The sequence below is a fragment of the Pseudomonas sp. FP597 genome, from assembly GCF_030687435.1.
Lineage (GTDB): Bacteria > Pseudomonadota > Gammaproteobacteria > Pseudomonadales > Pseudomonadaceae > Aquipseudomonas > Aquipseudomonas lactucae.
Genome location: NZ_CP117432.1, coordinates 5,620,837 through 5,733,297, shown reverse-complemented (window position 1 = coordinate 5,733,297; position 112,461 = coordinate 5,620,837). Strand labels below are relative to the sequence as shown.

The 112,461-nt window shown below is 61.3% G+C and carries 110 protein-coding genes (2 of these 110 cut by a window edge); 62 read left to right on the top strand and 48 right to left on the bottom strand.

The genetic code is table 11. The features are described from left to right. On the bottom strand, positions 1–522 hold the beginning of the coding sequence (locus PSH66_RS26260; RefSeq protein WP_003176309.1) for a C13 family peptidase. 1,197 nt of this gene lie to the left of the window's left edge; only the first 522 of its 1,719 coding nucleotides appear in the window; it begins with the start codon at positions 520–522; the stop codon falls past the left edge of the window. 105 nt (positions 523–627) lie between these two features. Then, positions 628–1,083, bottom strand: coding sequence for a MaoC family dehydratase (locus tag PSH66_RS26255; protein ID WP_003176308.1), 456 nt, complete (start codon positions 1,081–1,083; stop codon positions 628–630). Between the two features lie 163 nt (positions 1,084–1,246). Here PSH66_RS26255 and PSH66_RS26250 point away from each other — a divergent pair, with 163 nt between their 5' ends. From PSH66_RS26250 to PSH66_RS26235, 4 genes are all read left to right on the top strand, one after another. Beyond that, positions 1,247–1,600 carry a CidA/LrgA family protein gene (locus PSH66_RS26250; RefSeq protein WP_003176307.1) on the top strand — a complete coding sequence of 118 codons (354 nt, stop codon included), beginning with the start codon at positions 1,247–1,249 and terminating at the stop codon, positions 1,598–1,600. Further along, complete coding sequence (locus tag PSH66_RS26245; RefSeq protein WP_003176306.1) at positions 1,597–2,313, top strand: LrgB family protein; 717 nt, start codon at positions 1,597–1,599, stop codon at positions 2,311–2,313. The genes PSH66_RS26250 and PSH66_RS26245 overlap by 4 nt, the downstream gene beginning before the upstream one ends. Before the next feature lie 21 nt (positions 2,314–2,334). Continuing rightward, positions 2,335–2,925, top strand: a complete 591-nt coding sequence (locus PSH66_RS26240; protein WP_003176305.1) for an LON peptidase substrate-binding domain-containing protein — start codon at positions 2,335–2,337, stop codon at positions 2,923–2,925. 99 nt (positions 2,926–3,024) lie between these two features. Continuing rightward, positions 3,025–3,240, top strand: coding sequence for a hypothetical protein (locus PSH66_RS26235; RefSeq protein ID WP_003176304.1), 216 nt, complete (start codon positions 3,025–3,027; stop codon positions 3,238–3,240). Here PSH66_RS26235 and PSH66_RS26230 read toward each other — a convergent pair. After that, entirely contained in the window at positions 3,234–4,550 is a 1,317-nt protein-coding gene (locus PSH66_RS26230) for a bifunctional DedA family/phosphatase PAP2 family protein (protein WP_141063426.1), read from the bottom strand. The two genes, PSH66_RS26235 and PSH66_RS26230, sit on opposite strands and share 7 nt — an antisense overlap. A 95-nt stretch (positions 4,551–4,645) precedes the next feature. Beyond that, the gene (locus tag PSH66_RS26225) at positions 4,646–5,329 is read right to left on the bottom strand and encodes a DNA-3-methyladenine glycosylase (protein WP_078826200.1); all 684 of its coding nucleotides are present in this window, start codon (positions 5,327–5,329) and stop codon (positions 4,646–4,648) included. 174 nt (positions 5,330–5,503) lie between these two features. Here PSH66_RS26225 and PSH66_RS26220 point away from each other — a divergent pair, with 174 nt between their 5' ends. The 13 genes from PSH66_RS26220 to PSH66_RS26160 all read left to right on the top strand — a co-directional run bounded on the left by PSH66_RS26220 (position 5,504) and on the right by PSH66_RS26160 (position 17,987). Next, the gene (locus tag PSH66_RS26220) at positions 5,504–6,769 is read left to right on the top strand and encodes a glutamate-5-semialdehyde dehydrogenase (protein ID WP_305427936.1); all 1,266 of its coding nucleotides are present in this window, start codon (positions 5,504–5,506) and stop codon (positions 6,767–6,769) included. Then, positions 6,769–7,413, top strand: coding sequence for a nicotinate-nucleotide adenylyltransferase (gene nadD / locus PSH66_RS26215; protein WP_003176299.1), 645 nt, complete (start codon positions 6,769–6,771; stop codon positions 7,411–7,413). Before PSH66_RS26220 ends, nadD begins: the two co-directional genes overlap by 1 nt. 69 nt (positions 7,414–7,482) lie before the next feature. Next, a complete protein-coding gene (gene rsfS / locus PSH66_RS26210; protein WP_003176298.1) occupies positions 7,483–7,977 on the top strand; it encodes a ribosome silencing factor in 495 nt (164 codons plus the stop codon). A gap of 9 nt (positions 7,978–7,986) precedes the next feature. Further along, the gene (gene rlmH / locus PSH66_RS26205; RefSeq protein WP_003176297.1) at positions 7,987–8,454 is read left to right on the top strand and encodes a 23S rRNA (pseudouridine(1915)-N(3))-methyltransferase RlmH; all 468 of its coding nucleotides are present in this window, start codon (positions 7,987–7,989) and stop codon (positions 8,452–8,454) included. A 15-nt stretch (positions 8,455–8,469) separates the two neighbouring features. Beyond that, positions 8,470–10,368, top strand: coding sequence for a penicillin-binding protein 2 (gene mrdA / locus PSH66_RS26200; protein ID WP_078734808.1), 1,899 nt, complete (start codon positions 8,470–8,472; stop codon positions 10,366–10,368). A gap of 31 nt (positions 10,369–10,399) precedes the next feature. After that, positions 10,400–11,503, top strand: a complete 1,104-nt coding sequence (gene rodA / locus PSH66_RS26195; protein ID WP_050784919.1) for a rod shape-determining protein RodA — start codon at positions 10,400–10,402, stop codon at positions 11,501–11,503. 17 nt (positions 11,504–11,520) lie between these two features. Further along, positions 11,521–12,531: a lytic murein transglycosylase B gene (gene mltB / locus PSH66_RS26190; RefSeq protein ID WP_078826199.1), complete on the top strand. Its 1,011-nt coding sequence runs from the start codon at positions 11,521–11,523 to the stop codon at positions 12,529–12,531. Next, positions 12,531–13,529, top strand: a complete 999-nt coding sequence (locus PSH66_RS26185) for a septal ring lytic transglycosylase RlpA family protein (protein WP_003176293.1) — start codon at positions 12,531–12,533, stop codon at positions 13,527–13,529. Before mltB ends, PSH66_RS26185 begins: the two co-directional genes overlap by 1 nt. Before the next feature lie 181 nt (positions 13,530–13,710). Continuing rightward, positions 13,711–14,868 carry a D-alanyl-D-alanine carboxypeptidase family protein gene (locus tag PSH66_RS26180; protein ID WP_003176292.1) on the top strand — a complete coding sequence of 386 codons (1,158 nt, stop codon included), beginning with the start codon at positions 13,711–13,713 and terminating at the stop codon, positions 14,866–14,868. A gap of 84 nt (positions 14,869–14,952) precedes the next feature. Then, positions 14,953–15,228, top strand: a complete 276-nt coding sequence (locus PSH66_RS26175; protein WP_003176291.1) for a DUF493 domain-containing protein — start codon at positions 14,953–14,955, stop codon at positions 15,226–15,228. Further along, positions 15,228–15,875, top strand: a complete 648-nt coding sequence (lipB, locus tag PSH66_RS26170; RefSeq protein ID WP_003176290.1) for a lipoyl(octanoyl) transferase LipB — start codon at positions 15,228–15,230, stop codon at positions 15,873–15,875. Before PSH66_RS26175 ends, lipB begins: the two co-directional genes overlap by 1 nt. Before the next feature lie 26 nt (positions 15,876–15,901). Next, the gene (gene lipA / locus PSH66_RS26165) at positions 15,902–16,903 is read left to right on the top strand and encodes a lipoyl synthase (RefSeq protein WP_164485627.1); all 1,002 of its coding nucleotides are present in this window, start codon (positions 15,902–15,904) and stop codon (positions 16,901–16,903) included. A gap of 163 nt (positions 16,904–17,066) precedes the next feature. Then, on the top strand, positions 17,067–17,987 hold the full coding sequence (locus PSH66_RS26160) for an LD-carboxypeptidase (protein WP_305427935.1): 921 nt from the start codon (positions 17,067–17,069) through the stop codon (positions 17,985–17,987). A gap of 83 nt (positions 17,988–18,070) precedes the next feature. On the opposite strand, the gene PSH66_RS26155 is transcribed toward PSH66_RS26160, so the two are convergent. From PSH66_RS26155 to leuS, 5 genes are all read right to left on the bottom strand, one after another. After that, positions 18,071–19,396 (bottom strand): lytic murein transglycosylase, encoded by a 1,326-nt coding sequence (locus PSH66_RS26155; RefSeq protein WP_003176286.1) that lies wholly within the window; start codon positions 19,394–19,396, stop codon positions 18,071–18,073. Positions 19,397–19,457: 61 nt separating this feature from the next. Then, entirely contained in the window at positions 19,458–19,622 is a 165-nt protein-coding gene (gene arfA, locus PSH66_RS26150; RefSeq protein WP_003176285.1) for an alternative ribosome rescue factor ArfA, read from the bottom strand. A 148-nt stretch (positions 19,623–19,770) separates the two neighbouring features. Beyond that, positions 19,771–20,808, bottom strand: coding sequence for a DNA polymerase III subunit delta (gene holA / locus PSH66_RS26145; RefSeq protein WP_057703213.1), 1,038 nt, complete (start codon positions 20,806–20,808; stop codon positions 19,771–19,773). A gap of 39 nt (positions 20,809–20,847) precedes the next feature. Beyond that, on the bottom strand, positions 20,848–21,453 hold the full coding sequence (gene lptE, locus PSH66_RS26140; protein ID WP_003176283.1) for an LPS assembly lipoprotein LptE: 606 nt from the start codon (positions 21,451–21,453) through the stop codon (positions 20,848–20,850). Positions 21,454–21,542: 89 nt separating this feature from the next. Beyond that, the gene (gene leuS / locus PSH66_RS26135) at positions 21,543–24,149 is read right to left on the bottom strand and encodes a leucine--tRNA ligase (protein ID WP_003176282.1); all 2,607 of its coding nucleotides are present in this window, start codon (positions 24,147–24,149) and stop codon (positions 21,543–21,545) included. 261 nt (positions 24,150–24,410) lie between these two features. Here leuS and PSH66_RS26130 point away from each other — a divergent pair, with 261 nt between their 5' ends. Further along, positions 24,411–24,728 (top strand): hypothetical protein, encoded by a 318-nt coding sequence (locus PSH66_RS26130; protein WP_305427934.1) that lies wholly within the window; start codon positions 24,411–24,413, stop codon positions 24,726–24,728. A 99-nt stretch (positions 24,729–24,827) separates the two neighbouring features. Further along, entirely contained in the window at positions 24,828–25,589 is a 762-nt protein-coding gene (locus PSH66_RS26125; protein WP_305427933.1) for a YdcF family protein, read from the top strand. Positions 25,590–25,624: 35 nt separating this feature from the next. Here the strand turns inward: PSH66_RS26125 and lnt are convergent, their stop codons facing one another. The 5 genes from lnt to miaB all read right to left on the bottom strand — a co-directional run bounded on the left by lnt (position 25,625) and on the right by miaB (position 30,944). Further along, positions 25,625–27,148: an apolipoprotein N-acyltransferase gene (gene lnt / locus PSH66_RS26120; protein WP_305427932.1), complete on the bottom strand. Its 1,524-nt coding sequence runs from the start codon at positions 27,146–27,148 to the stop codon at positions 25,625–25,627. An 8-nt stretch (positions 27,149–27,156) separates the two neighbouring features. Next, the gene (locus tag PSH66_RS26115; protein ID WP_003176278.1) at positions 27,157–27,996 is read right to left on the bottom strand and encodes an HlyC/CorC family transporter; all 840 of its coding nucleotides are present in this window, start codon (positions 27,994–27,996) and stop codon (positions 27,157–27,159) included. A 45-nt stretch (positions 27,997–28,041) separates the two neighbouring features. Then, a complete protein-coding gene (gene ybeY, locus PSH66_RS26110; RefSeq protein WP_003176277.1) occupies positions 28,042–28,500 on the bottom strand; it encodes an rRNA maturation RNase YbeY in 459 nt (152 codons plus the stop codon). Beyond that, complete coding sequence (locus PSH66_RS26105) at positions 28,493–29,497, bottom strand: PhoH family protein (RefSeq protein ID WP_305427931.1); 1,005 nt, start codon at positions 29,495–29,497, stop codon at positions 28,493–28,495. The genes ybeY and PSH66_RS26105 overlap by 8 nt, the downstream gene beginning before the upstream one ends. Before the next feature lie 118 nt (positions 29,498–29,615). Continuing rightward, positions 29,616–30,944, bottom strand: coding sequence for a tRNA (N6-isopentenyl adenosine(37)-C2)-methylthiotransferase MiaB (gene miaB / locus PSH66_RS26100; RefSeq protein ID WP_003176275.1), 1,329 nt, complete (start codon positions 30,942–30,944; stop codon positions 29,616–29,618). Positions 30,945–31,075: 131 nt separating this feature from the next. Here miaB and PSH66_RS26095 point away from each other — a divergent pair, with 131 nt between their 5' ends. Then, positions 31,076–31,402 (top strand): DUF1820 family protein, encoded by a 327-nt coding sequence (locus PSH66_RS26095; RefSeq protein WP_003215457.1) that lies wholly within the window; start codon positions 31,076–31,078, stop codon positions 31,400–31,402. Between the two features lie 84 nt (positions 31,403–31,486). Here PSH66_RS26095 and PSH66_RS26090 read toward each other — a convergent pair whose 3' ends face one another. The 4 genes from PSH66_RS26090 to PSH66_RS26075 all read right to left on the bottom strand — a co-directional run bounded on the left by PSH66_RS26090 (position 31,487) and on the right by PSH66_RS26075 (position 35,020). Further along, positions 31,487–32,041 (bottom strand): tetratricopeptide repeat protein, encoded by a 555-nt coding sequence (locus PSH66_RS26090; protein WP_003176273.1) that lies wholly within the window; start codon positions 32,039–32,041, stop codon positions 31,487–31,489. Between the two features lie 224 nt (positions 32,042–32,265). Next, on the bottom strand, positions 32,266–33,549 hold the full coding sequence (gene hemL, locus PSH66_RS26085) for a glutamate-1-semialdehyde 2,1-aminomutase (protein ID WP_003176272.1): 1,284 nt from the start codon (positions 33,547–33,549) through the stop codon (positions 32,266–32,268). Positions 33,550–33,560: 11 nt separating this feature from the next. Next, the gene (thiE, locus tag PSH66_RS26080) at positions 33,561–34,190 is read right to left on the bottom strand and encodes a thiamine phosphate synthase (RefSeq protein ID WP_305427930.1); all 630 of its coding nucleotides are present in this window, start codon (positions 34,188–34,190) and stop codon (positions 33,561–33,563) included. A gap of 32 nt (positions 34,191–34,222) precedes the next feature. Next, positions 34,223–35,020 carry a hydroxymethylpyrimidine/phosphomethylpyrimidine kinase gene (locus PSH66_RS26075; RefSeq protein WP_305427929.1) on the bottom strand — a complete coding sequence of 266 codons (798 nt, stop codon included), beginning with the start codon at positions 35,018–35,020 and terminating at the stop codon, positions 34,223–34,225. A gap of 276 nt (positions 35,021–35,296) precedes the next feature. Here PSH66_RS26075 and PSH66_RS26070 point away from each other — a divergent pair, with 276 nt between their 5' ends. From PSH66_RS26070 to PSH66_RS26055, 4 genes are all read left to right on the top strand, one after another. Beyond that, positions 35,297–37,687 carry a hybrid sensor histidine kinase/response regulator gene (locus tag PSH66_RS26070; protein ID WP_305427928.1) on the top strand — a complete coding sequence of 797 codons (2,391 nt, stop codon included), beginning with the start codon at positions 35,297–35,299 and terminating at the stop codon, positions 37,685–37,687. 67 nt (positions 37,688–37,754) lie between these two features. Further along, entirely contained in the window at positions 37,755–39,410 is a 1,656-nt protein-coding gene (locus tag PSH66_RS26065; protein ID WP_305427927.1) for an acyl-CoA dehydrogenase family protein, read from the top strand. 90 nt (positions 39,411–39,500) lie between these two features. Beyond that, positions 39,501–40,973, top strand: coding sequence for an AMP nucleosidase (gene amn / locus PSH66_RS26060; protein WP_003176267.1), 1,473 nt, complete (start codon positions 39,501–39,503; stop codon positions 40,971–40,973). 71 nt (positions 40,974–41,044) lie between these two features. Beyond that, positions 41,045–41,680: a pseudouridine synthase gene (locus tag PSH66_RS26055; protein WP_003176266.1), complete on the top strand. Its 636-nt coding sequence runs from the start codon at positions 41,045–41,047 to the stop codon at positions 41,678–41,680. Here the strand turns inward: PSH66_RS26055 and PSH66_RS26050 are convergent. Together PSH66_RS26050 and PSH66_RS26045 are read right to left on the bottom strand one after the other, a co-directional pair. Continuing rightward, positions 41,675–41,884, bottom strand: a complete 210-nt coding sequence (locus PSH66_RS26050) for a DUF2788 domain-containing protein (RefSeq protein ID WP_025999909.1) — start codon at positions 41,882–41,884, stop codon at positions 41,675–41,677. The two genes, PSH66_RS26055 and PSH66_RS26050, sit on opposite strands and share 6 nt — an antisense overlap. A gap of 134 nt (positions 41,885–42,018) precedes the next feature. After that, positions 42,019–42,498, bottom strand: coding sequence for an Lrp/AsnC family transcriptional regulator (locus PSH66_RS26045; RefSeq protein ID WP_003176264.1), 480 nt, complete (start codon positions 42,496–42,498; stop codon positions 42,019–42,021). Positions 42,499–42,915: 417 nt separating this feature from the next. On the opposite strand from PSH66_RS26045, the gene PSH66_RS26040 reads away from it, so the two are divergent. Next, on the top strand, positions 42,916–43,923 hold the full coding sequence (locus tag PSH66_RS26040; protein WP_305427926.1) for a DUF6515 family protein: 1,008 nt from the start codon (positions 42,916–42,918) through the stop codon (positions 43,921–43,923). Here the strand turns inward: PSH66_RS26040 and PSH66_RS26035 are convergent. After that, positions 43,920–44,813, bottom strand: coding sequence for a cation diffusion facilitator family transporter (locus PSH66_RS26035; protein WP_305427925.1), 894 nt, complete (start codon positions 44,811–44,813; stop codon positions 43,920–43,922). The genes PSH66_RS26040 and PSH66_RS26035 overlap by 4 nt on opposite strands. A gap of 9 nt (positions 44,814–44,822) precedes the next feature. After that, the gene (locus tag PSH66_RS26030) at positions 44,823–45,242 is read right to left on the bottom strand and encodes a hypothetical protein (RefSeq protein ID WP_042945311.1); all 420 of its coding nucleotides are present in this window, start codon (positions 45,240–45,242) and stop codon (positions 44,823–44,825) included. Positions 45,243–45,352: 110 nt separating this feature from the next. Between PSH66_RS26030 and hrpB the strand changes: the two genes are divergently transcribed. After that, positions 45,353–47,863, top strand: coding sequence for an ATP-dependent helicase HrpB (gene hrpB / locus PSH66_RS26025; protein WP_305427924.1), 2,511 nt, complete (start codon positions 45,353–45,355; stop codon positions 47,861–47,863). A 69-nt stretch (positions 47,864–47,932) separates the two neighbouring features. Here hrpB and PSH66_RS26020 read toward each other — a convergent pair whose 3' ends face one another. The 4 genes from PSH66_RS26020 to PSH66_RS26005 all read right to left on the bottom strand — a co-directional run bounded on the left by PSH66_RS26020 (position 47,933) and on the right by PSH66_RS26005 (position 53,656). After that, positions 47,933–48,892 carry a TauD/TfdA family dioxygenase gene (locus PSH66_RS26020; RefSeq protein ID WP_305427923.1) on the bottom strand — a complete coding sequence of 320 codons (960 nt, stop codon included), beginning with the start codon at positions 48,890–48,892 and terminating at the stop codon, positions 47,933–47,935. 29 nt (positions 48,893–48,921) lie between these two features. Continuing rightward, complete coding sequence (locus PSH66_RS26015; protein ID WP_078826179.1) at positions 48,922–49,659, bottom strand: TSUP family transporter; 738 nt, start codon at positions 49,657–49,659, stop codon at positions 48,922–48,924. A 412-nt stretch (positions 49,660–50,071) separates the two neighbouring features. After that, positions 50,072–52,528: a membrane-bound PQQ-dependent dehydrogenase, glucose/quinate/shikimate family gene (locus PSH66_RS26010; protein WP_305427922.1), complete on the bottom strand. Its 2,457-nt coding sequence runs from the start codon at positions 52,526–52,528 to the stop codon at positions 50,072–50,074. A gap of 213 nt (positions 52,529–52,741) precedes the next feature. Further along, positions 52,742–53,656 carry a GntR family transcriptional regulator gene (locus PSH66_RS26005; protein WP_305427921.1) on the bottom strand — a complete coding sequence of 305 codons (915 nt, stop codon included), beginning with the start codon at positions 53,654–53,656 and terminating at the stop codon, positions 52,742–52,744. A 191-nt stretch (positions 53,657–53,847) separates the two neighbouring features. Here PSH66_RS26005 and PSH66_RS26000 point away from each other — a divergent pair, with 191 nt between their 5' ends. Further along, a complete protein-coding gene (locus tag PSH66_RS26000) occupies positions 53,848–54,600 on the top strand; it encodes a hydroxypyruvate isomerase family protein (RefSeq protein ID WP_305429652.1) in 753 nt (250 codons plus the stop codon). Between the two features lie 45 nt (positions 54,601–54,645). Here the strand turns inward: PSH66_RS26000 and PSH66_RS25995 are convergent, their stop codons facing one another. Further along, complete coding sequence (locus PSH66_RS25995) at positions 54,646–55,734, bottom strand: endonuclease/exonuclease/phosphatase family protein (RefSeq protein WP_305427920.1); 1,089 nt, start codon at positions 55,732–55,734, stop codon at positions 54,646–54,648. Between the two features lie 40 nt (positions 55,735–55,774). Continuing rightward, entirely contained in the window at positions 55,775–56,434 is a 660-nt protein-coding gene (locus PSH66_RS25990) for a YciC family protein (RefSeq protein ID WP_042945957.1), read from the bottom strand. 180 nt (positions 56,435–56,614) lie between these two features. Here PSH66_RS25990 and PSH66_RS25985 point away from each other — a divergent pair, with 180 nt between their 5' ends. The 3 genes from PSH66_RS25985 (at position 56,615) to PSH66_RS25975 (ending at position 58,581) form a co-directional block, all read left to right on the top strand. Then, the gene (locus tag PSH66_RS25985; protein WP_305427919.1) at positions 56,615–57,349 is read left to right on the top strand and encodes a DUF2076 domain-containing protein; all 735 of its coding nucleotides are present in this window, start codon (positions 56,615–56,617) and stop codon (positions 57,347–57,349) included. 118 nt (positions 57,350–57,467) lie between these two features. After that, complete coding sequence (locus PSH66_RS25980) at positions 57,468–57,944, top strand: NYN domain-containing protein (protein WP_003176255.1); 477 nt, start codon at positions 57,468–57,470, stop codon at positions 57,942–57,944. Between the two features lie 25 nt (positions 57,945–57,969). Continuing rightward, the gene (locus PSH66_RS25975; RefSeq protein WP_305427918.1) at positions 57,970–58,581 is read left to right on the top strand and encodes a PolC-type DNA polymerase III; all 612 of its coding nucleotides are present in this window, start codon (positions 57,970–57,972) and stop codon (positions 58,579–58,581) included. A gap of 381 nt (positions 58,582–58,962) precedes the next feature. On the opposite strand, the gene PSH66_RS25970 is transcribed toward PSH66_RS25975, so the two are convergent. Next, complete coding sequence (locus PSH66_RS25970; protein ID WP_003176253.1) at positions 58,963–59,271, bottom strand: DUF3077 domain-containing protein; 309 nt, start codon at positions 59,269–59,271, stop codon at positions 58,963–58,965. Positions 59,272–59,762: 491 nt separating this feature from the next. On the opposite strand from PSH66_RS25970, the gene PSH66_RS25965 reads away from it, so the two are divergent. Continuing rightward, positions 59,763–60,329 carry a hypothetical protein gene (locus tag PSH66_RS25965; protein WP_305427917.1) on the top strand — a complete coding sequence of 189 codons (567 nt, stop codon included), beginning with the start codon at positions 59,763–59,765 and terminating at the stop codon, positions 60,327–60,329. Beyond that, the gene (locus PSH66_RS25960) at positions 60,319–60,591 is read left to right on the top strand and encodes a hypothetical protein (RefSeq protein ID WP_003176252.1); all 273 of its coding nucleotides are present in this window, start codon (positions 60,319–60,321) and stop codon (positions 60,589–60,591) included. The genes PSH66_RS25965 and PSH66_RS25960 overlap by 11 nt, the downstream gene beginning before the upstream one ends. Before the next feature lie 95 nt (positions 60,592–60,686). Here PSH66_RS25960 and PSH66_RS25955 read toward each other — a convergent pair whose 3' ends face one another. Further along, entirely contained in the window at positions 60,687–61,148 is a 462-nt protein-coding gene (locus tag PSH66_RS25955; protein WP_003176251.1) for an Lrp/AsnC family transcriptional regulator, read from the bottom strand. A 160-nt stretch (positions 61,149–61,308) separates the two neighbouring features. Here PSH66_RS25955 and yedA point away from each other — a divergent pair, with 160 nt between their 5' ends. Together yedA and PSH66_RS25945 are read left to right on the top strand one after the other, a co-directional pair. After that, on the top strand, positions 61,309–62,205 hold the full coding sequence (gene yedA / locus PSH66_RS25950; RefSeq protein WP_003176250.1) for a drug/metabolite exporter YedA: 897 nt from the start codon (positions 61,309–61,311) through the stop codon (positions 62,203–62,205). Between the two features lie 48 nt (positions 62,206–62,253). Continuing rightward, positions 62,254–63,588 (top strand): DEAD/DEAH box helicase, encoded by a 1,335-nt coding sequence (locus PSH66_RS25945; RefSeq protein ID WP_003176249.1) that lies wholly within the window; start codon positions 62,254–62,256, stop codon positions 63,586–63,588. 61 nt (positions 63,589–63,649) lie between these two features. On the opposite strand, the gene PSH66_RS25940 is transcribed toward PSH66_RS25945, so the two are convergent. The 3 genes from PSH66_RS25940 to PSH66_RS25935 all read right to left on the bottom strand — a co-directional run bounded on the left by PSH66_RS25940 (position 63,650) and on the right by PSH66_RS25935 (position 65,980). Further along, complete coding sequence (locus PSH66_RS25940) at positions 63,650–64,888, bottom strand: TIGR03862 family flavoprotein (protein ID WP_305427916.1); 1,239 nt, start codon at positions 64,886–64,888, stop codon at positions 63,650–63,652. Between the two features lie 63 nt (positions 64,889–64,951). Next, a complete protein-coding gene (locus PSH66_RS30285) occupies positions 64,952–64,999 on the bottom strand; it encodes a hypothetical protein (RefSeq protein WP_370694863.1) in 48 nt (15 codons plus the stop codon). Positions 65,000–65,059: 60 nt separating this feature from the next. After that, positions 65,060–65,980: a histone deacetylase gene (locus tag PSH66_RS25935; RefSeq protein WP_305427915.1), complete on the bottom strand. Its 921-nt coding sequence runs from the start codon at positions 65,978–65,980 to the stop codon at positions 65,060–65,062. Positions 65,981–66,056: 76 nt separating this feature from the next. Between PSH66_RS25935 and PSH66_RS25930 the strand changes: the two genes are divergently transcribed. The 3 genes from PSH66_RS25930 to PSH66_RS25920 are packed head-to-tail and all read left to right on the top strand — an operon-like array spanning position 66,057 to position 68,130. Next, positions 66,057–66,626, top strand: coding sequence for a GNAT family N-acetyltransferase (locus PSH66_RS25930; RefSeq protein ID WP_003176246.1), 570 nt, complete (start codon positions 66,057–66,059; stop codon positions 66,624–66,626). A 38-nt stretch (positions 66,627–66,664) separates the two neighbouring features. After that, the gene (tesB, locus tag PSH66_RS25925; RefSeq protein WP_003176245.1) at positions 66,665–67,534 is read left to right on the top strand and encodes an acyl-CoA thioesterase II; all 870 of its coding nucleotides are present in this window, start codon (positions 66,665–66,667) and stop codon (positions 67,532–67,534) included. Then, complete coding sequence (locus PSH66_RS25920; RefSeq protein ID WP_003176244.1) at positions 67,531–68,130, top strand: HAD family hydrolase; 600 nt, start codon at positions 67,531–67,533, stop codon at positions 68,128–68,130. Before tesB ends, PSH66_RS25920 begins: the two co-directional genes overlap by 4 nt. 61 nt (positions 68,131–68,191) lie before the next feature. Here the strand turns inward: PSH66_RS25920 and PSH66_RS25915 are convergent, their stop codons facing one another. Genes PSH66_RS25915 through PSH66_RS25905 form a run of 3 tightly spaced genes read right to left on the bottom strand, consistent with a single transcriptional unit; the run spans position 68,192 to position 70,528 of the window. Then, positions 68,192–69,166, bottom strand: coding sequence for an alpha/beta hydrolase (locus PSH66_RS25915; RefSeq protein WP_305427914.1), 975 nt, complete (start codon positions 69,164–69,166; stop codon positions 68,192–68,194). Between the two features lie 3 nt (positions 69,167–69,169). After that, positions 69,170–70,057 carry a neutral zinc metallopeptidase gene (locus PSH66_RS25910; RefSeq protein WP_305427913.1) on the bottom strand — a complete coding sequence of 296 codons (888 nt, stop codon included), beginning with the start codon at positions 70,055–70,057 and terminating at the stop codon, positions 69,170–69,172. 57 nt (positions 70,058–70,114) lie between these two features. Next, positions 70,115–70,528, bottom strand: coding sequence for a membrane lipoprotein lipid attachment site-containing protein (locus tag PSH66_RS25905; RefSeq protein ID WP_003176239.1), 414 nt, complete (start codon positions 70,526–70,528; stop codon positions 70,115–70,117). Between the two features lie 199 nt (positions 70,529–70,727). Here PSH66_RS25905 and PSH66_RS25900 point away from each other — a divergent pair, with 199 nt between their 5' ends. Continuing rightward, on the top strand, positions 70,728–71,606 hold the full coding sequence (locus PSH66_RS25900; protein WP_003176238.1) for a DMT family transporter: 879 nt from the start codon (positions 70,728–70,730) through the stop codon (positions 71,604–71,606). Between the two features lies 1 nt (position 71,607). Here the strand turns inward: PSH66_RS25900 and PSH66_RS25895 are convergent, their stop codons facing one another. After that, positions 71,608–72,942 (bottom strand): MFS transporter, encoded by a 1,335-nt coding sequence (locus PSH66_RS25895; RefSeq protein ID WP_078734767.1) that lies wholly within the window; start codon positions 72,940–72,942, stop codon positions 71,608–71,610. A gap of 223 nt (positions 72,943–73,165) precedes the next feature. Here PSH66_RS25895 and quiC point away from each other — a divergent pair, with 223 nt between their 5' ends. Both quiC and PSH66_RS25885 read left to right on the top strand, forming a co-directional pair. Beyond that, the gene (gene quiC, locus PSH66_RS25890; RefSeq protein ID WP_305427912.1) at positions 73,166–75,067 is read left to right on the top strand and encodes a 3-dehydroshikimate dehydratase QuiC; all 1,902 of its coding nucleotides are present in this window, start codon (positions 73,166–73,168) and stop codon (positions 75,065–75,067) included. 76 nt (positions 75,068–75,143) lie between these two features. Then, positions 75,144–75,809, top strand: coding sequence for a TetR/AcrR family transcriptional regulator (locus tag PSH66_RS25885; protein ID WP_003176234.1), 666 nt, complete (start codon positions 75,144–75,146; stop codon positions 75,807–75,809). Positions 75,810–75,894: 85 nt separating this feature from the next. On the opposite strand, the gene PSH66_RS25880 is transcribed toward PSH66_RS25885, so the two are convergent. Together PSH66_RS25880 and aroQ are read right to left on the bottom strand one after the other, a co-directional pair. After that, positions 75,895–76,743 (bottom strand): shikimate dehydrogenase, encoded by an 849-nt coding sequence (locus PSH66_RS25880; protein ID WP_003176233.1) that lies wholly within the window; start codon positions 76,741–76,743, stop codon positions 75,895–75,897. After that, positions 76,740–77,189 (bottom strand): type II 3-dehydroquinate dehydratase, encoded by a 450-nt coding sequence (gene aroQ, locus PSH66_RS25875; protein WP_003176232.1) that lies wholly within the window; start codon positions 77,187–77,189, stop codon positions 76,740–76,742. The genes PSH66_RS25880 and aroQ overlap by 4 nt, the downstream gene beginning before the upstream one ends. Before the next feature lie 267 nt (positions 77,190–77,456). Here aroQ and PSH66_RS25870 point away from each other — a divergent pair, with 267 nt between their 5' ends. Together PSH66_RS25870 and PSH66_RS25865 are read left to right on the top strand one after the other, a co-directional pair. Then, entirely contained in the window at positions 77,457–77,885 is a 429-nt protein-coding gene (locus tag PSH66_RS25870) for a DUF4160 domain-containing protein (protein WP_305427911.1), read from the top strand. After that, positions 77,882–78,346: a DUF2442 domain-containing protein gene (locus PSH66_RS25865; protein WP_305427910.1), complete on the top strand. Its 465-nt coding sequence runs from the start codon at positions 77,882–77,884 to the stop codon at positions 78,344–78,346. Before PSH66_RS25870 ends, PSH66_RS25865 begins: the two co-directional genes overlap by 4 nt. 158 nt (positions 78,347–78,504) lie before the next feature. Here PSH66_RS25865 and trmA read toward each other — a convergent pair whose 3' ends face one another. Beyond that, positions 78,505–79,584, bottom strand: coding sequence for a tRNA (uridine(54)-C5)-methyltransferase TrmA (gene trmA, locus PSH66_RS25860; RefSeq protein WP_003176230.1), 1,080 nt, complete (start codon positions 79,582–79,584; stop codon positions 78,505–78,507). Then, positions 79,581–80,876 carry an NCS2 family permease gene (locus PSH66_RS25855; RefSeq protein WP_003176229.1) on the bottom strand — a complete coding sequence of 432 codons (1,296 nt, stop codon included), beginning with the start codon at positions 80,874–80,876 and terminating at the stop codon, positions 79,581–79,583. Before PSH66_RS25855 ends, trmA begins: the two co-directional genes overlap by 4 nt. Positions 80,877–81,064: 188 nt before the next feature. On the opposite strand from PSH66_RS25855, the gene PSH66_RS25850 reads away from it, so the two are divergent. The 4 genes from PSH66_RS25850 to PSH66_RS25835 all read left to right on the top strand — a co-directional run bounded on the left by PSH66_RS25850 (position 81,065) and on the right by PSH66_RS25835 (position 85,280). Further along, positions 81,065–81,511 (top strand): DUF4879 domain-containing protein, encoded by a 447-nt coding sequence (locus PSH66_RS25850; protein WP_042945955.1) that lies wholly within the window; start codon positions 81,065–81,067, stop codon positions 81,509–81,511. 96 nt (positions 81,512–81,607) lie between these two features. Then, positions 81,608–82,114, top strand: a complete 507-nt coding sequence (locus PSH66_RS25845) for a (2Fe-2S)-binding protein (RefSeq protein ID WP_141063457.1) — start codon at positions 81,608–81,610, stop codon at positions 82,112–82,114. Then, a complete protein-coding gene (locus tag PSH66_RS25840) occupies positions 82,111–83,100 on the top strand; it encodes a xanthine dehydrogenase family protein subunit M (RefSeq protein WP_305427909.1) in 990 nt (329 codons plus the stop codon). The genes PSH66_RS25845 and PSH66_RS25840 overlap by 4 nt, the downstream gene beginning before the upstream one ends. Next, positions 83,097–85,280: a xanthine dehydrogenase family protein molybdopterin-binding subunit gene (locus PSH66_RS25835; RefSeq protein WP_305427908.1), complete on the top strand. Its 2,184-nt coding sequence runs from the start codon at positions 83,097–83,099 to the stop codon at positions 85,278–85,280. The genes PSH66_RS25840 and PSH66_RS25835 overlap by 4 nt, the downstream gene beginning before the upstream one ends. 82 nt (positions 85,281–85,362) lie before the next feature. On the opposite strand, the gene PSH66_RS25830 is transcribed toward PSH66_RS25835, so the two are convergent. Continuing rightward, on the bottom strand, positions 85,363–86,601 hold the full coding sequence (locus tag PSH66_RS25830; protein ID WP_003176223.1) for an MFS transporter: 1,239 nt from the start codon (positions 86,599–86,601) through the stop codon (positions 85,363–85,365). A 319-nt stretch (positions 86,602–86,920) separates the two neighbouring features. Between PSH66_RS25830 and PSH66_RS25825 the strand changes: the two genes are divergently transcribed. The 3 genes from PSH66_RS25825 to PSH66_RS25815 are packed head-to-tail and all read left to right on the top strand — an operon-like array spanning position 86,921 to position 89,563. Further along, entirely contained in the window at positions 86,921–88,375 is a 1,455-nt protein-coding gene (locus PSH66_RS25825; protein WP_003176222.1) for a cytochrome ubiquinol oxidase subunit I, read from the top strand. Between the two features lies 1 nt (position 88,376). Next, complete coding sequence (gene cydB, locus PSH66_RS25820; protein WP_003176221.1) at positions 88,377–89,384, top strand: cytochrome d ubiquinol oxidase subunit II; 1,008 nt, start codon at positions 88,377–88,379, stop codon at positions 89,382–89,384. An 11-nt stretch (positions 89,385–89,395) separates the two neighbouring features. Then, on the top strand, positions 89,396–89,563 hold the full coding sequence (locus PSH66_RS25815) for a DUF2474 domain-containing protein (RefSeq protein WP_003176220.1): 168 nt from the start codon (positions 89,396–89,398) through the stop codon (positions 89,561–89,563). Positions 89,564–89,644: 81 nt separating this feature from the next. Here the strand turns inward: PSH66_RS25815 and PSH66_RS25810 are convergent, their stop codons facing one another. Together PSH66_RS25810 and PSH66_RS25805 are read right to left on the bottom strand one after the other, a co-directional pair. Then, complete coding sequence (locus tag PSH66_RS25810; protein ID WP_003176219.1) at positions 89,645–90,769, bottom strand: methyltransferase; 1,125 nt, start codon at positions 90,767–90,769, stop codon at positions 89,645–89,647. Positions 90,770–90,880: 111 nt separating this feature from the next. Continuing rightward, the gene (locus PSH66_RS25805) at positions 90,881–91,603 is read right to left on the bottom strand and encodes a LuxR family transcriptional regulator (RefSeq protein WP_003176218.1); all 723 of its coding nucleotides are present in this window, start codon (positions 91,601–91,603) and stop codon (positions 90,881–90,883) included. A gap of 456 nt (positions 91,604–92,059) precedes the next feature. On the opposite strand from PSH66_RS25805, the gene PSH66_RS25800 reads away from it, so the two are divergent. Next, complete coding sequence (locus PSH66_RS25800; RefSeq protein ID WP_003176217.1) at positions 92,060–92,836, top strand: ferredoxin--NADP reductase; 777 nt, start codon at positions 92,060–92,062, stop codon at positions 92,834–92,836. 45 nt (positions 92,837–92,881) lie between these two features. On the opposite strand, the gene mscL is transcribed toward PSH66_RS25800, so the two are convergent. Then, positions 92,882–93,298, bottom strand: coding sequence for a large-conductance mechanosensitive channel protein MscL (gene mscL, locus PSH66_RS25795; protein ID WP_305427907.1), 417 nt, complete (start codon positions 93,296–93,298; stop codon positions 92,882–92,884). A gap of 287 nt (positions 93,299–93,585) precedes the next feature. Here mscL and katB point away from each other — a divergent pair, with 287 nt between their 5' ends. Genes katB through PSH66_RS25775 form a run of 4 tightly spaced genes read left to right on the top strand, consistent with a single transcriptional unit; the run spans position 93,586 to position 97,883 of the window. Continuing rightward, positions 93,586–95,127 carry a catalase KatB gene (katB, locus tag PSH66_RS25790; protein WP_003176215.1) on the top strand — a complete coding sequence of 514 codons (1,542 nt, stop codon included), beginning with the start codon at positions 93,586–93,588 and terminating at the stop codon, positions 95,125–95,127. Positions 95,128–95,183: 56 nt separating this feature from the next. Further along, positions 95,184–95,723 carry an ankyrin repeat domain-containing protein gene (locus tag PSH66_RS25785; protein ID WP_003176214.1) on the top strand — a complete coding sequence of 180 codons (540 nt, stop codon included), beginning with the start codon at positions 95,184–95,186 and terminating at the stop codon, positions 95,721–95,723. A gap of 35 nt (positions 95,724–95,758) precedes the next feature. Further along, positions 95,759–97,126 carry a DNA repair protein RadA gene (radA, locus tag PSH66_RS25780; protein WP_003176213.1) on the top strand — a complete coding sequence of 456 codons (1,368 nt, stop codon included), beginning with the start codon at positions 95,759–95,761 and terminating at the stop codon, positions 97,124–97,126. A 16-nt stretch (positions 97,127–97,142) separates the two neighbouring features. Continuing rightward, positions 97,143–97,883 (top strand): hypothetical protein, encoded by a 741-nt coding sequence (locus PSH66_RS25775; RefSeq protein WP_305427906.1) that lies wholly within the window; start codon positions 97,143–97,145, stop codon positions 97,881–97,883. Between the two features lie 4 nt (positions 97,884–97,887). Here PSH66_RS25775 and PSH66_RS25770 read toward each other — a convergent pair whose 3' ends face one another. Then, positions 97,888–98,256, bottom strand: coding sequence for a PilZ domain-containing protein (locus PSH66_RS25770; protein WP_141063462.1), 369 nt, complete (start codon positions 98,254–98,256; stop codon positions 97,888–97,890). A 174-nt stretch (positions 98,257–98,430) separates the two neighbouring features. Here PSH66_RS25770 and PSH66_RS25765 point away from each other — a divergent pair, with 174 nt between their 5' ends. The 3 genes from PSH66_RS25765 (at position 98,431) to yjiA (ending at position 101,813) form a co-directional block, all read left to right on the top strand. Next, the gene (locus PSH66_RS25765; RefSeq protein ID WP_141063463.1) at positions 98,431–100,497 is read left to right on the top strand and encodes a carbon starvation CstA family protein; all 2,067 of its coding nucleotides are present in this window, start codon (positions 98,431–98,433) and stop codon (positions 100,495–100,497) included. A gap of 15 nt (positions 100,498–100,512) precedes the next feature. Beyond that, complete coding sequence (locus PSH66_RS25760; protein ID WP_003176208.1) at positions 100,513–100,710, top strand: YbdD/YjiX family protein; 198 nt, start codon at positions 100,513–100,515, stop codon at positions 100,708–100,710. Between the two features lie 143 nt (positions 100,711–100,853). Further along, on the top strand, positions 100,854–101,813 hold the full coding sequence (gene yjiA / locus PSH66_RS25755) for a GTPase (protein ID WP_305427905.1): 960 nt from the start codon (positions 100,854–100,856) through the stop codon (positions 101,811–101,813). Between the two features lie 84 nt (positions 101,814–101,897). Here the strand turns inward: yjiA and glyA are convergent, their stop codons facing one another. Then, complete coding sequence (gene glyA / locus PSH66_RS25750) at positions 101,898–103,151, bottom strand: serine hydroxymethyltransferase (protein WP_078743630.1); 1,254 nt, start codon at positions 103,149–103,151, stop codon at positions 101,898–101,900. Positions 103,152–103,310: 159 nt separating this feature from the next. Further along, positions 103,311–107,162: a bifunctional diguanylate cyclase/phosphodiesterase gene (locus PSH66_RS25745; RefSeq protein ID WP_305427904.1), complete on the bottom strand. Its 3,852-nt coding sequence runs from the start codon at positions 107,160–107,162 to the stop codon at positions 103,311–103,313. Between the two features lie 238 nt (positions 107,163–107,400). On the opposite strand from PSH66_RS25745, the gene PSH66_RS25740 reads away from it, so the two are divergent. The 5 genes in view from PSH66_RS25740 to PSH66_RS25720 are tightly spaced (at most 10 nt apart) and all read left to right on the top strand, a layout consistent with a single transcriptional unit that may run on beyond the window. Continuing rightward, a complete protein-coding gene (locus PSH66_RS25740) occupies positions 107,401–108,075 on the top strand; it encodes a thermostable hemolysin (protein ID WP_305427903.1) in 675 nt (224 codons plus the stop codon). After that, positions 108,072–109,628 carry an AMP-binding protein gene (locus PSH66_RS25735; RefSeq protein ID WP_305427902.1) on the top strand — a complete coding sequence of 519 codons (1,557 nt, stop codon included), beginning with the start codon at positions 108,072–108,074 and terminating at the stop codon, positions 109,626–109,628. Before PSH66_RS25740 ends, PSH66_RS25735 begins: the two co-directional genes overlap by 4 nt. Next, positions 109,625–110,533, top strand: coding sequence for a TauD/TfdA family dioxygenase (locus tag PSH66_RS25730; protein ID WP_141063467.1), 909 nt, complete (start codon positions 109,625–109,627; stop codon positions 110,531–110,533). Before PSH66_RS25735 ends, PSH66_RS25730 begins: the two co-directional genes overlap by 4 nt. A gap of 10 nt (positions 110,534–110,543) precedes the next feature. After that, complete coding sequence (locus PSH66_RS25725; RefSeq protein ID WP_198140464.1) at positions 110,544–111,449, top strand: diiron oxygenase; 906 nt, start codon at positions 110,544–110,546, stop codon at positions 111,447–111,449. 10 nt (positions 111,450–111,459) lie between these two features. Continuing rightward, a protein-coding gene (locus tag PSH66_RS25720; protein ID WP_078826142.1) for an MFS transporter crosses the window boundary here: on the top strand, positions 111,460–112,461 show its 5' portion. Its footprint extends 384 nt past the window's final position; the window shows 1,002 of its 1,386 coding nt (coding positions 1–1,002); the start codon lies at positions 111,460–111,462; its stop codon lies beyond the right edge, outside the window.

The window sequence follows — 112,461 nt, the reverse complement described above, 5'->3', positions numbered from 1 at the left end:
ACGCCCGCTGAACTGGTTGCCGCTGTCGTCGTTGCGCTGGCCTTCGCCGTTGGGTTTGCCGTGGGCGAATTGACCCTGGTACTGGCTGCCGTCGGCCAGTTCCAGGCGACCAAGGCCGGAGTACTGGTCGTCCTTGAATTCGCCGCGATAGGTCATCTGCCCTTCTTTGAGGGTGCCTTCGCCGTTGCGCCGACCCTTGCTGAACCCACCGACATAGTGGCTGCCTGTCGTGGTCAGGCTGCCCTGGCCGTCGAACAGGCCCTGCTTGAACTGGCCTTTATAGACTTCGCCATTGCTGCCATGCCACTCACCCTGGCCGTGCCACTGGCCTTTGTCGAACGCGCCGGCGTACCAGCTGCCGTTGGGGTAGTCGACGCGACCCTGGCCTTGCAGCAGGCCGTTGACCACATCGCCCCGGTAACGGCCTCCATCGGGCAGGCGCGCGTCGGGCGGCAACAGCGATTCGCCGTCTCCGCAAGCGGTGAGCAACAGGGCAAGGGCAAGGGGAGCGAGTGGGCGCATAGCGGGATCCGGATAATTGAGCGCCGAGTATGCCGCAGCTGCGAGTTTCATACATAAATTTACATACCCTGTGGTGAGTTTCAGTGCCTCACCACAGGGAACGCCTTACACGAAACAGAGTGACAGCGACTCTGCGATGTAAGCCGGTTTTTCCTGACCTTCGATTTCCAGGGTGGCGGTGGCCTTGAACAGCCACTGGCCGGGTTTTTTCTCGGTGACGTCGGTGAGGGTGACGTTCAGGCGCACCTTTGAGTTGACCTTCACCGGCTGGATAAAGCGCACGCTGTCCAGGCCATAGTTGATCGCCATCTTCAGGCCTTCGGGCATGATCAGAATGTCTTCCATCAGCTTGGGCATCAGCGACAGCGACAGGAAACCGTGGGCGATGGTGCTGCCGAACGGGGTTTGCGCGGCCTTGACCGGGTCGACGTGGATGAACTGATGATCGCCGGTGGCCTCTGCGAACAGATTGATGCGTGCCTGGTCAATGGTGAGCCATTCGGAACGTCCCAGTTCCTTGCCGACATAATCGTTGAGCTGCGCTACGGGTACATAGGGCATTGCGTCTCTCCTTGGTTCATCGATACGGTTTTCATGGGTGACAGACAACCAATGTAGATCATCATGGGCAACCGGCACGGTCAAGCCACCATGCTCTTGGCGAATGCCGATCCATAGCGCCGGCGTGCTTATAATGCGGGCGAGTCTCGAGGGGAGAGAGCGAATGCTGTTACGTGGCCTGACCTGGCTGGTGCTGTTTCAATTGATCGGTACGGCGATCAATCATTTGCTGTTGCCGGTATTGCCGGGTCCGATCATCGGCCTGCTGCTGATGCTGGGTTTCCTGATCTGGCGTGGTGAAGTCGGCGAGCCACTGAGCCTGGCGGCGAGCAGCCTGTTGCGCTATTTGCCGTTGCTGCTGGTGCCGCCGGCGGTCGGCGTGATGGTCTACGCCAAGGACATCGCTGCGGATTTCTGGGCCATCGTCGGCGCGCTGGTGCTGTCGCTGGTGGTCGCGATGGCGTTTGTCGGTGTGCTGATGCAGCAGATGGTCAAGCGCAAGGAGAAGGACCAATGATGTTCGACTGGCAGGGGGCGTGGACGGCGGTGATTCATCATCCCCTGTTCGGCATCGGCATTACCCTGGGCGCCTATCAACTGGTGCTGGCGGGTTTCGAGAAAACCCGCTGGATTTTCCTGCAGCCGGTGCTGGTCTCCATGCTGTTGGTGATCGGCGTGTTGCTCAGCTGTGGCCTGAGCTACGCCGAGTACCGCAAGAGCACCGAGATCATGGGTATCCTGCTCGGCCCGGCCACGGTGGCCCTGGCGGTACCGCTTTATCTGAATCTGCGGCGGATTCGCCAATTGTTCTGGCCGATTTTTACTACGCTGGTGTTAGGCGGAGTGTTGGCTACCGGGCTGTGTGTGCTGCTGGGTTGGTGGTTCGGTGCCGAGCACATGGTGTTGATGACCATGGCGCCCAAGTCGGTGACCTCGCCGATCGCCATGCTGGTGGCCGAGCAGATCGGCGGCGTGGCGGCATTGGCGGCGGTGTTTGTACTGATCACCGGCGTGGTCGGCGCGATGGTCGGCCCGGCGTTGCTCTCGCGCCTGGGCGTGCACAGCCCCGAGGCGCGCGGCATGGCCCTGGGCATGACGGCGCACGCGGTCGGCACCTCGGTGGCCCTGCAGGAAAGCGAAGAGTGCGGCGCCTTTGCGGCGTTGGCCATGAGTCTGATGGGCGTGGCCACGGCGGTATTCCTGCCGCTGGCTGTGTCGGTAATCGTTTAAACCAGGTTTAAGGACGCTTTTATGAGTCTGGCGCTATTCCCGCTCAATACCGTGCTGTTCCCCGGCTGCACCCTCGATCTGCAAATATTTGAGGCGCGCTACCTGGACATGATCAGCCGCTGCATGAAAAAGGGTGAAGGCTTCGGCGTGGTGTGCATCCTCGAAGGCAAGGAGGTCGGCATCGCCCCGGATGGTTACGCACTGATTGGCTGCGAAGCGTTGATTCGCGACTTCAAGCAGCAGGACAACGGCTTGCTCGGTATTCGCGTCGAGGGCGGCCGCCGTTTCCGCGTACGCGACGCCGGAGTGCAGAAGGACCAACTGCTGGTAGCCGATGTGCAATGGCTGGAAGAGGTGCCGGACCAGCCATTGGATGAAGAAGATGCCGACTTGCTGGCGTTGCTTGAAGCGCTGGCCGAGCACCCGATGGTTGCGTCGCTGGACATGGACGCCCACGCCGAAGGCCAGCAGGCCCTGGGCAACCAACTGGCGTATCTGTTGCCGTTTACCGAGGCCGACAAGATCGAACTGCTGCAACTCGACGACCCGCAGCAACGCCTGGATGCGATCCAAATGTTGCTGGATGAGTTGCAGGGCGAGTTGTTTACCTGAACTTCAGGATTGTCCTACGTATCTTTCAGGCATTCCTGCGCTTCTGCGGTGATCGACTCAGCTAGTTTCCGATCACTTGACCTTGATCTGGGGATGAACATGATTCGGCTGACGCAATCGGAACAAGCGACTTGGGATGCCTTTTTTGTCAGTGTCACCACGCAATTGATCCAGCACCATGAACAGCGCGGCCCGGAGTACATTGCCGAGCGCGCCGCTGAACTAGCTGACGAGATGTTGCTGGAGCGACGGGAACGCTGCACCGAGCGGCGAACCGCCGCGGTGGAGTGGATCGGCCCCGCCAAGGGTCAGTAGGCATACCTGAGCAGCGCGTGGGCGGTGCCGGTGAGCGCGATAAAACCGAACACCGCAACCACGGCGGGCAGCACCAGCCACCAGGCCTTGGCCGACATCGGCGGCAGCGGGCTGCGGTACTCGCTGGCCGTGAGGCTGAACGCGCACACGGTCATTGCCAGCAGGGTCCCGGCGAGAATATCCGAGGGCCAGTGGACACCGAGGTACACCCGCGAGAGGGCGATGAAGGCTGCGGGAATGCACCCCAGCAGCAACCACGTCAACCGCAGTCGCGTGGGTTGGCCGCGCCCGGCGAGCACTGCCAGGGCCAGGAAAAACGCAAAGGCGCCCGAGGCGTGGCCGCTGGGCATGCTGAAGCTGGTCAATGGGTCTGTCAGGATTTCCGGGCGACCGCGCGCGAAAAACAGCTTGCTGGCCGTATTGATCACGGCCGCGCCGGCCAGGGTCGCGCCCACGAACAGCGCGTGGCGCCATTGTCGAGCCAACAGCAGCAGGCCGGTGAAGATCGCGCTGGCGACGAACATCTTCTTGAACTCGCCCAGTTGCGTCACCCTCACCATGGTTTCATCCAGCCACGGGCTGCGATGCTCCTGCACCAGTGCGCTCAGGCCCTGGTCGAAGTCGTTCAGGTGCGGGTAGCCGATAAACAGCGCGATCAATAGCGTCAGGCTGGCGCAACCGATCCACACCGTGGCGCGTCGATGTTCGCGCAGGCTGCTGTTCAGGCTCAGCCCCAGCAGCACCGCCAGACACGCCATCACCACGCCTGCCTCGGGCCAGAAACCTTCGGGCAACGGCAGGCGGAACGCGGCGCCAGTGGCCCAGCCCGGCAGCAGGTAGGCCACCGTCCAGCCGGCTGCGGCGAGCACGCTCACCAAGGCAAAACGCGGGAACGGCATGTCGCACATCCCGGCAACCATCGGCAGCATGGGGCGCAACGGGCCGATGAAGCGCCCGACCAACAGGCTGGCAATGCCGTACCTGTGAAAGTAGGTCTCTGCACCGTTCATCCATTCGGGATGATGGCGCAAGCCGGGCAGGCGGCGGATGTTCTGGTGGAAGTGCCGGCCCAGGAAGTAGGAGATCCCGTCACCCAATAACCCGCCCAGAAAACCCAGCAACAGGGTTTCGCTCAGCGATAGCGCACCGCTGCCGGCCAGTGCGGCAATGGCAAACAGCAATACCGTGCCCGGCACGATCAGTCCGGCAATCGCCAGGCACTCCACGCACGCGACGATAAACACTGCCGCAGCCAGCCATTGCGGGTTCAGGCTCAGCCAGCCGGTGATGCTATCGAGCCATTGGCCCATACAATCCACTCCAACAATGCAATACATACTCAGAAGCACAAGGGGTTCTGCTGTGCGGCAAATATCGTCCAGCAAGAACCGCTGCGTTCAATTGATCAAATCAAAAAATAGTCGCGGCCTTCGACCTGGCCTCGGCGCAGCGGGTTCCGCGTGCAATAAGGTGCATAGTCCGCATCGACGAAACGGTACATCAAATGCTCATCACGCCCACTGGGAATGCCCAGTCGCGTAGTCTGGATGATTTGCGTCGGCACCTGGCCCACGTCTTCCACATACAGCAATTCCTGGTCGAAGCGCTTGGCATCCCACATCGGCACTTTCAGGCCCAGCGCCTTGCACAGCAATGTCTGGCCGGCGCAGAGCTTTTGCGACGGGCGCGGGCCGCCGTCGGCAGTCGGGTTGTTCAGCAGCATCTGCGCCAGGCTCGCCGGCCCGGAGATCTCATCGACCCACGGATAGGCCGATTTGATCAGCACGGCGTTACCCGGCCCCTGTGCGCTGAAGTTCAGCGAATCACCGCCACGGGCGTAGTACATGTAGATATGGCCACCATCCAGAAACAAAGCCTTACGCTTTTCTGTGTAGCCGAGTGAGGCGTGGCTGCCTTTTTCCGCCACGTAATAGGCTTCGGTTTCAATAATTCGCGCTGAAAGCCAGAGATCGCCGACACGGTGGCGTATGACTTTTCCCAGCAGTTCGCGCGCGAGGATTTGTGCATCGCGGTCGAAGAAGCTGTCGGGCAGGGCGCTGGCGGGCAGTTGGAGCGAAGTGCTGGGCATGGCGGTAGAGGTAAATACGGCTAAATGTGACGGAATCATAACAACTCCCACCTTAATTACCGCTGAACCTCAGGTTTTTACAGTTCATTTCGACCATCCGCCCCTCACCGCTGTCAGTCGAGCGGCGTCACAGCTATAATCTGCCGCTTTCCTCTTTGCCAAGACTCCCTGACTATGACTGAGTCCGTTTTTGACTACATGACCCGCCTGGGTCGCGCTGCCCGTCAGGCCTCGCGGTTGATCGCCCGTGCGAGCACCGCGCAGAAGAACCGTGCGCTGCTGGCCGCCGCCGATGCTCTGGATGCTTCGCGCTCCGAGCTCGCCGCCGCCAACGAACTGGACCTGGCCAGCGGCCGCGCCAATGGCCTGGAGCCGGCCCTGCTGGACCGCCTGGCGCTGACGCCCGCACGTATCGACGACATGATCGAAGGCCTGCGTCAGGTGGCCAAGCTGCCTGACCCCATCGGTGAAATCCGCGACATGCGCTACCTGCCGTCCGGCATCCAGGTCGGCAAGATGCGCGTGCCCCTGGGCGTGATCGGCATCATCTATGAGTCGCGTCCCAACGTGACCATCGACGCCGCAAGCCTGTGCCTCAAGTCCGGTAACGCCACGATCCTGCGCGGCGGTTCCGAGGCGATCAACTCCAACCGCGCCATCGCCGCCTGCATCCAGCAAGGCCTGGCCGTGGCCGAGTTGCCGGCCGACGTGGTGCAGGTGGTGGAAACCACTGACCGTGCCGCCGTCGGCGCGTTGATCACCATGCCCGAGTTCGTCGACGTGATCGTGCCGCGTGGCGGCAAGAGCCTGATCGAGCGCGTCAGCCGTGACGCCAAGGTGCCGGTCATCAAGCACCTGGACGGCGTGTGCCACGTGTACATCGACATCGCAGCCGATATCGACAAGGCGATCCGCATCGCCGACAACGCCAAGACCCACCGCTACGCGCCGTGCAACACCATGGAAACCCTGCTGGTGCACGTTGGCATTGCCGAGCGCGTGTTGCCGCCGCTGGCCGCCATCTACCGTGACAAAGGCGTGGAGCTGCGTGGTTGCGAACGCACCCGGGCGCTGTTGGGCGCGGACGTGATCGAGGCGACCGAGCAGGATTGGTACACCGAGTACACGGCGCCGATCCTGTCGATCCGCATCATCGACGACCTGGACCAGGCCATCGAACACATCAACAAATACGGCTCCAAGCACACCGACGCCATTGTTTCCGAGCATTTCAGCGATGCCCGGCGTTTCCTCAACGAAGTGGACTCCGCTTCGGTGATGGTCAACGCTTCGACACGCTTTGCCGACGGCTTCGAATATGGCCTGGGCGCGGAGATCGGTATTTCCACCGACAAGCTCCACGCCCGTGGCCCGGTTGGTCTCGAAGGCCTGACCAGCGAGAAGTACGTGGTGTTCGGCGACGGTCATGTGCGCACTTGATGGCTAAACGCATCGGGCTGCTCGGCGGTACTTTCGACCCCGTGCACATCGGCCATTTGCGCAGCGCCCTGGAAGTTGCGGATGCCCTGGCGTTGGATGAGCTGCGCCTGATCCCCAATTTCCGGCCGCCGCATCGCGACACGCCGCAGGTGTCACCACAGCAGCGCCTGGAAATGGTGCGCCTGGCCGTGGAAGGCATAGCGCCGCTGGTGGTGGACGACCGCGAACTCAAGCGCGATAAACCGTCCTACACTGTCGACACCCTGGAACTGATGCGCGCCGAGTTGGCCGCCGATGACCAGGTGTTTCTGCTTTTGGGCTGGGACGCATTTTGCGGCCTGCCCTCTTGGCATCGCTGGGAGGAACTCCTCCAGCATTGCCACATCCTGGTTTTGCAACGCCCGGATGCCGACAGCGAACCGCCGGATGCCTTGCGCAACCTGCTGGCCGCGCGGTCGGTAAGTGACCCCTTGGCCCTGACCGGGCCGAACGGGAATATTGCATTCGTCTGGCAGACCCCGCTTGCGGTGTCCGCCACCCAGATCCGTCAACTGCTGGCCAGCGGTAAGTCGGTACGTTTCCTGGTGCCTGACGCGGTCCTGGCCTACATCGATGCGCACGGGCTTTACCGTGCGTCGAACTGAAAAGGCGCGCTTGTCGCTACGCACCGTCGTGCAGCGAGCGCCCGAACATACGAGCAAAACGAGTTTTATATGACGAACAAAGACGTAAGCAAAGTTAAGCGCAAAGGCACCTTCAAAAGCGCTCCGCTGCCGGTTGAAGCCCACGTTGGCCCCGAGCTGGCTGGCGAAGAGCTGGTGAAAGTCGCCGTGGCTGCCCTGGAAGACGTGAAAGCCCAGGACATCCAGGTGCTGGACGTGCGCGACAAGCAGAGCATCACCGACTTCATGATCATCGCCACCGGTACCTCCAACCGCCAGATCGGCGCGATGCTGGACAAGGTGCGCGAAGCCGTCAAAGCCCAAGGCGTCAAGCCGCTGGGTGAAGAAGGCAAGGGCGACAGCGACTGGGTGCTGCTGGACATGGACGACGTGATCGTTCACATGATGACCTCCAACGCCCGCCAGTTCTACGACCTGGAACGCCTGTGGAAGGGCGCCGAGCAGAGCCGTGCCGCCGATGGCAAGCACCACAGCCCGGAAGTGGGCCACGCGCACTTCGACAAACTCAACAAAGACCAGGAATAAGGAACGGCTGTGCGCCTGCGTCTGATCGCTGTCGGTTCACGCATGCCCAAGTGGGTGGAAGAAGGCTGGCACGAATATGCCAAGCGTCTGCCCGCTGAGCTGTCGCTTGAACTGGTGGAAATACCGCTCAACACCCGGGGCAAGAACGCCGACGTGGCGCGGTTTATCCGCCAGGAAGGCGAAGCCATGCTGGCCAAGGTCGGCCCCAACGAGCGCATTGTCACCCTCGAAGTGCACGGCAAACCCTGGAGCACCGAGCAATTGGCGGTGGAACTGGACCGTTGGCGCCTGGATTCGCGCACCGTCAACTTCATGGTCGGCGGCCCCGAAGGGCTGGCGCCGGAAGTCTGTGCGCGGGCCGATCAGCGCTGGTCGTTGTCGGCATTGACCTTGCCGCACCCGTTGGTAAGGATCCTGATCGGTGAACAGCTGTATCGCGCCTGGACAGTGCTGTCCGGGCACCCTTACCACAAATAATCTGCGCCTTTCCCGATGACTCAGCCGATCCGCATCAAGGACCACGAGAAAGACGCACGTCTGGTGCGCGCGCGCGTGGTGTTTGGCGCGATCATGGTGGTGACGTTGATTGGGGTGCTGATCGCCCGCCTGTATTTCCTGCAGGTGATCCAGTACGACTATCACTCCACGTTGTCGGAAAACAACCGGGTGCATGTGCAGCCGATTCCGCCGACCCGTGGGTTGATCTTCGACCGCAATGGCGTGGTGGTGGCGGATAACCGGCCCAGCTTCAGCCTGAGCATGACCCGCGAACGTTCCGGCGACTGGCAGCAGGTGCTCGATGTCATCGTCGAAGTGCTGCAACTGACCCCGGAAGACCGGGTGATCTTCGAAAAGCGCATGCGACAGGGGCGCCGGCCATTCGAACCGGTGCCGATCCTGTTTGAGCTGACCGAAGAGCAGATCGCCCGGATCGCGGTGAACCAGTTCCGTCTGCCGGGTGTGGAAGTGGTGGCGCAGTTGGTGCGCCATTACCCGCAAGGGCCACACTTTGCGCATTCCGTCGGCTACATGGGCCGTATCAACGAGAAAGAGCTCAAGAGCCTCGATCCCGTCAACTACAGCGGCACCCACCACATCGGCAAGACCGGCATCGAACGTTTCTACGAACCCGAGCTGCACGGCCAGGTGGGTTACGAAGAGGTCGAGACCAACGCCCGCGGCCGCGTCTTGCGTGTGCTCAAGCGTACCGACCCGGTGCCGGGCAAGGACATTGTGCTGAGCCTGGACATCAAGCTGCAGGAAGCCGCGGAGATGGCCCTGGGCGGTCGGCGTGGCGCGGTGGTGGCACTGGACCCGAAGACCGGCGAAGTGCTGGCGATGGTCAGCCAGCCGAGCTTCGACCCGAACCTGTTCGTCACCGGTATCAGTTTCAAGGCGTATGCCGAGCTGCGTGACTCCATCGACCGGCCGCTGTTCAACCGGGTGCTGCGTGGTCTGTACCCGCCGGGTTCGACCATCAAGCCGGCGGTAGCGATTGCCGGCCTGGACGCCGGTGTGGTCACCGCATCGAGCCGGGTCTACGACCCCGGCTACTACATGCTGCCCAACTACGATCACAAATACCGTAACTGGAACCGCACCGGTGACGGCTATGTCGACCTGGATACCGCGATCATGCGTTCCAACGACACCTATTTCTATGACCTGGCCCACAAGCTGGGGATCGACCGTTTGTCTGCCTATATGGGCAAGTTCGGCCTCGGTCAGAAAGTCTCCCTGGATATGTTCGAAGAGTCCCCAGGCTTGATGCCATCACGGGAGTGGAAGCGTGCAACCCGCCGGCAGGCATGGTTCCCGGGTGAAACCCTGATTCTGGGGATCGGCCAGGGCTATATGCAGGCGACGCCATTGCAATTGGCGCAGGCCACGGCGCTGGTGGCCAACAAAGGCATCTGGAACCGACCGCACCTGGCCAGGACCATCGAAGGCGAAAAGCCGGTGGATGAGAACCCGATTCCGGACATCGTGCTGCGTGATCCCTCGGACTGGACCAAGGTCAACCATGGCATGCAGCAGGTGATGCACGGTGCCCGAGGCACCGCGCGCAAAGCGGCGATCGGCGCGCAATACCGCATTGCCGGCAAGAGTGGTACGGCCCAGGTGGTCGCGATCAAGCAGGGCGAGAAATACGACCGCTCCAAGGTCCAGGAACGCCATCGCGACCACGCCTTGTTTGTCGGCTTTGCGCCGGCGGACGACCCGAAGATCGTGGTCGCGGTGATGGTCGAGAACGGCGAGTCCGGTTCCGGCGTCGCTGCACCGGTGGTTCGCCAGGTGATGGACGCCTGGTTGCTGGCCGACGACGGCAGGCTCAAGCCCGAATTTGGCGGCCCCCCTTCAATTCCCGAGGTTACGGCCAGTGAAGAGTAATTTTGACCGCATCCTCTCCAGCGAAGATGTGATGCGTCGCCGCGCGACGTTGCTGCAACGCATGCACATTGATGGCCCGTTGCTGATCCTGCTGCTGACCCTGGCGGCCGGCAGCCTGTTCGTGCTGTATTCGGCCAGCGGCAAGAATTGGGACCTGCTGATCAAGCAGGCATCCTCGTTCGGCCTGGGCCTGTTGTCGATGGTGGTCATCGCCCAGTTGGAACCGCGCTTCATGGCGCGCTGGGTACCGTTGGGGTATGTCGCCGGCGTTTTACTGCTGGTTGTGGTGGACGTCATGGGCCACAACGCCATGGGCGCGACCCGTTGGATCAATATTCCGGGGGTGATTCGCTTCCAGCCGTCGGAATTCATGAAGATTCTGATGCCAGCCACGATTGCCTGGTATTTGTCCAAACGCACCCTGCCGCCGCAGCTCAAGCACGTGGGTATCAGCCTGATCCTCATCGGCGTCCCGTTTGTGCTGATCGTGCGTCAGCCGGACCTCGGCACCTCGCTGCTGATCCTGGCCGGCGGTGCGTTCGTGCTGTTCATGGGCGGGCTGCGCTGGCGCTGGATCCTCAGCGTGCTGGCCGCCGCCATCCCCGTGGCGGTGGCCATGTGGTTCTTCTTTATGCACGACTACCAGAAACAACGGATTCTTACCTTCCTCGACCCGGAAAGCGATCCGCTGGGCACCGGCTGGAATATTATCCAGTCGAAGGCGGCCATCGGCTCCGGCGGCGTATTTGGCAAAGGCTGGCTGCTGGGCACCCAGTCCCATCTGGACTTTCTGCCCGAGAGCCACACCGACTTCATCATTGCGGTGATGGGCGAAGAGTTCGGCCTGGTGGGCATTTGCGCGCTGCTGCTGATCTATTTGCTGCTGATCGGGCGCGGCCTGGTGATTACCGCTCAGGCGCAGACGCTGTTCGGCAAATTGCTCGCCGGCAGCCTGACCATGACTTTTTTTGTTTACGTTTTCGTCAACATCGGTATGGTCAGTGGCCTGTTGCCGGTGGTGGGGGTGCCGTTGCCGTTCATTAGCTACGGCGGAACTTCGCTGGTGACATTGATGTCAGCGTTTGGGGTTTTGATGTCGATTCATACGCATCGCAAGTGGATCGCGCAGGTTTGAATAAGGTGAAGATGTCAATGCAAGTAATGCGCGGCTGGGCGACTCGGCATGCGTCCTGGATGAGCCTGATTGGGCTGCTGGGCGCGACGCAAGAGGCGCTGGCCGGTGACTACGATGGTTCACCCCAGGTCGCCGAATTTGTCGGTGAAATGACCCGCGACTACGGTTTTGCCGGTGAGCAACTGATGGGCGTGTTCCGCGAGGCGCAGAAAAAGCAGGCGATCCTCGATGCCATCTCCCGCCCCGCCGAGCGCGTGAAGCAGTGGAAAGAATATCGCCCGATGTTCCTCACCGATGCTCGCGTGGCCCGAGGTGTGGATTTCTGGCGCCAGCATGAAGCCGTGCTGGCCCGCGCCGAGCAGGAATATGGCGTGCCGGCCCAGGTGATTGTCGCGATCATCGGCATTGAAACCTTTTACGGGCGCAATACCGGCAGTTACCGGGTGATCGACGCCTTGTCCACCCTGGGCTTCGACTACCCGCCACGCGCCGACTTCTTTCGCAAGGAATTGCGCGAATTCCTGCTGCTGGCCCGCGAAGAGCAGGTCGACCCACTGACCCTCAAAGGCTCCTATGCCGGCGCCATGGGCCTGCCGCAGTTCATGCCGAGCAGCTTTCGCGCCTATGCCGTGGATTTCGACGGCGACGGGCACATCAATATCTGGAGTAACCCGGACGATGCCATCGGCAGTGTGGCCAGCTACTTCAAGCGCCACGGCTGGGTAGGCGGCGAGCCTGTGGTGATCCGCGCCGATGTGGCCGGGGAGCGCGTTGATGAGGGCCTGACCCAGGGCATCGAGCCGGCCAAGACGGTCGGGGAGTTGCGGGCGCTGGGCTGGTCGAGTCAGAATGCGCCACGCGATGACATGCCGGTCACGGCGTTCCGCCTGGAAGGCGAAAATGGCCCTGAATACTGGATGGGCCTGAAGAATTTCTACGCAATCACGCGTTATAACCGCAGTGTGATGTACGCCATGGCCGTGCATCAGCTGTCAGACATGCTGGTCCAAGCACGGGGCAACAAGTAATGCGGGCATCGCTGTTCAATCAACCGCTCAAGCTGGTGGCGTTCGCCGCGTTGTCCCTGCTGGTCGTCAGTTGTTCCACCAGCCGCGGGCCGGCGCAGAAGGCCGGCGGCACCGCGGTGCGTTCCCAGCCGGGTCTGGACATCAACCGCGCGCACAAAGACGGCGCGCCGTGGTGGGATGTCGACGTGTCGAAGATCCCGGATGCCACCCCGACCCTGCACACCGGCGCCTACAAGGCCAACCCTTATACGGTGTTGGGCAAGACCTATTTCCCGCTGCAGGATTCCAAGACGTATGTGCAGTCGGGCACGGCGTCCTGGTACGGCACCAAATTCCATGGCCAGAACACCGCCAACGGCGAAGTGTATGACCTGTACGGCATGAGCGCGGCGCACAAGACGCTGCCGCTGCCCAGCTATGTCCGCGTGACCAACCTCGACAACAACCGCACGGTGATTTTGCGGGTCAACGACCGTGGGCCGTTCTATTCGGACCGGATCATCGACTTGTCCTACGCCGCCGCGAAGAAACTCGGCTACGCCGAAACCGGCACCGCACGGGTCAAGGTCGAAGGCATCGACCCGGCGCAGTACTGGGCCCAGCGTGGCAAACCGGCGCCGTTGATGCTCAACGAACCGCAGGCCCCACAACCACAGGTAACCGCGTCGGCCGGCAAGATCGAGCAGTGGACACCGCCGCCCCAGCAGCACGCCCCGGACACCGTGGTGGTGCCTCGTGCGGCACCGGGTGCCTCGGCAGTGGGCGGGCAGTACCTGCAGGTGGGGGCTTTCGCCAACCCGGATGCGGCGGAACTGTTAAGGTCCAAGCTCAGCGGCATGGTCAGCGCGCCGGTGTTCATCAGCTCCATCGTGCGTAACCAGCAGACCCTGCACCGTGTGCGCATGGGGCCGATCGGTTCGCCCAGCGAAGTGGCGCAAGTGCAGAACAGTGTGCGTCTGGCCAACCTGGGGCAACCCAGCGTAGTGACCGCCGAATAAAAAGATTGATGGTCCGGGCGCGTGCGCGTGCCTGAACCCTGGTTGTTGGCTCGTTTAACAATAAAAACCCGAAGGCAAGGGGTGAGCGAGCAACCGAACACGTGACAGTCTGGTAGCGGGCTGTCTGAATAAAAAGTTTTGCCCGCGAGGGCAAGTTTCCATAAGCAATTTCGAGAGACGGATGAACATCACCACCTTAGCCAAACGCACGTGCCTGCTTCTTTCGCTGATCATCACCCCGGCCGCCTGGGCGGTTGAAATGGTGCCGGCCTCACCGCAACTGGCCGCCAAGGCCTGGGTGCTCATGGATGCCGCCAGCGGCAACGTGCTGGTGGAGAACAACGGTGACCAGCGCCTGCCACCGGCCAGCCTGACCAAGCTGATGACTGCCTACATCGCGACCCTGGAAATCCGTCGCGGCCAGATCGGCGAGAACGATCCGGTAACCGTCAGCGAAAACGCCTGGCGCACCGGCGGTTCGCGGATGTTCATCAAGGTGGGTTCGCAAGTCACCGTGAGCGACCTGCTGCACGGCATCATCATCCAGTCCGGTAACGACGCCAGCGTCGCCCTGGCCGAGCACATCGCCGGCAGCGAAGACGCCTTCGCCGACATGATGAACAAAACCGTGGCCGACCTGGGCATGACCAACAGCCACTTCATGAACCCGACCGGCCTGCCGAACCCGGAGCACTATTCGTCGGCTCACGACATGGCGATCCTGGCCCGCGCGATCATTCGTGTCGACCCGGTGCACTACGCGATCTACTCCCAGAAGGAATTCTTCTGGAACAACATCAAGCAGCCTAACCGCAACCTGCTGCTGTGGCGCGACAAGACCGTCGACGGTCTGAAAACCGGCCACACCGAAGAAGCCGGCTACTGCATGGTGTCGTCCGCCGTACGTGACGGCCAGCGCCTGATTGCCGTGGTCTTCGGCACCAACAGCGAGCAGGCCCGTGCGGCCGAGACGCAAAAGCTGCTGACCTATGGTTTCCGCTTCTTCGAAACCCAGACCTTCTACCAGAAGGGTGCTGAGCTGGCGACCGCGCCGGTGTGGAAAGGCGCCACCTCGCAAGTCAAGGCCGGCCTGGCCGAAGACCTGACGCTGACCATGCCTAAAGGCCAGCTGAAAAAGCTCGCTGCGAGCATGACCATGAACCCGCAATTGGTCGCCCCAATCGCCAAGGGTGACGTGATCGGTAAGGTCGAAGTGAAGCTGGACGACAAGGTGGTGCACAGCGCCGACCTGATCGCACTGGACGCCGTCGACGAAGGTGGTATCTTCCGCCGCGTGTGGGATAGCATCCGTCTATTCTTCTACGGCTTGTTCAACTGATAGTGTGCACCTGCAAGGCCCCGTGTTGATCCGACACGGGGCCTTGCCCGTCGCCACGGCTTACGCTTACGAGGCCGTTACGCCATGACCGATAAAGAAGTAAAGGCGCCAAAAATCGAATTCCCGGTGACCGATTACCCTATCAAGGTGATCAGCGACACCGGTGTGGGCCGCAAAGACCAGATTCTCGACATCGTGCGTAAACACGCGACGATCAACGACGACCGCGTGGACGAACGATCCAGCTCCACCGGTAAATATACGACGATCCAGTTGCACATCGTTGCGACCGGTCAAGACCAGCTCTACGACATCAACAGCGAACTGCGGGCCACCGGCTTCGTGCACATGGTGTTGTGATGTCACAGGTCCTGGGCTTTCGCGAGCTCGGCCGGATGGCGTACGAGCCGGTCTGGCACGCCATGCAGCGCTTCACCAACGAGCGCGGCAGCTCGGCGCCCGATGAAGTCTGGCTGGTGGAACACCCGCCGGTGTTCACCCAGGGCCAGGCCGGCAAGGCTGAGCATCTGCTGCTTCCGGGGGATATTCCGGTGGTGCAGGTCGACCGAGGTGGCCAAGTGACTTACCATGGGCCCGGTCAGCTTGTCGCTTATTTGCTGCTGGACGTGCGCAAGCTGGGTTTTGGTGTGCGTGATCTGGTGAGTCGCATCGAGGCTTGCCTGATCGAGCTGCTGGCCAGTTATGGCGTGACCGCCGCGGCCAAGCCGGATGCACCGGGCGTTTACGTCGACGGCGCGAAAATCGCCTCCTTAGGGCTGCGTATTCGTCATGGGTGTTCCTTTCATGGCCTGGCCCTGAACGTGGACATGGACCTGGCACCGTTTCGGCGCATCAACCCGTGCGGTTATGCCGGGTTGGCGATGACGCAACTGAGCGACCACGCGACACCGATTAAATTTGCCGAGGTAAGTGCCCGGCTGCGCGCGCAGCTCGTCAAACACCTCGACTATGCTGAGCAGACGACCCTCACGGGCGGAATCGACTGATTATGACTACTGATGCAGTGCAAACCATGATCCCGACGCTGGACGTCACCGAGCGTCCGGCCCCGGCCCCGCGTGCCAAGGTGGAAGCCGGCGTCAAGCTGCGCGGCGCCGAGAAGGTTGCACGCATCCCGGTGAAGATCATTCCGACCACCGAACTGCCGAAAAAACCCGACTGGATCCGCGTGCGCATCCCGGTTTCGCCGGAAGTCGACCGTATCAAGGCGCTGCTACGCAAGCACAAGCTGCACAGCGTATGTGAAGAAGCCTCCTGCCCGAACCTGGGCGAGTGCTTCTCCGGCGGCACCGCCACGTTCATGATCATGGGTGACATCTGCACTCGTCGCTGCCCGTTCTGTGACGTCGGCCACGGCCGTCCGAAGCCACTGGACGTGAACGAGCCGCAAAGCCTGGCCATCGCCATCGCCGACCTGAAACTCAAGTACGTGGTGATCACCTCGGTAGACCGCGATGACCTGCGCGATGGCGGTGCCCAGCACTTTGCCGACTGCATCCGCGAAATCCGCAAACTGTCGCCGAACGTGATGCTCGAAACCCTGGTGCCGGACTACCGTGGCCGCATGGACGTCGCGCTGGAAATCACCGCTGCCGAGCCGCCGGATGTGTTCAACCACAACCTGGAAACCGTGCCGCGCCTGTACAAGGCCGCGCGTCCGGGTTCGGACTACCAGTGGTCGCTGACCCTGCTGCAGAAATTCAAGCAGATGATGCCGCACATCCCGACCAAATCCGGCCTGATGCTGGGCCTGGGCGAAACCGACGAAGAAGTCATCGAAGTCATGAAGCGCATGCGCGAGCACGACATCGACATGCTGACCCTGGGCCAGTACCTGCAGCCATCGCGCAGCCACTTGCCGGTGCAGCGTTTCGTGCACCCGGACACCTTCGCCTGGTTCGCCGAGGAAGGCTACAAGATGGGCTTCAAGAACGTCGCGTCGGGCCCGCTGGTTCGTTCTTCGTACCACGCCGACGAACAGGCCAAGCTGGTCAAGGCGAGCCTGGTTTCGTAATACAGATCTGCGCTACACCGCAGGTCCAATGTGGGGGGGGCTTGCCCCCGATTGCGATGTGTCAGTCGCTACAGGTGCTGGCTGATCCACCGCTATCGGGGGCAAGTCGAATCGTCGCACCGCCCCTCCCACATTTCGTTCCGCGTTAGTTAGGGAGAGTTGTATGGCAGCAGCCGTTCCAGCCCTTCGTGCTGAAGGCACCATCGCTCTGATCGCCCCCGCCGGCCCTGCCGCGCTGGACGTTGAAAAGGCCGGGCAATGGGTGCGCGCCCGCGGCTACGATCTGCATATCTTCCCTGGCGTCTACGAGCGCGACGGCTACCTCGCCGGCAGCGACGCAGTGCGCCTGCACGACCTGCATGCGGCTTTCGCCAACCCCGACATCGATGCAATCCTCTGCCTGCGCGGCGGCTACGGCACGCCGCGGCTGCTCGAAGCGCTGGACTTCGACCTGCTGCGCGCCAACCCCAAGCCATTCGTCGGCTACAGCGACATCACCGCCTTGCACTTGGCGATCAACCGCTACGCCGGGTTCGTGACCTTTCACGGCCCGATGCTCAATGCCGATCTGCTCGGCGATAAGCAGGCACCGACCGAATCGTCCTTGCTGAGTATGCTGCGTGGCCAGCTCGGTACGGGCGCCGAGCTTAAGCACCCGGTGGCCTGGCCGTTGACCACGATTGCACCAGGCATCGCCTGTGGGCGCTTGCTGGGTGGCAATCTGTCGATGATCGCCGCCGTGATGGGCACACCGTACGAAATCGACGCAGAAGGCATCATCCTGTTTATCGAAGACGTCAACGAGCCGATCTACCGCATCGACCGCCTGCTCACGCATTTGCGCCTGGCAGGCAAACTGGCTCAAGTGGCCGGTGTGCTGGTGGGGGATGTGGCGGGCGTGGATAAGGTCGCATTGGATCGTCTGCTGAAGCAGACCTTCGAGCCGCTGTGCATTCCGGTGTTGTCCGGATGGCGCAGTGGGCACTGTGATCCGAATCTGACGTTGCCGATGGGGGCGCAGGTGCGGCTGGATGCGGGGGAACAGCGGGTGGTGTTGGAGCAGGATGTGGTCTTCAAGCTCTGAATCTGTTGTCGTCTGCTGAACCGCTATCGGGGGCAAGTTGAATCGTCGCACCGCCCCGATAGCGGTAGTCGCCATAAGCCAATCTAGCGGTTCTGCAACGACTCCAGCAACTTCACCGTCGGATACCCATCCGCCGGCCAGCCCAGCGCCTGCTGCGCCGCACGAATCGCTTTGCGTGTGTTGGCGCCGATAATCCCGTCCGGGTTGCCCGCGTCGTAGCCTTTGGCGCTCAGCGCCGTCTGCAAATCGATACGCTGTGAACGACTCAGCGGCAGCTCATCCTTGGGCCATTCGCCGCGAATCACACCATCGCCACCAAAGCGCTCCGACAGCAGGCCAACCGCCAGTGCGTAGGACGACGAGTTGTTGTACTTGAGGATTGCGCGGAAGTTATCCAGCACCAGGAACGCCGGGCCACGGTAGCCGGCCGGCAGCAGCAGGGCGGCGGACAGTTGGTCGACGTTGGGCGGCATGCTCGCGCCAGGTGGCAGCTGGATGCCCAGCTTCAGCCACTCGGCCACGCTCTTGCGCACGCCACCGTCGGCCAGGGCGTAATCGAAGTTCGCCGGCAGTTGTTTCACTTCGAAGCCCCACGGCTGGCCTTTCTGCCAGCCGGAGCTTTGCAGGTAGTGCGCAGTGGAGGCGAGTGCGTCGGCCGGGCTGTTCCAGATATCGCGGCGGCCGTCGCCGTCGAAGTCCACGGCGTGGGTGTTGTAGGTGGTCGGGATAAATTGGGTCTGGCCCATTGCGCCGGCCCAGGAGCCTTTCATCTGGTCGGCCTGGATATCGCCGTGCTGGATGATCTGCAGCGCCGCCAGCAACTGCGCCTGGGCAAAGGCCGGACGGCGGCCTTCGTAGGCCAGCGTTGCGAGGGAGCGGATCACCGAGTTGTTGCCCTGGAATTGGCCGAAGTTGCTCTCCATGCCCCATACCGAGACCAGCGCCTGGCGGTCGACGCCATAACGTTGCTCGATGCTTTGCAGGATGTCAGCGTATTTGATCAGCAATGCTTGGCCATTGCGCACCCGCACTGGCGACAAGGCTCCGTCGAGGTATTCCCACACCGGCCGGGAGAACTCCGGCTGGCTGCGGTCGGCTCGGATCACCGCCATGTCCGGGGTGACATTGGCGAAGGCGTTATCAAACACCGCCGCTGTGATCCCGGCTTTCAAGGCGTCCACACGGAAACCTGCCTGCCATTCGGCGAAGGTCTGGGTCGGTTGGATATCGAGATTGTCCACGGCCAGCGGGGCCACGACAGCGGGCGCGACCACGGGGGCGGTCGACAGCTTCGGCAGCGGTTGGGCGTCGGCGGCGGTCGGTTTTTCGGCGCAGGCGACAAGCAGAATGAGGCTGGAGGCAGCGATCAATTGGCGAAGGTGCCAACGACGGGAAAGACTAGAGGGCATGCACAGGTCCAGGGGTTACAGATCAGATGCAGACCTTATCATGCCGGAGGGGCGCTTGCCTTCAGGCAGCCAGAAAGTAAGAAGCCTCCCAGCTATTAGACTGGAAGGCTTCGCGGCGGTAGCTGCCTTTGCCCTTGCCGGCGCGTTCCTGACGGCTGCGGAACAGTGGCTGGGCGATGATGGATTTGGCCTTGTTGGGGCCATGCTTGGATGGCTTTTTGCTCATGGTGGTTACTCTCGTTGGGTGGTTTTAACGGCAAAAATAATCTGCCTAAGTCAGATCGTTGTAAAGCCCATGAATTGTAACGCGATCAAAAATGTGGGAGGGAGCAAGCCCCCTCCCACATTGGTTTTCGGTGTTTTTAAGAGAGGGGTTATTCGGCAGGTAACGCCAGGCGCTGTCCGGCCATCAACAGCGACAAACGGCTCAAGCTCATCCACGGCGAGCCGGCCGCCTGGCCCTTGATCTGCGCATCGATGCGCTGGGCCTCCAGCAACAGCTGCGCCCAGCGTTGCGCCGAGTGGCGTTGCAGGGCTTTGCTCATCAGGGGTTTGCGCTTGTCCCACACCGGTGGCCGGGCCTGGCTGAAGCATTTGTCCAGCGGTGTGCCCTGGCTGTATTGCAGGGCGATATTGGCCAGTACCCGCAGCTCCCGGGCCAGTGCCCAGAGAATCACCGGCGGCTCCACGCCTTCGCCGCGCAAGCCTTCGAGCATGCGCAGGGCGTGGGCGGGTTCGCCGTTGAGGATCGCGTCCACCAGGCCGAACACGTCAAAGCGTGCGCTGTCAGCCACCGCACCTTGCACGGTCTCGACGGTGATCTGCCCGTCTTCGGCCATCAGCTTGAGCTTTTCGATTTCCTGGGCGGCGGCCAGCAAGTTGCCTTCGACCCGGGCGGCGATCAGCTCTACCGCATCCTGCGTCGCCGACAGCCCCGATTGTGAAAGGCGCTGACGAATCCATTGCGGCAACTGACTGCTGTCCACCGGCCAGATCTGGATGAACTGGGTCTGTGCCCCTTCCACCAGAGCCTTGCCCCACTTGGTCTTCTGCGCACTGCCGTCGAGCTTGGGCAGGCTGATCAGCAATACCGTGTCCTCGGCAGGCCGGGAACAATATTCCATCAGGGCGGCCGCGCCTTTATCACCGGGCTTGCCCGAAGGCAGGCGCAGTTCCAGCAGGCGTTTTTCGGCAAACAGCGACATGCTCGCGCCGGCTTGCAGCAGCGTGCCCCAGTCGAAACTGGCGTCGGCGCTGAATACCTGGCGTTCATCGAAGCCTTGCTGGCGGGCGGCGGTGCGGATGGCGTCCGCGGCTTCCTGGCACAGCAGCGGGTCATCACCGCTGACAATGTAGACAGGCGCGAGGCCACCTTGCAGGTGCTTGGCGAGTTGGGCGGGAGCGAGTTTCATAGGCAGGGCGAACGGGGCGCCTGGGGCGCCCCGTCTGGCTTACTCGACAGGAACTTCAACAGGCGACTGTTTCGGTGTGTTGTCTTCATACTCTTGCGCGGCTTTCAGGGCATCGGCGTCAGCCTTGGCCTTGTTGTCGGCAATGTGCTGCAGCTCTGCGAGTTTTTCCGGGGTCAGCAGTTGCAGGCGAATCAGCATGCGCTGGATCAGCTCGCGACGCATTTCCTTGCGCACCTGGAGGCTCTCGGAGTCCGAACCCACCAGGTTGTTGCCGTCGTGGCTCACGACCTTCTGCACCTGAATCTTGTCACTCATCAGAGGCAAATGGTCGCGGCCTTGTATATCAAAGTTGATCGTAGTGATGAGCTCAACGTCCGACGCGCGGCCGGCACTGGCGTAGCTGATGTTGCGCTGGGTTTCTTGCTCGTCGGCCACGTACAGTTTGTAGGTGGCGCCGTTATAGACGTGCACGCCACTGTTTTCCAGAGCCTGACGCAGTTGAGTCACGGTCTCGCCGTAGGCGTTACGCGCGCTGACGTCGAGTTCCTTGAGCGACAATTCATTGGTGCCGGTGCCGCGCAGCTGGAAGCCGCAAGCGCTCAACAGAACGGCAAGGCCCATTACCAGCAGATTGCGTTTGATCATTTTGTTGCTCCCCTTGAAACCAGGCGGGCCTTATCGAGGCCCTGAAGGTTTAGTTCGACGCAGGGCTCAAGCCCCGCGCCCGATCCGATTTAGCTGGCGACGATATTGACCAGTTTGCCAGGCACCACGATCACTTTGCGGATCGTCAGGCCTTCGGTGAAGCGCAGCACGTTTTCGTTGGTACGCGCGGCCGCTTCGATGTCTTCGCGGCTGGCGGTGGCCGGCATGTCGATCTGGCCACGCAGTTTACCGTTGACCTGGATCACCAGCGCCAGCGTGTCCTGGACCAGGGCGCTGTCATCCTGTACCGGCCAGCGCGCATCGATGACCGCGTCGCTGTGGCCCAGACGGCTCCACAGTTCGTGGCTGATGTGCGGCGTGATCGGCGCCAGCAGCAGGGTGACCGTTTCCAGGCCTTCCTGCAGCAGTGCGCGGTCTTGCCCGGTTGCCTGCGGGGCTTTTTCCAGCACGTTCATCAGCGTCATCACCTGGGCGATGGCGGTGTTGAATTTGTGGTGCTGGCCCACGTCCTGGCTGGCTTGCTTGATGGCCAGGTGGGTGCTGCGGCGAATGGCTTTTTGCTCGTCGCTCAACGACGCCACGTCCAGCTTGGCCGGCAGGCCCTGGCTGACATGGGCGTGCGCCAGGCGCCAGACGCGCTTGAGGAAACGGTGCGAACCTTCGACGCCGGAGTCGGACCATTCGGCGCTCATGTCGGGCGGCGAGGCAAACATCATGAACAAGCGGCAGGTGTCGGCGCCGAACTGATCGATCATCGATTGTGGGTCGACGCCGTTGTTCTTGGACTTGGCCATCTTCTCGGTGCCGCCGATCTCCACCGGCAGGCCGTCGGCGATCAGCTTGGCACTGATGACCTTGGCTTTGCTGTCACGCTCCAGCTCGACGTCCGCCGGGTTGAACCAGGTGTAGGCGCCATTGGCTTCGCGGCGATAGTAAGTCTCGGCGATGACCATGCCCTGGGTCAGCAGGTTCTTGAACGGCTCATCGGAGCTCACCAGGCCTTCGTCACGCATCAGCTTGTGGAAGAAGCGCGCGTACAGCAGGTGCAGGATGGCGTGTTCGATGCCGCCGATATACTGGTCCACCGGCAACCAATGGTCGGCCGCGGATTTCTCCACCAGGCCGCCCTCGTAGTGCGGCGAAGCGTAGCGGGCGTAGTACCACGAGGACTCCACGAAGGTGTCCATGGTGTCGGTTTCACGCTTGGCGGGCGCACCGCATTTCGGGCAGCTGCACTCGTAGAACTCGGGCATGCGCGCCAATGGCGAACCGGCGCCGTCCGGTACCACGTCTTCCGGCAGCACGACCGGCAGTTGCTCTTCCGGTACTGGTACGTCGCCACAGCTGTCGCAGTGGATGATCGGGATCGGGCAGCCCCAGTAGCGCTGGCGGCTGATGCCCCAGTCGCGCAGGCGGAACTGGGTGCGCGAGGCACCGAGGTTTTTCTTGATCAGGGCGACTTCGATGGCGTCGAAGGCGCCGGCGAAGTCCAGGCCGTCGAACTCGCCGGAATTGATCAGGGTACCGTGCTCGCCGTAGGCGTCCTGCCACGGCGCCGGGTTGGTATCGCCCGAGCTGGTACGCACGACCGACTTGATCGGCAGGTTGTACTTAGTGGCAAATTCGAAATCGCGCTCGTCGTGGGCCGGCACCGCCATCACTGCGCCGTCGCCGTAGTGCATCAGCACATAGTTGGCGACCCATACCGGCAATTTCTCGCCGGTCAGTGGGTGCTCGACGAACAGCCCGGTCGGCAGGCCTTTTTTCTCCTGGGTGGCGACGTCGGCTTCGGCCACGCTGCCGCCTTTGCAGTCGGCGATGAACGCCTGCAGTTCAGGGTTGTTCTGTGCGGCCTGGGTGGCCAAGGGGTGCTCGGCGGCCACGGCGACATAGGTTGCGCCCATCAGGGTGTCCGGACGGGTGGTGAACACCTTGAGAGCCCCGGCTTCGCCGATCGAGTCGACGTTGTACGGGAACTGCACTTCCATGCCCTTGGATTTGCCGATCCAGTTGCGCTGCATGGTCTTGACCTGTTCAGGCCAGCCCGGCAGGTCGTCGAGGCTCGACAAGAGTTCATCCGCGTAGGCAGTGATCTTGAAGTAGTACATCGGGATCTGGCGCTTTTCGATCACCGCGCCGGAACGCCAGCCGCGACCGTCGATCACTTGTTCGTTGGCCAGTACGGTCTGGTCGACCGGGTCCCAGTTCACGGTGCCGTTCTTACGGTAGATCACGCCTTTTTCGAACAGGCGCGTGAACAGCCACTGTTCCCAGCGGTAGTAGTCCGGCTTGCAGGTGGTCACCTCGCGGGACCAATCCACCGCCAGGCCCAGGCTACGCAGCTGGGTCTTCATGTAGGCGATGTTTTCGTAGGTCCACTTGGCGGGGGCCACGTTGTTTTTCATCGCAGCGTTTTCCGCCGGCATGCCGAAGGCGTCCCAACCCATGGGTTGCAGGACGTTCTTGCCGAGCATGCGCTGGTAACGGGAAATCACGTCGCCGATGGTGTAGTTACGCACGTGCCCCATGTGTAGCTTGCCGCTGGGGTAAGGGAACATCGATAGGCAGTAGTAAGTCTCCTTGCCTGGCTGTTCACTGACTTCAAAGGACTTTTGCGCATCCCAGAAGGTTTGGGCGGCGTTTTCTATTTCACGGGGCTGGTAGTGTTCGTGCATGGCTACTTTTGAACTGAATAGGGGTGGCCTAATCCTCTTCGCAGCGTTGTCCGGGTAGATCGACACCAAAAAGCGGCGCGTCCATGCCCAAACCCTGCGGGAAGTGGAGTTACAGGAAGCGCCGTAGCATACATGACCCCACTCTATCGAGGGAAACCCTGATTACACGGTAAGGGCCGTCTGTCGCGGCGCCAGGCAGGCGCAGCCACGGGGACTACGCTGTTTAGTGGGGAGCAAGTCTTTCTTCAATGAGGTGAGGGGATGGTTGAATCGCAGCGAATCGCAACGAAACCGGACATCTACGAGGGATTGATCGACCGCTTGGGTCGTGCATTGGATGCAGCAAGGACAGCAGGCCGATTGCGAGATGAACGGCCTGTGGAGTTGGAGCTGCGCGGGTTGAGCCGCGCGGAGCTGGAACTGATCAAGGCTTACCTGGAACGCAACGAGCGCAGTGCGCCTCCGTGGGTGGCAACCCCGCCAGCCCAAGAGCCTCCGCACTCTGCCAAGGTGGTGTGGCTAAAAGACTTGCCGGCCGGTCGTGGCCCGGAAACATTCCGGTCTGCCCGCTGCAAGTAGTTCACTCCCCGTGCAGCCGCACCCGCGCGTTATGTCACTGTAAAGATTGTCGCTAAACCCCGTTACACCTTAGGCTTCGGGCATCTTTGGAGATGCCCGATGCCTATTCGTTACTTCATCAAACAATTGCTTTTGCCGCCCGGCATTCTTTTGCTGTTGCTGGCTCTTGCCTGGTGGTTTAGGCGCAGTCGCCCGCGGCTGGCGGGCTGCTGCTTTGCCTTGGGCCTGGGCGGCATGTGGCTGATCAGCTTGCCGGTGATGGTGGAGTGGGGCGCGCGAGTCCTGGAGACCGAGCCGCCATTGGCGCGTGAAGAGTGGTCCACACTGGCCCAGCGCGCCGATGCTATTGTCGTGCTGGGTTCGGGGCGTGAGCGCGGTGACCCGGCATGGGGCGCCGACCAGCCTACCGGTATCGGCCTGGAGCGCCAGCGTTATGCCGCGCGACTGGCCAAGGCCTCCGGGCTGCCGGTGCTGACCAGCGGTGGCCTGCATTACGGTACGCCGCCCAGCGAGGCGCAGTTGATGGCGGTGTCGATGCAGGATGACTTCGGTGTGACGGTGCGCTGGAAAGAGGAGCGCAGCCGCACCACTTGGGAAAACGCGCAGATGAGTGCCGAGATTCTGTTGCCCGAAGGCATCAAGCGTGTGGTGGTCGTGACGCAGGCCTGGCATATGTCACGGGCGGTATGGAGCTTTGAAAAGGCCGGCTTCACGGTGGTGCCGGCGCCGGTGGGCTTTTTGGGCGTGGACAATGCCCGGCCGCTGGGCGGCTGGATGCCGGAGTTCAAGTCGGTGTGGCAGAGCGGGCAGTTGATCAATGAGGCGGTGGGGCAGACTGGTTATCGGCTGTTTTACCGATAACCAGGCATACCCACATTGGGTCCGGTGTGATTTTGTCAGACGGTTTTGGCCATTCGGCCCGCCAGCAACGCCCAACCAAACAACCCCAGGCACACAATGATCAGCGGCCACGAACGCCATTGCAGGTACGGCGTGAGGTTATGCATCGGCACCACTTCACCGTACAGAATGCCGCGTTCGAACTGCGGGATCTGCGCAGTGATCTGCCCAAACGGGTTGATCAGCCCGGTCACACCGTTGTTAGTGGCGCGGATCATCCAGCGGCCGGCCTCCAGCGCACGCATCTGCGCCATTTGCAGGTGCTGCAACGGGCCGATGGAGCGGCCGAACCAGGTGTCGTTGCTGATAGTCAGCAACAAGTCGCTCTGGGCCGAGAGGCCGGCGGCGAATTCCGGGTAGACCACTTCGTAGCAAATGAAGGGTGCGATTTGGTAGCCCTTTGCCTGCAGCATGGCCTGGTCAGCGGGGCCACGGGCGAAGTCCGACATCGGCAGGTCGAAGAAGGCGATCAGCCCGCGCAGCATGTCCTGCAGCGGGACGTATTCGCCAAAAGGCACCAGTTTCTGCTTCAAGTAGGTGCCGTCACCTTCACCCACGACGGTGATGCCGTTGAAGTAGCGCTTCTGGTGGTGCACCTCCTGGCGGATCGGCACGCCGGTGATGAGCGCGGTGTGCCGGTCGGCGGCGAACTTGCCCATCATGCCCAGGTAGCCTTCCACCGATTCCTTGAGCACCGGCACTGCGGTTTCCGGCCACACCAGCAGGTCGACACGCTTGGAGGTGAAGCTCATGTCGCGGTACAGCGCCAATTGCGCGTTGAGCTGTTCCGGGTCCCACTTCATGCTTTGTTCGACGTTGCCCTGAATGGCGGCCACGGTGAGTGGGGCGCCGGAAGGACTGGTCCAGGCGTAATGTTTGAGGGCCAGGCCGATGGCCCAAGGCGCGACCAGCAACACCAGGCCCGCGCCGACAAAGGCGTTGCGCTTGCCGGCCAGCAAGCGCGGCAGGTTGCACAGCAAGGCGGCCGTCAGCGCCAGGGCAAAGGAAATCAGCCACATGCCGCCGACGGGCGCCAGGCCGGTGAGCGGGCCATCGAGCTGGCTGTAACCGGAGTAGAGCCACGGGAACCCCGTGAGGAACCAACCGCGAAACGCCTCCTGGCCAACCCACAACGCGGCAAACGTCAGTGCATCCGCCAGCGGTGCTTCATTGCGCCGCAGCCAGCGTGCCCATAACCAGGCGGGCAGGGCGAAGAACCAGGCAATGGCGGCGGTGAACAGCAGCATCAGGAACCCCGCCAGCAGCACTGAAGCGCCGCCGAAGTGGTGGATGCTGTAGTAGATCCAGCTGGTCCCGGCGCCAAACAGGCCGAAACCGAAACACCAGCCACGGCCCAGTGCCTGGCGTGGGGTCAGTTCCCGCAAGCCCACATAGAACAATCCGACCGCCACCAGTGCAAACGGCCACAGATCGAACGGCGCCAGCGCCAGGGTAGTGATGGCGCCGGCCACCACGGCCAGCAAGTTACCGGGCCAGCCGGGGCGGGTTAGGCGCTGCATGTCATTCCTTAGCGGGCAATAGGAGTCAGGCGAATCAGGTGGATACGACGGCTATCGGCATTCAGGATGCGGAAACGATAGGCGCCGATCTCGGTGATTTCGTTACGTTTTGGCAGGTGACCGAACGCACTCATCACCAGGCCGCCGACGGTGTCGAATTCGTCATCGGAGAATTCGCTGTCGAAGAACTCATTGAAGTTCTCGATCGGCGTCAGCGCCTTGATCAGGAAATCACCGCTGGGCAGCGGCTTGATGTAGCTGTCTTCTTCGACGTCGTGCTCGTCTTCGATGTCGCCGACGATCTGTTCGAGCACGTCTTCGATGGTCACCAGGCCGGCCACGCCGCCGTATTCGTCGATTACGATGGCCATGTGGTTGTGGTTGGCGCGGAATTCGCGCAGCAGCACATTCAGGCGCTTGGATTCGGGCACGAAGGTGGCCGGGCGCAGCAGGTCCTTGATGTTGAAGCTGTCGCCGTTCTCCTTGAGGATCAGCGGCAGCAGGTCCTTGGCCAGCAGGACACCCATGACGTCGTCATGGCTTTCACCAATGACCGGGTAGCGCGAGTGCGCCGAGTCGATCACGGCCGGGAGGAATTCCCGTGGGGTCTGGGTCGCCTTGATGCTGATCATCTGCGAGCGCGGGACCATGATGTCGCGTACTTGCAGGTCAGCTACCTGGATGGCGCCTTCGACGATGGCCAGCGCTTCGCTGTCCAGCAACTTGTTCTGGTGGGCCTCGCGCAGCAGCTCCAGCAGCTCCTGGCGGTTTTTCGGCTCGTGGGCAAAAGCCTGGGTCAATTTACCCAGCCATGACTTCTGCCCATTGCTCGATCGGTCTTCGCTCATAGCGATTACTCTGAATCCTTTATCATTACAGTTAATAGGTGATTTCTAAACTTCGTCATCCGCATACGGATCAGGATGACCCAACTCTGCAAGCAACGTTCGTTCCAGTGCTTCCATTTCTTCGGCTTCGTCATCGTCTATATGGTCGTAACCCAAGAGATGCAAGCAGCCGTGAATGACCAGGTGGGCCCAGTGGGCCTCGAGTGCCTTGCCTTGTTCCTTGGCTTCGCGTTCAACCACCGCGACGCAGATCACCAGGTCGCCCAGCAGCGGAATATCCAGCAGCTCATCGGGGACGTCGGCGGGGAAGGACAGCACGTTGGTCGCGTAGTCCTTCTGGCGCCAGGTGCGGTTCAGTTCGCGGCCTTCGGGCTCGTCCACCAGGCGGATGGTCAGTTCCGAGTCGGCGGTGCGCTGGCGCAGGGCCAGGGCACACCACTCGCGGAATCGGGCTTCGCTGGGGGCGGGCTTTGTGCTTTCAAGCTGCAGGTCTAGCTCAAGCATCGCGGTGGACGTCCTTTGACAGTCCGTCATCGCGGTGTTCGAAGCGTTCGTACGCTTCGACAATGCGCTGCACCAGTGGGTGGCGCACCACATCCTTGGGCATGAAGTGCGTGAAGCTGATGCCCGGCACGTCCTTGAGCACCTCGATCACCTGGCCCAGGCCCGACTTGGTGCCCTTGGGCAGGTCGACTTGGGTGATGTCACCGGTGATCACGGCGGTGGAGCCGAAACCGATACGGGTGAGGAACATCTTCATTTGCTCGACGGTGGTGTTCTGGCTTTCGTCGAGGATGATGAAGCTGTTGTTCAGCGTACGGCCACGCATATAGGCGAGCGGGGCGATCTCGATCACCTGGCGCTCGATCAGCTTGGCCACGTATTCGAAGCCGAGCATCTCGTAGAGTGCGTCGTAGAGTGGGCGCAGGTACGGGTCGATCTTCTGGGCCAGGTCGCCGGGCAGGAAACCGAGCTTTTCACCGGCTTCAACCGCTGGGCGCACCAACAGGATACGGCGCACTTGCTCGCGCTCCAGGGCGTCAACCGCGCAGGCTACGGCCAGGTAGGTCTTGCCGGTACCGGCCGGGCCGATGCCGAAGTTGATGTCGTTGCCGAGGATTTCCTTGACGTAGCGCTGCTGATTCAAGCCGCGAGGGCGAATCATGCCTTTTTTGGTGCGCAGGGCCACGCTGGCTTCGGCCACAGGGTTATTGGCGAGGTCTTCCACGGCGGACTCCTGCAGGTACAGGTGCACCGTTTCCGGCGACAGCTCACTGCCCTTGGTCTCGCGATAGAGGCGGCGCAACAGGTTTTCCGCGGATGTGGTGTGTTGGGGTTCACCAATAAGCTCGAACTGATTGCCGCGGTTGCGGATCTCGATGCTCAGGCGTTGTTCGATCAGGCGCAGGTGCTCGTCGAACTGTCCGCACAGATTGGCGAAACGGCGAGCCTCAAAAGGCTCGAGGAGAAAACGATGGGGTTCTACTATGGGTGCGTTCAAGGTCGCTTTTAGCCGCCCTTTGGCTGTTGAGGTGAAAGAGAGAATAACGCCAGTGGCGCGGGTACGAAAGCACTTACGTCATCGGAATGCTGCGCGGTTCTAATGTGGTGATCTGATATTACTGAATCAACGACCCGCGCAACGAGTGCGGTTGCGCCGCATCGATATGCACATCGGCAAACTGGCCGATCAAGGTCGGGTTGTCGCAACGGAAGTTGACGATCCGGTTGTTCTCGGTACGGCCCTGCAATTCGCCGGGGTCTTTCTTCGAATAGTCGGTGACCAGGATGCGCTGGACCGAACCGACCATTTGTCGACTGATCTCGAAGCCTTGCTGATTCAGGCGATGTTGCAGCGCATTCAGCCGTTCCTTTTTCAACGCTTCTGGCGTTTCGTCGAGCAAATCCGCAGCCGGTGTGCCCGGGCGCTGGCTGTAGACGAACGAGTAGGAGAAGTCGAAACCGACGTCTTCGATCAGCTTCATGGTCTGCTGGAAATCTTTCTCGGTTTCGCCGGGGAAGCCGACGATAAAGTCCGAGCTGATGCAGATGCCCGGTACCGCCGCGCGCAACTTGCGCAGTTTTGATTTGTATTCCAGGGCCGTGTGGTTGCGCTTCATCGCCGACAGAATGCGGTCCGAACCCGATTGCACCGGCAAGTGCAGGTGCTTGACCAGTTCCGGCACCTCGGCGTGGGCCTGGATCAGGCTGTCGGAGAACTCCAGCGGGTGGGACGTGGTGTAGCGAATGCGCTCGATACCGTCCACCGCCGCGACCACGCGGATCAGCTCCGCGAGGTCGGCCAGGCGCCCGTCGTGGGTCTGGCCGCGGTAGCCGTTGACGTTCTGGCCGAGCAGGGTCACTTCACGCACGCCGTTTTCGGCCAGGTGGATGATTTCCGACAGCACGTCGTCGAACGGCCGGCTGACTTCTTCGCCACGGGTGTAGGGCACCACGCAGAATGTGCAGTACTTGCTGCAACCTTCCATCACCGACACATAAGCGCTTGGCCCGTCGATGCGCGGTTCGGGCAAATGGTCGAATTTTTCGATTTCGGGGAAGGAGACGTCGACCTGCGGCAGCTTGGTAGCGCGGGCGGCGTCGATCATTTCCGGCAGGCGGTGCAGGGTTTGCGGGCCGAAGACCACGTCGACATAGGGCGCGCGATCTCGGATCGCGGCGCCTTCCTGGCTGGCCACGCAACCGCCGACGGCGATCACCATGTCCGGGTTGGCCAGTTTCAATTCACGCCAGCGGCCCAACTGCGAGTACACGCGGTCCTGGGCCCGTTCGCGGATCGAGCAGGTATTGAGCAGGATCACGTCGGCATCTTCGGCGCGGGCGGTGACTTCCAGGGCCTGGTGTTCGCCCAGCAGGTCGACCATGCGCGAGCTGTCGTACTCGTTCATTTGGCAACCGTGGGTTTCGATGTAAAGCTTCTTGGCCATGGGAATCGTCAACTGGTGGTAAAGAACCGCGCATTATAGGGGGCATGCCCATTGGTTCCTAGCGTTGTGCATCGGGTGCCATGCTATAGTTCGCGCCCTCTTTTATATCCGCGATGTGTTGCTCGCCCGCCATGACCAAACGTGAAGCTCCAATCTACAAGGTGATTTTCCTCAACCAGGGCCAGGTGTTCGAAATGTACGCCAAGCAGATCTATCAAAGTGATCTGTGGGGTTTCCTGGAGGTAGAAGAGTTCGTCTTTGGCGAGCGCACCCAATTGGTCGTCGACCCGGGCGAAGAGAAACTCAAGGCTCAGTTCGAAGGCGTTGTGCGCAGTTTTGTGCCGATGCATTCGATTGTGCGCATCGATGAAGTCGAGCGCCTGGGCACGCCGAAGATCAGCGAAGCGCGTGGCATGAGCAACGTCATGCCGTTTCCGATGCCGATGCCTGAGAAGTAGGGCATAACCCAGTACCTAGCGGGCTTGCTGTGGTGAGCGGGCTTGTCCCGCGCCGGGCTGCGGAGCAGCCCCCCCAATCTAAAGTCAGGGCAGGGGTGAAAAGGGCGAACGCCCATCGGCACTCTGCAATTCCTGAAGGTAGTTGCGGAAGATCTGCCCCAGCACCTGCGTGGCCACTTCCAATTCATCGCGCTGCATGTGCTCGGCGACTTCGTCGGCGGTGTCCAGCGCATCTTCGGCGCCATTGACCGCGGCCATTTTCAGCACGATATACGCTTGAACATTATTGGCCGGTACGCCTTCACCTTTGAAGAACATGGTGCCGAGCTGGAACTGTGCCTGGGCGTGGCCCTGCAACGAGGCTTTCTCGAAGTAACTCAAGGCCTTGTTGAGGTCGCGGGCGGGGTTTTTGCTGTCGTGGAAGTACTCGCCCAACTCGTATTGCGCCTGCGCATCCCCACCATCGGCCTGTTTCTGGCACGCGCTCAGGGCTTCGGCCTGGCTCTCTGGCTGGGTATTGAGGGTGCAACGACCCATCGCTGGGATTAACAACGAGTTGCCGCCTGCTTGTGCATGTGCCAGCAGCGGCTGAAGGAGCAACAGGCAGCCCAGTACCAGGGTGCGGCCGGTGCGTTTCATGGGAATCGACTTACCTCTGACGGGGCGCGCGGACCGCTAGGGATCCAATAAGCGCGCATTATGAAATAAGCAGGCCCCTGCTTACAAAGTCTTTACTCGTTTTTCTGCTGGTCAGGCAAGTTATCTGCCGGATTGCAGGTGAATTCTCGGACAAATAAGGACATATCTGTAGGCAAAGTAGCAAATCTGACGTCGCTCGGGGCGACGTCAGGTCGCTCAGCTATTTATTTCAGGGCTGCAAAGGCGCGTTCGGCCGCATCCAAGGTCAGTTTCAGCTCGGCATCACCATGGGCGATCGAGGTGAAGCCGGCTTCAAAGGCGCTTGGCGCCAGGTACACGCCGCCCTCCAGCATCAGGTGGAAGAAGCGTTTGAACAGGTCGGCGTCGCTGCCCATCACGTCGTCAAAGGTGACGATATCGTCGGCGCCGCTGAAATACAGGCCGAACATGCCACCCGCTTGTGTGGTGACAAAGGGGATACCGGCCGCGTCGGCGCGTTCTTGCAAACCGTCGAGCAGGCGCGTGGTGTAGTCGGTCAGCTCGGCGTGGAAACCTGGGCGGCTGATCAGACGCAGGGTGGTCAGGCCCGCCGCCATCGCCAGAGGATTACCGGACAGCGTGCCCGCCTGGTACACCGGGCCCAGCGGCGCAATGTGCTGCATGATTTCGCGCTTGCCGCCAAAGCAGCCTACCGGCATGCCGCCGCCGATGATCTTGCCGAAGGTGCTCAGGTCCGGCGTGACGCCGTAGTGCGCCTGGGCGCCACCGAGCGCCACGCGAAAACCGGTCATCACTTCGTCGAAGATCAGCACCACGCCATGCTTGTCGCACTGTTCGCGCAGGCCTTCGAGGAAGCCCGGTGCCGGCGGTACGCAGTTCATGTTGCCGGCCACCGGCTCGACGATGATGCACGCCACGTCCTGGCCGACTTCGCTGAGCATCTGCTCGACCGCGCCGATGTCGTTGAACGGCAGGGTCAGGGTGTGCCTGGCGAACGCCGCCGGCACGCCGGCCGAGCTTGGCACGCCCTGGGTCAGGGCGCCGGAACCGGCTTTGACCAGCAGGCTGTCGGAGTGGCCGTGGTAGCAGCCTTCGAACTTGATGATGCTGTCACGGCCGGTAAAACCACGGGCCAGGCGGATCGCGCTCATGGTGGCTTCGGTGCCGGAGCTGACCATGCGCACCATCTCCATCGACGGCACGATTGAGCACACCAGGTCAGCCATCTCGGTTTCCATGGCGGTCGGCGCGCCGTAGGACAAACCGTGTTCCAGCTGCTTGCGCACCGCATCCAGCACGTCGGGGTGGCTATGGCCGAGAATCATCGGGCCCCAGGAACCCACGTAATCGACATAACGTTTGTCGTCTTCGTCGGTGACGTAGGCGCCTTCGGCATGCTTGAAGAACAACGGCGTGCCGCCCACGCTCTTGAACGCACGCACGGGGGAGTTCACACCGCCGGGGATGTGCTTCTGGGCATTGGCAAACAGGGTTTCGGAACGGGACATGATCGGGCTCTCTAAACTGAATATTTAAGAAGGTCGTTAAACGCGCGGGCGCGGCGCGTCACTTCCTGGGTGCTGTCGGCACCGAACAGGCCGTGCACCACCGCCAGCAGGTCGGCGCCGTGGGCCACCAGGGGTTCGGCGTTTTCCAGGGTGACGCCGCCGATTACACAAATCGGCAGGTGCAGACGCTGGCGCGCTTGGGTCAGCATGTCGACGGTGGCGGCAGGTGCGCCGGGTTTGGTCGTGGAATTGAAGAAGCGACCGAAGGCGACGTAGCTGGCGCCTTCCTTCGCGGCCTGCTCGGCCAGTTCGATCTGGCTGTGGCAGGTGGCGCCGATGATCGCCTTGGAGCCGAGCAGCGCACGGGCCGGCGTCAATGGGCCGTCGGTCTGGCCCAGGTGTACGCCGACGCCCAGCCGCGCGGCGAGTTCGGCGTCGTCGTTGATGATCAACCGGGTTTTATAGCGCGAGCACAATTCGCGCAGCTTCTCTGCCTCACGCAGGCGCCGGGCTTCGTCGCTGCTTTTGTCGCGGTATTGCAACAGGGTCACGCCACCGTCCAGCGCCGCTTCGACGTAGGCGAGGAATTTGCCGGCCAACAGCTGGCTGTCGGTGATGGCGTAAAGGCCACGTAGTTTCATCGTGCAGGCCTCTTGCTTTTAAGAGCAGAAAGTTAAGAGCAGAAATCCAGCGGCAGACGGCGCGGTACAAATTGGCCCCGGCCGAGTTGTTCAGCGTCACGCAGGGTGCGCCAAGTGTAGTTGAGGGCCGTTTGCACCGCGCTCACCAACCCTTCACCCTGAGCGATTCGCCCGGCGAGGGTGCTGGCCAATGTGCAACCCGAACCGTGATAGCTGCCTGGCAGGCGCTGGCAGGTAAAGGTATGGCGCGTGCCGTCGCGGCTATACAGCCGGTTGTGCACTTCATGCTCGTCACCGTGGCCGCCGGTGATCAACAGGTGCTGGATAAACGGCAATAGCTTCTCGGCGCATTCGTCGGCCGTGCCGTCAGGCAGTTCGGCCAGGATGCGCGCCTCGGGCAGATTCGGTGTAGCGATCAGCGACAGCGGCAACAGCCGTTCGCGCATTGCGTAGCCGACTTCGTCCTTGCCCAGGCTGCCACCGCCGCCGGCCCGCAGCACCGGGTCGCAGACCACCGGCAGGTGCGGGTGTGCCTGCAGCAGTTCGACCACGGTGTCGACCATCACGGTGGAGCCGAGCATGCCCAGTTTCACGGCGGCGACCTCGGAGTCGCTGAGCACGGCATTGGCCTGGGCCAGCACCCACTCGCGGTCGAGCACGCGGAAGTCGCTGACGTTGACGGTGTTCTGCACGGTCAAGGCGGTGACGGTCGGCGCGGCATGGCAACCCTGGGCGAGCAGGGCTTCGATATCTGCCTGCAAGCCGGCGCCACCACTGGGATCATGGCCGGAGAGACAGAGGACAACAGGGCGAGAGCTGTAGATATTCATGGTGCGCGAGCTTACCACCAAACGCTTTTTGCGGGGACGTCGGGCGTGGGTTGAATTTTGCTCAGGACGTGACGTTTTTGGTGCCTTGAAATACGCGATAAAACCGGCTGAAAGCCTTGGTCTAGAGGCGTTTAAAAATTTTATTCAATGGTGTCCAATGGCCTCTACCGGCTATGCTAGAGTGGATCCAAACAACTTAACTGTATCGCCGGTGTACGTCGTCTCAAAAGGAAGGGGGGGCTTTTGACATAACCGGACAGGCCACGCTGGGGCTCTATGCGCTATTTGCTGATTTTATTGTTGTGCGGGCTGCCGATGCTCGCCAGCGCCATCGAGTTCGACCACGACACCCGCAGCCTGCCGCTGGGCCGAGCCATGCAAGTGCTCGAAGACCCCTCCGATGCCCTCACCATTGCCGATGTCAGCGCGCCTTCCGCCGCGCGGCGGTTCAAGCCCCACGATAAAGACACGCTCAACGCCGGCTACTCGCGCTCGGTGTTTTGGCTCAAGGCCGACCTGCATTACTTGCCTTCCGCTCCCGAAGCCCAACGCACCTGGTTGCTGGAGCTGGCTTACCCGCCGCTGGACCACCTCGACCTGTACCTGCCTGACAGCACCGGCGCCTATCGCCTGGCGGGACATACCGGCGATGCGTTGCCGTTTTCCGCACGTGAGATTCGCCAGAACAACTACCTGTTCAAAGTCGACTTCGCCCCCGGCGAGACGAAAACCGTCTACCTGCGCCTGCAAAGCGAAGGTTCCATTCAGGCGCCGCTGACCCTCTGGTCCAGCACTGCCTACCTGGAACAACAGCCGCTGCGCTTGTATGTCCTGGGTCTGATCTACGGCGTGTTGCTGGGGATGCTGGTCTACAACCTGTTTATCTACCTCAGCGTGCGCGACACCAGCTATCTCTATTACATCTTCTATATCGCCTCGTTCGGCATGTATCAGCTGTCGGTCAATGGCGCGGCGGTGGAATATTTCTGGCCGAACAATCCCTGGTGGGCGAATGCCGCGACGCCGTTCCTGATTGGGGCATCGGCACTGTTCGGCAGCCTGTTTGCGCGCAGCTTCCTGCACACCGCGCAACACAGCCGCTGGATCAACCGTCTGTTGCTGGCGCTGGTGGCCTGCGGCGCGGTCGTGATGCTGCTGTCGCTGATGACCAGCTACGCCCTGGCGCTACGCCTGGCCACCGGCCTGGCGCTGGTGTTCACCGTGAGCATTTTTGTCGCCGCCATAAACGCCTGGTATTGCGGCCAGCGGGTGGCGCGCTATTTCATCATCGCCTGGTCGGCGTTCCTGCTGGGCGGGGTGGTGAACACGCTGATGGTGCTGGGCTACCTGCCCAATGTGTTCCTGACCATGTACGCCAGCCAGATCGGCTCGGCGATTGAAGTAGCGCTGCTGTCGCTGGCCTTGGCAGACCGCATCAATGCGATGCGCGAGCAACAGGCGCAGACCCTGTTCGACGCCAGCCAGAAGCTCGAAGTGCTCAACCAGCAACTGGCGCGCAGCAACCGGCTCAAGGATGAATTCCTTGCCACCCTGACCCACGAACTGCGCACACCGATGAATGGGGTGATCGGTTCGTTGGAACTCATGCAAACCGTGCCGCTGGACGACGACCTGGCGCAGTACCAGCAAACCGCCGCCGGTTCGGCGCGGGACATGATGCGCATGGTCAACGGCATCCTCACCCTTACCGAACTGCAGGCCGGGCGCTTGAGTGCCCAGCCCGACGTGTTCAGCCTGCGTGGCGCGCTCGACACCCTGCGCCAGCAATTCAGCGCCAGTGCCCAGGGCAAAGGCCTGGCGTTTTCCATCGACGTGGCGGGCGAGCTGCCGGATCGCCTGGTCGGTGACGCCTGCAAGTTGGTCCAATGCCTGGACTGCCTGCTGGATAACGCCGTCAAGTTCACCCACGAAGGCGCTGTGCGCCTGCGCGTGGTCGGCGTGCCCCAGAGCGACGGTCGCTTGCGCCTGAGCTTTATCGTGACCGACACCGGTATCGGCTTTGCCTTCCTCGACGAAGCCACCCTGTACCAGCGTTTTTTCCAACTCGACGGTTCCACCACCCGCGAGTACGGCGGCCTGGGTATCGGTCTGGCTATCTGCCGGCAATTGATCGAGCTGCTGGGCGGGCGCCTCACCCATCACTCCGAGCCGCGCAAGGGCAGTCGCTTCCAGATGGAAGTGGAAGTCGACGTGGTGCCGTCCGAGCCCAAGGCCATGCCCGACCGGCAACGCGTCCCGCACGACTGCGCCGTGCTGTTGGTGGACGACAACAGCGTCAACCCGCTGGCGGTGCGTGGCATGTTGCTCAAGCTCGGCTATCGGGTCAAAACCGTGGACAGCGGTCCGGCGGCATTGGCGATGTTGCAGGGAGGCAATTACGACGCGGTGTTATTGGATATTGCTGAGGGTGGTTTCTCGTTGTGCTGTCAGATTCGTGCCCTGTCTGGCTGCGGCGAGCTGCCGGTGATCGCCTTGAGTTCGTCGTTGAATGGGCCCGAGCGCGAGCAGGGGCACGGCATCGGTGTGACTGAACGCCTGGTTAAACCGGTGCGCTTCGAGGTGCTGCAGGCGGTGCTGGAGCGTCGCGTCCTGGGCGCATTCGAGGGCGAAAACGCCGGGCATTCGGCGGGTATGTCACTTTTTTAAGCCGGGCTACGGTGCTTAACTGAAATGCAGGCCTCAACCAAACGGGGCCTTTTTTCAGGAGGCCGTCATGAACCTGCATCAGTTCGCTGAAACCCACGACGTCACCAACCAGCCGCCTTCCCTGGACGGCACCAACCTGTATCGCATCGACTTGCCCTTGCAAGACTGGTCACGCCGTTTCGGCGCCGGCTGGGCAGAGCCGCGCATCGATGCCTACGGCGCGCTGGCCGGTGGGCCGTTGATGGCGGCCGGGTTCCTGGCGAACCAGAACAAACCGGTGTTCAACAGTCATGACCGCTACGGCCATCGTATTGATTGGGTGGAGTTTCACCCGGCCTACCATGAGCTGATGCGCACCGCCGTTGAACATGGCCTGCCGTCGCTGCCGTGGGCCCATCCGCAATCCGGCGCCCACGTGGCCCGCGCCGCCATGACGTACCTGCACAGCCAGGCCGAAGCCGGCACCGGTTGCCCGCTGACCATGACCTTCGCCTGCGTCCCGGCGCTGCGCCTGCAGCCTGACCTGGCGAAGACCTGGCTGCCGAAGATCCTCAGCACTCACTACGACCCACGCAACGTCGGCATCGCCCACAAGGCCGGTGCCACTATCGGCATGGCCATGACCGAGAAACAGGGCGGCACCGACGTGCGCGCCAACACCACACGCGCCTATCCAGTGGGGGCGGGTGGTCCAGGGCAAGCCTATGAGCTGGTCGGCCACAAATGGTTCTGCTCGGCGCCGATGTGCGACGCCTTCCTGACCCTGGCGCAGACTGACAAGGGCCTGACCTGTTTCCTGCTGCCCAGGCACCGTCCGGATGACACGCGCAACCAGTTCTATATCCAGCGCCTGAAAAACAAACTCGGCAATTGCTCCAATGCCTCCAGCGAAGTGGAGTTTCGCGGCGCAGTGGCCTGGATGATCGGCGAAGAGGGCCGTGGCGTGCCAACCATCATCGAGATGGTCGCCATGACCCGCTTCGATTGCATGGTCGGCTCCAGCGCCTTGATGCGTCAGGCGCTGACCCAGGCCAGCCATCACTGCGCCCATCGCACGGTCGGCGGCCGTGTGCTCAGCGAACAACCGCTGATGCAAAACGTACTGGCCGACCTGGCCCTGGAAAGCGAGGCCGCGCTGGCCTTGAGCATGCGCATGGGGCGCGCCCTGGACCACTTGGGCGACGAACAGGAAGCCAAGTTCGCCCGGCTGGTCACGGCGGTGGGCAAGTATTGGATCTGCAAGCGTGCGCCGGCCATGATCAACGAAGCCGCCGAGTGCATGGGTGGTGCCGGTTACGTGGAGGACAGCATCCTGCCGCGTCTGTACCGCGAGGCGCCGGTGAACTCCACTTGGGAAGGTTCCGGCAATGTGCAATGCCTGGATGTGCTGCGCGCCCTGTCCAAGGAGCCGGGCGTGCTGGAGGCGTTGTTTGTCGAACTCGGTGATGGGCACGGTGACAGGCCATTGGCGCGGCGTATCGAGCAGCTCAAGGCGGGGTTTATGGATACCCAGGATATTCAGTACCGTGCACGGCAACTGACCGAGGACATTGCCGTGGCGTTGCAGGCCAAGTTGTTGCTGGAGGCTGGCAATGCGGCGGTCAGTGATGGGTTTATTGCCAGTCGGTTGGGCGAGGCTTCCGGGCGGGTGTATGGCACGTTGCCGCGTGGTGTGGAGGTGGAAGCCATCGTCGCCCGCTCAACCCCTCATTCACCTATGTAAACACGGTCTACATTGGATTGCATTCCAACTCTGCTGTTTCGGTGAGCCCTGGATACAGGCAAGATAAAGGCCAGCACGTCAGAACACAGGATGCTTACCGTGACCGAAGCTTTTGTTGTCGTTCAAACCGCCGAAGAAGCCGTGGACCGGCTGGCGGCTCTGCATGAGCGGGCCACCGGCGCGCTTAATCAGGCCCTCAAGCAATACCTCAAGGACCGCGTCGAACCCGACGCCGCGCAACGCGCACTGTTTCGTTACCCGGAACTGCGCCTGACCTACCACTGCCACGGCGAAGTCCCACAGACCACCCGGGCGTATGCCAAGGTGCAATTGCCGGGCACCTACAGCGTTACCGTCACCCATCCTTCGGCGTTCCGTAAGTATTTGCTGGAGCAACTGGTGCCGTTGATGCACGACTTCACGGTGACGGTGGAAGTGGGCGTCAGCCAGCAAAACATTCCCTACCCGTACGTGGTGGAGCAGGGCGACGAACTGGCCGGCTCCGGCGTGACCGCCGCGACCCTGGCCCGCGTGTTCCCCAGCACCGACTTGTCGGCCGCCACCGATGGCATCGCCGATGGCCTCTATGACTGGGAAAACACCGACCCACTGCCGCTGGCGTTGTTCGATGCGGCGCGCGTGGACTTTTCCCTACGCCGCCTGGTGCATTACACCGGCAGCGACTGGCGCCATGTGCAGCCGTGGATCCTGCTGACCAACTACCACCGCTATGTCGACCAGTTCATCCTGCATGGCCTGGAACAACTGCGCAGCGACCCCCGGTTTATCCGCATGGTGTTGCCGGGCAACGTGGTGATCGACAAGAGCATGGACCATGGTGAAGCGTCCGCCATTGCGGCGGGCGTGGTCTGGCACCGCTATCAGATGCCGGCCTATCACCTGCAGGCCACCGACGGCCACGGCGTGACCTTGGTGAACATCGGCGTCGGCCCGTCCAACGCCAAGAACATTACCGACCACCTGGCCGTGCTGCGCCCGCATTGCTGGCTGATGATCGGCCACTGCGGCGGCCTGCGCCAATCCCAGACCATCGGCGACTACGTACTGGCCCACGCCTATATGCGTCGCGACGGAATCCTCGACCGTGTAGTGCCACCGAATATTCCGATTCCAGCGTTGGCCGAAGTGCAGATGGCCCTGCAACAGGCGGCGGCGAATGTCACCGGCGAAAAAGGCGAAGAGCTGAAAAAGCGCCTGCGCACCGGCACCGTGCTGACCTACGACGACCGCAACTGGGAGCTGCGCTGGGCCCAGGAACGGCCGCTGATCAACCTGTCCCGCGCCGTGGCGGTGGACATGGAAAGCGGCACCATCGCCGCGCAGGGTTATCGTTTGCGTGTGCCGTATGGCACGTTGCTGTGTGTCTCGGATAAACCGCTGCACAGCGAGATCAAGCTGCCGGGTTCGGCCAACGCGTTCTATGAGCGCGCAGTAAGCCAGCACTTGAAGATCGGTATCGAGGCGGTCGACCTGTTGCGCACCGAGCTCAACTCGCTGCACTCGCGCAAACTGCGCAGCTTCGACGAACCGCCGTTCCGCTAAGCGGTGGGGATGGTTATTTAACGGTCAGGCCACTAGCATTGTCGGTCCTGACCGTTAGATGTTCCTTTGCCATGTCCCGTCCTGCCCGCCCTGATTCGCGCCGCCCTGGCGTGAAACCTCCGCATTCCGCTGCTCGTCGTGTCGCCAAGGCGCCGCCGGCCGAGCCGAAGCTGATCCTGTTCAACAAGCCTTTCGATGTGCTGACCCAGTTCAGCGACGAAGGCGGGCGCGCGACCCTCAAGGATTTTATCGACATCCCCGGCATCTACCCGGCGGGTCGTCTGGACCGTGACAGCGAAGGCCTGTTGTTGCTGACCAACGATGGCCAACTGCAGGCGCGCATTGCCGATCCCAAGCACAAGTTGGCGAAAACCTACTGGGTGCAAGTGGAAGGCGAACCGACCGAGGAACACCTGCAACGCCTGCGCGATGGCGTTGAGCTGAACGATGGCAAGACCTTGCCCGCCGAAGCCCGGCGGCTGGACGAGCCCCAGCTTTGGCCACGTAACCCGCCGGTACGCTTTCGAAAAAACATCCCGACTTACTGGCTTGAATTGGTGATTCGGGAGGGGCGCAACCGTCAGGTCCGGCGCATGACCGCCGCCGTGGGCCTGCCGACCTTGCGCTTGGTGCGCGTGCGTATCGGCGATTGGACAATCGACGGCCTCGATCAAGGCCAGTGGAAGGCAGTGCCGGCGCGCTTATAAGGCGCCGGACTCGATCAGGCCGATCACCACGCTCTTGATGATGAACGCCGCCACGCCCAGCCCCAGTACAAAGAACAGGATGAACGAACCAAAGCGCCCGGCCTTGGACTTCTTCGCCAGGTCCCAGACGATAAAGCCCATGAAAATGATCAGGATCGTGACCAGGCCGGTCATCATCCATTCTTCGAAGAGGGCGGGGTCGATGTTGTTCATGGGGCTCTTCCGTGGGACGGGCGGCAAGTATACGGCAGCGTTGCACGCGCAACATTGATCTGGATCGAAGCGCAATCCAAATGTGGGAGGGGCAAGCTCCCTCCCACATTTGATCTTCAGTGATCTCAGGTACGCAGGTGGGTCAGGGGAAGCTCGGTACTGTTGAGCACCTGGTTGAGCACAAAGCTTGAGCGCACGCTGGTGACGCCTTCAATCCGGGTGAGGTGGCCCAGCAGCAGTTTCTGATAGTGATCCATATCCGGCACCACCACTTTCAACTGATAGTCCGCATCCATCCCGGTCACCAGGCTGCATTCGAGCACCTGGGGCAGGGTGCGGATGGCCGCTTCGAAATTCTCGAAACGCTCGGGGGTGTGACGATCCATGCCGATCAGCACATAGGCGGTGAGGCTCAGGCCGAGCATCTTGCGATCGAGCAGGGCGACCTGGCGCGAGATGTAGCCGTCGTCTTCCAACTGCTTGACCCGGCGCGAGCAGGGCGACGGCGACAGGCCGATGCGTTCGGCCAACTCCTGGTTGGAGATCCTCGCGTCGCGCTGCAATTCCGCCAAAATACTCAGGTCGTATCGGTCAAGCTTGCTCATTGGGTTGGCCTTTGTCGTAACTATTGCGATGAATTATCCATGAAGGGTTAAAAATTGCGCAAGCACTGTTTATTGACGCAATCTTCGCAATCCTCTGTCGGGCGCAGGCAGGTATCTTTATCAACAGAATCACCGCCTGGACAACAGTCCACTTACAGCGAGCCCAATCAGGCCCGTTGCGGCCGCCACCCCAGCAGGGTTGAGCCGGCCTCCAGGCTGCACACTGTCCAGAAGACGGCGTGAGGTGAGCCAACGTCAAAAGCGTTGAGCATGGACGAAGTTCTCAAGGGGTGGCCGACGGGTCGCCCCTTTCTTTTTGTCGTAAGAAAATACTTCTCGTGACTGATAACCTGTCTCAGAACCGGGCGAGGCTTTTCCAGTCTCATCTGTAAGCCCTAACCCGCAGTGAGGAAAAGCATGAAGCGCATCTGGCGTATGGCAGGTGTTGGTTTGCTGGTGGTCAGCGTCGGCGCGCAGGTGATGGCCGACGAGCGTGATAACGCACCGCGCGAGGGCCAGGGGCCACAGGGGCAGCACGAGCGGGGCCCTGAAGGTGGGCGGCGAGCGGAAAATGCGCCGCCGCGTCCCGAGCATGAACAGCCACGCCCGCAGAATTCGCCTGTTGAACACGGTGGCCAATGGCAAGCGCGTCCGCAGGGCAATGAACCGGGCCGGCCGGCACCGCAGCCGCAACCGTCGAACAACCTGCCGATCCAGGGGCGGCCCGATACCGTGCGCCAGACCCAGGAGCCGCGCCAGGGTTACTACCGCGACATTCCCCGGCGCAATGACGACAATCGGCACTGGGAGGCTGGCGGCCCAGGCTCGCGGCCTGGTCCGCGTCCGGATGACCATCGCTGGCCCGGTCGCCCCGACGGTCATGGCAACGGCTGGGGCCCGGGCCCGCAATATCGACCCGGTTATGTTGTCGACCGCTTCCCGGACCGCAACTACCGCGTGCCGTATCGCGGCCAGGACTACTTCTTTTCCGGCGGCTACTGGTACCGCCCGCAGGGGCCGCGCTACGTCGTAGTAGCGCCACCCTATGGCATCCGCGTGCATTACCTGCCGGACTATGCGCGTGAAGTGTGGGTGGGCGGAGCGCTGTTGTTTCTGGCCGCCGGGGCTTACTACAGCTACGAAGAAAGCACCCAGCAATACGTGGTGGTGCAACCGCCGGCGCAAGTACCGTCGCCCCCGCCAGCTCCGCAAGGCAATGGCTATGACGTAGTGGCCTATCCCGCCAACGGCCAATCACCGGCCCAGGTGCAGCAGGACGGTTACGACTGTTATCGCTGGGCGGCGCAGCAAAGCGGCTTCGACCCGCAGGCCGCGACTTACGCCCCCGACCCGGCGGTGGTGCAAAGCTACCGCCAGGCCCAGGGCAACTGCCTGAGCAGTCGCGGCTATCAGGTGCAGTATTAGGCCTTGTTGCCGGTGACCACTTCCCGTGGGTCGGCGTGCACCAGCACTTCGGCGCGCGGGTAGGCTTTATGAATGGCATCGGCGGCCTGGTCGCTGATGCCATGGGCCACTGACAGGGTCAACTCGCCCGGCAACTCCAGGTGCAACTGCACAAACCAATGGTTGCCCGACACGCGCGTGCGCAGGTCATGTGCACCCAATACACCCGGCACGCCTTGGGCCAGTTCCAGCATGTGCTGGCTGACGTCCGGTGGCAGTTCTTCATCCATCAGCACCGCAAAGCTTTCCCGGGCGATATGGATCGCGCTCCACAAAATATAAGCGGCAATGCCCAGGCCGAACCAGGCGTCCACCTGATGCAAACCGATGGCCGCCAGCACCAATGCCACCAGGATGCTGCCGTTGAGCAGCAGGTCCGAGCGATAGTGCAGTGAATCCGCGCGCACAGCATTGGAGCCGGTTTCGCGCACGACCCGGTGTTGCAACATCAGCAGCGCCACGGTCAGCACCAGCGAAAATATGATCACCCCAATGCTCAACCACGGCGCGCCCACCGGTTGCGGGTGTTGCAACCGTTCGTAAGCCTGCAGTGCGATCAACACGGCACTGCCCCCGATAAACATCGCCTGGGCCATGCCCGCCAACGACTCGGCCTTGCCATGCCCATAACGGTGGTCGTCATCCGCCGGGCGCAGCGCGTAATGCACCGCCAGCAAGTTCAACAGCGAGGTCACGCCATCGAGCAGCGAGTCGGTCAACCCGGCGAGCATGCTCACCGAGCCGCTGAACCACCAGGCGATTGCCTTGGTGATGATCAGCACACAGGCCACGCCGACGGAGGCGCGGGTGGCCAGGCGCAGGAGCCTGGCGTGTTCGGGACTGCTGGTCATTAACAGTCCTTACGCGGCGGGTTGCAGGCCCAGGGCGGCGAGTTGCTGCACACTGCCCTTGAACTGGATCAGGCGCGGATCGTCCAGCGGCAAGGTGCGGCCGGTTTCTTTCTGGATGATCGATTGCAGCTTGACGTTGTCGACCTGGCCGTCGGCGCCGATGGCGTCGTGGAGTTTTTCCGGCGCGACTTGTGCGGTTTTACCCGGCTCGAAATAAATCGCGCCGGTGGCGAAGTCGACGCCAAATGCAATCAGGCCAGGGATCACGTAAAACAACAGACCCACGGCATCGAGCACGGCGATGGTCGGGTCGATCTTGCCGTCGATCTGGCCACGGCGGTCCGGGTAGAAAATCGAACCACAGGCGGTGAGTTGGCTCAACAGGGTGACGGCAAGGACACCGCCGATGACACGGGAAGCGATACGCATAGAAACTCTCCTGAATTCGGTTGATACGCGACTATATAACACTGACCTTGAGACCAGCGTCGGCATCCGGCAGTTCGCCGTTATACTCGCCGCTCTGCTTTGGAGCCAGTATGAATTCGTTGCCGATCGATGATGTTTTACCCGCCCTGCGTGACGCCTTGGCGAACCGCCATGAGGCCGTGCTGGAAGCGCCGCCCGGCGCCGGTAAAACCACCCGCGTGCCCTTGGCTTTATTGAACGAGCCCTGGCTGGCCGGGCAAACCATCCTGATGCTCGAACCGCGTCGCCTGGCGGCCCGCGCTGCGGCCGAACGCCTGGCTGAAGAGCTGGGCGAAAAGGTCGGAGAAACCGTTGGCTATCGCATCCGTCTCGACAGCAAGGTCGGCCCCAACACCCGCATCGAAGTGGTCACCGAAGGCATCCTCACCCGCCGTCTGCAGGATGATCCCGCGCTGGACGGCGTGGGGCTGCTGATCTTCGACGAATTCCACGAGCGCAGCCTCGATGCCGACCTGGCGCTTGCCTTGAGCCTGAACGGCCGCGAGCTGTTTCGCGATGAACAACCGCTGAAAATCCTGCTGATGTCCGCCACCCTTGAAGGCGAACGCCTGGCCAGTCTGCTGGACAATGCGCCGATCCTGCGCAGCGAAGGGCGCATGTTCCCGGTGCAGATGCGTTGGGGCCGGCCGTACCAGCCGGGCGAATTCATCGAGCCACGGGTGGTGCAGACCATCCTCGAAGCCGTTCATGACCAGACCGGCAGTGTGCTGGTGTTCCTGCCGGGGCAGGCCGAGATTCGCCGGGTGAACCAGCAACTGGCCGACGCCCTGGGTGATCGTCCGGACGTGCTGTTGTGCCCGCTGCACGGCGAGCTGGACCTCAACGCCCAACGCGCCGCCATCGACCCGGCACCGGCCGGCAAGCGTAAGGTGGTGCTCGCCACCAACATCGCCGAAACCAGCCTGACCATCAACGGCGTGCGCGTGGTGATTGATGCCGGGCTGGCGCGGGTGCCGCGTTTCGACCCCGGCAGCGGCATGACCCGCCTCGACACCCAGCGTATCTCCCGGGCCAGCGCTACCCAGCGCGCCGGCCGGGCAGGGCGCTTGGAGCCTGGGGTGTGTTATCGCTTGTGGTCCGAGGACCAGCACGAAGGGTTGGCCGCGTATGGCAGCGCGGAAATCCTGGCCGCCGATCTTGCCGGCCTGGCCTTGCAGCTGGCGCGCTGGGGCGTCACGCCCACGCAACTGGTGTGGTTGGATGTACCGCCGCCCGCCGCCTATGCTCAGGCCCAGGATTTGTTGGTGCGCCTTGGCGCCCTGGATGAAGACAAGCTCACCGCCCACGGCCAGAAGATGGCCGAATTGCCCGCCCACCCACGCATCGCGCATTTGCTGCTGCGTGGGCAGGATTTGGGGCTGGCGGCCACGGCCTGTGATGTCGCCGCCCTGTTGGGCGAGCGCGATATTTTGCGCGGTGGTGGCGCGGATTTGCACAGTCGCCTGGCGCTGTTGTCCGGTGAAGAGCGTGCGCGTGGGGCTCAGGGCGGCGTGCAGCGGGCCAAGCAGCTGGCGCGGCAATATCGCGGCTATTTAAGAGGCCAGGCGACCCAGCCTGTGGCCGATCCAGGCCACTCGCGCTGGCTCGGCGCCTTACTGGCGTTGGCCTACCCGGACCGTGTCGCCCAGCAACGCCGCGCGGGTGGCGCCGAATACCGCCTGGCCAACGGCCGCGCGGCGCTGTTTGCAGAGGCTGACAGCCTGATGAAACAACCGTGGCTGGTGATCGCCGACCTGGGCAGCCGCCAGGGCCAGCGCGAAGAACGCATCTACCTGGCGGCGGACTTTGATCCGGGGCTGTTCGACACGGTACTCGCAGAGCAAGTGCGCAACGTCGATCAACTGGACTGGGATGAGCGCGAAGGCGTATTGCGCGCCGAGCGCCAACGCAAAGTCGGCGAACTGGTGCTCAGCCGTGAACCGCTCACCGGCCTCGACGAATCTGCTCGCAGCCAGGCGCTGGTCAACCTGGTGCGGCGCAAGGGCCTGGAGCTGTTGCCGTGGACGCCCGAACTGCGCCAGTGGCAGGCCCGCGTAATGTTGCTGCGCCAGCTGGACGCCGGCAAAACCAGTGAATGGCCGGACGTCAGCGACAAGGCGTTGCTCGCCGGCCTGGAACACTGGCTGATGCCCTACCTGGGCAAAGTCTCGCGCCTGAGCCACTTCGCCAACCTGGATATTTCCAGCTACCTGCACAACCTCTTGCCCTGGCCGTTGCCCCAGCGCCTGGACGAACTGGCGCCCCAGCATGTGAAAGTACCGTCGGGTTCATCGGTGCGTTTGGATTACAGCGAACAGCCGCCGATTCTGGCGGTGCGCTTACAGGAACTGTTTGGGCTGGCGGATACACCCCGCATTGCCGGCGGGCGCCAAGTGGTGAAGTTGCACCTGCTGTCCCCGGCGCGGCGGCCTGTGCAGGTCACGCAGGATCTGGCGAATTTCTGGCGCAGTACGTATGCCGAGGTGAAGAAGGATTTGAAGGGGCGGTATCCGAAACACTATTGGCCGGACGACCCATTGGTGGCGCAGGCAACGGCGAAAATCAAACCTAGAAAGCCTTGAGTGTTCAGGTTATTCCCCCACTGGGAGAATAACCTGACGGCTTGGAATCAGAGGTTTCTCTTGACGGTATTAGAACTCTTCTAGCGCGCCCTCACATTGTTTATGAGCGTTGAGTAAAGGCTTGTTCGGTTGGTAGTGGATACCGCAGGTGTACTCGATAAATGCATGTTCGGCGTTGTCAGGCTGGGCAATATTGTATTTCTGAAACGGCAGCATGGCGCGGCGTACCGGTGACTGATTCAATATATTCTTGAAGGTGGTGCTTGAGTCATCAGCGATCCACAGCCTCCTTACTTTTCTCTTCTGGTTGCCATCGACGAACTGATGGCGGGCATGCAGGACTCTCAGGTTATCCATGACCAGAATATCGCCTGGTTCGAGGCTGATAGAGGTCGTGTAGTTTTCGTTGGTGGAGTAGTGATTCTGGATGTAATTAAAAGCAGCATTGGCCCACTCAGGTATAAAAGCAGTGCTGTCATATCGGTAGCGAATTCTTAACTTCTCGTCATCGATTTTTTCGAAGACCGCGCAATCGATGGACAATAAGTCGTCTCGACAGTAGGTGACACTGCCACGGGTCATCAATACGTTTAATAGATCAGCGCGATTGGCAAGCAGGTCATTGTAGACTTTTTGTCCGTCCACCAAGAAGTTATCACCGCCAAACTCGGGTTTTGAAATGCACTGGAGAATGACGAACTTGGGCGGCGTGATTTTTTTTGCGCTGCCATCAACGTAAGCGATCCCATTCAAGAAGGACCCGTCGGTATGTGGGAAAAAATCGCTCGACAGTTCGCCATGGTAATCATCCCTGAAACTTTGCCAGTCCTTGTTTATTGGCTCGCCGCCGCCCACCACACCGTGCTCATCGGACTTCGTATGGAACTGAACCCGTCCAAACTTGCCGGCAATCTCTCTAAAGGCCTCCAGAGAGAGGTCATGAGGCTTGATAATGCAGTATCCATGTTCTTTAAGAAAAATTGAGATGTCTTTGGTTTCAAAGAAATCAAACTTTTTACTTATGCTCATTTCACACTCCTTGTTTTATTTGGGAATTTCTACAGGCCGTTGAAAAAATGATCGAAGATCATTTTCAAACCAAAAAAGGTCACCCCTGCTTTCAAAAGAATTGCGCCTACACGCTGCGATATACGGTCTCTGAGAAAGCCGCCCAGATACGAGCCCAGTGTGGATGCAGTAATCATGATGATGATTAGGTTTGCGTAATCCATGAACGCAAAGCCCGCAATAACAAAGGCGGCGACCTTGAGTCCGTGCAGCACGCTCATTTGCATGGCATGGGTGACAATGACTTCGTTTTTATTAATATTCATCTTCATCAGGATGGGCTGCGATATCAAACCAGTGACCGCCACGAACAGTGACAGGAAGGTTTGAAAGAAACCCACAATTGCAAAGTTCTTAAAGATAAATCCCAGGCGGGCGACGATCTTGGTCCAGGTAATCGCCAGAATGAAGAAGCCGAGAATCAGTGATAAATATTGTTCGGGAAATTTCCCAATGAAAAAATAGCCAATGAATGCCCCGACCAGGCAGCCGATAACATATTTAGGCAGGATTTCGATTCTTGCACTTTTGAAGTCAAACGCGAATCGGCTGCCGTTACTGACCATTTGAATCAGACCGTGGACCGGTACCACCGCAGCGATGGGGATGAATTGCGGCATGACTGCAAGCAGTCCAATTCCGCCGCCCACACCGATGGCCGCCGTCATGAATGACGTGATAAAACTGACGCCCACCAATAGATACAAACCATTAGAGAGTTCGAGCATTATTAATTCCTATCCAGTTGTATAAAGGTTAAGGCGTATCTCTTGATGCGTTGGTGTTCCACAGGCATACGAACGCGCTGGGATCATCAGGCGCTTTACCAAACGTCAGGTGTTGCCGGGTGATCAGGCCTATACCGTTTTTAACGCAACAAGGTATCCGCCCCTCGTTAAACGTGGCGTAGAAGTTGTGAATGACGTCTGCTGATGCGTGACGAGAGGGCGGCAGTAACAGGTCGTCTCTTATAACGTTGTCATGCTGCTAAATCAGAACTTCACCACCCTGCATTGATGCAATACGTGTGTGTCAGCGTGCGCATTGACTAACTTTTTTCGCAGTTCGTCGGCGGGTAGAACATTCATATGTTTTACCCGTCGACACGGTCATGGGGAGCCTTCTCATACTGCCCGCGAGTTACTTCTCAGGCAGGGCCCAGGCAATGATGCTGTCCCCTAACTTGGTTGGAATACGGTCGTGACCGCCAACCACGGCCACGACGTACTGTCGGCCCTGGCTCATGTAGGTCAAGGGTGAGGCCTGATTGCCTGCCGGGAGTCGTTCTTCCCAGAGCAGTTCACCGCTCTCGCTGTTGTAAGCCCGCATGAAACGATCGATAGCCGCACCAATGAACGTCACGCCTCCGGCGGTTGCCACGCCCGTTGCGTCACTCGGCGTACCGATTTCAAAGCGCATCCGAGAGGCTATGCCCCAAGGCCCACTGTCATATCCGGTGCCGAGTGGGCGGCTCCAGACCACATCGCGCGTGCGCAGGTCAATGCCGCTAATGAAGCCCCAGGGGGGAGCAATGCAAGGCTGATCAAGGGATGACATCCAGGGATCTTTGATGGCCCCGTAGGGTAATCCGGCCTGGACGCGGAAGCCTTGGTTGTTGCCCGGCGACTCCTGGAACGACTTGGCATTGACGGCGTCAAGTTGCTCACGAGGAACCAGTCCCTGCATATAAGGGAGGCGTTGGTTATTGATGATCAGCAGTCCTCGTTTGAGGTCCACCATCACACCGCCCCAGTTTAAGCCGCCATGATGGCCGGGAAAAATCAGGCTGCGCTGGCCTACGACCGGTGGGGTGAAGATCCCTTCGTAGCGTGCCTGGCGGAATTCGAGGCGACATTGCATCTGATCGAAAGGTGTCAGGCCCCAGGCATTGGCCTCGCTCAGCACTTCCGGTGTTCTCGATGGGCGCCCCATGGTGCTCGGCATATCGGGGGACAGTGGCTGGGTGGCCGCGGTGTAGTCCCCGGGGGCAGTTCCCTGTGGCACGGGAGATTGCACGACATCCACCAGCGGTTCACCGGTGGCGCGGTCAATCACGAACAACTGGCCGGATTTGGTCGCTTGGATGATGGCCGGGCGTAGCCCCGTGGCCGTAGGGAAGTCAATCAGGCTGGGTTGCGGGCTCAGGTCGTAGTCCCATAGATCATGGTGAACGGTCTGGAAGTGCCATTTGACCTTGCCTGTGGTCGCATCCAATGCAACCAGGGAAGAGCTGAACCTGTCCTCCTGTTCCGTGCGGGTACCGCCATAGAAGTCGCCGGCCGCGTTGCCGGTGGTGACATACACCAGCCCGAGTTCGTCATCGGCGGAAAGCGGTGCCCAGGAGTTGGGCGTGCTGAGTGTGTAGGTCTCGTTGTCGCGCGCAGGCGCATTGGAGTCCGGGCGACCCAAGTCCCAAGCCCACTTCTGTTTACCGGTCACCGCATCGTAGGCGCGGACGACTCCCGAGGGTGCAGGGCGTACATCTGAGTCGAGGACTCGGCCGCCGGTGATCACAACCCCGCGAATGACAAGGGGGGCGGACGTAATGCCTGTCGAGCCTTTCCTGAAGGTGCCCAGGCCGTCTTTCAAATCTGCAAAACCGGCGTTGCCGAAGTCAGGGCACGCTTGGCCGGTCAGGGCGTCTACCGCTCCCAAGCGAATATCATTGGTGCCCCAAATGATGCGCGAGGCGCACAAGCCACTGGCATTGGGAACTTCAAAATAGGAGACACCACGGCAGTAGGCGCCACCGTTGGCGAAGTAGGCCGGGTCGACTTTGGAGTCGAACCGCCAGTTCTCCTTTCCGCTGGTGGCATCCAAAGAAATGATGATTTGCTTGGGTGTGCAGGTGTAGAGCGAGTTACCCACCTTGATCGGCGTGGCTTCGTTCAGGTACTTGGTTTTCTCGCCTGCCTGCTTCACGTCGCCATGGTGGTATTCCCACGCTTTCACCAAGCCCGACACATTCGAAGGTGTGATTTGCGACGCGGCAGAATAATGGTTGCCCAAGTTGGAGCCCGCATAGGCTGTCCAGTTGGTCTCGGTGTGCGAGGCGGCAATATTGCCGTCCGCAGAGGCAACGGTACTGCGGCTGAAGGATGCTGCGGGGCGTGTTATGGCGAGCGTCGGGTCGGCAAGGTGAACGCCTGACGGGAAAAACAGCGGCACCAGGATTGTGCCCCCCATGAGCAGGGGCAGAAAACCCATGACGGTGAAGTAATGACTTCTTTTGGCATTGGTAAAGTCACGACGTACCAGAGGCCAGAACGCCAGGAACGCAATGCTGAGAATGGCCAGCCAGGCTAAGCGTGGAATGAAAGCCCAGCCATCGTATCCAGACTCCCAGATCGCCCAGGCGTAGGTGGCCAGAGAGGCAGCGCCATAAAGATAAAGGCCGAGGGACTTTTTCAGGCCAAGGAGGATGGCCGAGAGCAACAGGGCGGTGCCCATCATGGCGTAGTAGGATGACCCGCCCGCTGCTACCAGGACGCCACCTTTATAGGCCAGTGTCACGCCAAGCAGCGCGACCACCGTGTTGTAGATCCCAAACAGAAGGTTTGCGACTCCCGCTGTTCTACCCAACGTCCTTTCGTTCATTGCAACCATCCCTGTGCGATTCGATACGGATCCGTGTTCCGGCGGCGCGCATGATTGCCTATTGTTGCAACGAAATACAATACGAGGCGAAAAAATTAACCCTTCCGTTACTTTTGTGTTTTGTATCTTGTATTAAACAGAAACAATTATGCTAGGCTGAACCGCGCACGGTTGGAGAGCGTGGCGGCGAAAGCTCTGGCGTTCACCGGGTGGTCAACGTGTGCTCGATATCTCTTCATCTTTTGGCATAGCGCTTTGATGAGTCTTGAGTCGGCCGACCTCATCCAAGTGTCGCCAGAGAAATTGCGCGGCTTCTTCACGCCGATCAGATTCGATGAGGTCGAGCAAATGGATGTGTTCCTGGCATTGCGCCATAAGACGAGTGCGATCGATGTTGGCCTTATAGCCCATGAAACGCCTGAGTTGATTTTGGTGGCGTATGGCATCGATGAAAAAGACGTTGCCGGAGCACTGCACGATCAGTTCGTGAAACTGAGCGCCCACCTGGAACAGTTGTGCACGGGACAACGTCTGGATCTCTCCGTCGATCAGGGCCTGTTGCTGCTGCCTGGCCTGGGCGAACGCGGTGTGATTGATCTGATAGCCCGGCTCCAGCAGGGCCGCCGGTTCGATGGCCATCCGAAAACGGTAGCTTTGAATGTGGGCCTGAGTGTTATGCACGAAGTCCTTGAGGCCCCACCCTTGCCCCGGCTTACGCTCCACCATGGCTTCGCTGGCCAGCCTGTTCAGGACCTTGAGCAACTGTCCTCGAGGGACTTCGTAACGCCGCAACAACTGCGCTTCGAAAAAGTGTGCGGGTATTTCTCCGCCAAGAATGTCGTCGACCACACGAAGATAAAAGTCTTCGAAAGGATCACTGGCGCAAGGGAGCGCTGTTTCCTGAATCTGCCCGGCACCTTGTTTCAGGAAGTAGCCGCGATTGGGTTCCTGGACGGCAATATCCAATTGCGCGAGCAAGGCAAAAACGCGCCGGATAGGCGAGCGCGACACCCCGAGCGCTTGCGCAAACGTCTGCTCGCGCAAGGGCTCGCCGGCTTTCATCGACCGGGCGCGAACCATGTCGATGACGCGTGGGACCAACTGCAGGGCGAGGTCTTTCTTGATCACAGGTTCTATTCCGAATGGTTAGCTTCAGTCCGTTCCCGTCGGGGCAGATACCCCCACCGGACTGGAGTGGGAAAATACCATACGAAGAGGGTGAGTATTTGTACTGACCACTTCCGATAGCGTGGCGCCGGAGCGGCAAAGGATGCTCCAGGCTGATGAGTTCGTTTATTCCCAGGATGGATATTTACCCAATGCTTAAATTCAATGCTCACCTCGGTTTCCAATTCAATGAATTGCCTTTTCTGGAACGCATCGAAGCGGCCGCAGCCGCCGGTTTCAAGGCGGTGGAGTTCCCCTCGCCCTATGAATTCGACGCGAGCCTGCTGGCGGACCACTTGGCTCAATACAGTCTGCCGTTGATTCAGTTCGCGGCTCCCGCTGGCGTTACCAAAGGCATCGCTGCCTTGCAGGGCAAGGAAGACGAGTTTCGCAACGGCTTGCGCGAGGCCGTCCGCTATGCAAAAGCGCTGGCCTGTTCGGATGTCCACATCATGTCTGGCGTGACGACGCAACTGGATGAGGGTGCGCTTGTCTACGCAAGTAACCTGGAATATGCCGTCAAGTACTTCGAAGATCAGGGTTTGCGAGCGCTTATTGAAGTGATCAGCCCGCAGGCGATGCCAGGTTATTACATGTCTGACTTCGACAAGGCGCAACAGGTGCTGGAAACCTTTGCGAGTGTCGGGGTGATTCTTGATCTTTATCATGTCCAGCTGTTGACCGGGGACGCCGCCGAGGTGCTGGCGCGGTTTTACGACAGAACCGTGCATGTGCAAATCGCCGACAACCCGGGGCGCCATGAGCCGGGAACCGGGACCATCGACTTTACTGGCTTGTTCGCGGCGCTGGAGCAGCGTGGCTACCCAGGATGGATCGGCTGTGAATACCGTCCTTCCGGATCGACTGTTGCGAGCCTTGGGTGGATTAAGCAGCTGAGCGCTTAGGTTCTATACGACCACACTTGAAACGCTGAAGCGGGTAAGAGGCGGTTATTGCGCGGCGGGCAACAGAAACCGTGCAATCACCGGCAAATGGTTGGAGATACGCAACGTATCTTCCTGGCGCACCTTGGCCTCCACCCGTTTGATGCGCGGGCTGTAGAACAGGTAATCCAGCGTGCGATCCGGGCCGTCCAGGCCGGGGTCATTGGGGAAGTGGGTCAGCCATTGTTCGCGATCGATACCGCTGGACTGGCTGTTGCTCGGGATCATCGGGTATTTGTCCCACAGCAGATGCAGCTCGCTGTCCGGTGAATACTGGCCGCGTTTGCCGGCGTCCAAACGCAGGAATTGGCCCAGGGGCAGCAGGTTGAAATCGCCGCCGATCAGCCAGGGCGTACCCCGGCCTTCGAATTTATCCAGCAACTTGACCGTGGTTTTCACCTGCTCCTGCACCGCGCTGCGCCCCGGCGCGCCGGCGTCCAGGCGCGTGTTGAGCACCGCCAGTTGGCCGCCGTCGCTCAGTGGCAGGTAGGTCAGCAACAAGGCCGGCTTGGGTTGGAACTGGCGGCTGATCAGGTTGGCGTCCGGTACGGGCAATTGCAGGCGTTCGGCGTGTTCGATCTGGTAGCGGCTGAGCGTCGCGAGTTTGCGCCCGACACTGCCGAAGATATGCAGGTTTGGCACAAAATCGGCTTTCCAGTCGAACGCTTGGGCGCTGCAGGGGTAGAGGTCGACCAGGCGCTCTTGCAACAGGGCCAACTGGTCCTGGTAGTGGGAGGGTTTGGCGTTTTCGTCAAGTTCCTGCAGCAGCAGAATGTCGGGCTGTTCGTCGCGGATCACCCGTGCCACTTCGTCCAGGCTCACGGCCATGTCCTCCACGGTGGGGCGATCGTCCGGGCCGCTGCCGTCGGCGGTGTCGTACCAGAATACGTAGTTCTTGCCGGCCAGGTATTGCACGTTCCAGGTCATCACCTTGAGCGCCTGCCCCGGCAGCAGGGTCGGTGCGCGCGGCGCGACGCAGCTTACCGGCAAGGTCTCCTTGGCGGCGGGGCGCCAGGTCAGGCTGTAGATCACGGCGGTCAGCAGGCCTGCGATGATCAACAGGCCCAGCAAGGTGATGCGCAATAAACGGGTCATCGGCTCGGCTTATAGCGTTTCGGGAATGGCACGGAGCATATCACCGTGCGTCGGCATCGCCACCGATCAGCATGAATAAACGGAACAACACCACGCTGGTGAACAGTTGCAGGAAGCTGTGGGCGCTGTCCATCAACAGCCCCAGCCACGGCGCGGGGTCGGGATAGGCCGCGACGCTGGCGCCCTTGAGCAGCCACAGTGGCGTCATCACGCACAACAGGCACACCAGGATCCGCCAGAAATGCCCACGGGTCAGGCGAAAGCTCTCCTTCATGGCCTCCAGCGCCGACAAGCCGCGCAATACCAGCAAGTACTCGGCAAACGCCAGCACCACCATCAGCCACAGGCCCGGCAGGAAGTACAGCGATAACCCGAGCAGGATCAGCAGGGTGCTCATGGCCGTCAACACGGCGAAGCGCGGCCACAGTGTGAGCGCCATGGCCCATACGTCTTTGGTGCGCGGCGACTCGCCACGGGTGCGCGCGTCGAGAAACAGGATCAAGGCGCCGGTGTACAGCGGGTACACCAATAACCCCACCACCACGCTGTAACCAGGGAAGGCATCGGCGCCGAGCGTATGGTCGAGCACCTGTTGCAGCAGGGCCTCGAGGATCACCAGCGGCAGGCACAACTGTACGATGGCGCCCAGGTTGTGCCGGGTAAAGCGGAAGGAGTCGCGCAATACGTCTAACGGATTCATCAGGTTCATCGCTGGCCTAAAAGCAAGGGCGACACTTTAACCGATCAGGGTCTGGGGGACGCAAACGTAAACCTTGAGTAAAGACCATTGAAACAACTCGTAACACCCCCATAACTAGCACGCACCTGGCCTGATCACAGGCAGGACCATGATTTCTACCGGCAATCTAACGAGGTCGCCATGAACAGCGAAGAGCAAACCCTGATCGATGGACTGTTTTCACGGTTGCAGCAAGCCGAAACGGACTCAGCCCCCCGCGACGCCCAGGCCGAAGCGCGGATCAAGGAGCACATGACTCGCCAACCCGCCGCCGGGTACTACATGACCCAGTCGATCCTGGTGCAGGAACATGCGCTCAAGAGCCTCGACGCGCAGAACAAGCAGCAGGCGCAACAGATCGAGCAATTGCAGGATGAGCTGCAGCGCGCCAAATCCTCACAAGCGGCCGCGCCGAGCGGTGGTGGTTTTCTGTCGAGCATCTTTGGCGGTGGTCCGCGGGAGGCACAACCTGCGCCCGGCAACACGGGCGGCGGCTGGCGTGAACCGGCGCGGCCATCGTTCAGCCAGCCGGCCCCGCAGCAGAACTATCAACAGCCGCCGCAACAACCGGCGGCGGCCGCCGCGCCTGTGGGCAGCGGCTTCCTCGGCGGCGCAATGAAAACCGCCGCCGGTGTGGCCGGTGGTGTGTTACTGGCCGAAGGCATCAGCAGCCTGTTCCATCACAACCAGCAACCGCAGGTGGTGGAAGAAATCATCGAACAACCGGCGCCCGCCAGCGACCAGGGCGGCTGGGGCAATGACGACCAGAAGTATGCCGGCAATGACAGCTGGGGCGGCAACAACGCGGACAGCTTCGCCGACAGCGATTATTCCGACGACTCCTCCTCGTTCGGCGACGACGACTCCTTCGTCTGACCCCCCAATGCCTGGGGCGCTTCGTCGCCCCGGGCTGATTTTTCCCGGCAACCTGCTCGCGGCTGGCATACTGGCACCCTTTCCGGGCACTGGCGCCTGGCTGTCATGGGGAAGTGCGGTGAAGAAAATTGCAGTGTTCGCCGATGTGCAAAACCTCTACTACACCGTGCGCCAGGCCTATGGCTGCCACTTCAATTATGCGGCCCTGTGGGCTGACATCAGCGCCCGCGGGCAGATCGTCGAGGCGTACGCGTATGCCATCGACCGTGGCGACAGCAAGCAGCAGCAATTCCAGCAGATCCTGCGCAACCTGGGCTTTACGGTAAAACTCAAACCCTACATCCAGCGCGCCGACGGCTCGGCCAAAGGTGACTGGGACGTGGGCATCACCCTCGACATCATGGACGCCGCCGACCACGTCGACGAAGTGGTGCTGGCCTCCGGCGACGGCGATTTCGACATGCTGCTCGAACGCATCATCCACAAGCATGGCGTGCATGCCGTGGCCTACGGCGTACCAGGGCTGACGGCCAACTCACTGATACGCGCCGCCAGCCGCTACGTGCCGATCGAAGGCGCGTTGCTGCTCAAATAAATGCTTGAACGGAGTTGAAACAGGTTTGGAACGTATAGCGGTCATCGACTTTGAAACCACCGGCATCACCCCGAGCAGCCACTGCCGGGCCACGGAAATTGGCGTGGTCATCCTTGAGCGTGGGCACATCGTCGACCGCTACCAGAGCCTGATGAATGCCGGCGTACGCGTGCCGGCTTTTATCGAACAACTCACCGGCATCAGCAACGCAATGCTGCGCAGCGCGCCGCCGGCCGAGCGGGTGATGAACGAGGTCAACGAGTTCGTCGGCACCACGCCACTGATGGCGCACAACGCCGCGTTCGACCAGAAGTTCTGGGACTATGAGCTGGGCCTGATCCGCCGCACCCGCCTGCAAAAGTTCGCCTGTTCGCTGCTGCTGGCCCGCAGGCTGATGCCGGCGGCGCCCAACCACAAACTCGGCACGCTCAACAGCTACGCGCAACTGCCCCACACCGGCCAGGCTCACCGGGCGCTGGCGGATGCGGAAATGGCGGCCAACCTCACCGCGCACCTGGCCCGGGAACTGCGCCAGACCCACGGCCTGCGCGAGTTGTCCCATGATTTGCTGTGTACCTTGCAGAAAGTGCCGGCGGCGAAGATCAATGAGCATTTGAAGAAGCACCGCGGGTTCTAAGCCAGTCACAACCTCAAGAACACTGGAGATCCAAATGTGGGAGGGGGCTTGCTCCCGATAGCCAGGGGTATCTACACAACTTCCGGTTGAGCGAAAAATCCAGGGCCGATGGGCTGTTGTGGTGAGCGGGCTTGTCCCGCGCTGGGCTGCGAAGCAGCCCTAAAACCTGCACCTCGGTTACTCCTGACACACGGCGGTGAGCTTATTGGGGCTGCTTCGCAGCCCCGCGCGGGACAAGCCCGCTCACCACAGGGAGGATTTTCAGCTTTTAAAAATTGTGTAGATACCGATGCCCCGATAGCGGAGTGTCAGTCAGCAGATGTACCGGCTGACACACTGCAATCGGGAGCAAGCCCCCCTCCCACATTAGTTATGCAGCGCCTATCGAAGCTGCACACAGCCCAAGGCTTGATCCACCACTCCCTTCGCCATTTCCACCAGATGCATCACCGCCCGCTGCTGCGCCTTCATCACTTCACCCGTCCCATGCGCCGTCTCCACCGCGCAATGCAGCAAGTCAGCCGCATGGGCGAGGGCGTCTTCGAGGCTCAGGTTGTCATTCAGGATGAAAGTGGGCGCGTCCGGGGCGGACGCTTTGAGGTAATAGTCGATGGCGCGGCGGTGGAGCAGGGCGTCTTCGCTGGGGAAGTCGGCGTTGGAACGAGGTGGATCAGGGGTAACTTTGACCATGGTGAAATTCCTTTGGGATAAGAAGCCATCACCATTCGCTTGCACGCGAATAAGGTGGCAGCTGTACGCAGGTGTGCAAGACCGGGGCAAAGGAAAACCCGGCAGACCCCGAAGGTCTCCAGCGCACAGCCGCCATAACAGATTAACGCCGGATAAAACGGTCGTTGAGATGTAGGGCGCTTGTGCACCTTTGCGAGCCGGACTTGCACGTCCGATCACCGATTGTTCGATGACGTGGCGAGACTAGCCATCAGATCCGGCTGACGCAAGGCTCTAGAATTCTCTCGGAAACGTCCCGCAAATGAAAGGGATCGGTCTTGCTGGCCACTGAAAATCAAGCGTTTGGCGGTTGCTTGCCTCTACGTTCTGAATGGTCAGTAGGCAAAGTCCGATTGCAGTCTAGGACCTTTCTGGTTTTTCCCTTCATCTCCCCTTCGTGTCTTTCTGCGCCCTACCATCCCACCTGTCTTTTACGCACAGGGACTTCCGTCATGCAGGAAAGTGATCTTCACACAGCGATCATGCGAAGCCAGTTTGAGCTGAAACGAGATGGCATCGATTTTGGCTCAGCTTCAAACCTGGCGTTTCATTTGGGCAACGCCATGACAGGCTGCCCGGCCGTCATGGTTTTGCCTGATTTGCCAGGTTGGAGTCATGGCGCCAGTTACCAGTTACTCAGGCCCATTGATGTTGACTCCTCGGTGCCGAACACGACGTTTGACGAACTCTGGAAATCCATACGGCAACACTACGGCGTTTCTGCAACAACGGTTATCACCGGCGAGGACGGTATCCCTATAAGCAAGCTCGCGGTGGGTACCTGGGGGCATGTGGGCTCCAGCAAAACCACGGATGTGGACAGTCTCCTCGGAATGCGTTTTTTCCCTCATACGTTGATCAGGCAGCCGACCGCGACCAGAGTGACCAAGGCCACGTTTGGAACCGTCCGGGTATTGGGCATTATCGGACGGGGCACGCCGTTAGTGGCTAAGGGGCTGGCCGTTTTTGATCTGGTCAGCTTGGGTAAGTGTGCCTATGAGGCGAGAAATGGAAGGTAGCCTGACCAGAGCCGACATCAGCGAAAAAGTGATCCAGCTGTTCGTCGATATCATCGGCTTCATCGACCGAAGCGAAGTCACGGAGCAAACGGACTTCATCCATGATTTCAAAATCATCGATGACGATTTGACCTGCTTTGTCATGCAGGTCAAATGGCAATTCAACTTGCAAGCGACGCAGGAAGATTGGGGTCGCATCACCACCATCAAGCAGATTGTCGACTTGATCATTGAGCGTTCAACGCTGCAGCGCAGCCACTGACGCCATCGCAGGCAAGCCAGCTCCCACAGTAGACCGCGTTGCTCGGGCAGTGCGCGATCCCTGTGGGAGCCGGGCTTGCCCGCGATGGCGATCGATCAGCCACCATTCTTCCCATTGGCTTCCAATTGCCCCAACGGCACCCTCCGCTCTATCGCGCTCGACAAAATAATCGAAGTTTTGCTGAAGCCGAACTTCGCTATCCGGTTAATCAAATTCTCCAGCTCGGGCATCGAGCCCACCGCCGCCTGCATGATCACGCATGGATCCCCCGTCACCCGGTGGCACTCAGTCAGCTCGGGAATCTCAGCGAGGGCGTCATACACCTTCTGGCTTCCGTGATTGGTCAGGCGCAGTTCGATCACGCATTGAATCGGCAACCCCACTTTGGATAAATCCACCTTGGCCTGATACCCAGTGATCACCCCGCTGGCCTCCAGCTTGGCCACACGTTCGGCCACGGCGGGGGCGGAGAGGTTGACCGTGCGGGCCAGTTGCGCGAAAGACGCGCGGCCGTCTTCGAGCAGGGCGCTGAGGAGCATGCGGTCGTATTTGTCCATGATAAGGCCCCGGTTGCGAGTGGCTTTCGAATGCATGGTTTATAGCGCTAATAACCATGCTTTGAAAAGTGTATGGGCGGTTTAAACAGGTTTTGTAACTTATGTTTAACGCCCTGCTTTTTTAGAATAAGCCTCCCATCTCCTGCCATAGAGCCGCCCAATGCCTGGCCCACGTCGCTTTCCGTTACCGTTGATCGCTGCCTTTTTTGCGTTGTATGTGATCTGGGGTTCCACCTACCTGGTGATTCGCATCGGCGTGGAATACTGGCCGCCGCTGTTGCTGGCGGGCATTCGGTTCTGCATGGCGGGTGCGTTGATGTATGGCTATCTCAGATGGCGCGGCGTGCCGGCGCCGACCTGGCCGCAATGGAAGGCTGCCGGGATGATCGGCATTTTGCTGCTCACTTTCGGCAATGGCGGTGTCAGCGTGGCGGAGCACACCGGCGTGTCATCCGGGGTCGCCGCCCTCGCGGTGGCGACGGTGCCGCTGTTTACCTTGCTGTGCGGGTATTTCTGGGGCGCGCGCAATACGCGTCTGGAATGGGCCGGGGTGATCCTGGGCATCGTCGGCATTGCCATGCTCAACATGGGCAGCACCTTGCAATCAAGCCCGATGGGCGCCGCGTTGCTGTTGTTCGCCGCAGCCTCGTGGGCGTTCGGCTCGGTGTGGAGCCGGCATTTGCCGCTGCCTCAGGGCGCCATGGCCAGTGCCGCGGAAATGCTCGTGGCGGGTGTGGCGCTGTTGATCGCCAGCGCGGTATCCGGCGAACACCTGCAGGCCATGCCGCCGCTGGAAGGCTGGCTGGCGCTGGCCTACTTGACCGTCTTCGGTTCGATTATCGCCTTCAATGCTTATATGTACCTGCTCAAACACGTGCGCCCGGCGGCGGCGACCAGCTATGCCTATGTGAACCCGGCGGTGGCGGTGTTGCTGGGGATTGTGTTCGTTGGTGAAACCATTGGCCTGGAAGAGGCCCTGGCGATGCTGGTGATCATCAGCGCGGTGCTGCTGATCAGCCTGCCCCAATGGCGCAAGCCCAAACCGGAAATAAGGTAAACTGCCGCGCATAACGCCCTTGCGCTGAATTTTTCCTACGGTAAATACATGACTTTCGCCACCCTTGGCCTGATCGAACCCTTGCTGCGCGCCCTTGAGACGCTCGGCTACCAGACCCCGACGCCGGTGCAGGCGCAAGCCATTCCGGCGGTGCTGGCCGGTCGCGACTTGATGGCCGCGGCCCAGACCGGCACCGGCAAGACCGCCGGTTTCGCCTTGCCGCTGCTGCAACTGCTGACCCTGGAAGGGCCGAAAGTCGCCGCCAACTCCGCGCGTGCGCTGATCCTGTGCCCAACCCGCGAGCTCGCCGAGCAGGTGCACGCCAGCGTCGCCGAGTACGCGCAACACCTGCCGCTGACCACGTACGCGGTGTATGGCGGCGTGAGCATCAACCCGCAGATGATGAAGCTGCGCAAGGGCGTCGACATCCTGGTCGCCACCCCTGGCCGCCTGATCGACCTGTTCCGCCAGAACGCGCTGAAGCTCAATCAGCTGCAAACCCTGGTGCTGGACGAAGCCGACCGCATGCTCGACCTGGGCTTCTCCGAAGAGCTGGCGAACATCTACCGCATGCTGCCGAAAAAGCGCCAGACCCTGCTGTTTTCCGCGACCTTCTCCGACGACATCCGCTTGCTGGCCGGGCAGATGCTCAACGACCCGCTGAGCATCGAAGTCAGCCCACGCAACGTCGCCGCCAACACCGTCAAGCAGTGGGTGGTGCCGGTGGACAAGAAGCGCAAGGCGGAGCTGTTTGTGCACCTGATGCGCAAAGGCCGCTGGAAACAGGTGCTGGTGTTCGCCAAGACCCGCAACGGCGTGGATGCGCTGGTGGACAAATTGCAGGGCCTGGGCATCAATGCCGACGGCATTCATGGCGACAAGCCCCAGGCGACCCGCCAGCGTGCCCTGGACCGTTTCAAGGCCAGCGAAGTGCAGATACTGGTGGCCACCGACGTGGCTGCCCGTGGCCTGGATATTGAAGATTTGCCGCTGGTGGTCAACTTCGACCTGCCGATCGTCGCCGAGGACTATATCCACCGCATCGGCCGTACCGGTCGCGCGGGTAACACCGGTGAGGCGATTTCCCTGGTGTGCGCCGATGAAGTGAACATGCTGTCGGCCATCGAGATGCTGACCCGCCAGACCCTGACCCGCAACATGGAGCAGGATTTTGAACCGGAACACCGCGTGCCGGACACCGATGCCAGCGGGCAAGTGGTGAAGAAGCCGAAAAAACCGAAGAAGCCTAAAACCTCCGGTGGCGGTGGTAAGCGCAACCTGGGCAAATGGGTGGACAGTGGGGATGCTGCGCCGGTGGAGCCGTCGATCAAGCCGGTGCGCAAGGTGCCGGTGTTTAACACGGGGCCACGTAAGAAGAAGTGAAGCAGCTATAAGCCGCAAGCTGCAAGTCGGCGCCGTGGTGCCTTTACTTGCAGCTTGTCGCTTATAGCTTGTGGCTGCTTCTAAGCCACTCCAACATCCCTCGCCCAGCCGCCCGCCCGCTGGCAAAGCACCCCGTGAGCAAGTACCCCCCGGTCGGTGCCTCCCAATCCAGCATCTCCCCCGCACAAAACACTCCCGGCAATTGCTTGAGCATCAGTCGTTCATCCAGGGCTTCAAACGGCACGCCGCCGGCGGTGCTGATCGCCTCATCAATCGGTCGCGTCTTCACCAGCGTCAACGGCAACGCCTTGATGTCCACCGCCAACTGTGCCGGATCATTGAAGTGATCAGCCGGCGTCAGTTCGCGCAACAACGCGGCCTTGACCCCATCCAACCCCAACTGACTGTGCAGATGCTTGCTCATCGAACGCGACCCACGCGGCTTCGCCAGTGCGGCCTGCACTTTGTCCAACGGCTTGCTCGGCAGCAAATCGATATGCACCGTGGCCGCGCCGTCGCGGTTGATCGCCTCACGCATGGGCGCCGACAACGCATAGATCAGGCTGCCTTCGATGCCCGTCGCGGTGATGACACATTCGCCCAGCCGAGGCTTGTCGTCACCCAAGCCGATGGCGACATTTTTCAGCGGTGCTCCAGCGAATTTGCTGACCATCAAGTCGCTCCAGGCCGACACTTCGAAGCCGCAGTTGCTCGGTTGCAAGCGCACGTAGGGCACGCCTTTGTCTTCCAGCAGGTTAAGCCAGGCTCCGTCGGAGCCCAGGCGCGACCAACTGCCGCCACCGAGTGCCAGCAGCACGGCGTCGCTGTGGACAACTTTCTCGCCGTCCGCATTGTGGATAAGTAAATCGCCCTCGGCATTCCAGCCCACCCAGCGATGCCGCGTGTGGATAACCACGCCCTGGTCGCGCAGGCGTTTGAGCCAGGCACGCAACAGCGGGGCGGCTTTCATGTCGGTAGGAAATACGCGACCGGAGGTGCCGACAAAGGTCTCGATGCCCAACCCCTGAATCCATTCGCACAACGCTTGGGCACCAAACCCACGCAACAGTGGCGCCATCTGCGGGGCGCGCTCGGCGTAGCGCGACACAAAGGCCGGATAGGCCTCGGAATGGGTGATGTTCATGCCGCCCACGCCGGCCAACAGGAACTTGCGCCCCACCGAGGGCATGCCGTCGTACAGGTCCACATGCACCCCGGCCTGGCTCAGGACTTCGGCGGCCATCAACCCGGCTGGGCCGCCGCCGATAATAGTGACGTGATGAGGTACGGTGTGAGGCATGGCAAGGCTACAGGGGCTGTGAATAAGCCGAGCATTCTACCGGACGGCGCGGCGGCTGCCTGATCAAAAAACGTACAGTTTTCCACAGGCCTTGCAGCGGCTTGCTCTCAGCCGCTTACGCTCAAGTTATCCACAGGCCGTTCCACAGCCATTGTGGGTAACGCTCACAGATCAATGACAACCTGATGACGTCCACACCCGTTGTGCGCTGTGGTGCAGGATGCCGTGGCGGCGCGCCAGGGCCGGGCGGTCCTTGCTGTAGCCGCCGCCGATGACACCCATCACCGGAATATCGCGACCCAGGCAATGGCGCATCACGCTTTCATCGCGGGCGGCCACACCGGCGTCTGTCAGCTTGAGGTAGCCGAGGGCGTCATCCTTATGCACATCGACGCCGGCGTCGTACAGCACCAGGTCGGGCTGGTAGAGCGGCAGCAGGTAGTTGAGGGCATCGTCGACCACCTTGAGGTAATCGGCGTCGCCCATGCCCATGGGCAACGGGATGTCCCAATCGCTCTGGGCCTTGCGCGCGGGGAAGTTCTTTTCACAGTGCAGCGACACGGTGATGGCCTCCGGCGTGTCGTGCAGGATGCGCGCGGTGCCGTCGCCCTGGTGCACGTCGCAGTCGAAGATCAACACGCGGTTGACCCGGCCGCTGGACAGCAGGTAATGGCTGATCACCGCCAAGTCATTGAAGATGCAAAAGCCCGCCGGGTAATCGTAATGCGCATGGTGCGTGCCGCCCGCCAGGTGACAGGCCAAGCCGTGTTCCAGCGCTTGCTCGGCGGCCAGGATCGAACCGCCCACTGCCCGCACCGTGCGCCGGGCCAGGGCTTCGCTCCAGGGCAGGCCGAGGCGCCGTTGGTCTTCGCGCGACAACTCGCCGCTCATGTAGCGTTCGATATACCCAGGTTCATGAGCCAGGGCCAGAATCTGCGGCGGGCACAGCGGCGGACGCAGCAGTTGGCTGTCCAGGGTCAGGCCGCTGTCCACCAGGTGGTCGCGCAACAGGCGGAACTTGTCCATGGGGAACCGGTGTTCTGCCGGGAACTCAGGGCTGTAGTCATCGTGGTAGATCAATGGCAAAGGCATGGGATTTTCTGACGGGAAACTGCGAAGGATCTTACCAGCGCTGTACACTCACGCACATGGCAAGGGGAGGGGACCCATGGAGCCGATACTCGAACTGGAAAGCGCACGCCTGGTGCTGCGCCAATGGCGTGACCGCGACCTGGCGGAATTTGCGCGCATGTGCGCCGACCCGCAAGTGATGCGCTATTTCCCGGCCCAATTGAGCCACCTGGAAAGCGCCGCGCTGATCGGTCGGATTCGTGGCCATTTCGCCGAATACGGCTTTGGCTTCTGGGCGTTGCAGCGTAAGGACACCGGTGAGTTTATCGGTCTGACGGGTTTGCAGAATGTCAGTTTTGACGCCGGCTTTGCCCCAGCGGTGGAGATCGGCTGGCGCCTGGCCCGCGAGCATTGGGGCCTGGGTTATGCCAGTGAAGCGGCATGGACCGCGCTGCGCTGTGGTTTTGATCGCTTGCAGCTGGATGAAATCGTCGCCTTTACCACCGAGACCAATTTGCCATCACAAAAAGTCATGCAGGCCATCGGTATGCATTACGATCCCCTGGCAGATTTTGCACATCCCAAGGTCGCAGCCGATGACCCGCTGCGCCCGCACGTTTTGTACCGCATCACCCGCGCCCAATGGTTGGACACGCTGCATGGATAAGCAGCCCGGAATGCCCCATCGTTTGTAGGAGTTGCTCTATGAGCCAAGTATTGGAAGATCTGGTGGACTTGCTGACCCTGGAGCCGATCGAGGAAAACCTCTTTCGCGGCCGCAGCCAGGACCTGGGTTTTCGCCAATTGTTCGGCGGCCAGGTGCTCGGCCAGTCGCTGTCGGCGGCCAGCCAGACCGTAGAAGAAGCGCGTCACGTGCACTCGTTGCACGGCTATTTCCTGCGCCCCGGCGATGCGGCATTGCCAGTGGTGTACTCGGTGGACCGCGTGCGCGATGGTGGCAGTTTCAGCACGCGCCGCGTGACGGCGATCCAGAAGGGCCACCCGATTTTCACCTGTAGCGCGTCGTTTCAGTACGACGAAAAAGGCTTTGAGCATCAAACCACCATGCCCGTGGTCGTCGGCCCGGAAAACCTGCCGTCGGAGCTTGAATTGACCCAGCAACGCGCGCACCTGATTCCCGAGCACATGCGCGAAAAGCTGCTGTGCCCCAAGCCGATCGAAGTGCGCCCCGTCACTGAAAAAGACCCGTACAACCCGCAGCCGTCCGACCCGGTCAAGTACGTGTGGTTTCGCGCCGACGGCGCGCTGGCCGACACACCGGCGCTGCATAAATACCTGCTGGCCTACGCCTCGGACTTCGGCCTGCTGACCACCTCGTTGCTGCCCCACGGCAAGACCGTGTGGCAAAAGGACATGCAGGTCGCCAGCCTCGACCACGCGCTGTGGTTTCACGCCGACCTGCGCGCCGATGACTGGTTGCTGTACGCCATGGACAGCCCATGGGCCGGCAATTCCCGCGGGTTCTCTCGCGGCAGCGTGTACAACCGCGCCGGGCAACTGGTGGCCTCGGTGACCCAGGAAGGCTTGATTCGCCATCGCAAGGATTGGGCATGAGCCTGAGCGAGGTCAGGCACTGGGTGTTCGACATGGATGGCACCCTCACGGTGGCCGTGCATGACTTTGCGGCGATTCGTGTGGCGCTGGAGATTGCGCCCGAGGACGACATCCTCACCCATCTGGCCGCATTGCCCGCCGATATCGCGGCGGCCAAGCACGCCTGGCTGCTGGAGCATGAGCGTGAGTTGGCGCTGGGTTCGGTGGCGGCCACGGGTGCGGTGGCGTTGGTGCGCGAGTTGGCCGGGCGCGGTTATCGCCTGGGGATTCTGACGCGCAATGCGCAGGAATTGGCGCATGTGACGCTGCAAGCGATCGGTCTGGCGGACTGCTTTGCCATCGAGGATGTACTGGGCCGCGAGGATGCGCCGCCCAAGCCGGACCCGGGTGGCTTGTTAAAGCTGGCTGCGGCGTGGGAGGTGGCGCCGAGTGAGATGGTGATGGTCGGCGATTACCGTTTTGACCTGGATTGCGGTCGGGCGGCGGGGGCGAAGACGGTGCTGGTTAACCTGCCGGAAAACCCGTGGCCGGAGTTGGCGGACTGGCATGCCGAGGATTGCGCGGCGCTGCGCCGAATGATCCAGCCCAGACAATGAAGATTAAATGTGGGAGGGAGCAAGCCCCCTCCCACAGTTTTAACCCGGTTTCTTCAGGGGGTTACTGAGGGAACAGAACCTTTTGTCCTTCCGGCGACGTAAACATCCCATCCCCGTCATGCCCCACCCCCGGCACTTCCACCAGCGTCTGGCGCAACTGCGGATGGCGCAGTTTGAGGTAGTCAAAGTAGTTGTGTCCGCGAATCAATCGATACGCGCCCTGGGTCTCGGCTTCGCAGCCTTTATCCAGCGCCGGGTGGTTGGGGTCGGTGTCTTGCTGGCCCAGCAAGTAGGTAATGTCGCGCGACACATACGCCTGTTCCAACTGCTGGGGCCCCCGGCCTTCGGCGTAGGCCGGCAGGTTCTGCATGCCGTACTTCCAGTCATTGAAACTCGGGCAGGTGGCGGCGTCGAATTTGACCGGGCGTTGCGGGCTGAAGTAGGCGTAGGACGAGGGATTGGCCACCACATAACGCAGGCGGATGCCTTCGGCTTGCAGGGTCGGGTGGTCGTGACCGGTGAGGGCGAAACGCTGGACGACTTGCCCACCGCCGGAATGCCCGGCCACCACGATTTCCTTGAGCGCCGGGAACAGTTTGCGGTTGCCCAGGTGCTTGATCAGGTGGTCGAGCACGCCGTAAGAACTGAGTTGGCCAGGGCCGACGGACGGCTCGCCGGCCATCCAGCTGTTGCCGTTCCAGTGCAGTACCTGGTTATCCAGGTGGTGGCGCTTGATGTCGGCGTCATTGAGAAACTGCGGCGCGATCACCAAGGTCGTGGCGCCGACCCCGGCGTGTTCAGCGGCCTCGTTGCCGCTGTTCAGGTAGGTCTGGGCATTGCGCAGGCGGCCATGCACGATGATCAACGCGCGGGTGACGCCAGGCAGCGGCTGGCGCCAGTCCTGGCTCAGGCCCAGGCTGAGGTCGCCGGCCTGCAGGTGAAAACGATCGGGGCTGACGACCTTCACGCCGTGTTCGGCCGCCAAGGTTGAGCACGACGCCAGAACCGCCAGCAGTAAACCCCATGGTTTATTCATTGATTACAGACTCTTGGCCGCAAACGTATCGCATTGAGTGATCTGGCCCTGGGCGAAGCCGGTCTTGAACCAACGCACCCGCTGCGCCGACGTACCGTGGGTAAACGAGTCCGGCACTACGCGGCCCTGGCCCTGTTGCTGCAAACGGTCATCGCCAATGGCGTTGGCCGCGTTCAGTGCTTCTTCAATGTCGCCTGGCTCCAGCCAGTTCAGGCGTTTTTGCGCACGGTTGGCCCACACCCCGGCGAAGCAGTCGGCTTGCAGTTCCTGGCGTACCAGCAGGCCGCCGTCGCCTTGCATCTGACGGCCTTGCTGGCGCGCGGCCTGGATCTTGGACGAGATGCCCAAAAGCGTCTGTACGTGGTGCCCGACTTCGTGGGCGATGACGTAGGCTTGGGCGAAGTCGCCGGCGGCCTGGAAGCGTTGCGACATTTCCCGGAAGAAGTCCAGATCCAGGTACACCTGCTGATCCGCCGGGCAATAAAACGGCCCGCTGGCCGAGGTGGCGCCGCCGCAGGCGGAATTCACCCGGCCACGGAACAGGATCAGTTTCGGGTTCTTGTAGGCCAGGCCGTTTTCCTGGAACACCTGGGCCCAGGTGTCTTCGGTGTCGCCCAGTACCGCGCGGACGAAATCGGCCTGCTCATCGTTGGCCGGCGGCGCCTGGCGCGACTGCGTGCTCACCGAAGGCACCTGCTCCATCTGGCCGGTCAACTGGCCGAGGATCTGCAATGGGTCCTGGCCGGTCAGCCAGCCGATGCCGACGATCAGCACAATGGCCGTGAGGCTCAGCCCCTTGCCGCCACCAAAGCGCATACCGCCACCGCCGCCGCCACTGTCATCGCGCGCGTCCACCACGTTGTCGCTGCGTCGGCCTTTTTTCCATAGCATGGGGGCAATCCTCTTGAAGAACGGTCCTACAAAGATGTGGGTTGAGTATGGCCGGTATTAGCGGCAATACCCTTCGCCGGTGTTTACGATCAGGCAGTCTTTTTTATCCGCCAGCCACTTCAGACCGGTGGCTTCACCGTCGCCGGCACGCAGCACTTGCGGGCCGTCCGGGCGGGTGAAGGCGATGCCGTCCTCAAAGGCGGCGCCCTTGAAGGTGCCCGCGTCTTCGGCGTCGAGGCCATATTGCATGGTGAGTAGGTAGTGACCACGGCCGACAACGTCGTCCTTGGCGATGGTCAGGTACAGGCCCTCGACGCCAACCCATTTGCCGAGCCACTTATCGGTGGGCGCAGTTTCCGGTACGAGGGTGGCCTGCACGGAGGCCGGCGCAGGTTTTGGCGCGTCCTTGGCTTCCTGGTTACAGGCGGTGAGCAGGGCGAGGGCAGACACAGCAAAGAAGATTTTTTTCATAGCGGCAGAGCCTTGATTAAAAAGTGTGCAGTGCGGGGGCAAGCGTGCAGGGTTGGACTCGATTCTGCGGATTTAGTGCGCTGTTCGCCCGGTGTTTGGTTATGCTCTTGGGGCAGGCTCCGGCCCGGCTGCTAGATTACCGGGTTAAGCGCTACCTCGTTCAGTGCTCAGCGTTCCGCTCGTCACGCAAGAGAATTCCATGACTGTCAGTACCCCACTTTCCGGCGTCAATCACCCCTTCAAAGGCATCCTGCTGATTGTGCTGGCGACGTTCCTGTTCTCCAGCCATGACGCCTTGTCCAAATACCTGGCCGGCTTCTACCCGATCGTGATGGTGGTGTGGGCGCGGTATGTAGTGCATACCTTGCTGATGGCCGGAATCTTCCTGCCGCAATCGGGCCTGCGCGTGCTGCGCAGCAAACGGCCCGGCATGCAGGTGGTGCGGGCGTTGTGCCTGCTCGGCACCAGTTTGTTTTTCACCACCGCACTGCATTACATACCCCTGGCGGAAGCCACGGCGGTGAACTTCCTCGCGCCGATCCTGGTGACAGCCCTTTCGGTGCCGCTGCTGGGTGAGCATGTCACGCGTGGCCAATGGCTGGCGGTCATCTGCGGCTTTGTCGGCGTGCTGGTGATCATCCACCCCGGCGGCGAACTGTTCACCCCGGCGGTGCTGCTGCCGTTGTGTTCGGCGATGTTCTTCTGCTTTTACCAACTGCTCACGCGCATCCTCAGCCAATACGACACTCCCACCACCAGCAACTTCTTCGCTGGGCTGTGCAATACCTTGGTGATGAGCGCGATGGTGCCGTTCTTCTGGCAGGTGCCGACGCTGTGGCACGCCGTGTTGATGCTGGCGCTGGGCACGTGCGGGATGACCGCGCACTTGATGCTGACCCAGGCATTCCGCTTCGCGGCGCCGGCCTTGCTGGCGCCGTTCGGCTATTGCCAGATCGTGTTTGCGGGGTTGTTGGGCTGGCTGGTATTCAGTCATACCCCCGACATGACCACGGTGGTCGGTATCGGGGTGATCTGCATGAGCGGCTTGGCCGCTGCCTGGCAGCAGCGGCGTCGTTGAATTACACGTCTACCGTAGGAATCTTGCGCGGCGCCATGAAGTACATCCAGGTCAGCGCAATGAAGTACATCGCCGGGATCAGGGTGAACAACACGGTGTAGTTGTTGTTGGTCACGGTGAGAATGTGGCCGACGATCTGGGTCATGAACATGCCGCCGATGGCCGCGCACATCCCGCCGAAGCCGAACACCGTGCTCATCATGTGCTTGGGTGTGTAGTCCATCACCAGGCTCCAGATGTTGGCCGTCCAGGCCTGGTGCGCGCCGATGGCCAGGGAGATGGCGAACACCGCGACCCACAGCTGGCTGGAACCGGCCGCCATGATCACCCCGACGATGCAGCAGGCGAACAGCAGCATCGACAGCAGTCGCGCCTTGATCGGGTTCATCCCACGACCGATCAGGAATGACGACAGGATGCCGCCGCCCACACTGCCGAAGTCGGCGGTCAGGTAGATGATGATCAGCGGGATGCCCATTTGGGTCACGTTGATGCCCAGGTTGTATTGCTGGTTCAGGAATGGCGGCAGCCAATACAGGTAGAACCAGAACACCGGCGCGGTCAGCGCATAGGCGATGGCAAACGCCCAGGTGCCGCGCATGCGCAGGATGCGGCTGAACGGGACGCCCGGTTGTTCCGGCTCGACGTGCTGTTGCACGTAGTCCAGTTCCGATTGTTTAACACTCGGGTGGTCTTCGGGGTTGTAGTACTTCAAACCCCAGAACACCAGCCAGATTGCGCCGAGCGATGCCATGCACAGGAACGCGGCCTGCCAGCCCCACACGTGCAGGATCAACGGCAGCAGCATCGGGGTCATCATTGCGCCGACGTTGGTACCGGCGTTGAAGATACCGGTGGCCACCGCGCGCTCACCGGCCGGGAACCACAGGCGTGTGGTCTTGACGCAGGCCGGGTAGTTGGCGGCTTCGGTCAGCCCGAGGATAAAACGGCACACCATAAAGCCGACGGCCGAAGTGGCCAGACCGTGGGCGCCGGTGGCCAGGCTCCATAACAGCACCGCGCAGAAGAACACGCGTTTGACACCGACGCGGTCAATCAAGCGGCCTTGCAGCACAAAGCCGATCGCATAGCCCACTTGGAACCAGAAGTTGATGTTGGCGTAGTCCATCGCCGTCCAGCTCATCTCTTTGGCGAGGATCGGCTGCATCACGCCCAGTGCGGCGCGGTCGATGTAGTTGAGGGTGGTGGCGAAAAACACCAGGGCCAGCATGCCCCAGCGAGTTTTACCCACGGCCAGGGCGCCGCGGATCTTGTCGCCGATGCCGGCGTGCGGGGTGCCGGGGCGCGCGGCCAGGGCGGAGTTTTGCAGAGGCATGTGGTTGTACCCGTTTTTTGAAATTTTTATGGTGTGTTCTGGGTCTTTTCTTACACGGTGATGCGGGATTGATGGTGAGCAGTGGCTAAAAAATCGTCAATTCGCCAAAGGGGCATAGTGTTCGATAATCGCACTAAAAACTAACCGGTTCGTACATTTTAATTGCTGCGTGTAGGCTGGGGGCGAATAATTTGCCATAAATAACCATTGCCGGGAGTCGCCCATGCAACGTTCCATCGCCACTGTGTCCTTGAGCGGCACCCTGCCGGAGAAGCTCGAAGCTATTGCCGCCGCCGGGTTTGATGGGGTCGAGATCTTCGAGAACGACCTGTTGTATTACGACGGCAGCCCGCGCGAAGTTAAACAAATGTGCGCCGATCTCGGTATCGCCATCACCTTGTTCCAGCCGTTCCGCGACTTTGAAGGCTGCCGACGCGACCGCCTGGCGCGCAACCTGGAGCGCGCCGAGCGCAAGTTCGACCTGATGCAGGAACTGGGCACCGACCTGGTGCTGGTGTGTAGCAATGCCTCTGCGGATTCGGTAGGCGATGAACGTATTCTGCTGGATGACCTCAGCCTGCTGGCCGAACACGCCGGCCGCCGTGGTTTGCGCATTGGCTATGAAGCGCTGGCCTGGGGCAGGCACGTGAACACCTGGCAGCAGGTGTGGAACCTGGTGCGTCAGGTCGATCACCCCAGCCTCGGCGTGTTGCTCGACAGCTTCCATACCTTGTCGCTCAAGGGCGACCCAAGTGGCATCGCCCAGATTCCCGGCGACAAAATCTTTTTCGTGCAGATGGCCGACGCGCCGATCCTGGCCATGGACGTGCTGGAGTGGAGCCGGCATTTCCGGTGTTTCCCCGGCCAGGGCGAATTTGACTTGGCGGGCTTTCTCGCGCCAATCATCCAGAGCGGTTACACCGGGCCATTGTCCCTGGAGATCTTCAACGATGGCTTCCGCGCCGCGCCGACCCGCGCGAACGCCGCCGATGGCCTGCGCTCGCTGCTGTACCTGGAAGAGAAAACCCGCCAGCGCCTGGCCGAAGAACAGCCGGCCGCGCCGTTGGATATCCTGTTCCAAACGCCGCCTGCCAGCGAATACGACGGTATCGAGTTCCTCGAATTTGCCGTGGATGAAAACCTCGGGGCCAAGCTGACGAACTGGCTGGAACGCCTGGGCTTCGTCAAGGCCGGGCAGCACCGCTCCAAGAGCGTGAGCCTGCTGCGCCAGGGCGATATCAACCTGATCCTCAACTGCGAGCCCTACTCCTTTGCGCATAACTTTTTCGAAGCCCATGGGCCGTCGTTGTGCGCCACGGCAATTCGGGTCAAGGACAGCGCCAAGGCGCTGGAACGAGCGGTGGCGTACAAGGGCCAGCCCTATCGTGGCCTGGTCGGGCCCAACGAGCTGGAACTGGCGGCCGTGCGTGCACCGGACGGCAGCCTGATTTACCTGGTGGACCCCAGCGAGGGCGGGCTGTACGACACCGATTTCAACCTGCAACCGGCCGCGACCGATGGTGGCGGCCTGCTGCGCATCGACCATATGGCCATGGCCTTGCCAGCCGACAGTCTCGACAGCTGGGTGCTGTTCTACAAGAGTTTGCTGGACTTCGAAGCCGATGATGAAGTGGTGCTGCCCGACCCTTATGGCCTGGTGAAAAGCCGCGCATTGCGCAGCCGCTGCAGCTCGATTCGCCTGCCGTTGAACATCTCCGAGAACCGCAACACCGCGATTTCCCACGCGTTGTCGAGCTATCGCGGCTCGGGCGTGCATCACATTGCCTTCGACTGTGCGGATATTTTCGCCGAAGTGCGCCGCGCCAAAGAGGCGGGTGTGCCACTGCTGGATATCCCGCTCAACTACTACGATGACCTGGCGGCGCGCTTCGACTTTGACGACGAGTTTCTCAGCGAGCTGGCGTACTACAACGTGCTGTATGACCGAGACGCCCAGGGTGGAGAGTTGTTTCACGTGTACACCGAACCCTTCGAAGGGCGGTTTTTCTTCGAGATCATCCAGCGCAAGAACGGTTATGCCGGCTACGGCGCGGCCAACGTCGCCGTGCGCCTGGCGGCCATGGCCAAGTCCCGCAGCGGTGCGGTGCGCCAGGCGCGTTTATAACGACGAGTCGAGCGCTTCCTTCAGCGCGCGTCGCGGCCCATAATCACCGTCTGCATACAATGGCCGTGAGCGCACCATGACCTCGAGTCCCGAACTCCCCGCGGTGTCAGACGCACCGCGCAAGAGTCGTAAGAACAACCCGGAAAAGACCCGCGAAAACATCCTCCAGGAAGCCATTGTGGAGTTTGTCCAGCAGGGCCTGTCCGGCGCTCGCGTCGACGCCATCGCCGAGCGCATCCACACCTCCAAACGCATGATCTATTACTACTTCGGCAGCAAGGAGCAGTTGTACGTCGAGGTGCTGGAGAAACTCTACGGCGATATCCGCAACACCGAAACGCGCATGAATCTCACCGCGCTGGAACCGCGTGAGGCGATTCGGCGGCTGGTGGAATTCACCTTTGATCACCATGACCAGAACGTGGATTTCGTGCGCATCGTCAGCATCGAAAATATCCACAACGCCGAATACGTCAAACGCACCGACACCATCAAGGCCATGAACAGCAAGATCCTGGAAGGGCTGGGCGAGACCTTGCGCCGGGGTGCCCAAATGGGGTTGTTCCGGGAAGGGTTGGAGCCGCTGGACGTGCACTTGCTGATCAACTCATTCAGCTTTTACCGGGTGTCCAACCGCCATACGTTCAGTGAGATTTTTCAGATCGAACTGTCGGATGAGGTGGTTAAGCAGCGGCATCGCGAGATGATCTGTGAGTCGGTGTTGCGGTACCTGCAGGCCTGAAGTCACCGCAGAGCCTCATGTGGAAACGGGCTCAAAATGTGGGAGGGAGCAAGCCCCCTCCCACATTTGGATTTGGTTTCTACAGTCAGGTATTCATGCCCTTGAAGTGCGCCAGCATCCGCTGCGCATCCGCTATTTCGCCACTGAACAACTCAAACGCCTTCACCGCCTGAAACACCGCCATGTTGCCACCATCCAACGTGCGGCAACCCAGGGCGCGGGCGTTGCGCAGCAGTTCGGTTTCCAGCGGGAAATATACGATTTCCGCGACCCATAGTTCGGCCCGCAACAGCTCAGCCGGCACCGGCGTGCCGGGCAGCTTGGCCATGCCCATCGGCGTGGTGTTGACCAGGCCATCCGCCTCGGCCATGGCGTTTTCCAGGTGGCTGCCGACCTGGGCACGGCCAGTGCCGAAACGCTGCGCCAGGTTATCCACAAGCTCGCGGGCGCGGGCTGCGTCCACATCGAAAATGTTCAACTGCTCGACACCTTCGGCCAGCAGCGCATGGGCCACCGCCGCGCCCGCACCGCCGGCGCCCATCTGCACCACGCGCTGGCGCGGCACATCATTCAAGTTGCGCCGGAACCCTTCGGCAAAGCCCAGGCAATCGGTGTTGTGGCCGATGCGTTTGCCATCCTTGAGTACCACGGTATTCACCGCGCCGATGCCCCGGGCCTCGTCGGACAATTCATCGAGCAACGGCAGGATCGCCTGCTTGCACGGGTAGGTAATGTTCAAGCCGGTGAAGTTCATCTGCTCGGCGGCGCGCAGCAGGTCAGGCAGGGCGTTGATGTCCAGGTGCAGCGGTTCAAGGTCGATCAGGCGATACAGGTAACGCAGGCCCTGGGCATCGCCTTCCTGTTCATGCAGGGCTGGGGTGCGGGAAGCCTGGATGCCGGCGCCGATCAGGCCGGCGAGGATGCGCGGTTTCATCGAGCCGACCCCTTGAGCAACTGGCTGAAATGCTCCAGGGCCAGGTGGTAGCCATGGCTGCCAAAGCCTGCGAGCACCGCCTTGGCGATAGGCGATACAAACGAGTGATGACGAAACGCTTCGCGTGCATGCACATTGGATAAGTGGACTTCGATCACCGGCACTTCACTGGCCACCAGCGCATCACGAATCGCCACCGAGGTGTGGGTCCAGGCCGCCGGGTTGATCACGATGCCGGCGCAACGCGCACGGGCACCGTGGATCCAGTCCAGCAGTTCGCCTTCGTGGTTGGTCTGACGAAACTCGATCTTCAGCCCGAGTTTTTCAGCGCTGCGGCCACACAGGGCGGCGATGTCGGCCAGGGTTTCATGGCCATAGGTGGCAGGCTCGCGGGTGCCGAGCAGGTTGAGATTGGGGCCGTTGAGCACCAGCACGATAGGCGGCATCAGGTGTATCTCCACAATTTTTGTTCGTTGTGGCGATAAAATGTACTGAATGGTTAATTTGGTCAATCGGTCGCGGCGGATGTGTTCGATTACCGAACGTTAGAAAGCAGCGCAGCCAACTCTTGCTTCATGCGTCGTTACAACCCGGCATTCGACGCCGTGTTCCTCGTTACTAATCTTTGAGACAGCTTCGCGAGCAGGAGCCGGTTGTCGGGTGATACGGAAAAATTGTTACCTGGCGGAAAATAACCTAACGGATGGGTTACGATGAGAGTAGGGGATTACAAGGGCTATGTGATTTCGGTGTTTCTCAGGGACGAGCATTGCCCGCCTCATGTGCATGTACGGGGTAAGGGATGGGATGCGCGGTTTCGTTTCAGTTTTCTGGATGGGCAGGTGGAGTTGTGGGATGTGGACCCTGAACGGAGACGGCCGTCAACAGCGGTTCTTGAGGGTATACGGGAGGCGATCATGCAGCGGCACTATTTGGCGCGGGCACGCAGGATCTGGTGGGAAAAACTGCAAACCGTTTGCCTGGAGAATCATTCCTGGGATTGGGACGCGGGTGAGTTGGTTCCAGGGTTGGTCATTCGACGAGGTGTCTATGTCATCGCAAACGCCAGGCACGACGCCGTAGAGCAACGGACAATTTTGAATCTGGTCAGAGCGCCAGATTGCGTGGGGATTAATTTATGAAAATCGTAAAAGCCAAGGTTGTACCCACTGTACCGATCACTGAGGCTGACATCGACAAGGCAATCGCCCGTGGGCGCAAGCTGAAACGCCTGTACGCTAACGCCAGTGACGTGCGCTATGAGCACGACTGCCTTTCCATCGGTTTCAGCGACGGCAGCCGCATCCTCTTGCCTGTGGCCGGTCTATCGGAATTCGAAGGGTTTTCCTTGCAGGATTTCCAGCAGTTGGAGGTCGGTTTTGGCGGCAAGGCGCTGTGCTGTGAGGCGCGGGACCTGGATGTTTCGATTACGGGCTTGATCGCCACCAGCCAGCCCTTGATGGACCTGGCCATCAGCCTGGTAGCGTCGCGTAATGGTCGCAAAAGCAGCGCCGCCAAATCCGCTGCCGCCCGCGCCAACGGCAAGAAGGGCGGCCGGCCACGCAAGGAAGTGCCGGAAACTACCGATTCACCGGATACATGAAGATCCAATGTTGCAGCGGGCTTGCTGTCGGGAGGGGCTGGTCCCACGGCGGGTTCACTGAGAATCCAATGGGGCTGCTTCGCAGCCCGGCGCAGGACAAGCCTGCTCACCACAGCAAGCCCGATCCCACATTTTCAGCTGCGGTGTGCTTTGGGGGCTTACCGACGAGTCAGCAACACTCCGGATTCCATATGGTGCGTCCACGGGAACTGGTCAAACATCGCACACTGCGTGATCCGGTGCGTGTCATGCAATTGCGCAATGTTCGCCGCCAAGGTTTCCGGGTTGCAGGAGATGTACAGGATGTTGTCGAAGCGTCGGGTCAGCTCGCAGGTGTCCGGGTCCATGCCGGCGCGGGGCGGGTCGACGAAGACGCTGCCGAATTCGTAGCTTTTCAGGTCGATGCCGTGCAAACGGCGGAACGGGCGCACTTCATTCAGCGCTTCGGTGAGTTCTTCGGCGGAGAGGCGCACCAGGGTGACGTTATCCACCGCGTTTTCATCGAGGTTGCTCAAGGCTGCGTTGACCGAGGTCTTGCTGATTTCGGTGGCCAGCACGTTGCGCACGCGGGTCGCCAACGGCAGGGTGAAGTTGCCGTTGCCGCAGTACAGCTCCAGCAGGTCATCCGGGCGATCGCCCAAAGCTTCGTATGCCCAGTTGAGCATCTTCTGGTTCACCGTGCCGTTGGGCTGGGTGAACGCGCCTTCGGGTTGGCGGTAGCTGAAGGTGCGCCCGCCGACCTCGAGTTTTTCCACCACGTAGTCGTGGCCGATCACGTCGCGCTTGCCCTTGGAGCGGCCGATGATGCTCACGTTCAGGTCGGCCGCGAGCTTGTTCGCCGCCGTGTGCCAATGCTCATCCAGCGGGCGGTGATAGCACAGCGTGATCATTGCATCGCCGGCCAGGGTGGTGAGGAACTCCACCTGGAACAGCTTGTGGCTCAGGGCGGCGCTGGCTTGCCAGGCGGCCTTGAGCTGCGGCATCAATTGGTTGATGCGCTGGCTGGCGATGGGGAACTCTTCGATCAGGATCGGCGTGCGCTTGTCGTCCTGGGAAAACATCGCGTAGTGGCGCTCACCGGCTTCGCGCCACAGGCGGAACTCCGCCCGCAGGCGAAAGTGCTGCAGCGGCGAATCGAATACCTGCGGCTCGGGCGCGTCGAACGGTGCCAGCAGGTCACGCAGGCGCGTGACCTTGTCTTGCAGTTGAGCGGTGTAGCGTGCGGCGTCAAAAGTCATGCGTTGAACCAGCCCAGCTTGATCACGAACAGAATCGATAGAATCACCAGCGCCGGGTTCAGCTCACGGTAGCGGCCCGAAAGCAGCTTGATGGCGGTCCAGGCGATGAAACCGAAGGCGATGCCATTGGCGATGGAGTAAGTGAAGGGCATCGCCAGGGCGGTGATCACCACCGGCGCTGCCACAGTAATGTCATCCCAGTCGATTTCGGCCAGGCCCTGAGTCATCAGCACGGCCACGAACAGCAGCGCCGGCGCGGTAGCGAAGGCCGGCACGCTGGCCGCCAGTGGCGAGAAGAACAAGGCCAGCAGGAACAGGATCGCAACCACGATGGCCGTCAGACCGGTACGCCCACCGGCGCTCACCCCGGCAGCGGACTCGATGTAGCTGGTGGTGGTCGAGGTGCCCAGCAGGGAGCCGGCCATGGCGGCGGTGCTGTCGGCGATCAGCGCGCGGCCCATTTTCGGCATATGACCGTCCTTGCCCATCAGGCCGGCGCGCTTGGCAACGCCGATCAGGGTGCCGGAGTTGTCGAACAGGTCGACGAACAGGAAAGCGAAGATCACGCTGACCAGGCCGATGTCCAGCGCGCCCTTGATATCCAGTTGCAGGAAGGTCGGGGCCAGAGAGGGCGGCATCGAGGTCACGCCGCCGAACGGAGTGACGCCCAATACGATAGAGGCAATGGTGACCGCGAGAATGCCGATCAGCACCGCACCGCGCACGGCCAGGGCTTCGAGTGCGACGATCAGCACGAAACCGAGGGTGGCAAGGATGGGGGCAGCTTTTGTCAGGTCGCCCAGACCAACCATGGTGGCCGGGTTGCTGACGACGATCTGTGCGTTGTGCAGCGCGATCAGTGCCAGGAACAGGCCGATACCGGCCGCAATCGCCGAACGCAGGGGCAGGGGGATGGCGTTGATGATCCACTCACGGATACGGAAGATCGACAGCAGGAAGAACAGCACCGCCGAAATGAATACCGCACCCAGCGCCACCTGCCAGGTGTGGCCCATGTGCAGCACCACGGTGTAGGTAAAGAAGGCGTTGAGGCCCATGCCCGGCGCGAGCGCAATCGGGTAGTTGGCGATCAGGCCCATTACGGTCGAACCGATGGCGGCCGCCAGGCAGGTCGCGACGAACACCGCGCCCTTGTCCATGCCGGTTTCGCCGAGGATGCTCGGGTTCACGAACAGAATGTAGGCCATGGCCAGGAATGTCGTGATGCCCGCGAGGATCTCGGTGCGCACGTTGGTGTTGTGTGCCTTGAGTTGAAACAGCTTTTCCAGCATGCCTGCTCCCTGTGACGCTATTTTGCGTCGTGATTTGTTGACCTCTAAGTCAAAGCACAAACTGCGCCAAGCGCCTGTGGTTTCAGAGAGGATCGGAAAAAGCGGCGCATCATACCAGCAGCCGAGGCTGTGTGGCGCATGGGCTTGAGGCATACTGCGCCGACGTTCAACAGCGGGTCATCGACAGCATGAAAAAAGCCAACGCGTGGAGTCTAGCCCTGATCCCTTGTCTTGGCCTGTGGCTGGGCGCAGCACCGGTGTGGGGCGCGACTGCACCGGCCTTGAGCGAGGTGCGTGTGTTCAAGGTCGAGTCGGCCGGTTGCACGGAAACTATCCCGGAACGCACCAGCACAACCCAGATGTGCACGCACCGAGGGCCCACCAAAGTGTCGGTGATGGAGGTGGGCCTGGGCAACAACCCGGTAGGCCTCTTCAATGGCGCGGTACTCAACGGCCAGCGCACACCGGTGTGCCAGGTCGGCAACGTCAGCCAGGCCTGCAACGGCGTGGGCACCTTGATGGGCTACATCTATGTATTTGACTTGAATGTCGAGGCCCAGGGCTGGTTCGAATACAGCAACTCGTCGATCAACCCGCCGCGAAATACCCTCAAGACCCTGCTCAATATCCGCTGATCAATCAGCTTGAACGCTCAAAACCCCGGGAAGTCGTAGCCCTGAGACGGCGATTTCCCTGAACGCCGCGGATGCACACCAACCCGTGAGGTGTTTATGAGCGAGACCCCCAATGGCGCGGCGGCCCAACCGTTTGTCGCCCACTCGATACGCTTGACTCTCAATGGCCAGGACCGCCAGCTGGACGTGTTGCCCTGGACCACCTTGCTCGACCTGCTGCGCGAACGACTCGACCTGGTCGGCAGCAAAAAGGGCTGCGACCACGGCCAATGCGGCGCCTGCACCGTATTGCGCGATGGCAAACGCATCAACGCCTGCCTGACCCTGGCAGTGATGTGCGACGGCGCCGAGTTGACCACCATCGAAGGCCTGGCCAACGGCGACCAACTGCACCCGATGCAGCAAGCCTTTATCAAGCATGACGCCTTCCAATGCGGCTACTGCACCCCCGGCCAGATCTGCTCCGCCGTCGGCCTGGCCAATGAAGGCCGCGCCCACGACACGGCGCAAATCCAGGAATTGATGAGCGGCAACCTGTGCCGTTGCGGCGCCTATAGCAATATCCGCGATGCCATTGAAGATGCCCTGGGAGGTGAGCGATGAATCCCTTCCAATACAGCAAACCGGTGAATGTGCAGGAGGCCGTGCGCCTGAGCAGCGCCGCTTCGCGCTTCATCGCCGGCGGCACCAACCTGCTGGACCTGATGAAAGAAAACATCAGCCGCCCCGACCACCTGATCGACATCACCGGCTTGGCGCTGCATGACATCCAGGAAACCGCCGACGGCGGCCTGCGCATCGGCGCGTTGGTGAGCAATGCGGACCTGGCCTGGCACCCCTTGATCGAGCAGCGTTATCCGCTGTTGTCCCAAGCCATCCTGGCCGGGGCCTCGCCGCAATTGCGCAATATGGCCAGTACCGGCGGCAACCTGCTGCAGCGTACACGCTGCTATTACTTTTATGACGCCACGGTGCCCTGCAACAAGCGCGAGCCCGGCAGCGGCTGCCCGGCGCGCAGCGGTCTGAACCGCATCCATGCGATCCTCGGCGCCAGCGAGCAGTGTGTGGCCACGCACCCGTCGGACATGTGCGTGGCCCTGGCGGCGCTGGAGGCGCGGGTGCATGTCGAAGGCCGAGCTGGCGCACGGGTGATCGAGTTCGCCGACTTCCACCGCTTGCCCGGCGACGCACCGCAACGCGACAACCAATTGGCCGACGACGAACTGATCATTGCCGTTGAGCTGCCCGCCGATTCGCTGGCCCGGCATAGCCATTACCTCAAGATCCGTGATCGTGCCTCTTACGCCTTTGCCTTGGTCTCCGTCGCCGCGGCACTTGAGCTGGACGGCGAGGTGATCATTGACGCGCGCCTGGCTCTGGGCGGCGTGGCCCATAAACCCTGGCGTGACCGTGCAGTGGAGGCCGCGTTGATCGGCCAGGCCGTCAGTCGCGAGACGTTCAGCAACGCTGCCGACGCGCTGTTGCAAGACGCCGAGCCGCTGGAACACAACGGCTTCAAGATCAAGCTGGCGCGCCGCGCAATCATTCGCGCCTTGAGCGACGCCGCCGTCGCAGGAGAACAGCCATGAGTGCCATCGGCAAACCCCTGGACCGTGTCGACGGTCTGCTCAAGGTCACGGGGCAGGCGCGTTATGCCGGGGAATTCCCCGAAGACGGCCTGCTGCATGGCAGCGTGGTCTCCAGCAGCATTGCCAAAGGTCGGGTAACCCGCATCGATGCCTCCAAAGCCCTGGCGCTGCCGGGTGTGGTGGACGTCATCCATCACCTCAACCGGCCGAAAATCGCCAGCTATGACGATGCCTTTGCCGACGCCGATGCCGCCGATGGCTCGCCGTTTCGCCCGCTTTACAACGACCGCGTGCTCTACAGCGGGCAGCCGTTGGCCCTGGTGATCGCTGATAACCTGGAGCTGGCACGGCATGCGGGCTCCTTGATCGAGATCGAGTTCGAGCAGGAAGCCTTCGAGACGGACCTGCTCACCCAGCAGGAACAAGCCCATCCCTCACCGCAGACGCCCCCCGCGCCGCGTGGCAACTTCCAGGCCGAATGGTCCGGCGCGGCCATCAGCCTCGATCTGCACTACAGCACTCCCATCGAACACCACAATCCCATGGAACCCCACGCCAGCACCGTGCTGTATCAGCCGGATGGCACGTTGCATATCCATGACAAAACCCAGGGGCCGCAGAACTGCCAGGCCTATGTGCAAAAGGTCTTCGGCCTGGATAAAAGCCAGGTGCGCATTTTTGCCGCATTTGTCGGCGGTGCGTTCGGCTCGGGCCTGCGCCCGCAATACCAACTGCCGCTGGCGGTGATGGCGTCGCTGGCACTCAAGCGCTCGGTGCGCGTCACCCTCACGCGCCAGCAGATGTTCACCTTCGGCTACCGCCCGCGCACCTTGCAACGCCTGCAACTGGGCGCGGCCGCCAACGGTCGATTGCTGGCGCTTGGGCATACGGCAATTGGCCAGACCTCGCGTTTCGAAGACTTCAGCGAACACGTGGTGGAGTGGAGCGGCATGCTCTATCACTGCGACAACGTGCAACTGACCTACAAGCTGGTGCCGCTGGATGTGTTCACGCCATTGGACATGCGCGCGCCCGGCGCCGCCCTGGGGTTGATCGGCCTGGAATGTGCCATGGATGAACTGGCCTGCGCCCTGGCCATCGACCCGGTGCAACTGCGCCTGATCAACTATGCCGAACGCAATGGCAACGAAGACAAACCCTGGTCGAGCAAAGCCTTGCGCGAGTGCTACAGCGAGGGTGCCGAACGGTTCGGCTGGAAGCAGCGCAACCCAGAGCCGCGCAGCATGCGCGACGGCCGCCAGTTGATCGGCTGGGGCATGGCCGGCGGCGTCTGGGAAGCGATGCAGATGAAAGCCAGCGCCAAGGCGAGCATCGATGCGCAGGGCAAACTCACCGTCAGCAGTGCCACCACGGATATCGGCACCGGCACCTACACGGTGATGACCCAGATTGCGGCGCAGGCCAGTGGCGTGGCGATGTCAGATGTACGTTTTGTGCTCGGTGATTCCTCCTTGCCCACGGCGCCGCTGCAGGGCGGCTCGTTTACCGTGTCCTCCGTCGGCACCGCCGTTCAGCAAGCCTGCCAAGCGCTGACCGCAAAACTGCTGACCATCGCCCGGCAGACTTACCCGGTCTTCAAGGCTGCCGAGTCTGTGCGCTTTGAAGACGGCCACTTGCACGCGGGGGACGTGAGTGTGACGTTGGCGCAACTGGTCAAGGACAGCGGCGAAGAGGCGCTGCAGGTGCAGGTCGACAGCGCGCCGGACAAGAAGCGCGAGGGCTATGCCACCGCCACCCACTCGGCGGTATTCGTCGAAGTGCGGGTGGACGAAGACCTGGGCACCATCAAGGTCAGCCGAGTCGTCAGCGCGATTGCCGCCGGGCGGGTGGTCAATCCGAAGATGGCGCGCAGCCAGATCCTTGGCGGCGTGGTGTGGGGCATCGGCATGGCGCTGCATGAAGAGACCCAGATCGACCACCGATTGGGGCGCTACATGAACCACAGCCTGGCCGAATACCACATCCCGGTGAATGCCGATATCGGCGACGTTGACGTGGTGTTTGTCGATGAACACGACGAGATCGTCAATGCCCTGGGGTCCAAGGGCGTGGGGGAGATCGGGATTGTCGGGGTAGCGGCGGCAGTGGCGAATGCGATTTACCATGCCACCGGCAAGCGGGTGCGGGAGTTTCCGATCACGTTGGACAAGGTGCTCTGAAAACACCGCATAACCCATGTGGGAGGGAGCAAGCCCCCTCCCACATGGGCTTTTTTACCAAAATAAGGTCCCGTGGTGACGCTCAGACTTTCGCTTCTTCCACCGGCACATGCATCCGGTCCCGATTCGCCAACGTCGGGAACAGTTTGATCCACACCCCGGTCACCACCAGCGTGCCAATCCCGCCCATGACTACCGCGGGCACGGTGCCGAACCAGTGGGCGGTAATCCCGGATTCGAACTCACCCAACTGGTTGGACGCGCCGATAAACAGGCCGTTGACCGCACTGACCCGTCCGCGCATTTCATCCGGCGTCTCCAACTGCACGAAGGACGCGCGGATGACCATGCTGATCATGTCCGCCGCGCCCAGCACCACCAGCACCGCCAGGGAAAACCAGAACGAGGTGGACAGGCCGAAGGCAATCGTCGCCACGCCGAACACGCCGACGGCGGTGAACATCACGCGGCCCACCTGGCGGTCGACCGAAAACCGTGCCAGCCACAGCGACATCAACAACGCGCCCACCGCCGGCGCCGAGCGCAACAGGCCCAGGCCCCAGGCGCCGGTTAGCAGGATGTCCTTGGCAAACACCGGCAGCAGCGCGGTGGCGCCACCCAGCAGCACGGCGAACAGGTCGAGGGAAATCGCGCCGAGAATGTCCGGGCGGCTGCGGATAAAGCGAATGCCGGCCAGCAGCGAATCCAGGGTGGCCTTGCCTTTGTTCAGCGGGGTCTGGCGGGCGGGCAGGTTGAGGGTCAGCCCGCAGGCGATGAGGTACAGCACCACCGTGGGGCCATATACCCAGACGCTGCCGAACGCATACAGCAGACCGCCCAGCGCCGGGGCGACGATGGTCGCCAGTTGCTGGGCCGATTGCGACGAAGCCACGGCCCGCGGGAACAGCGCGCTGGGCACGATGCTGGGCAGCAGCGCCTGGGTGGTGGGCATTTCGAAGGAGCGGGCGGCGCCGAGCAGGAAGGCGAGGATAAAGATCATCTCGCGGGTGACGTTGCCGGTCAGGCCGCCAATGGCCAATGACAGGGCGATACATGCCTGCACGGTCTGGCAGATGGCGGCGACTTTGCGTCGCTCATAGCGGTCGGCCACATGCCCGGTGTGCAGCATGAACAGTACGCGCGGCACGAACTCCACCAGGCCGACCAACCCCAGGTCCAGCACATTGCCGGTCAACTGGTAGAGGTTCCAGCCGATGGCCACGGTGAGCATCTGGAAGCCGCTGGCGGTGAAGATCCGCGCCAGCCAGAACGCGATGAAAGGGCGATGGTGACGCAACAGCAACGCGGGTTCACTAGGCATCGGGAATTCAAGTCAACGGCCGGAGGGAAGGGCGAGATTAGCATCATGCTGTAACAATTAGTTGCAAGAACAGCACTGAGGCAAGCTGTCACGCGGCAAAAGACCACATAACTGGACACACAAAATGGGACTACTCTTTCAGCAATGCTTGATCCAGATCAAGGCCTGCATGGGGCTTGATCGGGCGGCCGTAAGGCCAGAATCCCTGCGTGGTGGGTTAAAAAAAGAAACGAATTGAAATTCGCCACACTCCATATCCGTGGGGGCAGTGGGTGCAGGCTCCCGCCAGCAGCCGGTATTACCTGACAGAGGAAGACTTATGTTCGGTTTGGAGGCGCTCGATCTCGCCCGAATTCAATTCGCGTTCACCATCTCGTTCCACATCCTGTTCCCGGCGATCACCATTGGCCTGGCCAGTTACCTCGCGGTGCTGGAGGGCTTGTGGCTCAAGACCCGCAACGACACCTACCGTGACCTCTACCATTTCTGGTCGAAGATCTTTGCCGTCAACTTCGGCATGGGCGTGGTCTCCGGCCTGGTCATGGCCTACCAGTTCGGCACCAACTGGAGTCGCTTCTCGGACTTTGCCGGCGCCGTCACCGGGCCGCTTCTGACGTATGAAGTGCTCACGGCCTTCTTCCTCGAAGCCGGTTTCCTTGGTGTGATGCTGTTCGGCTGGAACAAGGTGGGGCGCAACCTGCACTTCTTCTCCACCGTGATGGTGGCCGTGGGGACGTTGATCTCGACCTTTTGGATCCTCTCGTCCAATAGCTGGATGCAGACCCCGCAGGGCTTTGAGATCGTCGATGGCCGCGTGATTCCGACCGACTGGTTCGCCGTCGTTTTCAACCCGTCGTTCCCCTATCGCCTGGCGCACATGGCCACGGCCGCCTTCGTGGCCACGGCTTTCTTCGTCGGTTCGTCGGCGGCCTGGCACTTGCTGCGCGGCAAGGACAACCCGGCGATCCGCAAAATGCTCTCGATGGCGATGTGGATGGCGCTGATCGTGGCGCCTATCCAGGCGGTGATCGGTGACTTCCACGGCCTCAACACCCTTGAGCATCAGCCGGCGAAAATCGCCGCGATTGAAGGTCACTGGGAAAATAAAGGCAATGAACCCACCCCGCTGATTCTGTTCGGCTGGCCGGATATGAAGGCTGAAAAAACCAAATATGCGGTGGAAATCCCCTACCTGGGCAGCCTGATCCTGACCCACTCCCTGGACAAACAGGTGCCGGCACTCAAGGAGTTCCCGCCTGAGGATCGCCCGAATTCGACCGTGGTGTTCTGGTCGTTCCGGGTCATGGTCGGCCTGGGCTTTTTGATGATCTTCACCGGGCTGTTCAGTTTGTGGCTGCGGCGGGGCGGCAGGATGTACACGTCCAAACCGTTCCTGTACCTGGCGCTGTGGATGGGCCCCTCCGGCCTGATCGCGATTCTTGCCGGTTGGTTTACCACCGAAATCGGCCGTCAGCCGTGGGTGGTCTACGGGTTGATGCGCACGGCGGATGCGTCCTCGGGGCATAGCCTGGCGCAGATGACGATCACCCTGGTGTTGTTCGTGGTGGTGTACTTCGCGCTGTTCGGCGCCGGGTTGGGCTACATGATGCGCCTGGTGCGCAAAGGTCCTGTGACGTACGAAGTCACCGAGCCGACCCACGGTGGCCCTGGCCAGAAACGTACGCCGGCCCGTCCTTTGTCCGCTGCCGATGATGGCACCGACAACGACTCGTCATCCCAACAGCACGACGACATCCAGCACAAGGGGCATTGAGATGGGTATTGATCTTCCGCTGATCTGGGCTGTGATCATCATTTTCGGGATCATGATGTACGTGGTCATGGACGGCTTCGACTTAGGGATCGGCATCCTGTTTCCGTTCGTGAAGGGCAAGACCGACCGTGACGTGATGATGAACACCGTGGCGCCCGTGTGGGACGGCAACGAAACCTGGCTGGTACTGGGAGGCGCTGGGTTGTTCGGCGCGTTCCCGCTGGCCTATTCGGTGGTGTTGTCGGCGTTGTACCTGCCGTTGATCCTGATGTTGATCGGGTTGATCTTCCGGGGCGTGGCGTTCGAGTTCCGCTTCAAGGCCAAGGACCACAAGCGGCACCTGTGGGATAAGGCGTTCATCGGCGGTTCGCTGGCGGCGACGTTCTTTCAGGGCGTGGCGTTGGGAGCATTCATCGATGGGATTCCGGTGGTGAACCGCCAGTTTGCCGGTGGCTCGCTGGATTGGTTGACACCGTTCACGATGTTCTGTGGCGTGGCGCTGATCGTGGCTTATGCCTTGCTCGGCTGCACCTGGCTGATCATGAAGACCGAAGGCAAGTTGCAGGAACAGATGCACAACCTGGCGCGGCCGTTGGCGTTCGTGGTGTTGGCGGTGATTGGTATCGTCAGTATCTGGACGCCGCTGACGCACGCGGAAATCGCCGGGCGCTGGTTCACCCTGCCAAACCTGTTCTGGTTCCTGCCGGTGCCGGTCCTGGTATTGGTCACCATGTATGGGTTGATCCGCGCGGTGGCGCGTAATGCGCACTACACGCCGTTTCTGCTGACGCTGGTGCTGATCTTCCTCGGCTACAGCGGCCTGGGCATCAGCCTGTGGCCGAACATCATTCCGCCCTCGGTATCGATCTGGGACGCGGCCGCACCGCCGCAAAGCCAGGGCTTCATGCTGGTGGGCACCTTGTTCATCATCCCGTTCATCCTGGGCTACACCTTCTGGAGTTACTACGTATTCCGCGGCAAGGTCACCCACGAAGACGGTTATCACTAGGAGGTCGTCCCATGTCCGGCAAACCGACGTTGCAGGAGATTGAACAGGCCGAGAAACAGCCGCTGTGGCGGCGTCTGGGGTGGCTGGCGATGATCTGGACCGGCAGTGTGCTGGCCCTGTTTGTGGTGGCCAGCCTGATGCGCATGTTCATGAATGCGGCCGGCCTGACCACTCACTGACATCCCGATCCGGGTCTTGCGGCCCGCTGCCTGCTGACTCAAGGGGCAAGCCCTGCTCTTGTTCCGCAAGGGCAGGGTTTTTTATTTGCGCGCCTTGAGGATGACGAATTTTGGTGTCGCCGCCACTTGCTCGACACCGCGGAACAAGCGCGCCAACTTGCTGTGATAACCCAAGTGACGGTTGCCGACTATGTAGAGGGCACCGCCGACCACCAGGGCTTCGCGGGCCTGCTGGAACATGCGCCAGGCGAGGAAGTCGCCGACCACCTGCTGCTGGTGGAACGGCGGGTTGCACAGCACCACGTCCAGGGACTGCGGCTCCTGGCCGGCCAGGCCATCGCCGGCGCGGACCGTCACGTCGCGAGCGCCCAAGGCAGCCTGCCAGTTTTGCGCCGCCGATTGCACGGCCATATACGACTCGTCCACCAGGGTGTACTGCGCGTCGGGGTTTTGCAGCGCGCTGGCAATCGCCAATACGCCGTTGCCACAGCCCAGGTCCGCCACGCGCGCGCTGCCCAGGTTTTCAGGCAGGTGCGGCAGGAACGCGCGCGTGCCGATGTCCAGGCCTTCGCGGCAAAATACATTGGCGTGGTTGAGCAGTTCGATGGCGGGTGTTTCCAGGGTATAGCGCGTGGGGTAGGGCGAGACGCCCGCCGGCCGATCTGCAAGGGTCGCGATCAGCAGCCGTGCTTTTTTCACGGCCAACGAGGCATGCATCGGCCCGATATAGCGCTCCAGCAATTCTCCGGCCGCCCGTGGCAGGTGCTTGACCATCGCCCCGGCGATCACTTCGGCGCCCGGTGCCAGTTGGCCTTGCAGGCGGATCAGCTGCTCCTCCAACAACGCCAGGGTCTTCGGCACGCGGATCAGTACGCGGTCGAAAGGCCCGTTCGGGGTTTGGCTGGCAGGGATAAACGTCACGGCATCAAAGGCTCTGGCGTTGCGCACCAGGTTTTTTTCCAGCCCCTGGGCGGCGAGAAATGAATCACCGCTGGACACCACCTGCACCCGACCTTCAAGGCTGGCCGCCAGGGCGCCGAAGCTGTCGTTGAGCACCAGCACGCGGGTGACGGCAGCAGGCTGTTGTTCTGCCAGGTAGCTGAGCAGGTACTCATCGGCGGCATCGAAGGCTTGCAGTGGATCGTTGTGCTGTTCGGGCTGGCGGATCAGATCGAGCTGGGCGAAGGGGCTGTCGAGCAGGGGCATGGCGGAAGAGAACTCTGGGTAATCGAACCATCTGGGTGAACGGCGACGGGAGGCTGGAAGCCGCGTCCTCACCCGGAACTGGTCGAGAATGTTACGTTTTTTCCGCAAGGATTACATGAGGTCGTTAAAGAAACCGGCTTTGGCGGCCTTCATGATGGCCGCGATTTTATTATTGACCCCCAGTTTTCTCATTGAACTGCAGTTATGAAAGCCGACGGTACGTTCAGACAGGCACAGAATCTTGGCGATCTCGCCTGCAGTCTTGCCCAGGGCTGACCAGCGCAGGACTTCCAGCTCGCGCGGCGTCAAGTTATTACAGGGCACGGCATCCGGTTCGTTCGCGTACTTGTGCGCCACCACGGTATGCATGGCATGGCAGAGCCATAGGGCATTACCGGCTTTTTCGTAAAGCTCTTCGGGGCTGATCTCCCGTTTGCTTCGGCTCAGCGTCAGCATACTGAATACGCCTCTTGGCCCATGCAGTGGTTGGGTCCACCCCAAGTGCACGCCACAGGATTGGGCGAGCGTCCACAAATGAGGGGTGCCCTGGAAGGCGGTTTCTTTCCAGACAAACGGCAGAACGGAGCGCTGGCAGTGGGCGACGACAGGGTCTACATCTGCGAATTTGGCTTGTTTATAAAGGTGACTCCATTCGTTTGGATAGTTGCTCTTTTCAAATATGATTTTTTGGTTTGCAAGTTGTTGGGTACTCATTTTAAAGGAACAAAATTGGAAGCCGAGTGAGTACGTCTCGTTGATAACCATTTCGAAAACACTGGTGATCTGGTCCTCGTCTTCCAGTTTGGGGAGCCGTGTGTTTCGCCAGTTAAGCATCGGTAACTCTCCATGAGTATGGGGTGTCTTGGGGTACGTCCTGATCCCATTGCGACACGGAACTGAGTGTAGGATAAGGACTACTTTTTGAGGAGAAAAAAACGTTATATAGATGGACTTACTTAAATTTTAAAAGTTATACAAGTCTTGATTTGTTGTGCAGGTAATTGCGCTGTGGAGGGAAACATTAGTTGTATTAGGAAGTTATCAGTAGTGGCTAATCAGTGGCGGTTGGCAGTCATGTCGCAATGAGCGGCGTATGGGTAAGAGTGCTAATAGCCAAATAATTAGTGGGGGCGTGACTTGAGTTTTTATACTAATTAGCCGCGTTGAAAGTATGGTTTTATCACCTCATCGTCTACCGTGAACATTGCCATGCAATCTCACTACAAATCATCGGTGTTAGCGCGTACCGCTTTGAGGGACACTAGAGGCCTGTGCAAAACGGAGTGCCCCATGACGGCCAGTGCTGAAAAATTTACCCGCCAGACATTGCTCGATGTGCAATCGCTGACCCCCAGCCTGTTTACCCTGCGCACCACCCGCGATCCGGGATTCCGGTTCACCGCCGGCCAGTTCGTGCGCCTGGGCGTGACCAAGGCGGATGGCAGTACGGTCTGGCGTGCCTATTCCGTGGTGTCGTCACCCTTTGATGAACATTTGGATTTCTTCTCGATCGTGGTCCCTGGCGGCGAATTCACCAGTGAGCTGAGCCGCCTGCGGGTGGGTGATGAGTTGATGGTGGAGCGCCAAGCCACGGGTTTTCTGACCCTGAGTCGGTTTGTGGACGGTCGTGACCTGTGGATGCTGGGCACCGGCACCGGGGTGGCGCCGTTCCTGTCGATCCTGCAGGACTTCGAGGTGTGGGAGAAATTCGAGCGCATCATCCTGGTCTACAGCGCACGCGAAGCCAAAGAGCTGGCGTACCAAGCGTTGATCAAGACGCTGGGTGAGCGTGAGTATCTGGCCGAATACGCCCACAAGCTGACGTACATTCCTATTGTCACGCGGGAGCAACACCCGGGCGCTTTGAACGGACGAATCACCACGCTGATCGAAAATGGCGAGCTGGAGCGAGCGGCCGGCGTGGCGCTGACCCCCGAGCACTCGCGCGTACTGATTTGCGGCAACCCGCAGATGGTCGACGATACCCGCCAACTGCTCAAGCAGCGCGACCTGCAACTAAGCCTGAGCCGCCGACCGGGCCAGGTAGCAGTGGAAAACTACTGGTAAACAAAAGGCGCCCCAAGAGGCGCCTTTCTTTAAACCACGCCAGGCCTAGAGCGGCTTGTCATTTTGCGCCTTGAGCAGATCGCGGATCTCGCCCAGCAATACCTCTTCCTTGCTCGGCGTTGGCGGCAGGCTTGGGGCCACTGCCTCTTCACGCTTTAGGCGGTTGATCGCCTTCACCCCCATGAAGATTGCGAACGCGACGATGATGAAGTCGATCACGCTCTGGATAAACTTGCCGTACGCCAGGACCACGGCGGGTGCATCACCCTGGGCAGCCTTGAGCGTCACCGCCAGGTCGCCAAAGTCCACGCCACCGACCAACAGACCAATCGGCGGCATCACCACGTCGCCTACAAACGAGGAAACAATTTTGCCGAAGGCTGCGCCGATGATAATACCGACGGCCATGTCAACCACATTACCTTTGACCGCGAAGGCCTTGAACTCACTGATCACGCCCATAGGTTATTCCTTGTTACAGATGAGGAGGGTGGAGCTGAGTGTAAGTCAGTCATGGCGGGCTTGCCGGACACAACGGTTAACACTGTTAGTTTTAATCGACACATTAAAACGCAAATAGTTTGCAAAGTGCCACCAATCGCGCGCGAAATACGCGCCATTTCAGGGGCTTACTACATTATTTTCTCAATCGCCCTGGTGGGCTTTTTCTATTTATCTTCTGACTCGCGGGTCACTAGCCTCTGGCAAGCACAACTGAATGTGCATTAAAAAAACCAGAGGAAACCTTGATGAATACTCCCATGAGCCGTGGGCCAGCCCTGGCGCGTCACGCGCTGGTATTGGCGACCGCCAGCCTGCTTTCCCTGTCGGTGCAGGCCGCCAACCTGACCCGCGATAACGGTGCCGCTGTCGGCGACAACCAGAACTCGCAAACCGCCGGCGCCAACGGCCCCGTGCTGCTGCAAGACGTGCAGCTCATCCAGAAACTGCAACGCTTCGACCGCGAACGCATCCCCGAGCGCGTGGTGCATGCCCGTGGTACCGGCGCCCACGGTACCTTCACGGTCACCGATAACCTCAGCGACCTGACCAAGGCCAAAGTCTTCGCAGCCGGCGAAGCCACGCCTGTATTTGTGCGTTTCTCCGCCGTGGTGCACGGGAACCATTCGCCGGAAACCTTGCGCGACCCGCGCGGCTTCGCCACCAAGTTCTATACCGCCGAGGGCAATTGGGACTTGGTCGGCAATAACTTCCCGACGTTCTTTATCCGCGACGCCATCAAGTTCCCGGACATGGTCCACGCCTTCAAACCGGACCCGCGCACTAACCTGGATGATGACTCGCGTCGCTTTGACTTCTTCTCCCATGTTCCTGAGTCGACCCGCACGTTGACCGAGTTGTACTCCGACTCGGGCACCCCGGCCAGTTATCGGGAAATGGACGGTAATGGCGTACATGCTTACAAGTTGATTAACGCCAAGGGCGAAGTGCACTACGTCAAGTTCCATTGGAAGAGCCTGCAAGGCATCAAGAACCTGGACCCTAAACAAGTCACCGAGGTGCAGGGCCGTGATTACAGCCATATGACTAACGACTTGGTCACGCACATCAATAAGGGCGACTTCCCCAAGTGGGACCTGTATGTGCAAGTGCTCAAACCGGAAGACTTGGCCAAGTTCGACTTTGACCCGCTGGACGCCACCAAAATCTGGCCGAACGTACCCGAGCGCAAAGTCGGGCAAATGGTGCTGAACCGCAACCCGGCGAACGTGTTCCAGGAAACCGAGCAGGTGGCCATGGCCCCGGCCAACCTGGTGCCGGGCATCGAACCGTCGGAAGACCGCCTGCTGCAAGGCCGGGTGTTCTCCTACGCCGACACGCAGATGTACCGTCTGGGCGCCAATGCCCTGCAATTGCCGATCAACGCCCCGCGAGTCACCGTGAACAACGGTAACCAGGACGGCGCGATGAACGCCGGCAAGACCACCACGGGCGTGAATTACCAGCCAAGCCGCCTGATGCCGCGCGAAGAGCCGCAAACCGCGCGCTATAGCCAGTCGGCGCTGACCGGCAGCACCCAACAGGCGAAGATCCAGCGTGAGCAGAACTTCAAGCAGGCCGGTGACCTGTACCGCTCCTACAACCAGAAAGAGCGCCAGGACTTGATCGACAACTTCGGCGGCTCCCTGGCCACCACCGATGATGAGAGCAAGCACATCATCCTGTCGTTCCTCTACAAAGCCGACCCTGAGTACGGCACTGGCGTGGCCAAGGTTGCCAAGGGTGACCTGGCGCGCGTGAAAGCGCTGGCTGCAAAACTGACGGACTGATCCGTTGGTTCCGGTCGACGCCCGTTGGGGCGTCGACCTCTGACAGGAGAACCCTTATGCGTATTGCTATTGGCCTATTGATGGCCATGCTGGCCCTTGTCGCCCATGCCGAGTCCCCCGAGCCTGCGGCACTCAAGGCACAGCTTCAGGATTATTACTTCGACGCCGCCCGCCGTGGCGATGTCGACATGCTCAACACCTTTATCGACTCCGGTTACAGCCTCAACACCCAGGACGACAAGGGCTACACCGCCCTGATCCTGGCCGCGTACCACGGTGAAGGCGCCTATGTGGACCGTTTGCTCGCCGCCGGTGCCGACGCCTGTGTGCAGGACAAACGTGGCAACACCGCGTTGATGGGCGCGATCTTCAAGGGCGAGCTGAAAATCGCCCAGCGTCTGCTGGCAACCGACTGCAACCCGGACCAACGCAACGGCGCCGGACAGACCGCCGCGATGTACGCAGGCCTGTTCAAGCGCATCGAATTGCTCGATGCCTTGAAAGCCAAGGGCGCCGACCTCAACGCCGAAGACCCGGTCGGCAACAGCGCTTCACGATTGGCCAGCGGTGAAATCCGGACCCCGGCGTCGCGCTGAGCTATCATCGCGGTTTTTCGGTTGGAGGTTCTCAAATGGCAAAGGCCAAGCGCATGTACGGCTGCACGGAGTGCGGCGCGACCTTTCCCAAGTGGGCCGGCCAGTGCGGGGAGTGCGGGGCCTGGAACACCCTCACTGAAACCATGATCGAAAGCGGTGGCGCCGCGGCTCCCACCGGGCGTGCCGGCTGGACCGGGCAACAGGCGCAGATCAAGACCCTGGCTGAAGTCAGCGTCGAAGAAATCCCGCGCTTTTCCACCGCCTCCGGCGAACTCGACCGAGTGCTCGGCGGTGGCCTGGTGGACGGCTCGGTGGTGCTGATCGGCGGCGACCCCGGCATCGGTAAATCGACCATCCTGCTGCAAACCCTGTGCAGCATCGCCAGCCGCATGCCGGCGCTGTACGTCACCGGCGAAGAATCCCAGCAACAAGTGGCCATGCGCGCCCGTCGCCTGGGCCTGCCCCAGGACCAACTGCGGGTGATGACCGAAACCTGCATCGAAAGCATCATCGCCACGGCGCGCATCGAAAAACCCAAGGTCATGGTGATCGACTCGATCCAGACGATTTTCACCGAGCAACTGCAATCGGCACCGGGCGGCGTGTCCCAGGTGCGTGAGAGTGCGGCGTTGCTGGTCCGTTATGCCAAGCAGAGCGGCACGGCGATCTTCCTGGTCGGGCACGTGACCAAGGAGGGCGCCTTGGCCGGGCCACGGGTGTTGGAGCATATGGTCGACACCGTGCTGTATTTCGAAGGCGAATCCGACGGGCGTTTACGCTTGCTGCGGGCGGTGAAGAACCGTTTCGGCGCGGTCAACGAGCTGGGCGTATTCGCCATGACTGACCGGGGGCTGAAAGAAGTCTCCAACCCTTCGGCGATTTTTCTGACCCGCGCCCAGGAAGAAGTCCCAGGCAGCGTGGTAATGGCAACGTGGGAAGGCACCCGCCCGATGCTGGTGGAAGTGCAGGCGCTGGTGGACGACAGCCATCTGGCCAACCCACGCCGGGTAACACTGGGTCTGGATCAGAACCGTCTGGCGATGTTGCTGGCGGTATTGCACCGGCATGGCGGTATTCCCACCCACGACCAGGATGTGTTCCTCAACGTGGTGGGCGGGGTCAAGGTGTTGGAAACCGCCTCCGACCTGGCGTTGATGGCGGCGGTGATGTCCAGCCTGCGTAATCGGCCATTGCCCCACGACTTGCTGGTGTTTGGCGAGGTCGGCCTGTCCGGCGAAGTGCGCCCGGTACCCAGCGGTCAGGAGCGCCTCAAGGAAGCCGCCAAGCACGGTTTCAAGCGCGCGATCGTGCCCAAGGGCAACGCGCCGAAGGAAGCGCCGGCGGGGTTGCAGGTGATTGGGGTCACGCGCCTGGAGCAGGCGTTGGATGCACTTTTCGAATAAATCAGGAAGGGACGCTATGCAACGATCGAGTTATGGGGCAATTGCAGCGCTGTTTATCGCCTTGGCCGTATCGCCGGCCATGGCGTGGGCGGTCGAGCTGCCTGCGGGGTATCGCCTGGCGCAAAAACGGGTGACCGCGCAGGGCAGCGAGTTGCAGGTGCTGGAAGACCAGCGCATCAGCGCCCAGATGCATAAGGACAATTGGGGCGGCGGGCAGCTCGAGGACGCGTTCGAGGAGCCCGACAATCTGGCGGAGCATCCGCTGCTTGAGGCGCGGGTGCGCCTGGTGTCGGCCTCCGGTGAGGAGATCGCGCAAGAGGGCCTCGGCTATCCGTTGGCCCAGATCAAGAAGGCGCCGCTCAAGGGGTTGCCTGAGCCTGTATATTTTTTGACCATCGATGAAACCGCGCCGATGGGCACCTACAGCGGCCCGGCCACTCAACTGTTGCAGCCGGTCCAACAGCAACTCAAGCCGATGAGCTACAAGAGCGCTGACGGCAAGGTCCAGCCCTTGACCCTGGCCCACACGGGCAAGGCTGACTGGAAGGTGGCGACACCGACTGCCGGTGGGGCTGATGAACTGTTGCAGGTGTCGTCGTTCATGGAAGGCGATGGCGAGGGGGAAGGTGACGATGTTTTCACCACCCGCTACCAGACTTATCGTTTTGTCGATGGGCAGTGGCAGTCCGCGTCGAGCCAGAAAAAAGGCTATTGGGACATGGAAAGCGAGTTTCCAGCGCGTGCGGCGTTTCCCTGAACCATCACGCTTTCAGCAACGCGCCCAACTCCCGCTCCAATTCCTCCTGATCGCCGAGGTTCAACTCGATCAGCCGCCGCAAGTGGCTGATCGAGTCCAGGTCGATTTCCTTGCACACAAAGCCTAATTGGTCGTCGTCTTCGTGGGTCAGCTTTACTTGCATTTTTATATGCGCCTTCGGATCCAGGCGGATGTCGACTTCGAACGGCAGTGCCTTATTGCCTTTCCAGGGCTCGGGTCGTTTTATCGACAAGCCCTTCAGCGACAAATCATTTAATTTCACTGACCATTCGTGGCCGTTTTGCCGAAGTTCAGTCTTGGCATCAATCGCGATCCGGCGGAAACAGCGGCGGTCGGACGGGTGATCGGTCATGGTGAAACCCTCAGTGGATGGAAGCAGTGTAGCCCTGCGCCATCATTCGGCCTTTATTTCGGCTTTTTTTGCCGTTGCAAGGCTCTAGACCAACGTAGGGGGGTGGCCTTTAAAGCCAACAGCGCTAAACTCCGAGTGGCTGTCCTTTCTGTCCACCCTGGCTGGAATATAAAAATGAAAAATAATAATAGCCTGCTACGCCACCTACCCTGGCTGGTGCTGGCAATCGTAGGAGCGTGCGCCCTTGGCGTAGTGGCCTTGCGCCGCGGCGAGGCGATCAATGCCTTGTGGATTGTGGTTGCCGCGGTGGCCATCTACCTGGTCGCTTATCGCTACTACAGCCTGTTCATCGCTAACAATGTGATGCAACTCGATCCACGGCGGGCCACCCCCGCAGTGCTCAACAACGACGGTCTGGACTATGTGCCGACCAACAAACACATTCTTTTCGGTCACCACTTTGCGGCGATTGCCGGTGCCGGCCCGCTGGTCGGCCCGGTATTGGCGGCGCAAATGGGTTACCTGCCCGGCACGCTCTGGCTGATCGCCGGCGTGGTGCTGGCCGGTGCGGTGCAGGACTTCATGATCCTGTTCCTCTCCACCCGTCGTAACGGCCGTTCCCTGGGCGATATGGTGCGTGAAGAGATGGGGCGCATCCCCGGCACCATCGCGCTGTTCGGCTGCTTCCTGATCATGATCATCATCCTCGCGGTGCTGGCGCTGATCGTGGTCAAGGCCCTGGCCGAGAGCCCATGGGGCATCTTCACCGTGATGGCGACCATCCCGATCGCGATGTTCATGGGCATCTACATGCGCTACATCCGCCCGGGCCGTATCGGTGAAATCTCGATCATCGGCGTGGCGTTGCTGCTGGGTTCGATCTGGCTGGGCGGGCAGATTGCCGCTGACCCGGTCTGGGCCAAGGCCTTTACCTTCACCGGGATCCAGATCACCTGGATGCTCATCGGCTACGGCTTCGTGGCGGCGGTACTGCCGGTGTGGCTGATCCTGGCACCGCGTGACTACCTCTCCACCTTCCTGAAAATCGGCACCATCATCGCCCTGGCGATCGGCATCCTGGTCACCATGCCCGACCTGAAAATGCCGGCGCTGACCCAGTTCATCGATGGCACTGGCCCGGTGTGGAAGGGCGGCCTGTTCCCGTTCCTGTTCATCACCATCGCCTGTGGCGCGGTGTCGGGCTTCCACGCGCTGATCTCCTCGGGCACCACGCCCAAGTTGCTGGCCAGTGAAAGCCACGCCCGCTACATCGGCTACGGCGGCATGTTGATGGAGTCGTTCGTGGCCATCATGGCGATGGTTGCCGCCTCGGTGATCGAGCCTGGCGTGTACTTCGCCATGAACAGCCCGGCGGCGATTGTCGGCAGCGACGTGGTCAGCGTGGCGCAGACTGTCAGCAGCTGGGGTTTTGCAATTACCCCTGAGGCACTGTCGGCCGTGGCCCATGACATCGGTGAAACCACCATCCTGGCGCGTGCCGGCGGTGCACCGACCTTGGCCGTGGGTATCGCGCAGATCCTGCACAGTGTGCTGCCGGGTGAAAACACCATGGCGTTCTGGTACCACTTTGCGATCCTGTTCGAAGCGCTGTTCATCCTGACCGCGGTTGATGCCGGTACCCGTGCCGGTCGCTTCATGCTGCAGGACCTGTTGGGTTCCTTCGTGCCGGCGCTCAAACGCACTGAATCCTGGACCGCCAACCTGATCGCAACCGCCGGTTGCGTGGCCATGTGGGGTTACCTGCTGTACCAGGGCGTAATCGACCCACTGGGTGGCATCAACACCTTGTGGCCGCTGTTCGGTATCTCCAACCAGATGCTGGCGGGTATTGCGCTGATGCTGGCAACCGTTGTGCTGATCAAAATGAAACGCCAACGCTACATCTGGGTGACGCTGTTGCCGGCCGTTTGGCTGCTGATCTGCACCACCACGGCTGGCTTCATCAAGCTGTTCGACGCGAACCCGGCGATCGGTTTCCTGTCGCTGGCCAAGAAGTACAGCGATGCGCTGGCCGGCGGCCAGATCCTGGCTCCGGCCAAGAGCATCGACCAGATGCAGCACGTGATCTACAACGCCTACACCAACGCGACGCTGACGGCGCTGTTCCTGTTCGTGGTGTTCAGTATCCTGTTCTATGCGCTCAAGGTTGGCATCAAAGCCTGGGGCCACAAAGAGCGTACGGATAAAGAAGCCCCGTTCCAGGCCGTACCTGACGCATGATCGAGGATTGCAACCATGTTCAATGACATCAGTCGCCTCGGTAAATACCTCGGTCAGGCCGCGCGCCTGATGGTCGGCATGCCCGACTACGACACCTACGTCGAGCATATGCAAACCAAGCACCCCGACAAGCCGATGATGGACTACAAGGCGTTCTTCCGGGAACGCCAGGAGGCCCGTTACGGCGGCAAGGGTGGGCCCAAGTGCTGTTAAATTAGTGCAATACCCCTGTGGGAGGGGGCTTGCTTCCGATAGCGGTGTGTCAGTGACATCCAAGTGCCTGACACACTGCTATCGGGAGCAAGCCCCCTCCCACATTTGTTTTTGTGTTCCTTCAGTTATAAGGAGAACTGTCTTTGTCCTCTCCCATTCCGGTAACCGTCCTCAGCGGTTTCCTCGGTGCCGGCAAGACCACCTTGCTGCGCCATCTGCTCAAAGCCGAGCACGGCCTTAAAATCGCCGTGATCGAAAACGAATTCAGTGACGCCGGCATCGACACCCAGCTGTTGGGCGCAGAGCCGGTGCAGGTCATGACCCTGTCCAACGGCTGCGTGTGCTGCACCATCCACACGGGCCTGACCAAGGCTCTGTACCTGTTGCTTGAGCGCCTGGACAGCGGCGAGATCGCCTTTGACCGTCTGGTGATCGAATGCACCGGCCTGGCGGATCCTGCGCCGGTGGCCCAGACTTTTTTCATCGATGAAGAACTGCGCGAGCGTTACATCCTCGACGGCATTATCACCCTGGTGGACGCGGCGCACGCCGAACATCACCTGACCCAGACCATCGCCCAGGCCCAGATCGGTTTCGCCGACCGCCTGCTGGTAAGCAAGCGTGACCTGGTGGACGACGCCACCTTCGAGGCGCTCAGTGATCGCCTGACCCGCATCAACCGCCGTGCGCCGATTCGCGTGGTCGAGCACGGCAAGATTGATTTAGCCGAACTGCTCGATGTACGCGGCTTCAACCTCAACGCCGGCATGAGCCTGCGCCCGGTGAGCCAGGCACCGTCCATCGACCGCATCTCCAGTTTGGTGCTGCGTACCGAGCAGCCGCTGGATATCGACCGCCTCAGCGAGTTCATGAATGAGCTATTGGAAGACCACGGCAAGCAACTGCTGCGCTACAAGGGCGTGCTGAACATTGCCGGGGAAGACCGGCGCATGGTGTTCCAGGGCGTGTTGAAGCTCTATGGCTTTGACTGGGATACCGAATGGGCCGAAGGCGAGACGCGCGAAAGTGTGATTGTGTTTATTGCCGATGAGTTGCCGGAAGACAAGATTCGTGAAGGCTTTGCCAAGGTTCACCAACCCTGACCGTATTTCAGCTTGAGGACATCGTTATTTCAGGCACAAAAAAGCCCGGCTCAAGAGCCGGGCTTCTTATTCAAACCACTGCAATCAAGCGCCGTACACCGGCAGCTTCTTGCAGATGGCCTTGACCTTCTCACGCACCGCGTCGATCACGGCTTCGTTGTTCAGGTCGGCCAGGATGTCGCAGATCCAGCCGGCCAGTTCCTTGCACTCTGCTTCCTTGAAGCCGCGAGTGGTCACAGCCGGGGTGCCGAAGCGCAGACCCGAGGTGACGAACGGCGAACGTGGGTCGTTCGGTACGGAGTTCTTGTTCACGGTGATGAAGGCTTTGCCCAGAGCGGCGTCAGCATCTTTACCGGAGATGTCCTGCTTGATCAGCGACAGCAGGAACAGGTGGTTCTCGGTACCACCGGACACGACATCAAAGCCGCGCTCGATGAACACGCCGGCCATGGCCTTGGCGTTTTTCACCACTTGTTGCTGATAAGTCTTGAACTCAGGCTGCAACGCTTCCTTGAAGCAGATCGCTTTGGCGGCGATCACGTGCTCCAGCGGGCCACCCTGGGCGCCCGGGAATACGGCGGAGTTCAGCTTCTTCTCGATGTCGGCGTTGGCGCGCGCCAGGATCAGGCCGCCACGCGGACCGCGCAGGGTCTTGTGGGTGGTGGTGGTCACGACGTCGGCGTAAGGCACCGGGTTCGGGTAGACACCTGCGGCAACCAGGCCGGCCACGTGGGCCATGTCGACGAACAGGTACGCGCCCACTTTGTCGGCGATTGCGCGGAAACGCGGGAAATCCAGGATCTGCGAGTAGGCAGAGAAACCGGCCACGATCATTTTTGGCTTGTGCTCGACCGCCAGGCGCTCGACTTCGTCGTAGTCGATCAGGCCGTTGGCATCGATACCGTATTGAACGGCGTTGTACAGCTTGCCGGAGGAGGAAACGCTGGCGCCGTGGGTCAGGTGACCGCCGTGGGCCAGGCTCATGCCCAGGATGGTGTCGCCACCTTGCAGCAGGGCCAGGTATACGGCGCTGTTGGCTTGGGAGCCGGCGTGCGGCTGAACGTTGGCGTAATCGGCGCCGAACAGCTCCTTGGCACGGTCGATGGCCAACTGCTCAACCACGTCGACGTACTCGCAGCCGCCGTAGTAGCGCTTGCCTGGGTAGCCTTCGGCGTATTTGTTGGTCAGAACCGAACCTTGAGCCTCCATGACCGCGGGGCTGGTGTAGTTTTCCGAAGCGATCAGCTCAATGTGCTCTTCCTGGCGCACGGCTTCTTGCTCCATGGCGGCGAAGAGATCGGCGTCGTACTTGGCAATGGTCAAATCACGGCTGAACATGGCGGTCCTCAAGGATCGGGGGCAGAAAAGGAGGGCATTCTAACCCAATGGGTTTTAGATGGCATATGAAAGGACATCATGTCGCGGACAAGCGGGGCTCATCTGGGGGTGGGCGGGGTCTGTGCCGGCCTCATCGGGAGCAAGCCCCACCACAGCATGTCAGTCGAACATGAACAGCGCATCATTACTGAACTGCGCCTCGAACCGATGCGCCGGCATCGGCCGCCCGAACAGGTAACCCTGCACCTCATCGCAGCCATGCTCACGCAGGAAGTCCAGTTGCTCATGGGTTTCCACGCCCTCGGCAATCACCGCCAGGTTCAAGCTGTGGGCCATGGCGATAATCGCGCGGGCGATCTGTGCATCCTGCTCGCCGGACGGCAGGCCGTCGACGAAGGTGCGGTCGATCTTCAAGACGTCGATAGGGAACTGCTTGAGGTAGTTGAGCGAGGAATAACCGGTGCCGAAATCGTCCACCGCAATGCTCAGGCCCAGGTTTTTCAGACTGTCGAGAATGTGCAGGGCTTCGTTGACTTCGCGCATCAGGATACTTTCGGTCAGCTCCAGCTCCAGGCACGCCGGTGGCAGGCCGGTGTCCTTGAGGATGGTGGCGATGCGGGTGCCCAGTTGCCCGTCGGAGAACTGCCGCGCCGAGATGTTCACCGAGACTTTCGGCACGCGCACCTTGTTCTGGTGCCAGGTCTTGAGCTGGCGACAGGCCTCGCTGATCACCCAGTCGCCGACGTCCACCACCAGGCCCAATTCTTCCAACACCGGGATAAAGTCCCCCGGCGGCACCAGCCCGCGACGTGGATGACGCCAGCGCAGCAGGGCCTCGGCACCGGTCAGGCGTTTGCCGTCGCCGCTGAACTGCGGCTGGTAATACAGGACGAATTCGTTCTGTTCCAGGGCGTGGCGCAAGTCGCTTTCCAGCTCCAGGCGTTCCAGGGCGCTGGCGTTCATGTCGGCCTGGTAGAACTGGAAGTTGTTCTTGCCGCGCTCTTTGGCGTGATACATCGCGGTGTCGGCGTTTTTCATGAGCTGGCTCAGTTCGTTGCCGTCCTGGGGGCTGAGGGCGATGCCGATACTGGCGGTCACGAAAAACTCGCGGCCTTCGAGTACGAAGGGTTTGACCAGGCTGGCGAGGATCTGCTCGGCCACATGAATCGCACGGTTGAGCGCCATTTCACGATTGACCCGCGGTTGCAGCAGCAACGTGAACTCATCGCCGCCCATGCGAGCCACGGTGTCGTCTTCGGCCACGCAACCGAGCAGGCGAGTCGCCATTTCCTTGAGCATGCGGTCGCCGGCGGCGTGGCCGAGGGAGTCGTTGATCGGCTTGAAGCGGTCAAGATCGAGGAACATCAGCACCACCCACGACTTCTGCCGCTCGGCGGCCTGCAACGCGGTGTGCAGGCGGTCCTGGAACAGCGTGCGGTTGGGCAGGTGGGTCAGGGCGTCGTAATAGGCCAGGCGGTGGATGCGCTGTTCGCTGGCCTTGCGTTCGCTGATATCGCTGAAGAAACACACGTAGCTGGCCAGGTCGCCCTCATCGTCGAACACCGCGGTAATGCCGACCCAGGCCGGGTAATGCTCGCCGTTGCGGCGTTTGAGCCACACTTCGCCTTCCCAGGTGCTGTGCTGGTGCAGTTGCTTGAGCACGTAGCGCAGGTGGGCTTCCTGCTGTTCATCGACGGTGAGCATGTTCGGCAATTGGTCGAGTACGTCGCTCACCGCATACCCGCTGACCCGGCTGAACGCCTCGTTGGCCTGCACGATATAGCCCGCCGGGTCGGTGATCAGGATCGCCGAGGTGGAGTGTTCAAAGACCGTGGCGGCCATGCGCAGGTCTTTCTCGGCGCGGCGTTGCTGGCTGATGTCGCGGCCCACACCGAGGATGCCCTCGAATGCGCCGTGTTCGTCCCACACCAGCACCAGGCGCAACTCGATCGGCACTTTGCGGCCGTCGGCGCGCAGGCAATCGAACAGGAACAGCTGGGTCTGCACTTCATCGCGCAGGGTGTTCAGCGCCTGGACGTCGCCAAGCGCGCGGCTGACCCGCTCCATCAGGCTGTAGATGCCGGCCAGTTGTTTTGGGTTGGCGATGATCGATTGCCAGCCGTTCTTGAACACCCAGTCCACGTCGTAGCCCAGCACGGCATTGACCGATGGGCTGACGTAGTTGAGGGCCAACCGGCTGTCGGTGGAACAGATCACGTCACTGATGCTTTCGGCCAGCATGCGGTAGCGTTGCTCGCTGTCGCGCAGGGATTCGCTGGCTTCTATCTGGTCGGTAATGTCCTTGGCCACGCCGATGATGCGCGTGACCTGGCTGCTCTTGTCCCTGGCCAGGGCCTGTTCGCGAATATCGAAGCGTCGCCATGCGTTGTTGCGATGGCGAAAGCGCAACTGGCAGTGCAGTTGGGCGCAATAGCCGGCCTGGCGCTGTTGCTGGCGCAAGTCGTGGTAGTGCTCGGCGTCTTCGGGGTGCAGCAGGATTTCCCAGAAGTACTCACCCATTTGCTGCAGTTCGGCCTTGGTATAGCCGAGGGTGTGGCCCAGGTGGTGGTTGCTGAAAATCATGCGCTGGCTGATCACGTCCTGCACGTACAGGTGGTCGGGCACGGTACGCACCACGTCCGACCAGAAGCCTTCGCGCTCCACCAGCGACAGCTCGATCAGCTTGCGGCTGGTGATATCGCTGATGCTGAGGATCACTGCCTTGAAATCGTCCTGCTGCTCCGGCAAGCGCATCACCAGCCACAGGTATTGCTCGTTGCCGACCACGTCCTGACACTGGATTTCCAGCTCCAGCTGGTTCTGGTGGGTCTGCACCGCGTCGAGTATCCGGTGGCCAATGGAGGTGGCGTTGTCCGGGCAATCATTGATAAGCCGTTCCCAGGCGTCCTCGCAAGACGACACGTTCAGCAGGCGCACCGCCACCTGGTTGACCTCGGTGATGCGCAGCTCCTTGAGCAGTCGCTTGTGCCCATCGGGATGGTCCTGCAACCAAAGACGCAGTTGCTCACGGGTCTGCATGTACGGCTTGTCAAAAAAGCTGTTCAGGCCCGAAAGGTCGAGCACGCACAGGGCCACGCCGGTGCCTTCGAAAATATCCTGGTAGCGCCGTCGGCCTTCGTGTACCTGGCGTTGGCGGCGACGCATGTTCAACAGCACGATCACCGGGATCAGCGAGAACGCCAGGCCCAGCAGGCATTTGCCGATAAACGCCGGGAGCAATTGTTCCAGCACGGCGGAGCGGTCGAACAACCCGCGCAATTGCCAGTCGCTTTTGCTCAGGGGCGTGACCAGTACGCTTTTGCTCAGCTCGTCCGGCGTCAGGGTATTGGCCCATTGCGTCGGCAGGCCACTGTCACGACTGACCAAGCGTTGGTTCAGGCGATTTTCGATGACCCACATGGGGCGCTGGCCGTCGTTGTCCTGGTGAGTGAGATTGGCCAGGTAGTCGGGCGCCAGGCGCAGCGCCCAGTAGAGCCTCGAACCTCCGCTGGGCTGATGCAGCAACAGGTAGATGAGGGTGCCGTCGTCATTGTTGCTCAGGTAGTAAGACTGGCCGTGGCTGCGCTGCACCAGGTCTTCGAGAAAAGGGCTGTCCTGGCTGTCGGTGGCGCTGTCGCTGATCATGGCGCCGCTCGGCGCGAGCACGGCAATGCTGCGCAGCTCCGGCAGGGAGCGTTGCAGCGTGCGGGTCAAGGCTTGTTGCTGTTCGGCGTCATGGGGCGGCTCGACCATCGGTAGCAGGTTCAACGCGATCTTGGCGCTCAGGGCCATGTTCAGGCTGATCTGTTCCGCCAGGTCGGCGCTGTAGTCGATGGTGTATTGCTGCTGGTTTTTCTGGTTTTGCTGCAACTGGTCGAGCAATTGCCAGAATAATAAGGCGAGCAGCATGAGGACGAGCGTCGCCAACGCGCCTTTGAGGGTACCGTGCAGAGGCGCTCCCGACGCTATATGAGCGGCGCGCAAGGGGGCTGGCGGGGTGACTTTGGACAAGCTGTGATCCTGCGGTTTGGCTGGATTGGAGCGCGACGTGCACTATAAGCTGGACTCCGAAGGGCGGCTAGCATGCCCTGGCTTGTGGCAAAGTGCCAGCCCCGCTCGGCTGAACGTTATTGTGTCTGGATGTGTCAGTCGTCCGGTTCAATCGATTTGTTGTCCTGGCTGAGCATTTTCGTCCGGGTGGCGGTTACGTAGCTTTGTGAAAGGCAAATGCCGTTCACAGGGATACGTCATGAATAGTTTTCTGCACACTTCAAGCCAAGATGAAAATGATCATGCACGGTTCGAAATAATTAGAAGAAGCGAGCAAAGTGCACCGGAAACATTAGCGTATATCAGGGAAATTTATCAGCGCCGCTACGGGGCCGAGATGACGCCCGGTTCCGACTGGCTGGTGGCGCGTCGCAACGTGGTCAGCGGTGCGTTGACCGCCTGCGCGGGCATCTCCTTCGCGTCGCCCACCCAGCCCCTTTTTTCCGAGCGCTATTTCGATGCGCCTATCGAAACCGTACTGGCCGGCCTGAGCAAGCAGGTCCTGCGGCGTGAGCACATCGTCGAAATCGGCTCGCTGGCGTCTGACGACTCCCATGCCGCGGCGGAAATCATCAAGGCGCTGCCGATACTGGCCTGGTTCATGGGCGCGAAAGCCATTCTGTGCACCTCCACGCGCAGGTTGCGCGTCTTGCTCAAATACCACGGGATCCCTTTGCGGGTCACGGGCGAGGCTGAAAGTACCCGGCTGTCGCCGCAGGAGCGGCAGCAGTGGGGGACTTACTACGCGCAATCGCCGCAGACCGGCGTGATTCTCCTCGAAGAGTGCTCACACCTGTTCAACCAGTATTGCGGTCGGTTGAAGTTTTCGGCGTTTGACCACTTGGCCGCCCACACCGAGCAGGTGGCGGCATGAAGGTCCTGAATGAAATCCTCGCCCAGGCCGTGCGCACACCGGATGCGCCTGCCGTGGTGCAGTTGGCGTCCGATTGCGCGGCGCCCGAGGCGGTAGCGCTCACTTATCGGCAACTGGTGGTCCAGGCGCAGCGCTTGGCGGACACCCTGAGCGATGAAACGCCTGCGGCCGGTCAGGTCGGGCTGGTCATGGGTAACAGCGTCGAGTGGGTGTTGGCTGATCTGGCATTAATGCTCGGCGAACGCGTGGAGGTACCCGTGCCCCTGGCGTTTTCCGTGGATCAGGCGCGGCATCTGTTGCAGGGGTGCACGCAGGTTCTGGTCGATGAAATGGGCGCACGCACCCTGGACCTGTGGCGTAGCGCCGGGCTTGTGCTATCGGCGCCGGTCCGCCGCGTATCGGTGGCCAATGAGGCCTCGCCGGGCGAAATACCGTGCCCTGCCTCGGATAGCGACGCCGACAGCGTGATCAAGGTAATTCACACCTCCGGTACGACCTCGCGCCCCAAAGGCGTGAAGATTCGACGCGACGGCTTGGGGGCGCTGGTCGAGGCCCTGTGGCAGCGGGCGCGGCGCGATGATTATCAGCGCTACCTGGTGCTGGTGCCTTTGAGTCTGTTGATCGAGCAGGTCACGGCGCTCTATATGCCCTTGACCTCCGGCGGCGCGGTGCTGCTGCCCGCGCCCGGCCTCGCGCCCCTGGGCAGCCCGGGGGTGATCGCCGAAGACCGACTGGACGTGATCCGCCAGGCACGCCCCACCGCCATGACGCTGACGCCGGCGCTGGTCGAGGCGATTGCCCGGCGCGCCGACAGCCTGGGGCCCGCCGAACGTATCGAACACCTGTTCGGCACGCCGCGCTTGCCGTTGCTGGCGGCCGGTGGCGGCCCTGTGGACGTCGAGGTCCTGGTGCGCCTGCAGCAAGCGGGCATTGAGGTGTTTCAAGGGTATGGCCTCAGCGAAAACAGCTCGGTGGCGACCTGGAATTTCCGTGGCGCGAACCGCCTGGGCAGCGTCGGGCAAGCGCTGGCGCACGTCACATTGCGCCTGGGCGCAGACGGTGAGCTGCAACTGCGCAGCAGTTCGCTGTTTGCCGGCTACACCAATGAAGACCCCAGCAGTTGCGCCATCGATGCCGAGGGCTGGCTGCACACCGGCGACCTGGCCCGGATCGACGCCGATGGCTTCGTCAGCATCATCGGTCGCAAGAAAACCATGATCATCACCGGCAATGGTCGCAACGTCTCGCCCGAATGGCTCGAAGCTGCTTACCGGCAAGTGCCGGGCGTGGAGCAGGCGATTGTCTACGGCGACCGGCAGGCGTTCATGGGCGGGGTGTTCATCATCGATGTCCAGGCCGACCCGGCCGACGTCGGCGCCGCCATCGCAGCGTTCGCCCGCACGCACCTCAACGAGATTGAACAGATTGCGCAGCCATTGCTGATTCCGCGCAGCGAGGAGGTCATGGGTCGATTGTTCACCGTGACCGGACGGCCCCGTCGCGACCAGGTGTCCGCGTTTCTGGATGCCCATACCGCGAGGATTTGCGCATGACGCTCACGACTTCCCCCCACACCGCCCACGCCGGCCTGATCGTTACGCCCCAGGGGCCGCAGCAACTGGATGCACTGGAACCCGAGGTGCTCAAGCAGTGGCTGCTGACCCATGGTTATCTGGTACTGCGTGGTTTTGAGCACAGCATTGACGCGTTCTCCCGGTTGGTACGGCAAAGCAGCAGCCGGATCAGCCTGGACCCCGCACGCAGCTTCGATGGCGATACGGCGCAGAAAGTCGACGCTGGACTGGACGCGGTGGGCCTGCACTGTGAAAACGGCAACAGCCCTTTCTGGCCGGATCTCTGCTGGTTCTATTGCCAGGTCGCGCCGGCGAGGGGGTCGCAGACGACCTTGTGCGACGGCAAGGCGGTGTATCGGCACCTGGCGCCCGAACACCGTGCGGCGTTCAGTGAGCGCGACATCCAATACGCTCGTCGTGTCGAGGCTATCAAGTGGAAGACCTATGCCTTGCATGCGTTGGCGCAGACGGAAGGGGCACCCACCCATATCGAGTCCGTGGTGTTGCAGGACCTGGTGTCGCTCACCGCCGGCAACGCCGGCGCGCAGATCGAACTCAATGAAGACGATTCGATCACTTACCGCTTTCGCACCCCCGCCATCCGCCACAGCCAGCTTTCAGACGAGGCTGGGCCGAGTTTCGCCAACAGCATTTTTGGCCCTTCCAACCATTACGAAGCACCGCTCATCACCTTTGCCGATGGTGAACCGCTCGATCCTGCGCTGCTGCAGGCGGTGGCGGCGGTGTGCGAGCGCTTTACCGTCGACGTCGGCTGGCAGCACGGCGATGTGGTGCTGATCGACAACACCCGCGTCATGCACGGGCGTCGAGCGATCGACGACCCGGCCCGTACCATCTTCAACGCCCTTTCCTATGCCCATTGAGAACTCGCCGATGAACGCCCTGAAAAACATTAATGAGCTGGCCCATATCAACTACCTGCACCCCAACCGCATGGAATGGACTGCCGCCCGCACCGACGCCGAGTTGCAGTTTCTCTCCACGGCCCTGGTCGGGGAGGCTGGCCAGGAAGAAAAAGCGGTGGCCTACCTATACAAAGAGCTGGGGCAACTGGCCGAAATCGAGATGCACGTGGCCAACACCATGACGCGGATTCTCTGCGAAGCCCAGTCCGACAACGACACCCTCGGCGCGGGGGACTCCCTGTATGGCGCGTTGTCGTGTTTCGCCGCCGAAGAAATCAACCACGCCAGCAGCTTTTATCAGTACATCCGGCATTTGTCCGGGCGCGACATCAAGCTCAAGGACAACTTGTTCAACGAGCGCCGGGCGCTCTACGACGAAAATGATTCGCCCAGGATCAAACTGGCCGCCCTGTGTGCAACCGCCTATGTGGGCGAGTCGATCATTACCGTGTTCGAACGTCGGTTGAAGGTGCTCGACCCGATGCAGCGCAGCCTGCTGACGCGCCTCCTGCATTTTCATGGCCTGGATGAGGCGCGGCATATCCAGTTCGATCATTTCGTCTTCGAACATGTGATTCCGTCGTTCACCGCCTCCGAGCGTCGGCGCATGCACCAGTTGATCCACGACACCGAGGCGATGAATACCCAGCTGGCCATCACCAGCGGCGAGCAGATCAAGGCGGCGTTCAACCTGGATTACACGCAGAACAATAAAGCTGCCGAGACCCAGTTGGATATGACGCTGCGGTTCCGGGAAATTGTGCAGTCACAGGACCTGATTCGCACCGTCGATGAACACATGGACGTGGACACCGCGGATATCGTCAAAGCGTTCTCTCGCGCCAGCACGATACATACCCAGTACTTTCATTGAGGGGTGCCCCATGAAGTCGCAAACACTTGCTGCACAGACGTCGGTGAGCCAGGGGAAGTACCCGCTGAGTGTCATGGCGGTGCTGGTCGCGCTGTTTTTGGCCGCGATGGACAGCACGGCGGTCAGTACCATCCTGCCGCAGATCAATGCGCAACTGCAGGACACCACGCTGTATCCGTGGATTGTTTCCGGCTTCCTGCTGCCACTGGCGCTCGTCGCGCCGTTGGCGGGGGCCCTGGCCGACCGCTTCGGGGTCAGTACGGTGATGAAAATCAGCCTGCTGCTATTCATTGGCGCCTCGGCCTGGATCGCCAGCAGCCAGAGCATGCTCATGCTGATTGTCGGCAGGGCGCTGCAGGGCACGGGCGCGGGCGGGATCATCGTGCTGTCCTATTCGCTGCTGGCGTCCCTGTTCGAGGGGCCTCGGCGCGCGAATATGCAAGGGATGCTCAGCGGCGTATGGGGCCTGGCCGCCATTCTGGGGCCGGTCGCCGGGGCGGTATTGGGCAGCACCTTGAGCTGGCGCGCGGTCTTTTGGCTGAACCTGCCGCTGGGGGCGCTGGCCTTGTTGGCGCTGTGCTTCGCCCCGACGGTGGGGCGTGGCCAGTCGAGCCGGCATGTTGACCTGCTGGCGCAGGGGGCGCTGGCCATTTTCGCCTGTGCCGGGCTGTTCCTGCTCAGCGGCCATCCGCTGGCATGGATGGCGTATCCGCTACCGACGCTGGTGGTCATCATGCTCATCAGCCTGCTGGTATTGCTGGCGCGCGTGCGCAAGGTTCCGCGCAGCGCCCCGGTGCCCCTGGGCTTCTTCGCGCAGCCGGCGCTGGGGTCGACCCTGGTGCTGGTGGTTACCTCAAGCATTGGTCTTTATGCCTCGGTGAGTCTGTTGCCGGTTGCCCTCAGTCAGGGCGACGCCGGTGGCGCGTTGTCGAGCGGTGCGCTGATCATGCTGGCCGCACTGGGCTGGGTGGCCGGCGCGACGTTCTGCGGCAAGCGCCTGGCGCGCGTCGGG

Bases quoted from the DNA above. Each gene is read 5' to 3' on its own strand.
- lnt (WP_305427932.1), bottom strand. From the start codon at position 27,148: ATGCAGCGCCTAACCCGCCCCGGCTGGCCCGGTAACTTGCTGGCCGTG.
- PSH66_RS26055 (WP_003176266.1), top strand. From the start codon at position 41,045: ATGTCCCGTCCTGCCCGCCCTGATTCGCGCCGCCCTGGCGTGAAACCT.
- PSH66_RS25840 (WP_305427909.1), top strand. From the start codon at position 82,111: ATGAATCCCTTCCAATACAGCAAACCGGTGAATGTGCAGGAGGCCGTG.
- PSH66_RS25885 (WP_003176234.1), top strand. From the start codon at position 75,144: ATGACCTCGAGTCCCGAACTCCCCGCGGTGTCAGACGCACCGCGCAAG.
- PSH66_RS25995 (WP_305427920.1), bottom strand. From the start codon at position 55,734: ATGACCCGTTTATTGCGCATCACCTTGCTGGGCCTGTTGATCATCGCA.
- PSH66_RS25740 (WP_305427903.1), top strand. From the start codon at position 107,401: ATGAATAGTTTTCTGCACACTTCAAGCCAAGATGAAAATGATCATGCA.
- PSH66_RS26235 (WP_003176304.1), top strand. From the start codon at position 3,025: ATGATTCGGCTGACGCAATCGGAACAAGCGACTTGGGATGCCTTTTTT.
- PSH66_RS25970 (WP_003176253.1), bottom strand. From the start codon at position 59,271: ATGGTCAAAGTTACCCCTGATCCACCTCGTTCCAACGCCGACTTCCCC.
- leuS (WP_003176282.1), bottom strand. From the start codon at position 24,149: ATGCACGAACACTACCAGCCCCGTGAAATAGAAAACGCCGCCCAAACC.
- PSH66_RS25895 (WP_078734767.1), bottom strand. From the start codon at position 72,942: ATGCCTCTGCAAAACTCCGCCCTGGCCGCGCGCCCCGGCACCCCGCAC.
- radA (WP_003176213.1), top strand. From the start codon at position 95,759: ATGGCAAAGGCCAAGCGCATGTACGGCTGCACGGAGTGCGGCGCGACC.
- PSH66_RS25845 (WP_141063457.1), top strand. From the start codon at position 81,608: ATGAGCGAGACCCCCAATGGCGCGGCGGCCCAACCGTTTGTCGCCCAC.
- PSH66_RS25815 (WP_003176220.1), top strand. From the start codon at position 89,396: ATGTCCGGCAAACCGACGTTGCAGGAGATTGAACAGGCCGAGAAACAG.
- mscL (WP_305427907.1), bottom strand. From the start codon at position 93,298: ATGGGCGTGATCAGTGAGTTCAAGGCCTTCGCGGTCAAAGGTAATGTG.
- PSH66_RS25985 (WP_305427919.1), top strand. From the start codon at position 56,615: ATGAACAGCGAAGAGCAAACCCTGATCGATGGACTGTTTTCACGGTTG.
- PSH66_RS25830 (WP_003176223.1), bottom strand. From the start codon at position 86,601: ATGCCTAGTGAACCCGCGTTGCTGTTGCGTCACCATCGCCCTTTCATC.
- PSH66_RS25770 (WP_141063462.1), bottom strand. From the start codon at position 98,256: ATGACCGATCACCCGTCCGACCGCCGCTGTTTCCGCCGGATCGCGATT.
- PSH66_RS26220 (WP_305427936.1), top strand. From the start codon at position 5,504: ATGACTGAGTCCGTTTTTGACTACATGACCCGCCTGGGTCGCGCTGCC.
- glyA (WP_078743630.1), bottom strand. From the start codon at position 103,151: ATGTTCAGCCGTGATTTGACCATTGCCAAGTACGACGCCGATCTCTTC.
- cydB (WP_003176221.1), top strand. From the start codon at position 88,377: ATGGGTATTGATCTTCCGCTGATCTGGGCTGTGATCATCATTTTCGGG.
- PSH66_RS25765 (WP_141063463.1), top strand. From the start codon at position 98,431: ATGAAAAATAATAATAGCCTGCTACGCCACCTACCCTGGCTGGTGCTG.
- nadD (WP_003176299.1), top strand. From the start codon at position 6,769: ATGGCTAAACGCATCGGGCTGCTCGGCGGTACTTTCGACCCCGTGCAC.
- PSH66_RS26000 (WP_305429652.1), top strand. From the start codon at position 53,848: ATGCTTAAATTCAATGCTCACCTCGGTTTCCAATTCAATGAATTGCCT.
- quiC (WP_305427912.1), top strand. From the start codon at position 73,166: ATGCAACGTTCCATCGCCACTGTGTCCTTGAGCGGCACCCTGCCGGAG.
- PSH66_RS26230 (WP_141063426.1), bottom strand. From the start codon at position 4,550: ATGGGCCAATGGCTCGATAGCATCACCGGCTGGCTGAGCCTGAACCCG.
- tesB (WP_003176245.1), top strand. From the start codon at position 66,665: ATGAGCCAAGTATTGGAAGATCTGGTGGACTTGCTGACCCTGGAGCCG.
- PSH66_RS26245 (WP_003176306.1), top strand. From the start codon at position 1,597: ATGATGTTCGACTGGCAGGGGGCGTGGACGGCGGTGATTCATCATCCC.
- PSH66_RS26010 (WP_305427922.1), bottom strand. From the start codon at position 52,528: ATGAACGAAAGGACGTTGGGTAGAACAGCGGGAGTCGCAAACCTTCTG.
- katB (WP_003176215.1), top strand. From the start codon at position 93,586: ATGAATACTCCCATGAGCCGTGGGCCAGCCCTGGCGCGTCACGCGCTG.
- PSH66_RS26095 (WP_003215457.1), top strand. From the start codon at position 31,076: ATGACCAAACGTGAAGCTCCAATCTACAAGGTGATTTTCCTCAACCAG.
- PSH66_RS26035 (WP_305427925.1), bottom strand. From the start codon at position 44,813: ATGACCAGCAGTCCCGAACACGCCAGGCTCCTGCGCCTGGCCACCCGC.
- PSH66_RS25955 (WP_003176251.1), bottom strand. From the start codon at position 61,148: ATGGACAAATACGACCGCATGCTCCTCAGCGCCCTGCTCGAAGACGGC.
- PSH66_RS25835 (WP_305427908.1), top strand. From the start codon at position 83,097: ATGAGTGCCATCGGCAAACCCCTGGACCGTGTCGACGGTCTGCTCAAG.
- PSH66_RS25725 (WP_198140464.1), top strand. From the start codon at position 110,544: ATGAACGCCCTGAAAAACATTAATGAGCTGGCCCATATCAACTACCTG.
- PSH66_RS25785 (WP_003176214.1), top strand. From the start codon at position 95,184: ATGCGTATTGCTATTGGCCTATTGATGGCCATGCTGGCCCTTGTCGCC.
- PSH66_RS25760 (WP_003176208.1), top strand. From the start codon at position 100,513: ATGTTCAATGACATCAGTCGCCTCGGTAAATACCTCGGTCAGGCCGCG.
- rsfS (WP_003176298.1), top strand. From the start codon at position 7,483: ATGACGAACAAAGACGTAAGCAAAGTTAAGCGCAAAGGCACCTTCAAA.
- PSH66_RS25810 (WP_003176219.1), bottom strand. From the start codon at position 90,769: ATGCCCCTGCTCGACAGCCCCTTCGCCCAGCTCGATCTGATCCGCCAG.
- arfA (WP_003176285.1), bottom strand. From the start codon at position 19,622: ATGAGCAAAAAGCCATCCAAGCATGGCCCCAACAAGGCCAAATCCATC.
- thiE (WP_305427930.1), bottom strand. From the start codon at position 34,190: ATGAAACTACGTGGCCTTTACGCCATCACCGACAGCCAGCTGTTGGCC.
- PSH66_RS26020 (WP_305427923.1), bottom strand. From the start codon at position 48,892: ATGAGCATAAGTAAAAAGTTTGATTTCTTTGAAACCAAAGACATCTCA.
- PSH66_RS25805 (WP_003176218.1), bottom strand. From the start codon at position 91,603: ATGCTTAACTGGCGAAACACACGGCTCCCCAAACTGGAAGACGAGGAC.
- PSH66_RS26130 (WP_305427934.1), top strand. From the start codon at position 24,411: ATGGTTGAATCGCAGCGAATCGCAACGAAACCGGACATCTACGAGGGA.
- PSH66_RS25940 (WP_305427916.1), bottom strand. From the start codon at position 64,888: ATGCCTCACACCGTACCTCATCACGTCACTATTATCGGCGGCGGCCCA.
- PSH66_RS26090 (WP_003176273.1), bottom strand. From the start codon at position 32,041: ATGAAACGCACCGGCCGCACCCTGGTACTGGGCTGCCTGTTGCTCCTT.
- PSH66_RS25920 (WP_003176244.1), top strand. From the start codon at position 67,531: ATGAGCCTGAGCGAGGTCAGGCACTGGGTGTTCGACATGGATGGCACC.
- PSH66_RS25945 (WP_003176249.1), top strand. From the start codon at position 62,254: ATGACTTTCGCCACCCTTGGCCTGATCGAACCCTTGCTGCGCGCCCTT.
- PSH66_RS26225 (WP_078826200.1), bottom strand. From the start codon at position 5,329: ATGCCCAGCACTTCGCTCCAACTGCCCGCCAGCGCCCTGCCCGACAGC.
- ybeY (WP_003176277.1), bottom strand. From the start codon at position 28,500: ATGCTTGAGCTAGACCTGCAGCTTGAAAGCACAAAGCCCGCCCCCAGC.
- PSH66_RS25825 (WP_003176222.1), top strand. From the start codon at position 86,921: ATGTTCGGTTTGGAGGCGCTCGATCTCGCCCGAATTCAATTCGCGTTC.
- PSH66_RS25865 (WP_305427910.1), top strand. From the start codon at position 77,882: ATGAAAATCGTAAAAGCCAAGGTTGTACCCACTGTACCGATCACTGAG.
- PSH66_RS25905 (WP_003176239.1), bottom strand. From the start codon at position 70,528: ATGAAAAAAATCTTCTTTGCTGTGTCTGCCCTCGCCCTGCTCACCGCC.
- PSH66_RS25800 (WP_003176217.1), top strand. From the start codon at position 92,060: ATGACGGCCAGTGCTGAAAAATTTACCCGCCAGACATTGCTCGATGTG.
- PSH66_RS25850 (WP_042945955.1), top strand. From the start codon at position 81,065: ATGAAAAAAGCCAACGCGTGGAGTCTAGCCCTGATCCCTTGTCTTGGC.
- hemL (WP_003176272.1), bottom strand. From the start codon at position 33,549: ATGTCCCGTTCCGAAACCCTGTTTGCCAATGCCCAGAAGCACATCCCC.
- PSH66_RS26075 (WP_305427929.1), bottom strand. From the start codon at position 35,020: ATGAATATCTACAGCTCTCGCCCTGTTGTCCTCTGTCTCTCCGGCCAT.
- trmA (WP_003176230.1), bottom strand. From the start codon at position 79,584: ATGACTTTTGACGCCGCACGCTACACCGCTCAACTGCAAGACAAGGTC.
- mrdA (WP_078734808.1), top strand. From the start codon at position 8,470: ATGACTCAGCCGATCCGCATCAAGGACCACGAGAAAGACGCACGTCTG.
- hrpB (WP_305427924.1), top strand. From the start codon at position 45,353: ATGAATTCGTTGCCGATCGATGATGTTTTACCCGCCCTGCGTGACGCC.
- holA (WP_057703213.1), bottom strand. From the start codon at position 20,808: ATGAAACTCGCTCCCGCCCAACTCGCCAAGCACCTGCAAGGTGGCCTC.
- PSH66_RS25735 (WP_305427902.1), top strand. From the start codon at position 108,072: ATGAAGGTCCTGAATGAAATCCTCGCCCAGGCCGTGCGCACACCGGAT.
- PSH66_RS26160 (WP_305427935.1), top strand. From the start codon at position 17,067: ATGGCAGCAGCCGTTCCAGCCCTTCGTGCTGAAGGCACCATCGCTCTG.
- PSH66_RS25855 (WP_003176229.1), bottom strand. From the start codon at position 80,876: ATGCTGGAAAAGCTGTTTCAACTCAAGGCACACAACACCAACGTGCGC.
- PSH66_RS26180 (WP_003176292.1), top strand. From the start codon at position 13,711: ATGAACATCACCACCTTAGCCAAACGCACGTGCCTGCTTCTTTCGCTG.
- PSH66_RS26185 (WP_003176293.1), top strand. From the start codon at position 12,531: ATGCGGGCATCGCTGTTCAATCAACCGCTCAAGCTGGTGGCGTTCGCC.
- PSH66_RS26255 (WP_003176308.1), bottom strand. From the start codon at position 1,083: ATGCCCTATGTACCCGTAGCGCAGCTCAACGATTATGTCGGCAAGGAA.
- PSH66_RS26015 (WP_078826179.1), bottom strand. From the start codon at position 49,659: ATGCTCGAACTCTCTAATGGTTTGTATCTATTGGTGGGCGTCAGTTTT.
- PSH66_RS25915 (WP_305427914.1), bottom strand. From the start codon at position 69,166: ATGAATAAACCATGGGGTTTACTGCTGGCGGTTCTGGCGTCGTGCTCA.
- PSH66_RS25775 (WP_305427906.1), top strand. From the start codon at position 97,143: ATGCAACGATCGAGTTATGGGGCAATTGCAGCGCTGTTTATCGCCTTG.
- PSH66_RS25965 (WP_305427917.1), top strand. From the start codon at position 59,763: ATGCAGGAAAGTGATCTTCACACAGCGATCATGCGAAGCCAGTTTGAG.
- PSH66_RS25730 (WP_141063467.1), top strand. From the start codon at position 109,625: ATGACGCTCACGACTTCCCCCCACACCGCCCACGCCGGCCTGATCGTT.
- PSH66_RS26115 (WP_003176278.1), bottom strand. From the start codon at position 27,996: ATGAGCGAAGACCGATCGAGCAATGGGCAGAAGTCATGGCTGGGTAAA.
- PSH66_RS25900 (WP_003176238.1), top strand. From the start codon at position 70,728: ATGACTGTCAGTACCCCACTTTCCGGCGTCAATCACCCCTTCAAAGGC.
- PSH66_RS26070 (WP_305427928.1), top strand. From the start codon at position 35,297: ATGCGCTATTTGCTGATTTTATTGTTGTGCGGGCTGCCGATGCTCGCC.
- PSH66_RS25870 (WP_305427911.1), top strand. From the start codon at position 77,457: ATGAGAGTAGGGGATTACAAGGGCTATGTGATTTCGGTGTTTCTCAGG.
- PSH66_RS26040 (WP_305427926.1), top strand. From the start codon at position 42,916: ATGAAGCGCATCTGGCGTATGGCAGGTGTTGGTTTGCTGGTGGTCAGC.
- PSH66_RS26030 (WP_042945311.1), bottom strand. From the start codon at position 45,242: ATGCGTATCGCTTCCCGTGTCATCGGCGGTGTCCTTGCCGTCACCCTG.
- PSH66_RS25910 (WP_305427913.1), bottom strand. From the start codon at position 70,057: ATGCTATGGAAAAAAGGCCGACGCAGCGACAACGTGGTGGACGCGCGC.
- yedA (WP_003176250.1), top strand. From the start codon at position 61,309: ATGCCTGGCCCACGTCGCTTTCCGTTACCGTTGATCGCTGCCTTTTTT.
- PSH66_RS26065 (WP_305427927.1), top strand. From the start codon at position 37,755: ATGAACCTGCATCAGTTCGCTGAAACCCACGACGTCACCAACCAGCCG.
- PSH66_RS26125 (WP_305427933.1), top strand. From the start codon at position 24,828: ATGCCTATTCGTTACTTCATCAAACAATTGCTTTTGCCGCCCGGCATT.
- PSH66_RS25935 (WP_305427915.1), bottom strand. From the start codon at position 65,980: ATGCCTTTGCCATTGATCTACCACGATGACTACAGCCCTGAGTTCCCG.
- PSH66_RS25930 (WP_003176246.1), top strand. From the start codon at position 66,057: ATGGAGCCGATACTCGAACTGGAAAGCGCACGCCTGGTGCTGCGCCAA.
- PSH66_RS25880 (WP_003176233.1), bottom strand. From the start codon at position 76,743: ATGAAACCGCGCATCCTCGCCGGCCTGATCGGCGCCGGCATCCAGGCT.
- PSH66_RS26175 (WP_003176291.1), top strand. From the start codon at position 14,953: ATGACCGATAAAGAAGTAAAGGCGCCAAAAATCGAATTCCCGGTGACC.
- lptE (WP_003176283.1), bottom strand. From the start codon at position 21,453: ATGATCAAACGCAATCTGCTGGTAATGGGCCTTGCCGTTCTGTTGAGC.
- PSH66_RS26045 (WP_003176264.1), bottom strand. From the start codon at position 42,498: ATGAGCAAGCTTGACCGATACGACCTGAGTATTTTGGCGGAATTGCAG.
- amn (WP_003176267.1), top strand. From the start codon at position 39,501: ATGCTTACCGTGACCGAAGCTTTTGTTGTCGTTCAAACCGCCGAAGAA.
- PSH66_RS26250 (WP_003176307.1), top strand. From the start codon at position 1,247: ATGCTGTTACGTGGCCTGACCTGGCTGGTGCTGTTTCAATTGATCGGT.
- aroQ (WP_003176232.1), bottom strand. From the start codon at position 77,189: ATGCCGCCTATCGTGCTGGTGCTCAACGGCCCCAATCTCAACCTGCTC.
- mltB (WP_078826199.1), top strand. From the start codon at position 11,521: ATGCAAGTAATGCGCGGCTGGGCGACTCGGCATGCGTCCTGGATGAGC.
- PSH66_RS26155 (WP_003176286.1), bottom strand. From the start codon at position 19,396: ATGCCCTCTAGTCTTTCCCGTCGTTGGCACCTTCGCCAATTGATCGCT.
- PSH66_RS25960 (WP_003176252.1), top strand. From the start codon at position 60,319: ATGGAAGGTAGCCTGACCAGAGCCGACATCAGCGAAAAAGTGATCCAG.
- lipB (WP_003176290.1), top strand. From the start codon at position 15,228: ATGTCACAGGTCCTGGGCTTTCGCGAGCTCGGCCGGATGGCGTACGAG.
- PSH66_RS26240 (WP_003176305.1), top strand. From the start codon at position 2,335: ATGAGTCTGGCGCTATTCCCGCTCAATACCGTGCTGTTCCCCGGCTGC.
- rodA (WP_050784919.1), top strand. From the start codon at position 10,400: ATGCGTCGCCGCGCGACGTTGCTGCAACGCATGCACATTGATGGCCCG.
- miaB (WP_003176275.1), bottom strand. From the start codon at position 30,944: ATGGCCAAGAAGCTTTACATCGAAACCCACGGTTGCCAAATGAACGAG.
- lipA (WP_164485627.1), top strand. From the start codon at position 15,902: ATGATCCCGACGCTGGACGTCACCGAGCGTCCGGCCCCGGCCCCGCGT.
- PSH66_RS25990 (WP_042945957.1), bottom strand. From the start codon at position 56,434: ATGAATCCGTTAGACGTATTGCGCGACTCCTTCCGCTTTACCCGGCAC.